The following is a 114,924-nucleotide window of genomic DNA, read 5'->3' as shown; positions in this document are numbered from 1 at the left end:
GATCGGCGCCTCGTTCGGCGCGCTGATCTTCGGCGTCGTGCAAATCGGCATCACCTACACGAACATCGATTCGGACTGGTTCCGCGTGTTCCTCGGCGTGATGCTGCTGTTCGCCGTGCTGTTCAATCACTATGTGCGCAGCCGCGTGGCCGCAGCGCGCTGAGATCGTCTCGAATCGACAGGAGTTCATGATGTCCGACACTCAACAATCCGGCGACGACTACATCCTCGCACTCGAAAACGTGAGCCGCTATTTCGGCAACGTGATCGCGCTGAAAGACGTCACGCTCAGGCTCAGGCGCGGCGAAGTGCATTGCCTGCTCGGCGACAACGGCGCCGGCAAGTCGACGCTGATCAAGACGCTCGCAGGCGTTCATGCGCCAAGCGAAGGCACCTACCTCGTCGACGGCAAGCCCGTGCATTTCGCGTCGCCGAAAGACGCGCTCGATCTCGGCATCGCGACCGTGTACCAGGATCTCGCGCTCGTGCCGCTGCTTTCGGTCGCGCGCAACTTCTTCATGGGACGCGAGCCGCAGAGGAAGCTCTTCGGCCTCGTCAACGTGATGGATATCGAAACAGCCGCCAAGGTCGCACGCGAAAAGCTCGCCGAAATGGGCATCAACGTGCGCGACGCGAATCAGGCGATCGGCACGATGTCGGGCGGCGAGCGGCAGTGTCTCGCGATTGCGCGCGCGATCCACTTCGGCGCCCGCGTGCTGATTCTCGACGAGCCGACCGCCGCGCTGGGCGTGAAGCAGAGCTTCAACGTGCTGAAGCTGATCCACAAGGCGCGCGCGAAAGGCATCTCGGTGATCTTCATCACGCACAACGTGCACCACGCCTACCCGATCGGCGACTCGTTCACGCTGCTCAATCGCGGCAAGTCGATGGGCACGTACACGAAGGAAACCATCACCAAGGACGAAGTGCTCGACATGATGGCCGGCGGCGCCGAAATGCAAAAGATGATCAGCGAGCTCGAAGGCGCAACGATCTAAAAGACCACTTCCAGGAAATACCATGGCACTCACCACCGACCTCACCACCGGGCGTTCTGCCGAGAACGCGTCGCAGCCGAGCCGCTTCGCGGCCGGCCGCGAGCGCGACATCATCTGCCTGGGACGGCTCGCGGTCGACCTCTACGCGCAGCAAGTCGGCGCGCGTCTCGAAGACGTGACGAGCTTCGCGAAGTATCTCGGCGGCTCGTCGGCGAACATCGCGTTCGGCTGCGCGCGGCTCGGCTTGAAATCGTCGATGCTCACGCGCGTCGGCAACGATCATATGGGGCGCTTTTTGACGGAGACGCTCGAGAAGGAAGGTTGCGACGTCAGCCACACGCGCATCGATCGCGACCGTCTCACGGCCCTGGTGCTGCTAGGGCTGGAAGATCGCGACACGTTCCCGCTCGTCTTCTACCGCGAGAACTGCGCCGACATGGCCGTCGACGAAGCCGATTTCGACGAGGCGTTCATTGCGTCGTCGAAGGCACTGTTGATCACGGGCACGCACTTCTCCACCGAACAAGTGAATCGCACGAGCCGCCGCGCGCTCGAATACGCGCGCCGCAACAACGTGCGCACCGTGCTCGACATCGATTACCGGCCGGTCCTGTGGGGCCTCACCGGCAAGGCCGACGGCGAGACCCGCTTCGTCGCGAACGAAAGCGTGACCGCGCACTTGCAGCGCATCCTGCCGCTGTTCGATCTCGTGATCGGCACGGAGGAAGAATTCCGCATCGCCGGCGGCAAGCACGAACTGATCGACGCGCTCGCGATGGTGCGTGCGGTGACGAGCGCGACGCTCGTCGTCAAGCGCGGTCCGCTCGGCTGCTCGATCATCGAAGGCGCGGTGCCCGCCTCGATCGACGATGCGCCGATTCACGGCGGCGTGCAGGTCGAAGTGCTGAACGTGCTCGGCGCGGGCGATGCGTTCGCGTCGGGCTTCCTGTCGGGGTGGCTGCGCGACCAGTCGCTCGAAGACTGCGCACGCGCCGCGAATGCGAGCGGTGCGCTCGTCGTCTCGCGCCACGGCTGCGCGCCCGCCATGCCGACACCCGCCGAACTCGATTACTTCCTGAGCGCCGCGGCCGCCGATCCGCAGCGCATGCGCCGTCCCGACAAGGACGCAACGCTCGCGCGCCTGCATCGCGTCACCCCTGCCCGCAAGCAATGGGACGAAGTGCTCGGCTTCGCGTTCGACCATCGCAACCAGTTCTTCGAGCTTGCACAGCAGACCGGCGCGAGCGAATCACGCATCGAGACGCTGAAGGGCTTGTTCGTCGAAGCCGTCGCGCAGACGGAAGCCGCGCTCGGCTTGCAAGGCCGCATCGGCGTGCTGATCGACGACCGCTACGGCCAGGACGCATTGAACGCCGCCACCGGACGCGGCTGGTGGATCGGCCGCCCCGTCGAGCTGCCCGGCTCGGCGCCGCTCGAATTCGACCATGGCCGCTCGATCGGCACATCGCTCATCAGCTGGCCGCAAGAGCACGTGGTCAAGTGTCTCGTCTACTACCACCCGGACGATCCCACCGAGCAGCGGCTCGAACAGGAAGCGCAGTTGCGCGCGCTCTACGATGCGACGCAGGCGAGCGGACACGAACTGCTGCTCGAAGTGATCCCGCCGAAACGCGCCGATCTGCCGAGCGAACCGGACACCGTGTTCCGCGCGCTCAAGCGTCTCTACAACATCGGCATCTACCCCGAGTGGTGGAAGCTCGCGCCGCTCGAAGCGGCGCAATGGCAGGCGGTCGATGCGCTGATCGCCGAGCGCGATCCGTATTGCCGCGGCGTCGTGCTGCTGGGTTTGTCGGCGCCGGCCGAGCAGTTGATGGAAGGCTTCGGGGCGGCGGCGGCGTCGCAAAGCTGCAAGGGCTTTACCGTCGGCCGCACGATTCATCATGAGCCGAGCCGCGCGTGGCTCGCGGGCGAGATCGGCGACGCCGAACTCATCGCCAACGTGCGCAAGACGTTCGAGACGCTGATCGCGGCGTGGCGCAAGGCCAAGGGCGGCCGCGCGGGCGCCTCGCATCACGGTGTTCGCCAGGAGGCAGCATGAACCAACGCGCGTTGCACCATGACGCGGCGGCCTCGGCTACGGCCTCATCGGCGCAGGCCGATCAAGGAACGACGATCCGCCTGACCGCCGCGCAAGCGCTGGTGCGCTATCTCGCGGCACAACGCGTCGCAGCGGAAGACGGCAGCGCGCGCACCGAGCCGCTCTTCGGCGGCGTCTTCGCGATCTTCGGCCACGGCAACGTGGCCGGGATCGGCGAAGCGTTGTATCAATACCGGCACGAGCTGCCGACCTACCGCGCGCACAACGAGCAGGCGATGGCGCACAGCGCGATCGCTTACGCCAAGGCGCATTTCCGGCGCCGGATGATGGCCGTGACGACGTCGATCGGCCCGGGCGCAACGAATCTCGTGACGGCCGCCGCGCTCGCGCACGTGAACCGCCTGCCGGTCCTGCTGCTGCCGGGCGACGTGTTCGTCTCGCGTGCGCCCGACCCGGTGCTCCAGCAAATCGAGGACTTCCACGACGGCGGCATCTCCGCGAACGACGCGTTCAAGCCCGTGTCGCGCTACTTCGACCGCATCGTCCATCCGGCGCAGCTCTTGACCGCCCTGCCCCGCGCGCTGCGCGTCCTGACCGACGCCGCGCTGTGCGGCCCGGTCACGCTCGCCATGCCGCAAGACGTGCAGGCGATGGCCTACGACTATCCGGCCGGCTTCTTCGAGCCGCGCACCGTCACGTTCCATGCGGGCGCGCCGGTCGAAGAAGAACTCGAAGCGGCGCTCGCGCGCCTGACGAACGCCAGGCAGCCGATGATCGTCGCGGGCGGCGGCGCGCTCTACAGCCGCGGCGCGACCGACGCACTGCGCGCGTTCGCCGAGAAGCACGGCATCCCGGTCGGCGAAACGCAAGCGGGCAAAGGCGCGCTGCCGTGGGATCACCCGCTCAACGCGGGGCCGATCGGCGTGACGGGCTCGTCCGCCGCGAATGCGCTTGCGCATGAAGCCGACTGCGTGCTCGCCGTCGGCACCCGGCTGCAGGATTTCACGACCGGCTCGAACACGCTCTTCACGCAGGCCGACGTGATCGGCATCAACGCCAACGCGTTCGACGGCCTCAAAGCGCGCGCGCACATCGTGCAAGCGGATGCGCGCCGCGCGCTCGACGCATTCGGTACGCGCCTGGCCGATTGGAAGGCGAACGCCGAGTGGACCTCGCGCGCCAAATCGCTCGCCAACGCATGGCGCGACACGGTCACGACCCGCACGAACACGCCGCAGCAGTCTGGCGTGCTGCCGTACGACGCCGACGTGATCGGCGCGGTGCAGCGCTCGGCCGAGGGCGGCCTCGCGCAATCGGCCGCCGACGACATCGTCGTGTGCGCCGCCGGCACCCTGCCCGCCGAGCTGCACAAGCTGTGGCGCGCAGGCCGCCCGGGCGCGTATCACGTCGAATACGGCTACTCGTGCATGGGCTACGAGATCGCGGGCGGCTTGGGCGCCAAGCTCGCGCGGCCCGAGCGCGAAGTGATCGTGACGGTCGGCGACGGCAGCTATCTGATGATGAACAGCGAGATCGCGACGTCGGTGATGCTCGGCGCCAAGCTCGTCATCGTCGTGCTCGACAACCGCGGCTACGGCTGCATCAACCGTCTGCAGCAAGCCTGCGGCGGTGCGCCGTTCAACAACATGTTCGACGACTGCACGCAGGGCCCGCTCGGCGCGCCGTCGATCGATTTCGCCGCGCATGCGAGCTCGCTCGGCGCGCTTTCCGAACACGTCGCGAACGTCGCCGAACTCGAAGCGGCGATGAAGCGCGCCCGCGCGGCGGACCGTACTTATGTCGTCGTGATCGACACGGACGGCGCCCGCACGACCGACGACGGCGGCTGGTGGTGGGAAGTCGCCGTGCCGGAAGTGTCGGCGCGCGAAGCCGTGCGCGCGGCGCGCGAAGCGTATGACAAGCAGGTCGCGCAGCGCGCCGAGGGCGATACGAAGGACAACGGCTGAAGCAGCACTGAAGAACGAACCATCGCGCCAGGCATCAGGGATGCTTCCGCTCCGCCTCGCGCACCGCTTCGAAAATATCTAAGGATCGCTCGCATGAACGCATTCGAAGTACGCATCGGCATCAACCCGCTGTCGTGGATGAACGACGACCTGCCGTCGCTCGGCGGCGAGACGCCGCTCGAAGTCGCACTGACCGAAGGCCGCCAGATCGGCTATGAAGGCTTCGAGCTCGGCAACAAATTTCCACGCGAGCCGGAGGCGCTCAAGGCGCTCTTCAAGCAATACGACCTGTCGCTCGTCTCCGGCTGGTACTCGGGGCGCTTGGCGCGCCGCAGCGCCGAGGAGGAGATCGAAGCGGTCGGGCCGCATCTGGAACTGCTCGCGAAGAACGGCGCGACCGTGATGGTCTACGGCGAGGTCGAAAATTCGATCCAGGGCGCGCCGCAGCCGCTCTATCAGCGCCCGCGCTTTTTTACGGACGCGCAATGGGACGCCTACGCCGAGCGCCTCGAAAAATTCGCGCGCTACACGCTTAGCCAGGGCGTGCGCGTCGCCTATCATCATCATATGGGCGCCTACGTCGAGACGGCCGACGACGTCGACAAACTGATGGCGCGCACGAGCGATGCGGTCGGCCTCCTGTTCGACGCCGGGCACATCACGTTCGCGGGTGGCGACCCGCTGGCCATGCTCGACAAGCACATCGCGCGCGTGTGCCATGTGCATTGCAAGGACGTCCGGCCCGCGGTGGTCAAGCTCGCGCGCAATCGCAACTGGAGCTTTCTCGACGCGGTCATCGCCGGCGCGTTCACGGTGCCGGGCGACGGCGCGGTGAATTTTCCGGCGATCATCAACAAGCTGAAACGGCATGGCTATCGCGGCTGGCTCGTTGTCGAAGCCGAGCAGGACCCGGTCATCGCGCGCAGTTATGAATACGCGCAAAAGGGCTATCGGACGCTGCGCGCGCTCGTCGATGCGCCGTTCGATGCCAGCATGGAGGCGGCATGATGAACCACCCCCACGTTCACTTTCGTTCACTGCCCCCCGAGGGGGCTGCTGCCTCCCTCGGGGCGGCCCAGCGGGAGGCAGCATGAGCTTACTAGTGAAGGCACAACGCGAAGGTCAGACGATCGCGCGCGTGACGCCGGAATCGGCGATGTGGCGGTACGTCGGGTTCGCCGCGTATCGGCTCGAAAAGGACGAGGTGCTGTATGTCTACGAGAGCGCGCGCGAAGCGTGCATCGTCGTGCTCACGGGCGCGGTGACGATCGAAACCGGCGATCAGAAATGGACGAGCCTCGGCTCGCGCGACAGCGTGTTCGAAGACTCGGCCCCCTACGCCGTCTATCTGCCGCCGAATGTGCGCACGACGGTTCGCGCGGAGCGTAACGCCGAAGTCGGCGTGGCGACCGCGCCGGCCGAAGGGCGCTACCCCGTGCGCCTGATCGAGCCAGGAAAGATGACACGCTCGGTGCGCGGCAAGAGCCTGAATACGCGCTACGTCTGCGACATCCTTCCGCAGACCGAGCCGGCCGAGTCGTTGCTCGTCGTCGAGGTGCGCACGCCGGGCGGGCACGCATCGAGCTATCCGCCGCACAAGCACGACACCGATAACGTGCCGCTCGAAAGCTCGCTCGAAGAGACGTACTACCACCGCCTCAATCCGCCGCAAGGGTTCGCGTTCCAACGCGTCTATACGGACCTGCGCGATATCGACGAATCGATGGCGGTCGAAGATCACGACGTCGTGATGGTGCCGCGCGGCTACCACCCGGTGGTGGTGCCCTACGGGTACGATTCGTATTACCTCAACGTGATGGCCGGACGCGAGCGCGTCTGGCACTTCAAGAACGATCCGGCGCACGAGTGGATCATCGAGAAGCCCCCAACCTGATTCCGATCGTCGAGTGCTTTCCGAGACTTCCGGCCCGGTGCGTTGCACCGGGCTTTTTTTCGTCAATCGCACCGACAGAAGAAATCCGCGGCAATAGCCGCATCCGCCGCCTCGCAGCATTCCGCCGGCTCCGTCTCCGCGCTCTTCTGCCGCAGCGCCTTAAGTCCTTTTGAGATACAGCCGCCCTCTGCTTTTCGTAGCCCATTGCAATCCGGGCCTCCCGCGCCGCGGCGCCCGCCAGCCCCGCGCGCCCGCTCAAACTACTTTGGAAAACGCTGCCGGTCGATATGAAACAGACTCTCGTCACCCATACGATGATCGTGCCCCGCTACGTGACGCGCTTCGCCTGCGTCGGGCCCGAATGCCCCGCCACCTGCTGCGCGGGTTGGCGCGTCACCGTCGATAAGCCGACCTTCTTGCGCTACAAGACGACAACGGACCCGGATCTCGCGCCGCGCTTCAAGCTGTTTCTCCAGCGCAACCGCCATGCGCGGGGCGCACACGACTACGGCACGCTCAAGCAACACGATGAAGACGGCCATTGCGGCATGCAGGATGCGAGCGGACTGTGCCAAATTCAGATGAAGCTCGGGGAAGAGGCGCTTTGCAACACTTGCCATGTCTATCCCCGCACCACGCAGCGCTTTGCGGGCCAAGTCGAACAGATTCTTACCCTGTCGTGCCCGGAGGCCGCGAAACTCGCGCTGCTCTCCGACGAAGCCTTCGATTTCGAGGCGATCGCACTCTCGGCGCGCGCCGCAACCGTCGACGAGAAAAAGTTCGGCGCCCTTTCCGACGAAGCGCTATTCGCGACACGCGCCTGGGCGATGCAGCTGCTACGCGTGCGCGAGCTCGATCTGGCCGACCGCCTCGCGGTATTGGGCTTGCTGTGCGACCAGATCGAAACGCTGATGCGTGAACACCGGCAAGAGCAGCTACCCGCCTTGCTCACGCAAATGACGGCGCTGGTGGAAAGCGGCGAGATACGTCCGAGTCTCGCCGGTCTGCCGCGCAACGAACGGCTGCAAGCCGAACTCTTTCTGCTCATGCTTTGCTCAGCGCCCCGGCAAAGGAAGGACGGGCGTCTCGCCGATGTGTTCGAGCGCGTCGCGACCGGACTCGGCGCCAACGCGGAAGGCCAGGCAGAGCTCGACACGATCATCGAGCGCTATCGTGCAGGCCGCGCGCTCCTCGATCGGACAGAGCACTACGACGCCATCCTCACGCGCTATCTGCTCAACGAAGCGATTCGCGACACGTTCCCGTGGGGCGGCGAATCGCCGCTCCTGCAGCATCGGCGCTGGGTGGTTGCGTTCGGCATCCTGCGCGGCATGCTCGCCGCCTGCGCGAACGCCGCAGACCGGCCACTGCGCGACGAAGAAGTGGCCGAGGTCGTCTGGGCCTACAGCCGGGCTTTCCTGCATCACTCGGGGTTCGCGCAACGCGTCGAGCAGACACTGCAGCGATGCGATTGGGATTCGTTGCCGCGCCTGTTGGCGGTGCTCAAGTAAGCGAGGGGGTGTCGCGCGACAAAGAGGTTGCCGCGCGGGTGCATCCGCTGGTGTCGTATCACCAAGCAAGCGCGCCGCCTCAGACTACAGGCGGCGCGCTTATTCATCGCTCAGACTCAAGCAAAAAAGTTCTGAATGCTAGCCAAAAGCGAGAGTAAAAGCTGGAGGTACCAAGGTCGATCCGTTCGTGTCGAATATGCCTGCATGACAGGCTTGCTCGCCGGGTCCTGATTCGACACCAAGTCATCGAGGAACGCGCCGACATTCTGGCCGTTACCGTTGATTTCCGATCCTACGAACGTAAGCGTCGAAACCGTATGGTTGGTCATCAGCCCTCCACGCTCCGCCGGCATGAAGTATCCGAAGTTCGGATATTTGCCCTTGAGGTCATTCACGAGCAACCCCAGGTCATTCGTAAACATCGCCATACGCAATGACTGTTTGGCCGCCTGGCTGGATGCGTTGGCAATCTCCGGATAGAACTGGTCGTAGGTGAACTCGGCGATGATGCCGTCGAGCTGATACGTCGCCAGACCCATGCGATCGCTGGGAAACGCTTGCGACAGCGCCCCATAGATCGTGGCAGGGTTATCGTTCAGCGCCGCCTTGCTGTTCGCGCTCAAATGGGTCAGGTTCGAAATCCGCTCGAACGCCCCCCCAGGCTGACGGAAATTCCATTCGTCGAAGGATTTGCTGTACATGCGCCAAGCTCGACTCGGCTGCGATGCATTACCGTTCAGGCTGGCGGGGAAGATCGTTCCCGCATCGTTAAAGAGAGCGCTCCTGCCTGGTTGCAGCGCCGTGCGGATCGAAGCGTAGTTCAGCGTGGAGCCGTATCCGCCCGCACTCGCCCCCCACACCAGCAGCTGGTCTGGCTTGCTCATCCCGTGCTGCTTCAGCCAATCGAGCGCGGCGTTTACGTTTGCCTGACCGGCAAACTGCTGGATACGCGTCGATCGACCATCCGATGACGTGTAGGAATGCACAGCGCTGCCGCCGTGAATATCTCCCGTGCAATACGGCAGGAAAACGTAGTTCCAGTCTGCGGTGGGTGCACTCTGGCCGGTGGCAAGATCCGGAAGCCGGCTGATGATCGGGGAAAGAAGCATGAGCTGGAGACCGCTCATGTTGACGCTCAAGCCGTTGCCATCCAGTTTGAGGACATTGGTGTAGCCATCGGGGATGCCATTCGGATTGGAGGCGCCCAACATGCCATTGCCAGTACAACTCGCATAGTCCCAGCACGCGCCGCCCCCCTCGGACGCAACGACCAGATTCTTCGAATAGACCGGCTGTGCCGGACCATTGCCCGAAGACTTGTACCGAAGCGAGCGGTTGACGTAAAAGCGGTACGGCGTGCCATTTCCGCAGCTGGCACCGGTCGACGCATCCAACGTCACCTGTTCCCACATGTTGTACAGCGTCGCTGCGATAGCCGACCCGGACCAAAATCCGAACAGCACTCCTAATAATGCCATGCAGCGCAACGAAACAAGTCTCTTCATAATTTCCACTCCTGTTAAGCTTCTTTAATATTCAGATCAAGATTTACTGTGCCGGCTTGCTGTAAATCTGTTCGCGCAGCTGTTGCAGGCGAGCGGCAATGGCAGCCTGCTGTTGTTCCGGGGGAAGCGTGCGAGTGACTTCATCCACGACGATCTTACTTTTTGCCTGGTAGATCTGAAATCTCGGGTCAGCAGTCGGTGAAGGGCCAACCATACGGGCGGAGTAATCTTCGACCTCTTTGTGCAGGTTCGAAGACAGTTCGGCGCGTTCGGGCGTATTGAGGTCGGCTTTGCTGAGCACCATCTCGCCGTAGGCCAGAGCCTGGACCGGCAATATCTGTCCGGCCCGCATGTGCTCCGTCAGCGCTTGAACAAGTGCTTTGGCCGCGGCTTGCCGCTCCTTTGGCGACATTGCATCGCGCCCTTGCAGAAAGCCCGCAACATCACTTTGAAAACTCTGAAATGCGGCGGCCTGAGCGACTGCCGTCGAATCTGCGGCCGTGCCGGACTGAACCGGCTTGCCGCTCGCGTCGACAAAGCCATTGGCGACCGCGACGGTCGAAGCTCCAAGGCCAGACGAAACGGCCTCACCGGCAGGCGGAGGCGATGATTTCTGCCCCGCCCAGCGTACGGCCACGATCACAATCAAGCCGACCACCACGGCCGCAATGAGCCACTTAACTATTCTCATTAGTACTCCCGTACGTTTTGAGTGAGATCGCCAGTGGACAGCTTAAAATGAATCTTCCACTCGACGCATGCGTAGCGCATATGGATGATTAAACTTAGCCGACGTGTGGAATCAGCGTATATAGGCGTTTGCCTAAAGTTCGTTTGAGCTCCGAACCGTTGGCGACGGCATTCACGGCAGCGATGCGTGGCTCCGCGCACAGCACTTGCGCGTATGCGTTCCAGCCAGCGTGAATCGCCGCATCAACCTGGCGCGAGCCAGGCTTCCACCGTAGAAGGATCGAGTTCATCGAAGCGCCCCTCGCAGACGATACCGCCGCCGCCGATCACAGCCGCGCGGGTCGCCAGATCGCGCGCGAACTGCATTCGCTGCTCGATGAGCAGGATCGCGACGCCTTGCGCGCTCAATTGCCTCAAGCACGCGCCGACGCGCTCGACCGCCTGCGGTGCGAGCCCTTCGGCCGGCTCGTCGACGATCAGAAAGCGCGGCTCGCCCATCAGGGCGCGTGCGAGCGCCAGCATCTGCTGCTCCCCGCCCGACAACGCTCCGGCCTTCGCGACACGGCGTTCCGCCAGAATCGGAAACAGTGAGTAGGCGTCAGCGGCGGCGAAACGGCGCGCCTGCCCGCCCGCGCCCGGCATCTTGCCGAGCAGCAGATTCTCCTCGACCGTCAGCGCCGGAAACACGTCGCGCTGCTCGGCCACGTAGCCCATGCCTTGCCGCGCGATTTCGAACGTCCGCAGCCCGATAAGCTCGCGGCCCGCGAAACGGATCGTCCCGCTCGCGCGCACCAGCCCGACGATCGCTTTCGCCAGCGTTGAGCGGCCCGACGCATTGCGTCCGACGAGCGCGACGATTTCGCCCGCGTCCACTTGCAGATCGACGCCGAACAGCACCTGGCTTGCGCCGTACCAGGCGTCGAGATTGCGGATGTCGAGGAGCGCGCTCATCGTGCGGCCCCCGGTCCGAGATACGCGTCGCGCACCGCGACGTCGGCGCGAATGACGTCCGGCGTGCCGGTCGCGATGATCCGGCCGCGCACGAGCACCGAGATGCGGTCGGCCAGGCCGAACACCGCCTCCATGTCGTGCTCCACCATCAGCAGCGTCTTGCCCGTCGTCGTCGCGCGGATCAGCGCCAGCGCGGCGCGCGCCTCATCGCGGCTCATGCCGGCGGTCGGCTCGTCGAGCAGCAGCGTGTGCGCGCCGCTCGCGAGCGCCATCCCTAGATCGAGCGCGCGCTGTTGCGCGTAGCTCAGCGCGCCTGCGAGCCTGTGCTCGCAGGCCGCCAAGCCGATGGCATCGAGCACGCCGCGTGCGTGCTCGTCGACCGCGCGCGAACCCGCGACGAGATTGCGCCAACGCACGCCGCGCGGCGCTCCGCTCAGCGCGGCGCAACGCAGATTGTCGAGGGCCGTGAGACGTGGAAATACGCTCGTCGTCTGGAAGCTGCGCGCAAGGCCGTGACGGCTAATCGCGTACGGCGCGCGGCCCGTAATGTTCGCGCCGTTCAGCTCGATGCGCCCGGCGGAAGGCCGTACGGCTCCGGCGATCAGATTGAAGAGCGTCGACTTGCCCGCGCCGTTGGGACCGATCAGCGCATGACGCTCGCCGGTTTCGATCGACAGATCGACGCCACACACCACTTGCGTCGCGCCGAAGCGCTTCTCGATGCCTTGCAGAACGAGCGCGTGCGTCATCGTTCTGTCTCCGTGTTACCTGATCGGCTGGTGTTGTTCACGGCGCGACGCGCGAGACCGAGCGAGACCCACCCAAGGCCGGCCAACACGACCACCGCCCCCCACACGCGCGGCGAATCCGCCTGCAGGGCCAGCGCGCCGATGCGAAACACGCCGCCTGTATCAGCAGCGAACTGCCGCGCGTAGACCGCTTCGACAGCCACCACAAGCGCAGAGAGCCACGCCAGGGCCGCCACGGCGCTCGGCAAAAAAGCTCGCAAACAGGCACGCCAGCCGAAGCGTCCAATGCGCGCGGCGCCGCGCGCCGCCAGGCCCGCAAGCCCATCCGGCGCCGCAATGACCACGACGACGAACAGGAGACCGAGATAGAACTGCCACGCGCGCGTGACGCTCGCGAGCGCGACGCTGAAAAACGTGAGCATCACCGCGCCGAGCACCGGCCCGAAGAACACGCCGCTGCCGCCGATCACCGTCGCGATCAGCACCGCCCCCGAACGCGCCATGCCGACGCCTTCGGCCGACGCCAGCTCGATATTGACGAGCCCCAGCGACCCCGCCACGCCCGCAAAAAACGCCGACAGCACGGTCATCGCGTAGCGAATGCGCCTCGGGTCGGTGCCGAGCGCCGCGACGCGCACAGGGTTGTCGCGCACCGCGTTCGCGAGCCGCACGAGCGGCGTGCGCGACAGCGCGAACATCGCGACGCACGCCAGCACGCACCACACGGCAATCACGACGTACGCCTCGCGCGCCGGCCCGAAGCTCCACGCACCCCAGTGCGGACCGGCGGCGCGGTCGATCGGTACCCCGGCCTCCCCGCCGAACCAGTCGGGCAGCGTCCAGGCGGCCGCCGCGGCGAGCTCGCCGATGCCGAGCGTGATCATCGCGAACGCCGTGCCCGCCCGCCGCGTCGCGACATAGCCGAACACGACGCCAAAGAGCGCACCCGCGAATCCACCGACGAGCGGCAGATACGGCAGCGCAAAACCGAAGCGATTGAAGAGCTGCGCGGCGACGAACGAGGCCAGCCCCGCATAGGCCGCGTGACCGAACGAGAGCAGGCCCGTCTCGCCGAGCAGCAGGTTGTACGAGAGCGCGAAGACGATCATCGTCGCGGTCTGCGCGAGAAACGCGAGCAGCCAGCTCTCGCGCGAGACGAGTGCAGGCACGGCGAGAAAAGCGACCAACGCGATCCATGGCAACGTGCTTCGCCAGTTGGCGGTCCACGAGAGCATGAAAGACGCTCTCGCCCGCCGTTGCGGCGGCGTTTCGTTCTGTGCGCTACGCATCGTCGCTGCGCTGCCCGAAAAGGCCGCGCGGCCGCACCGCGAGCATCGCGACGAGGAGCCCATACGGCACGAGCGGCGCAAGCTGCGCCACCGTCAGCCCGGCCCACGCCTGCGGCAGCGACGCTCCGGCTGACGCCGCGAGCGCCCCCAGCGACGCGCTGCTGCCGACCGCCAACGTCTGCAGGCAACCGACGATGAGCGATGCGGCCAGTGCCCCGCCAAGCGACCCCAGCCCGCCGATCACGACGACGACGAACACGACCGAGCCGATCGACTCGGCCATCGCTGGCTCGATGACGAATAGCGGCGCGCCGATGACGCCGGCCGCCGCGGCAAGCGCGGTGCCGACGGCGAACACCAGCGTGAACACGCCCGGCACGTCGTGGCCGAGCGCTTCGACCGCGTGCGGATGCGTGAGCGCCGCTCGCACGACGAGCCCAATCCTCGAGACGCGCAGCACCGCGTACAACGCGGCCAGCATCGCGGCCGACACGCCCATCATGAACGCGCGATACCGCGAGATCGCGGCGCCATACACGGTGAAGAAGGTGCCGTCGAGCGCGGCGGGCACGTTCGCCGACAACGCACTCAAGCCCCAGGCGAGCTTGACGGCCTCGGCAAGCAGGTACGCCACGCCGAATGTCAGCAGCAGCTCATGCAACGGGCCATGCGGACGCACGCGCCGCAAGAGCCATCGTTCAAGCGCCGCGCCCGCGAGCCCGACGATGAGCGGCGCCGCCACGAGCGCCGCCCAGAAGCCCGCATAAGCCGCGATCGAATAACCGACGTACGCGCCCAGCATGTAGAAACTGGCGTGGGCAAAGTTGAGCACGCCGAGCATGCTGAAGATCAGCGTGAGCCCGGCCGACAGCATGAACAACAGCATGCCGTAGCTGATGCCGTTCAGCGTCCCGATCACAAACGACTGCACGTGCTGCCGCTCCTAGGCGAGCGGTTCGAGCGCGGCGCGCAAGGCATCGGGCAGCGCGACGGGCCGCCGCGTCAGGCGGTCGACATAGACGTGCACGAAATGCCCCTGTGCGCACGCCTCGTCACTGCCCTCCTTGAAGAGCCCCACCTCGTAACGCACGCTCGTCGAGCCCAACCGGACTACGCGCAACCCGGCCTCGACGCGGTCCGGAAACGCGAGCGACGAAAAGTAGTTGCACCGCGTCTCGACGACGAGCCCGATCGTCGCTCCCGCTTCGAAATCGAGCACCCCGGCGCGAATCAGATACTCGTTCACGACCGTATCGAAGTAGCTGTAATAGACGACATTGTTCACGTGCCCGTATACATCGTTGTCCATCCAGCGGGTCGGGATCGTCAGGAAGTGGGGATAGGCGGCGCGCGGCGCGGCGATGGGTTTGGTCATGATCGTCAAAGCGACTCCGTCAGCATGCGCCGGTAATCTTCGGCGCTTGCGACGCGCGGATTGGTCTTATGGCAGTGGTCCACGAGCGCGCCTTGGATGACCTTGTCGAACACACTCTCGTCGACGCCCATTTGCGCGAGCCCCGTGGGCAGCTTGAGGCGCGCGGTCATGTCGAACAGCGCTTGCGGCAGGTCGGCGTTGGCGTCGAGCCCCATCACGCGGCGCATGCGCGCATAACGCCGCTCCACCACCACCGATTCCGCCGTCGCGTTGAAGCGCAGCACCGCGGGCAGCACGACCGCATTGAGCGTCCCGTGATGCAGCGACGTGCGTCCATTGACCTCCACGCCGCCGAGCGGATGCGACAGCGAATGCACGCAGCCGAGGCCCTTCTGGAACGCCATCGCGCCCTGCATCGACGCGCTCATCATGTTCAAGCGCGCGGCCCGGTCGCTGCCGTCGTTCGTCGCGCGCTCGATGTGCGCCCAGGCGCGTTCGAGGCCGTCGAGCGCAATGCCGTCGGCAGGCGGATTGAAGGCCGGCGAGAGAAACGTCTCGATGCAATGCGCGATCGCGTCCATGCCGGTCGCGGCCGTCAGCATCGGCGGCAAGCCGAGCGTGAGACCCGGATCGCAGATCGCGGCCTTCGGCAGCAAGTGCCACGAGTGAAAACCGAGCTTGCGCCCGTCGTTCAGGATAATGATCGCGCCGCGCGCGACTTCGCTGCCGGTGCCGGAAGTCGTCGGTATCGCGATCAGCGGCGCGGCGGCTTCGGTGATCTTGCCGCTGCCGCCTTCGATCGTCGCATATTGGGTCAGGCTGCCGTCGTGCGTCGCCGCGATCGCGACACCCTTTGCCAGATCGATCGACGACCCGCCGCCCACCGCGATCAACCCATCGCAACCTTCGTCGCGATAGCGCTTCGCGGCGGCCAGGACCATGGCCTCGGTGGGGTTCGACGGCGTGTCGTCGAAGACCGGCACATCGCCGAGCTTGAGCGCATCGAGCGCGCGCTGCACGAGCCCCGCAGCGACGACGCCTTTATCGGCGACGACCAGCGGCCGCTTAATGCCGACGCGCGCGCATTCCGCGTCGAGCATGCCGAGTGCGTCGTAGCCGAGATGGATGTGGGTGAGGTAATAGATGTAGGACATGGCGAGTCTTCGCTCCGCATGAAATCCAATCCCGCGCACAGCCTGTCTCCTGGCTGCCGCGACCGCCCCTGGCGTTACTGCCCGGGCCTCTCGACGAACTCGAACGGCAAGCCGCGGCGGCGCATCCACTCGCCTAGCGCCTGCCCCGTGCCCGCACGCCACGGACGCAGCTTCGCCGGTTCGACCAGCCGATATTCGAGCAACTCCGGCGACAGCGCAATCTCCCCGTGCGCGCGCACGTGATACGCGATGATCAGCTCGTTCTTGCGGATGAATTCGTAGACACCGATGAGCTCGGTCGTCTCTACGTGGAGCGAGGTCTCTTCGAGCACCTCGCGAACGATGCCCGCTTCGGGCGTTTCGCCGTTCTCGAGGAAGCCGGTGATCAGCGCGAACACCCCTTCGGCCCAAGCCGCATTGCGAGCGAGCAGGATCTTGCCTTCGTACTCGACGATCGCGGCAACGACCGGCACCGGATTGTTCCAGTGCACGAAGCCGCAGGTATCGTCGGGACACGCCCGGCGCGGCAGGCCGCCATCCGAATCGACATCGGCTCGTTCGATCAAAGGCTTGGCACAGCGCGGGCAGAATTGGTAGTCGGACATACGGAGAGTGTGGATGGCGCGGATGGATCGCGCGGGCGGGGCCTGCGGCGAGGCATCGATCCGTCACCGCCGGCGAACGGACATTTTAGCGACTTTGTGTCGCATGCGCCGGTGGCCCGCTCAGGCAGCTTTGCATGGGACCCAAGTCATGCTCCGCATCACTTGGCTCGACAAAAAAAGCCGCGGGCATCGCTGCCCGCGGCTTCCTTCTATTGCATCAACATGCAGACCACTCAATCGGCCTGCGTTACCGTTGAAGTTACAGTTGCGAGGCGACCCAGCCCTGCACGCCAGCCAGCGCCTTCGACAGATTCGCCGGCTCCGTGCCGCCTGCCTGCGCCATATCCGGCCGGCCGCCGCCCTTGCCGCCGACTTGCTGCGCGACGAAGTTGACGAGCTCGCCCGCCTTCACTTTCTTGCTCGCGTCCGGCGTCACGCCCGCGATCAGGCTGACCTTGCCGCCTTCAACCGACGCCAGCACGATCGCCGCGTGCTTGAGCTTGTCCTTGAGCTTGTCGACCGTTTCGCGCAGCGTCTTCACGTCCGCGCCTTCGAGCGTCGCGGCGAGCACCTGCACGCCCGACACGTCGATCGCCTGGCCGGCGAGTTCGTCGCCCTGACTCGACGCGAGCTTCGATTTCAGCGCGCCCAGTTCCTTTTCGAGCGCCTTCACCTGGTCCTGCACCTGCGCGATACGCTGGGTGAGTTCGGCCGGTTGCGCCTTCAGCGCTGCCGCCGCCGCGTTGATCCGTGCATCGAGTTCCTGGACGTAGCGCACCGCGTTGTCGCCCGTGATCGCTTCGACGCGGCGAATGCCGGCCGCGACGCCGCCTTCCATCACGATCTTGAAGAGCCCGATATCGCCGCTGCGATGCACGTGCGTGCCGCCGCACAACTCGCGCGAGAAACCGAGATCGAGCACGCGCACTTCGTCGCCGTACTTTTCGCCGAAGAGCGCCATCGCGCCGCCCTTCACCGCTTCGTCGAAAGGCATCACGCGCACGATGCCGGGCGCGTTCGCGAGCACTTCCTGGTTGACGATCTCTTCGACGCGGCGGATTTGCTCGTCCGTCATCGGCGCGTTGTGCGCGAAGTCGAAGCGGGTCTTGTCGGCGTCTACGAGCGAGCCCTTCTGCTGGACGTGCGAACCAAGCACCTCGCGCAGCGCCTTGTGCATCAAGTGGGTGGCCGAGTGATTGCGGGCCGTGCGGGCGCGGCGGATCGCGTCGATCTCCGCTTTGACGATGTCGCCGACCTTGAGCGTGCCTTGTTCGAGCGTGCCATGATGACCGATCACGTCGGCCTGCACCTTCAGCGTATCGACGACCGCAAAGCGCACACTCGCGTTGCCGAGCAGGCCCTGGTCGCCAACCTGGCCGCCCGATTCCGCATAGAACGGCGTGTGATCGAGCACGACGACCGCCTGCTGGCCCTTCGCGACTTCGTTGACGGCCGCGCCGTCGACATAGAGCGCGACCACCTTGGCATCGTCGAACACCTGCTCTTCGTAGCCGTGGAACGTGGTCTTCGCGCCCGAGTATTCGAGGCCCTGCGCCATCTTGAACTTGCCTGCGGCGCGCGCTTGCTCGCGCTGGCGCGACATCGCTTCGTCGAACGCCGGCTCGTCGACGCTCATGCCGCGCTCGCGGCAGACGTCCGCTGTCAGGTCGAGCGGGAAGCCGTAGGTGTCGTGCAGCTTGAACGCGATTTCGCCGTCGAGCACCTTGCCGCCCTTGGCGTCGAGATCGGCCAGCGCCGCATCGAGAATCGACATGCCGTGCTCGATCGTTTCGAAGAAACGCTCCTCTTCCTGGCGCAACACGTCGGTCACGCGCTGCTCGGCATCCTTGAGCTCCGGATACGCGCCGCCCATTTGCGCGACGAGATCCGCGACCAGCTTGTGGAAGAACGCGCCCTTGCGGCCGAGCTTGTAGCCGTGGCGAATCGCGCGGCGCACGATCCGGCGCAGCACGTAGCCGCGCCCTTCGTTGCCGGGAATCACGCCGTCGACGATCAGGAACGAGCAGGCGCGGATGTGGTCCGCGATCACCTTCAGCGAATTGTTCGTCAGATCCGCGACGCCCGTTTCGCGACCGGCTGCCTTGATGAGCGCCTGGAACAGATCGATTTCGTAGTTGCTGTGCACGTGCTGGAGGACCGCCGCGATCCGCTCGAGGCCCATGCCCGTGTCGACGCACTGCTTCGGCAGCGGCGTCATGTTGCCCTGCGCGTCGCGGTTGAACTGCATGAACACGAGGTTCCAGATCTCGATGTAGCGGTCGCCGTCTTCTTCCGGCGATCCCGGGGGGCCGCCCCACACGTCCGGGCCGTGGTCGTAGAAGATTTCCGAGCACGGACCGCACGGGCCGGTGTCGGCCATCTGCCAGAAGTTGTCCGACGCGTAGCGCGCGCCCTTGTTGTCGCCGATGCGGATGATGCGCTCGGTCGGCACGCCGACTTCCTTCGCCCAGATGTCGTACGCTTCGTCGTCTTCTTGATAGACGGTGACCCAGAGCTTGTCCTTCGGCAACTGGTAGACGCCCGTCAGCAGCTCCCACGCGTAGTGGATCGCGTCGCGCTTGAAATAGTCGCCGAACGAGAAGTTGCCGAGCATCTCGAAGAACGTGTGGTGCCGCGCCGTGTAGCCGACGTTTTCGAGGTCGTTGTGCTTGCCCCCCGCGCGCACGCTGCGCTGCGCGGTCGTGGCGCGCGAGTACGGACGCGATTCGGCGCCGAGGAAGACGTCTTTGAACTGCACCATCCCCGAATTGGTGAAGAGCAGCGTCGGATCGTTGCCGGGCACAAGGCTCGACGACCGGACGATCGTGTGGCCCTTCGATTCGAAGAACTTGAGGAATTTCTCGCGGATTTCGGAGGCTTTCATAGCGTGCTGGGGACAGTCTGGCTGGATCTGGCGGCACCGCGCAGGAGTTGCGCCGGTGGGCCTGTGGATTATTGCTTAAACGACTGATTATACGGGATTGCCGCGTGTGCGCAGCCCCTGGGCCCAAGCCACAGCGAGCGTTGGCCGTTTGGCCAAGGCGTTCGTTCCGGGCCGTCTGGTCCGGGCCGTCTGGTCGAAGCCGCGCGATTTCGTCCTATGCCGTCCGGCCGAATGGGCCGGACGGTCCGAATCGCTTACCATCCTTCTGAACTGCCACGATGAACCGCCACTCGCGCCCGCCGAGACGAGCGCCGCCAACCAGGAGACAGAATCCGAAGATGGGAGCCCTAAGCCATATCCGCGTACTCGACCTCACGCGCGTGCTCGCCGGTCCGTGGTGCGCGCAAACGCTCGCCGATTTCGGCGCCGACGTCATCAAGATCGAACGCCCCGGCGCGGGCGACGACACGCGCCACTGGGGCCCGCCGTACCTCAAGACGCCAGAGGGCGCCGATACCGCAGAAGCCGCGTATTACCTCGCCGCGAACCGCAACAAGCGCTCCGTCACCGTCGATATCGCCACGCCCGAAGGGCAAAAGATCGTCCGCGAGCTGGCCGCGCAAAGCGACGTGGTGCTCGAGAACTACAAGGCGGGCCAGTTGAAGAAGTACAGGCTCGACTACGCATCGCTCAAGGAAGTGAAGCCGGAGCTGATCTATTGCTCGATCACGGGCTTCGGGCAGACCGGCCCGCACGCGCAGCGCGCGGGCTACGACTTCATCATCCAGGGCATCGGCGGCTTCATGAGCATCACCGGCGAGCGCGACGACTTGCCGGGCGGCGGGCCGCAGAAAGCCGGCGTCGCGATCGCCGATCTGATGACCGGCATGTATTCGACTGTCGCCGTACTCGCCGCGCTCGCGCATCGCGACCGCACCGGCGTGGGGCAATACATCGACATGGCGTTGCTCGACGTGCAGGTCGCCATGCTCGCGAACATGAACTCGAATTTCCTGGCGAGCGGCGCGCCGCCGGTGCGCTGGGGCAACGCGCATCCGAACATCGTTCCGTATCAGGCGTTCCAGACGAGCGACAGCTGGATCATCGTCGCGGTCGGCAACGACGGGCAGTTCCGCAAGTTCGTCGAAGCGGGCAATCGCGCGGAGCTGGCCGACGATGTGCGCTTCGCGACCAACCCCGAGCGCGTGCGCCACCGCGCCACACTCGCGCCGATCATCGCGGAAATGGTGAAGACGCGCAGCAAGCACGAGTGGATCGAACTCTTGGAGGCAGCCGGCGTGCCGTGCGGCCCGATCAACAATCTCGCCGAGGTGTTCGAGCACGAGCAGGTGGTCGCGCGCGGCATGCAAGTCGACTTGCCGCATCCGAGCGGCGCGCCGGTTAAGCTCGTGCGCAACCCGATCCGAATGAGCGAAACGCCGCCACAGGCGCTCAGCCACCCGCCGACGCTCGGCGAGCACACGGACGACGTCTTGCGCCGCGTGCTCGGCTACGACGACGAAGCCATCGCCACGCTGCGGGGACGCTCGGTGATTTGATCGAAGAAGCTAGAGTGGGGCGAACGGGCGAACCATCGAACCGGTCAGTCGACCAGCGATGCCAGCAAACGCCGCCCTTCTTCCCAATCGCCGAGCCCGCTTTCGGCGTTGATATGGCCGCGCGGTCCGATATTCACGAAGCGGCTGCCCCAGGCGTCGGCGCAACGCGCGGTGAACTCGATGCCGCTATACGGATCGTCGCTGCTGGCGACGACGATGGTCGGAAACGGCAGTGGCGAGAACGGTACGTTCGCAAAACCGTGCGCTTCGCTCGGAAACGAGACGCTCGCCGGATCGGGCACGGCGACAAACAACGCGCCCGCCACTTTGGCGAGCTGATCAGGAGTCGCGATGTTCGTTGCCCAGAAGACGGTCGTCAGACAGCCGAGGCTATGCGCCGCGATCAGCAGGGGATCTTCCTCCGCCGCGGCGACAACCGTATCGAGCGTGTGGCACCAGGCTTCGCAAACGGCGTTGTCCCAGTCCGGCATCGATACGCGCACGAACATCGGGTCGGCAGCTTCCCAGCGGCTTTGCCAGTGGTCCGGTCCCGAATTGGCGTACCCCGGCAGCACGCATACTCTTCTTGCATCCATTGTGTTTCCCCGTTTCCGCGGCCCTCGCCGGTAGAGCCCGCCATCTTGCCGAACGCTTGCTATTCCCGCAAGGCGGTCCGTCCGCGCAGGCGGCCGCTCAGGTAGAATTGACGGATCAAGCGGGCGCATGGCGCGTCCATTTAGCAGACTCTCTCCATCTCGCATGAACACCGAACGCAACGACGCTCCGGCGGCATCCAATTTCATCCGCAACATCATCGACGAAGACAACCGCACCGGCAAGTGGGGCGGCCGCGTCGAAACGCGCTTCCCTCCCGAGCCGAACGGCTATCTCCACATCGGTCACGCCAAAAGCATTTGCTTGAACTTCAGCGTCGCGGGCGACTACGGCGGCGTGTGCCACCTGCGCTTCGACGATACGAACCCCGAGAAGGAAAGCGTCGAGTACGTCGACTCGATCGTCGATGCGGTCCAATGGCTCGGCTACGAGTGGAACAAAGATGGCGCCGAGCACCGCTACTACGCGAGCGACTACTACGACAAGCTGTATCAGTTCGCCGAATTGCTGATCGAGCGCGGCAAGGCTTACGTCGATAGCCAGTCGGCCGACGAAATGCGCGCCAATCGCGGCTCGCTGACCGAGCCCGGCAAACCGTCGCCGTACCGCGATCGCACGCCCGAAGAGAACCTCGATCTGTTCCGCCGCATGAAGGCCGGCGAGTTCAAGGAAGGCGAGCACGTGCTGCGCGCGAAGATCGACATGGCGTCGCCGAACTTCAACATGCGCGACCCGGTGATCTACCGGATTCGCTTCGCGCATCACTACCGCACCGGCGACCAATGGTGCGTGTACCCGATGTACGACTACACGCACTGCATTTCGGATGCGCTGGAAAACATCACGCATTCGCTGTGCACGCTCGAATTCGAAGACCATCGCCCGCTTTACGACTGGATTCTCGAAGAGCTCGCCGACGCCGGCGTTTTCACGCGGCCGCTGCCGCAGCAAATCGAATTCTCGCGCCTGAATCTCACCTACGCGATCACGAGCAAGCGCAAGCTGCTGCAGCTCGTCACCGAAGGCCATGTCGACGGCTGGGACGACCCGCGCATGCCGACCATCGTCGGCGTGCGCCGGCGCGGCTTCACGCCGGACGGCATCAAGCTCTTTTGCGAGCGCATCGGCGTCACCAAGGTCGATTCGTGGATCGACATGAGCGTGTTCGAAGGCGCGCTGCGCGACGATCTCGACGACAAGGCGCCGCGCACGGCCGCGGTGCTCGACCCGCTCAAGCTCATCATCGACAACTACCCGGCCGATCTCACCGAGCAATGCGAGGCGCCGGTGCACCCGCATCATCCGGAACGCGGCATGCGCAAGTTCCCGATCTCGCGCGAGTTGTGGATCGAGCGCGACGACTTCACCGAAACGCCGCCGAAGGGTTATTTCCGGCTCTTCCCGGGCAACAAGGTGCGTCTGCGCTACGGCTACGTGATCGAATGCACGGGCGCCGACAAGGACGAGAACGGCAACGTGACCGCCGTGCACTGCAACTACTATGCGGACAGCAAGTCGGGCACCGAAGGCGCGAACAACTACAAGGTGAAGGGCAACATTCACTGGGTGAGCGCGGCGCAAGCGGTTCCGGCGGAAGTGCGGATTTACGACCGGCTCTTCAAGGAACCGCAACCCGACGCGGGCGGCCGCGACTTCCTCGAAGCACTGAACCCGGATTCGAAGCGCGTCGCCCACGCCTACCTCGAACCGGGCGCCGGCGATGCGAAGCCCGAGGAGCGCTTCCAGTTCGAGCGGCACGGCTACTTTGTCGCCGACCGCTATGACACGAAACCCGGCAAGCCGGTGTTCAACCGCATCGTCGGCTTGCGCGACACCTGGGGCAAGCCGGCCTGAGTTTGCCTGAGTTTGCTTTAGGCACGCTCGCGCAGGTCCTCAAACAATAATTCGTCGTCGAGTGGTTCATCCGGGGGATCGATGAAGTTTTCCGCTCGATTCATGCCGCTCGCAGGCGCGGCGGCGATGCTTCTTGCATTCGCCGCCCACGCCGACGAGCTCAAGGGCACGCTGAGAAAAATTCACGACGACAATGCGATCGCGCTGGGCGTGCATGAATCGTCGGTGCCCTTCGCCTACTCGGACGGCCACGACCGCACCGTCGGCTATTCATACGCGATCGCGATGGAGATCGTCGACGAAATCAAGCGGGAGATGAACCTCCCGGAGCTGGTCGTGCACAAGGTGCCGATCACGCCGCAAAACCGCATTCCGCTGATGACGAACAGCCAGATCGATCTCGAATGCGGATCGACGACCCACACGCATGCGCGCGACGAGCAAGTCGCGTTCTCGAATAGCTTCTTTCAGTACTCGGTCCGCATGCTCGTCAAGAAGCAGTCGGGTATTGCGGACTTCCGCGATCTCGCCGGCAAGCCGGTCGTCACGACGGCCGGTTCCTCGGACGAGCGCCTGCTACGCAAGCTGAACAGCGACGAGCATCTGAACATGCGCATCATGAGCGTGCGGGACCATCCCGAAGCGTTCGAGGCGTTGCGTACGGATCGCGCGTCCGCCTATGTGATGGACGAGCCGCTGCTCTACGGGAACAAGGCGGAAGCGGCACGTCCGGACGACTATGCGATCGTCGGCACGCCGCTGCGCCAGGAAGTCTATGCGTGCATGCTCAGGCAAGGCGACGCGCCGTTCAAGAAGCTCGTCGATGGCGTGATTGCCCGTTTGGAGACGACTGGCGCTGCGCAGAAGCTCTATGAGACCTGGTTCACGCAGCCGATCCCGCCGCGCGGGCTCAACTTGAACTATCCGATGTCGGATGAAATGAAGGCGCTCTTCGCGCATCCGAACGACAAGGCGTTGGATTGATCTGGCGCAACAGAACTGCCGAACCGCCGAACCGCGACGGCGCGGCAAAACAGCCCGCGCCGCACCGATTTACAGCGACCGATGCAGATCGGCTAGCGAAAGCGTCGTCTGAAAGAGCCGAAAGAGGCTACGGCTCGCATAGCGCTCCACTTCACCGGGCTCGACCCAGCGAAACGCATCCATCTCGGGAATCATCACGCCGTCGGAGCGGCGCGGAAACATCGACGTACAGACGCAACGGCTCAGATCGAGTTCGTCGTCGGTCGCGCGCGCCGCGAACAGATGCAGGTCCTTGTCGCGGCGGTAGAGAAAACGCCCCAAGTCCTTGAGGCGCTCCGGCGCGAGCACGATGCTGGTCTCCTCCACCAGCTCGCGCAGCGCCGCGACGATCGGCGCCTCGCCCTCCTCGCCGTGACCTTTGGGGATGTCCCAATGGCTCGTTTCGGTTGCGTGCGCCAGCAGCACGCGCCCGTCATGGTCGAGCAATACGACACCACAGGAAGTCACGCGCTCGATCATCGGCATTCCCGCTGCTCGACTTGCCACGCTTGCCACTGCGGCGCGTACGAGCTCACCGCCGTCATCACTTCTGCTTCTGGAATTGCCATGCGCCGTCGCCGGTCTTGCAGTATTGCGGACGCAACGTTATCGACTGCCCCTTCGCGTTCAACGTGGCCGTCATGCGGCGGCAGGTGCGGTCGTCTTCCTTCGTCGTCTGGCTGATCGTCATCGTCGCGTCCAGCTTGACGCTGTTGCCCGTGCCCTCGTTGGTCCACGCGGCCGTCTCGCCGTCGCGCTTCGTATCGAGCGCGGTGCTGGCAGCCTTCAGCAGCGAGTCGATATCGCGCTGGTGCATGTAGCTCATCGGGGTATCGGACAGGAAGCCGAAATTCGAAGCATGCGCCGCTACGGCACCCGCAAGCAGCAGGCCGCCGGTGATCGCGCGCAACAGGGATGAAGTTCGCATCGACATTGATTGTTTCTCCTTGGATCGATTGTTGGAACGTCGTGGCTCTCGTGGCCTTCGTGACTTTCGGCCGTGAAAAACGGTCGACAGAATATCACGCAGGCTATGGCGCGCCGGCCGACGTCAGGTGCGGCGCGTGCTCGCCGGCGCGCGGCGCCAGGCCTTGCTGTGCGCTTGCCGCATCGGGTTCGTAGCCGTCGGTCAGCGTGCCAAGGAACGCGATGATGTCCTTGATCTCGGCCTCGTTCAGAGCCGGCTCGTCGCCGGGCTTGCGATCGAATGGCGGATCGGTGTTCAGGTTGGCCCAGTACCGCTTGGGCAAGTCGTCGAACTTGCGAACCTTGCCTTTGACCACCGGATAGAACTTCTCGGGATTCGTATCGCGCTCGGCGTAAAAGCGCATCACCTCGTCGAGCGAATGGTAGATGCCGTTGTGGAAGAACGTCTTCTTGAGCGCGATGTTGCGCAGCGTCGGCGTTCTGAAGAGACCGCAGTATTCGTCCTGGCCCTTGAGGTCGGCGCGCTCGGGCCCGCATGCGCCGAGGTCGAAGAAATGCGGGTCGCGGTTCACCTTGAGCGCGCGGTTGCGCGGCACGCCGATTGCGATCAGGCCGAAATCGCTGAACTGCGGCGGCGAGCCGTCTCTCGCAGGTTCGCTCAGGTGGCAGCTCGCACAGTTGCCTTTGCGCTCGTCGTTGAAGAGCTGCAGGCCGCGCAGCTCGGCCGGCGTGAGCGTCGCGCGGCCCGCGAGATAGGCGTCGTACTTGCTCGTGTAGGGGTAGAACGTAGCCGGGGTCTGCTCGAAGATGCCGAGTGCTTCGAGCACGGCGTCGAAGGTCGCGTTGTCGTCGTCGAACACGTGTGCGCCGAACGTCGCGCGAAACGCTTCGACATAGGGCGCCGCGCGCACGGCGGCCGCCACGCGCGCGGGCGAGCTGTTCATCTCGAACGGCGAGGTCAGCGGAATGCGCGCCTGTTGCGCGCCGGTATCGACGCGGCCGTCCCACGTGAGGCCGCCGGTCGGACCGTTGTCGATGCTTTCGTCGCCCTCGTCGTCCGAGTCGTGGAAGTGCTCGGTGAAGGCCGGCACCGATTGCAGATATTTGAGCGTCGGCACCGCGCGGAAACCCGGCTGGCGCATATCGCTGCCGCCGAGCTGCACGTCGAGCGCATTCGGCGGCCCGAACGCGTGCGCGGGGCTGTGGCAGGTCGCGCAGGCGAGCTTGCCGGAGCCGGAGAGCGCGGGATCGAAGAACAGCTGCTTGCCGAGCGCGGTCTTCTGGCGCACGGCTTCGTAGACTTGGGCTCGCGTCTGTGGGCCGCCGGTGTCCGTGCCGACGAGACGGATTGCCGCCTCGCCAACGGCCGCGCTTGCGCCGCCGCGCGCGAGGCCCTGCGTCGCGGTCATTGGCGCGGCACCCCCGTTTTCCGCGTGGATGCCCGGCCCGCGCACATCGCACGCCGCAAGCCCGACGGACAGCACGGCCGCCATCCACAGCCCCGCCAACCGCGCCGCCACACCCGAAGGCACCCGCCCCCGCCACCGTGACCACCGCTGCCAAACCTCGGGCACTTCGACACTCCTCCGAAAACGCTGCGACATATCGGCACGACCCGCTTTTCGAAACCGGCCAAGCATAGGACAAGTGCGCGGCCCGCACGCCGATATGACGGCCCGCCGCAACACGGGCGCCAGTATTGCATTCGCGTGCATGATTCTGTCAAATCACGTTGCGACACTTTCGCCATTTGCCGGCAGACGCTTCGCGCCGTCCGGCCCCACGTGAAGAGAGAGATCACGCATGAACAACAAACGGATCGGCATAGCGCTCCTGGCGCTCGCGGCCGCAGCCACCTTCGCCGGCTGCACGAGCACGAACGTCACGAAGCCGAGCTTGACGGACGTGAAGGCGGTGGTCGTCATCTACGCCGAAAACCGCAGCTTCGACAATCTCTATGGGCACTTTCCCGGCGCGAACGGCTTGCAGAACGTGACGCCCGCGAGCGCACGGCAACTCGATCGCAACGGCGAAGTGCTACCGACGCTGCCGCCGGTCTGGAACGGTCTCACGCAAACGGGCGTGACGCCGGTGGTGACGCAGGCGATGACGGTCAACCTGCCGAACGCCCCGTTTGCGATCAACGACCCGAACGGCTTCAACACGCCGCTCTCGACGACGACGCGCGACCTGTGGCACCGCTTCTACGAGAACCAGATGCAGATCGACGGCGGCAAGAACGACAAGTTCGCCGCGTGGGCCGATTCCGGCGGTCTCGTGATGGGCCACTACTCGATGAATGAGTCGACCCTGCCGCTGTGGAAGGTCGCTCAGCAGTACACGCTCGCGGACAACTTCTTCATGGGCGCGTTCGGCGGCTCGTTCCTGAACCATCAGTGGCTCGTCTGCGCCTGCACGCCGATCTATCCGAATGCGGACAAGAGTGTCGCGTCCGGCTCGATTTCGGCCGTCGAGGCGGACGGCGTCACGCTGAAAGTCGCGCATAACGCGCCACCCTCGGCGTTGAGCGGCCCGCCGAAGTTCATGAACTCGGGCAACCTGACGCCCGACTTCTACGCGGTCAACACGATGCAGCCGCCGTATCAGCCGAGCGGCAACAAGCCGGCGACGGGCGGCGACACCGCATTCGCGGACCCGAAAATTCCGACGACGCTGCCCCCGCAGACACAAGCGCACATCGGCGATCTGCTCAACGACGCGCATGTATCGTGGGCCTGGTACGGCGGCGCATGGGGCCAAGCGCTGTCGGCGGCCGAAGGCGGCCAGGCGGGCGTGATCTACGGCAAGAACCTGACGGCGCCGAACTTCCAGCCGCATCACCAGCCGTTCAACTACTTCGCCGATCTCGCGCCGGGCACGCCGAACCGCGCACAGCATTTGCGCGATGGCGGCCTCGACGGCACGGAGTTCATCAAGGCAATCGACGCGGGCACGCTGCCGCAAGTCACGTTCTACAAGCCGCAAGGCAACCTGAACGAGCACGCGGGCTATACCGACGTGGCCTCGGGCGACCAGCACATCGCCGATCTGATCGCGCACCTCCAAAAGAGCCCGCAGTGGAGCAACATGGTCGTGATCGTGACCTACGACGAGAACGGCGGCTTCTGGGACCACGTCGCGCCGCCAAAAGCCGACCGCTGGGGACCGGGCTCGCGCGTGCCGGCGCTCGTGATCTCGCCGTATGCGAAGAAGGGCTATGTGGATCACACACAGTACGACACGACGTCGATCCTGCGCTTCATCACGCGGCGCTTCGCGCTGCCGGAACTGCCGGGATTGGTGACGCGGGACAAGGCGCTGGCCGCAAACGGCGGAAAGCCGATGGGCGACTTGACGAACGCGCTCGATCTGAACGCCGCGCAGACGCAATAAGCGCGCCGTAAATATCGAGCGTTATGTTTCGGGGCAGCTTCGGCTGCCCTTTTTCATGGCTTGGCTAGCGGGGAAACGAAAGACAGTCGGCACAGGATCCGATGCGAGCCGACACGGGTCAACGGTCGAGCCAGGCGTCCAGCCCGATGCGGAATGCCACGGCGACGATGACCGGGAGCGTCATCATCATGACGATGCCGTAGTTCTCGATCATGTCGCCGTACACGATCGGGCCATAGAGAACCACCGTGCCGACGGCAATCAGCGTCACGATGCCCGCGGCGACAGTCAGCAAGTTTCGCGTCACGATGGAGACGCGCTTCGGATTTCGTTTGCTCATTGCGATCTTGGCGTTTTGAGCAACGACGGCAAGGTCAGGATAATTTTTTGGCCCCCCCACGAGGAATCGAACCTCGATTTCAGGTTTAGAAGACCCGTGTTCTATCCGTTGAACTATGGGGAGGCAAAACTGAAATTTTAAAGCGGACCGGATAATTGCGCCGGGGGCCGGGATTATAACCGATCCCCTCCCCGGCCCTCGCCAGACCCGCGCGACTCGCTGAAACGCGAGCCGCCAAGCACGCCGCTTAGACCGGCTGCGCGTGCAGCATGAACCAGCCAAAACACAGCGCGCCCGCGATGATGCAATAGACACCGAACGACGCGAGGCGCCCACGGCCCTCGAAATAGCGCATCAGGAAGCGCACGCTCAAATACGCGGCGACCGCGGTCAGCACGCCGCCGAGGAACGCATCGGCGAGTTGCTGCGGAGCGTGAAAGAGCTTCGGCACTTCGAGCAGGCCGGCCGCGAAAATGATCGGCGTGCCCAGCAGGAACGCGAATTCGGCAGCCTTCTCAGACGTGAGGCCTGCCGCATTGCCGGCGATCATCGTCAGGCCGCTGCGCGAGAAACCGGGAATCAGCGCGCCCACTTGTGCGAGACCGACCAGGAACGCCTGCTTGAACGTGAGCTTTTCCGGTGCGCGATGCGTGCGACCGCGTTGCAGGCGGTCGCCAAGCCACAGCAGCACGCCGTTGACGATCAGCGCGAGCGCGACGATGCGCAAATCGTGAAAGACCCGCTCGAGACGCTTTTCGAGGATGAGGCCCACGAGGCCCGCAGGTATCGTCCCGATGATGAGCGCCCACATCATGTGGCCGTCGTCGCTGCGGCGCCCGGCAAACGTGCCGAACCAGCCGCCGATCAGCGCGACCCAGCGCTTCCTGAAGTACCACAGCAGCGCGAGCGCGGTACCGAGGTGGAGCGCGACCAGAAAGGGCAGCAATTGCGGCGCGTGCGCGTCGATGTGCATGCCGAACAGCGCTGGGGCGAGCAACGTATGTCCGAGACTGCTCACGGGGAAGAGTTCGGTGACGCCCTGCAGCACGCTCAAGAAAATCAAAAACCAGAGACTCACGCGTCGGTCCTTTTCGATGGGGTGGGATGGCAAAATCGAGACGTGGCGCGCTTGCGCCGATGCCCGGTGGCGCAACGATTATGCCTATGGGCAGCGGGCGCGCCAAGTTTTCAGGATTTTTTCACGATTTTTTTGCGGCAGTGCGTCAGCGGCGCGGTGCGTGATCAGCGCGCGCTCATGCGCACTTCGGGCGATCGGGCGGATGCGAAACAACGCCGGATGCGAAGGAGGTAAAAACGAAAAGCGGGCGGAAAAAAAGCGCCGGTGCCGGCGCTCGAGGATCGGCGCTCGGCTGCGGCACTTGTCGCCGCATGGAGCGCATGCTCTGGTGTCACGCGCCGTTAGCGCGCGAACTTGTAGAAGAAAACCACAGTGCTGGCGGTGAACGTGCCGAACAGAGCGATGCCCATTGCCATGGCGATATCCATGCGCCCTCCTTCGAAAGTAGGTGGCGCGGCAAAAAATGCCGGCCCAGGTTCGGCATTATCCGGAAACGCAACCGTGGCAACACCCGCAGTTTCCCGATCAAGGGTTTCTCCGTAACATAGGGCGGCGCAACATTCCCTATTCCCCGGCTCATCCGACCATGCCCCAATTCCAGCAGCAGGAAATCCTCGAAATCACGCAAGGCGACGCGCTCTTGCGCATTGCGCCCCAGGCCGGCGGCCGGTTGCTGTCGTGGCAGATCGGCGGCGTGCCGGTCATTCACTGGCCGGATTCGGCCGACTGGAGCCAGCCAGCCAGGATTCGCGGCGGCAATCCGCTGCTGTTCCCGTTCCTCGGCCGCCATCGCGTGGACGGCCGGATCGGCGAATGGCGAGACCCGGCGGGCGTCGTGCGCGAACTGCCGATGCACGGCTTCGCGCGCGACCTGCCGTTTGCGGCCACGGTCGATGCCGACGGACACGGCGTGCGCATGACGCTCACCGACACCGAGGCGACCCGCGCCGCCTACCCGTTCGCATTCCGCTTCGAAGCGGCCTATAGGCTCGTCGACCCGCAAACGCTGGATGTCGAATTGACCGTCACGAACCTCGGCGACGCGCCGCTGCCCCACTACGCCGGCCACCATTTCTACTTCACGCTGCCGCACGCGCTGCGTGGCGAGACGACGGTGGAGCTGCCGCCCACCTCGCGCCAGCACCAGCAAGCCGACGGCTCGATCAGCGCGCCCGAGCCCGGCGAGCCGTCCTATCAGCTCGACGATCCGCGCATCCATGATCGCTTCCATTGCCTGAGCGGCGTGCCTGCGCAGCCGGTGCGCCTCGTATCGCCGAGTCTTCGCCGCGTCGTCGAAATCGATCTGCAGCGCCCCGGCTCGGTGCCGTGGTATGCCGCGACGACCTGGACTGAGGCGGACACGTCGGATTTCTATTGCGTCGAGCCTTGGCTCGGGCTGCCCGACGCGATTCACAACGGTCTCGGGCTGCGCTGGCTGGCGCCCGGCAAGACGGAAACCGCGGCGCTGCGCATCGCGGTCGCCTTCGAACCTGAAGGGCAATGAGCCAGGCTTCGGCATGAAGCCCGCACCACTTCGCACACGGGGGTTCAACGTGCGATCGAGTGTGTGAATGGACCGCTAATCGCGCTTCGGTGTCTGCGCCAAACGGGGTGCGCAAGCCGAAGCCGTTAAAATTAGACGTTTTGTACCTGCCGTGAGAAACCGAGAGGAAGCCTCTCGGGAAACCCCTCTCGGCAGCGCTTTGCGAGGTTCAATGTTGAGAAGAAAAATAACGCGGCTCGTCTGCGCGTCGCTTGTCGCAGCACTGGCCGCTTGTGGTTCGGCGCCTGTCGGACCGGGGTTCTATCGAGTCGAGCGCGGCGATACGGTTTCGAAGATCGCCCGCAGCAACCGTCAGTCTGTCCAGAGCATCATCCGCTGGAACAACCTGCCCAACCCGGATGCGATCGAGGTCGGCCAGGTGCTGCGCGTCGCGCCGCCGGCCAATTCCGCCACGGCGACCGGCTCGGGCCGCGCCTCGACGAGCCCGTCGACCGGCGGCTCCGGCAGCACGCGCCCGAGCGGCGCAAGTTCGTCGTCGAGCGCGGCGGCCGCTCCCGCGGTGAAGCCCCCGACCAGCATCTCGCTTGTATGGCCGACAACGGGCAAGGTCGCGCGCGGGTTCGATGGCGTCAACTCGAAAGGCATCGACATCGTCAATGCGGCCGGCACGCCGGTCGTTGCGGCCGCGGCGGGAACTGTCGTTTACGCAGGCAATGGATTGCGCGGCTACGGCAATCTGCTGATCGTGAAGCACAACGCCGACTTCCTGACGGCTTACGCGCACAACCGCACGCTCCTCGTCAAAGAAGGCCAGCAAGTTTCACAAGGGGAAAAGATCGCGGAGATGGGCGACACCGACAACGATCGCGTCGCATTGCACTTCGAACTGCGTTACGGCGGGCGTTCGATCGATCCGGCGCGCTACCTGCCCGCACGCTGAGAGAAACCGGCGCCGGCCTCGTCGGTCGCGTACGCCTCTTCCGACATATCGAGCGGCCAGCTCGGCGCTACAACCGGACGGGATGCCTTCTCAGAGAAGGCGTTTCCAAGCCGGGCGTCGCTGCGCCGGGCGTCGCTCCGCCGGGCGGCGCTGCGCTTGCGCAGCCGGCCCGACAGCGGGTCGACTCGCCGCGCGAACGCGATCAGCACAATCAATGCAAGCGGGCACATGCCCACGAAGATCAAGAGCAGTCGCATGGCGATCTCGAGCTTGGAATCCGTCGCATCATACGCGGGTATCGAGAACGCCATACTCTTGCTGCTAGTCGGCCTCCACTAGCGGGTGCACAAAAATCGGGGGCACAAAAAAAAGCCCGGCGTGGCCGGGCTAACGGGGGTTCGGCGCATATAGGCAAAGGACCGGTTCACCATGCGCCGAGAACCAATCTAACAACGCTCTAAAGCGTCGGCAATGGATTAACGCTCGATAATCGAGAATCGGCGCATGAAGCAGGAGGAATGTCCGAGAAATGCGAGTCGATTATCGATGTGAAAGATCGATAGACCTCGGAAAGAATGTTTGTCATATCAAATGTCAATCCAGGGCCGAGCCAGCGGCCCATACTGTGGACGATTTGGCGGCGCGGCCCCGCACGCGTAAAATCTGACGTATTGCACGAAAATTGCTGCCGCGCGATATTTTCGCCTTTCGCATGAATATTAATATTCAATTCAACGCGAAGGATTTCATCGGATTATTTGCAAAACGATTCGAGAATTCGATCGATATTGAGCGGTGGATTTTCTTCATTCATTTCCAATTAGCCGATAAAAGACGAGACGAGGTGACACCCATGCTTTGCCCGAGCGACAGCTACGAACGGCTCATCGAAGGCTTCTCCTGGCGGATCCCCGAGCGCTACAACATCGGCGTGGATACGTGCGACAAATGGGCCGACGGCAGCGCCCGGCTCGCGCTGATCTACGAGAAGCACGACGGCTCGCAAACCCGCTATACGTTCGACGAACTGAAAGCGCTGTCGAACCGGCTCGCGAACAGTTTCGCCAAGCACGGCGTCGCGCGCGGCGAGCGCGTCGGCATCTTCCTGCCGCAGACGCCCGAAACCGCCCTCGCCCATCTGGCCGCTTACAAGCTAGGCGCGATCGCTGTGCCGCTCTTCGCGCTGTTCGGGGTCGAAGCGCTGCAATACCGGCTGTCGAACAGCGGCGCGGTGGCGCTCGTGACCGACAAGCAGGGGCTCGAAAAAATCGCGTCGTTACGAGAGGCATTGCCAGAGCTGAAGTGCGTTTATTGCATCGACGCTGATCCTGCCGAGACCGGTACCGCAGGCGTTCAAGCCTTCTGGCCCGCTCTCCAAAGCGAGTCCGATGCTTTCGAACCGGCCGATACCGCCGCCGACGATCCGGCCGTGATCATCTACACCTCGGGCACCACCGGCAAGCCGAAAGGCGCGCTGCACGGCCACCGCGTGCTGCTCGGCCACCTGCCGGGCGTCGAGATGCCGCAAGCGTTTTTCCCCGAAGGCGCCAAGCTGTTCTGGACACCGGCGGACTGGGCCTGGATCGGCGGCTTGCTCGACGTGCTCCTGCCCGCGTGGCATCACGGCGTGCCCGTGCTCGCGCGGCGCTTCGAGAAGTTCGACGCCGATGCCGCCTTCGACCTGATGGCGCGCCACGGCGTCACGCATACGTTCCTGCCGCCCACCGCGTTGAAGATGATGCGCACCGTCGAGCGTCCGGCCGAGCGCTACCGCCTCGCCTTGCGCGCCGTCGCGAGCGGCGGCGAATCGCTCGGCGAGGAGCTGATCGAATGGGGCCGCGCGGCGCTCAACGTCACGATCAACGAGTTCTACGGGCAGACCGAGTGCAACGTCGTGCTCAGTTCCTGCAGCACGCTGTTCGAGCCGCGCATCGGCTCGATCGGCAAGGCGGTGCCGGGTCACGAGATTGCGATCGTCGACGACGCCGGCCGCCTGCTGCCGCACGGCACCGAGGGCAACATCGGCATCCGCGCGCCCGACCCCGTGATGTTCCTCGGCTACTGGCGCAACCCCGAGGCGACGCGCGAAAAGTTCGCGGGCGACTATCTCGTGACAGGCGACATCGGCGTGATGGACGACGACGGTTTCGTGCGCTTCGTCGGACGCAACGACGACGTGATCACGAGCGCTGGCTACCGCATCGGCCCGGGGCCGATCGAGGACTGCCTGCTCGGCCATCCGGCCGTGCGGATGGCGGCCGTGGTCGGCATGCCGGATGAAACGCGCACCGAGATCGTCAAGGCTTTCATCGTGCTCAACGCGGGCTTCGAGCCCGGCGACGCGCTCGTCCGCGAGATCCAGACACACGTGAAGACACGCCTCGCCGCGCACGAATATCCGCGCGAGATCGCCTTCGTCGACAGCCTGCCGATGACCGCGACCGGCAAGATCATCCGCCGCGAACTGCGTAGCGCCAAAGCGCCTTAATCGATGGTTCCGATGGTTTATAGTTACGCCCGCTCGTCATACACCACGCACATTCGATGACTTCCCCCGACACCTCCGGCGCGGGCGCCCAAAGCCCGCTCTACATGAAGCTGCTCGCCGAAACCGCCAAGATCGGCTGGTCCGAACTCGAACGGTTCTTTGCGCGCGGCGTGCTGCTGCGCGTGGCGCGCGACCTCGATCTCGTCAGCGTGGCCGAAGCCGTCGCCAACGACGACACGACGCAAGTCGCGCAGTGGCTGTCAGCGGGGCTCGTCGAGCGCGTGCAAGCCGAGACCGCCGCCGATTTCGCGGCGCGCGACCCGGACCTGTGGGCGGTCGTCGTGTCGCCGTGGGTATGCGTGCAGGAACGCGGCTAGGCACGCCCGCGTGAGCCCGTCCCCCCACTCGGCCGATTCCGCAGACGACTCTAGCCCCGAGCCCGCGAGAAGCGCGGCGGACAACGCCGCTTACGCGTTGCCGACACGCTGGCATCGCCGCGTGCTGACGCTGGCGTTCCCGATCGTTCTCGCGAATCTCACGCAGCCGCTGTTGTCGGCGGTCGATACCGCCGTCGCGGGGCATCTGGACGGCGCCGCCTATCTCGGCGGCGTGGCGCTCGGCGGTCTCTTTTTCAGCTTCGTGTTCTGGGGCTTCGGCTTTCTGCGGATGGGCACGACCGGGCTCGTCGCACAGGCGTTCGGCGCGCAAGACCACGCCGGGCTGCGCTCGAACGTCGTGCGCGCGCTCTTGCTCGCGTTCGCCATCGGCGCCGCCGTGCTAGCACTGCAGACGCCGCTGATCCGTTATGCGCTCGCCGCGCTCGGTGGCAGCGATGCCGTGCGCGAAAACGCCGCCGCTTATTGCCACGCGCGCATCTGGGCCGCGCCGCTCGCGCTCGCGAACTACGTCGTGCTCGGCTTCCTGCTCGGCGCGCAGCGCGTGCGGCTCGCGCTGATCACGCAAGTCTTCATCAACGCGGTCAACATCGTCGCCGTGCTGCTGTACGTGTACGTATTCGACTGGGGCGTCGCGGGCATGGGCGCGGCCACGGCGACCGCCGACGCCTGCGGCTTCGTGCTCGGCGCGTTCATCCTGTGGCAGTTGCGGCCGCGCGGCTTGCCCGCGCTCGACGCCGCGTCGCTGCTGGACACGGCCGCGCTCAAGCGTCTCATCGCGATCAACCGCGACATCTTCATTCGCACGCTGTGCCTGCTCGCGGCGTTCGGCTGGTTCGCGCACGTCGGCGCGCAGGAAGGCGACGCGACGCTCGCCGCGAACGCGCTGCTGCTCAACTTCCAGACCTTCATGGCGTTCGGACTCGACGGCTTCGCGCACGCCGCCGAAGCGCTCGTCGGCGCGGCGCTCGGCGCACGCAATCGCGACGCGTTCCAAAAGGCGGTCAAGGTCACGCTGTGGTGGTCGGTGCTCGGCGCGCTCGGCTTCTCGCTCGTCTATTGGGGCGCGGGCGTGTGGATCATCGAGCGGCTGACCGATCAGGCCCTCGTGCGCGCCGCCGCCGAGCGCTATCTGCCGTGGGCGGCGCTCTCGCCTGTGATCTCGGTGTGGGGCTTTCTGCTCGACGGCGTGTTCATCGGCGCGACGCAAACGCGTGAGCTGATGAAATCGATGGCGATGTCGTTCGCGGTGTTCATGAGCGCGTCATGGTTGCTCGCCGGGCCGCTCGGCAACCACGGCCTATGGCTCGCGCTCACGATCTTCATGGCCGCGCGCGGCGTGACGCTCGCCGCCTATCTGCCGCGACTTTCCACTCGCTTTGGCGAGATGCGCTCGCAGAATCTGCCGGCCGCGACCTGAGGACCTGCGCGTTGCGGATCGCGCGGACCCCGCGTGAATCCAACGCGCCCCGCCGCATTCGATCAGACCCCGACGCCAACCGCGCTTCTCTCGCCGTTATTGCGGCGCAGCGGGCGCGTCGATCATCGAGGGCGGCCGGTCGTCGGTCGGCACGCCGTGGTAGTCGGGCGGATCTTGCGGCGGCTTGCCGTGATGAGGGGCGTCGACGCAGCCCGCGACCATCGTCGCGAGCAGGACAGCAAAGACAATACGCTTCATGAAAGGGCTCGAATCGGATGAAGAACGGCAAAATGAACGCGTGAGTCTAAATGAAAACGCCGGCCGGGATCGACTCGAGACTTCCTGCCGTCGCCACGCCGTTCGCAACGTGCGCACGATTTCTTCCGACACCCCGAATCCCGCCCTTACTAACCGCCGACAAAAACCGTGCTTTCGCGCGAGGTTTTACCAAGTGACGATTTCCTCCCGCATGTCCTAAGATGTACGAATGGCTGCAATCGCTAAGAGGAGGCTGCCATGGATGCTGAATCGATCGCTGGCTTGGTCGGGCTCGGAGTGGGTCTGCTGGTGCTACTGGCGCTCACGATATTCGAATCGCGATCGTACAAGCGCGAGCACAACGGTGAAGGCATGGTGCATCACTGGCTCGCGGAGCATCACATGCTCGGCGGGCGGCGGACGAAGCACTGACGTTTCGCTTGCTTGCAAATTTCTGGGGTTGCATGCGCAGGCATGCAACCCCTTCGTCATGCCTGAAACGCGCTAAGCACCGGCACGCCAAGTCGCCGGGTGGGTCCTTTTGCGCATCTTCCGCGCTTCGCCGCCAATTGCTTTCGCGAGCCCCAGCTAACCGCCGAGCACGCGTTTAGCGGCAATTCGTAAAATCCTTATCGAAAATCGTTGGTTTTCAGCCGGGCCGGCGGCCCGTAGATTCGGTGGTTTCGATACCGCGTTGCGCGCAACGTTTCTTTCACTCGCCGCGGCGCCCAACCTCACGCGAGACCACCGCCCCATGAAACACGACAACCCCTCAAACCTTGAGCGGCGCGCTTGGCTCTTGGCATCCCTGGCGGCTGCCGCCGGCTCGCTGATCGCCGGCGCCGGCGCGCTCGCACCGCTCGCCGCGCGCGCCGACAACAGCGCCAAAGTGCTGCGCGTCGGCTATCAGAAGTACGGCACGCTGATCCTGCTGAAAGCGCGCGGCACGCTCGAAAAACGGCTCGCACCGCTGGGCGTCACGGTCGAGTGGCGCGAGTTTCCGGCCGGGCCGCAATTGCTCGAAGGGTTGAACGCGGGCGCAGTCGACGTTGGCACCGTCGGCGAGACGCCGCCGATCTTTGCGCAAGCGGGCGGCGTCAATTTCGTCTACATCGGCAACGAGCCGCCCGCGCCCGCCGCCGAGGCGATCGTCGTCCCGCACGACTCGCCGCTCAAGACTCTCGCGGATTTGCGCGGTAAGCGCGTGGCGCTCAACCGCGGCTCGAACGTCCACTTTCTGCTCGTGCGCGCGCTCGAAAAGGCGGGCCTCAAATACACGGATATCCAGCCGAGCTACCTCACGCCGTCCGATGCCCGCGCGGCGTTCACGCAGGGCGGAGTCGATGCGTGGGTGATCTGGGACCCCTACTTCGCCGCCATCCAGCATCAGGAAAACGCCCGCGTGCTGACCGACGGGACCGGGTTAGTAAAGAACCTGCAGTTCTACGTCGCCACGCGCAGCTACGCGGCCTCGCAACCGGCGATCGTCAATGCGCTGCTCGACGAAATCGCGACGCTCGACACGTGGAGCGCGCAGCATCTCGCCGAGGTATCGACGCTATTGGCGGGGCAAACGGGATTGGATGGCGCGACGGTCGACTTGGCGGTCAAGCGCACGACATTCGGCGTGACTCGCATCACCGACGCCACGCTCGCCTATCAGCAGCAGATCGCCGATGCGTTCAACGAACTCAAGCTGATTCCGAAGCCGTTGACCGTGACCGAAGCGCGTTGGAAGGTATAAGGGCGGCAGCGCGTGCCGCCAAAGTGAAAGCCGCGCTACGGCAGGCGACTTATTGCTGCTGCCAGCGCGGCACGCACTCGAAGCGAAGATCGGCCTCGCGCGGGCTGAAACCGCGCACGCCGAACGTGCCGAGATCGACCTGGTGCATCGCCTTGTCCTGCTCGGCGCAGAATTCCGTCGCATGGCCGACGCTCGCATTCATCAGATGACGCCAGGAGACCAACGGATTGCTCGTCTTCGAGGTCACCGTGTAGCGCTCGCGCGCCTCTCGCTGGATCGGCGAAACGCTGGTACACCCGCACAGCAGCAGGACGACGGACAGTGCGGTATAGGTCTTCATCGGCTAGGAGCGGTTGGATTTTGGCGATTCTGTCGTGCAGCTTGCGTTTGTGCAAGCGGTTAGACGATCCCTTCGGGCGCCGTGGCGCCCGAAGAAAAGCCAACTTTATATATCCGACCGATCCATCCAAGCCATAGGACAAATCCCAATGTCCCGCGCCGCGATCACGGCGTTCCCGCACCGCCTCCGTCGTTCGCGACAAGCCCTGTGCGCTGCTGTGCGCCCCAACTCCGGCGGCCGCTCAAAAAGTGCATCCAGCCGAGCGCGGCGCCGGTGTGCCGCAACAACTGGAAAGTGAACGGCTCGGCGAGCGCCGCCAGGATCGCCATCGACAGGTGCGAGCCTTGGCGATTGGCGGTCCAGCGCCGGTACAGATGCACGGACCAGAGGTGAAACGCGAGATCCACCACGATCTTCGCGAGGATCACGCCCGATATCGACAGCGCGATTCCGAGCCGCCCCGTGAACAGAAACATCAGCAGCAAAGCGAAGGCGGTGAGCCCGTAGATCGGCTGCAGCGTATCGAATGCCTTCACCGGCATCATCAAGAGACCGAGCGCGCCGTAGCGGCGATTGCCGGTGATGTCGCGGTTCCAGTACTGCGTCTGCAGGAATCCCGCGAACCAGCGGCGGCGCTGGCGCAGAAAGCTCGTGAGCGTGCCCGGCGCATCGGTGTGCGCGCGCGCATCTCCGATCACGCGCACGCGCCACGTCAAGCCGCTCTCGACCGCATGACGGCGCAGGCGATGAATCAGCTCGTAGTCTTCGACGAGACACTGCGGGTCGAATCCGCCGACCGTCAGAAGCACGTCGCGCCGGAAGCACGCGAACGCGCCCGACACCAGGAGCAAGCTATCCGCGCGCATCCATGCAAAACGCGAGATGAAGTTGCGGATGTACTCGTAGGTCTGGAACCACTGGAAGAAGCGGCCGGCCGCATCCTTCGCGCAAAGCGGCGTGAGGATGCCGGTCGCGGCGACGAGCTCCGGCTCCGCGGCAAACGCGCGGCGCATCGCGGCGCATGCGTCGGGCTCGACGCGCGTGTCGGCGTCGACGGTCAGCACGACGTCGGTGTCGAGCGCCGTGATCGCCGCGTTCAACGCGCGCGCCTTGCCCCCGTGCGGCACACGTAGCCAACGCAGTGACGGGAACCGCGAACTCGGCGCGCTGAGCTGCCCTTGCGGCGGCTCGATCAACCCGTATTCGCCGACTAGCAAGGCTGCGGTGCCGTCGGTCGAACCGTCATCGGCGATCACGATTTGCGCCGGTGCGGCCGTTTGTTCGAGCAGACCTTTGAGCGTCACGGGCAGCACCGCCGCCTCGTTGTAGGCGGCGACGACGACGCCGAGCGTCGGCAACGCCGACTGATCGATCGGGCTGTCGATTCGCGGCTTCAGCAACGGCAACGTCTTGAACGTGACGAAGGCCAGGAGCAGCGTGTCGTAGATCACGTACGCAATGCCGACCGACCACGCGACCACGCCATGCAGCATGAATGCGCGGACGAACAGCGCGATCCATAGTGCGAACACGCCGCCGTGAATCAGCACGCTGACGAGCGGCGTGCCGCGCGGAGACACGCGTGGCGACAGACGCGCGAAAGCGTCGTCGAGCGCGGCGCGGCTGGAGGACGCAGGCTGCCGGCGTTGCGCGCGGACGCGCCGCCGCCTCGGCGCGAAGGCCGGATGGGTGGGCGAACTCATGGCAACATCCGGCGCAAAACGGATTCGCGATCTATCAGCTCATGCTTGAGCGCGCCGCCGATATGCAGCGCGAGCACCGCGTACAGCACGTAGCCGAACCAGGTGTGCACGGCGCCGAGCACGTCGTGCATATGCTCCTTGTAAGCGGGCTCCAGATTCATCACGAAGCCGATGCGCGGCCACGGCACGAGATGAAACAGCGTCATCGGATGGGTTGCCGCGTCCTTCCACGCGGAATCGTGCAGCCAGCCCGACAACGGCAGACCGATCATCAGCACATAGAGCAGCAGATGCGCCACATGCGCGCTCGCGCGTTCCCATGCGGGAAACGCCTTCGGCAACGGCGGCGGCCGGTGCGCGACGCGCCAGAGGATCCGAAGCAGCACGAGCCCCAGCACCGTGATGCCAATCGACTTGTGCGTGTCGATCACGGGGCGGATCCAGTCGTCAGGCAGGAAATCGGCCGAGAGGCCGAGCGCGACGTTGCAGAGGATGCCCGCCGCGATCAGCCAGTGAAGAATCATCGCCGTGCGGCTGTAGCGAATCAGTGGCTCGCCATGATGCGGCGAACCGGTTTGGTGTTGAGTAAGCTCGGCTGGCGTGGTCATCTGTCGCGTGAATGAAGTGAAAGCAATCGTGGATTCAGTAAGTCGCCCGTAATTTTCCGGGCAACTGTCAGGGAGAACGCCCGAGTCGAGTAGTTTATTCCCTGAGAGAAAAAACAACTTTTGCCAAATATTGCAAGGCAAAAAGCGGCGCCTGACCTGCCCCGGCCGGCGCGGCACGTCCGATCGCCGCCTCGGGCCGCTGAGGTGGTCATGCGCTGGGATTTCATGCGCACCGCGAATATCGTTGAAAAAAGATAAAAACACCGACCATAAATTCCGAATAACTATCTCGCTAACAATTCGGAATACGTAAATAAAAATAGCTACATGCGTCCGTTTGCCATCGACGTCACCCGATTGATTAGCGATCCTGATCTTGATCAATTTTGGAAATCGAATTCGATTTCAATATCGCGATCACGAAACTCCATCCAGGATCTGTTCGCACGATTAACAGGCCCAGGGGATAACGCCCATGCCGAATCTTCCGGCATGGAAAACCAATGTGGTTGACGAATGGGATCGAGAGGATTGAATGCAAAACGACTTGCTCAAAGCGTTCGACTTGCAGGACCGGACCGTCACGGTAGCCAGCGAGGCGATGCCTCGCCTGCTCGGGCTGCCGGCGCTGCGATTCTTGTCCATGAACGGCACGGAAAAGCTGGGGGACTTGGACAAGCACTATTACAACCTGGAGCTGCGCACGCCGGACGACTATCAAGTCGCGCTCTCCGTCAGCGCCAACCTGGATTTGAAGGCGCTGCTCGGTAAGGAAATGACCGTCGCCATCGAACTCGACGGCATGGGCACGGGTTCGCTCGGCGGCGTGGGCGCGGGCACGCGCGAAATCAGCGGCATCGTCACGGAGGCGGCCTTCGCTCGCACGGAGAACCGCTACAACGTGTACGAAATTCAATTGCGGCCCTGGTTGTGGCTCGCGACGCTCACAACCGATTACAAGGTCTTTCAGGACAAAACCGTCATCGACATCATCGACGAGGTTCTGAAGGACTATCCCTATCCCGTCGAAAAGCGCCTCGATACCGCCAAATATCAATTGCAAAGCGAGAGCGAGCGCAACGAGCCACGTGCGTTCCAGGTGCAATACGGCGAAACCGACTTTCACTTCATCCAGCGGCTGATGGAGGAATGGGGCATCTACTGGTTCTTCGAGCATTCGGAAGGCAAGCACCGGCTCGTGCTTTGCGACCATATCGGCGCACACCGGAAATCGGCGAGCGAGGCTTACCACGCGCTCGCCTATCACCCGCAGGGAGATCGCGTCGACGCCGAATTCATCAGCCGCTTTTCGATCAAGGAGTCGCTCTTCTCCGGTCGCATCGTCATCGACGATTTCGATTTCACGCGCCCGCGAGCTAACTTGGCCTCCGTCGATCAGCAGCCGCGCGAGACGAGCTGGAACATGGGCGAACGCTACGAGTGGCCGGGCGACTACTCGGACGGCCGGCATGGCGAGTTGTCGAGCCGCGTGAAGATGGAGGCATTGCGCGCCCCAAGCGTTCGCAGCTCCGGGGCGGGCAGCGTCCGCGGCCTCGCGTGCGGTCAGACGTTCGAGCTGACCGGCTACCCTCAAGACGAAGCCAACCGCGAATATCTCGTCATCTCGTCGACGCTCAAGATCACCGAAATCGCGGAGGAATCCGGCAGCGAAAAACGCTACGCGTTCGACAACGCGTTCTGCGTTCAGCCCACGAGCGAGGTATTCCGGCTCCCGCGCGCGACGCCCAAGCCAACCGTCAGCGGACCGCAATCGGCGATCGTCGTCGGCCCTGCGGGGCAAGAGCTGTGGACCGACGAATTCGGGCGCGTCAAGGTGCGCTTCCTCTGGGACCGCTACGGCAACAACGACGAGCACGACTCCTGCTGGGTGCGCGTGAGCCAGGCGTGGGCCGGCGTGAATTTTGGCGGCATCTATATCCCACGGATCGGTCAGGAAGTGATCATCGGCTTCTGGAACGGCGACCCGGATCGCCCCGTCATCATCGGCAGCCTCTACAACAGCGTCACCCGCCCGCCGTGGGAGCTGCCTGGCAACGCCACGCAGAGCGGCTTCATGAGCCGGACCATCACCGGCGGCCAGCAGAACTACAACGGCATGCGCTTCGAGGACAAAACCGGCAATGAGGAATTCATGATGCAGGCGGAAAAGGATATGAACCGCCTGACGAAGCATTGCGAATCGCACACCGTCGGCGTCAACTACTCGATCGGCGTCGGCCTGAACCAGAGCTCGACGATCGGCGGGGCGCTGACCAGCATGGTGGCCGGCGTGGCGGCTTATACCGTCGGCGGCATGTGCACCAACACGATCGGCGGCGCGTCGATTACGACCATCGGCGGCGCGGCGTCGACGGCGGTCGGCCTCGGGTATCTGCTGGAGGCTGGCGAGGCGATCAGCATCAAGTGCGGAAAGGCGGCCATCGCACTGCTGAAGGACGGCACGATCGCGATCGCGGGCGGCGCGATCAAGATGATCGGCAGCGACGATGTCACCGTTCAAGGGAAGAATCTGCACCTGAATCCGGGCGACACGGCGCCGCCCGCGCCGGGCGCGATACCGTTGCCGTTCCCGGTTGCCCTGCCCCCGATTCCGAAACCGATGGTCGGGCTCGGGGTCAGCGTCGCAGGGGTCGCGCGACCGAAGGGAACTGCGGCGGCTCCGGAGCCGTCGCCGTCTGCGTCACCGGAGCCACCTGCCCCGCCGCCGACGTTCACGGAGGTGTGAAGCGACGCGCACACCGTATCCCGATCGAGCCGGCGGGCGGTCGCCCGGCGAGCCAGCCGCGGCCGCCCGTCTTGGGAAAGGCGCTCCGGAATGTCACACGGACTTCATAAGATCTTGTTTTACTGAGAAATTATCGGCATTGTGCACTGCACAAAAAATCCTTGACATGCCGGCGCGCTGTCCTAAAATGACGTTAATTGCTGCATCGCACAAAGATTTGCCGCATCAGCAATAGCCCAGTGCCAACGTCAACTCAACGAGGCCCACACCCGGTGGGTCCGTCCTCCAGGAGCGCAGACATGACCCTGCTCACGCCCGAGCAATTTGCCGCAGCACAGAAAGCCAGCCTCGAAACCCTCTTCGGCCTGACGAACAAGGCTTTCGACGGCCTCGAAAAGCTGACCGAACTGAACCTGCAAGTCGTGAAGTCGACGATCGCGGAAAGCCAGGAAAACGCGCAACGCGCGCTGTCGGCCAAGGACGCGCAGGAATTCCTCGCACTGCAAGCCAGCGTCGTGCAGCCGGCCGCAGAAAAGGTCCTGTCGTACAGCCGTCACCTGTATGAAATCGCGTCGGCCACGCAAGCCGAATTCGCGAAGGTCGCGGAAACGCAATACGAAGATCAGAACCGCAAGGTCCAAGCGCTCGTCGAGAACGTCGCGAAGAACGCGCCGGCCGGCTCGGAAACCGCTGTCGCCGTGATGAAGGCCGCAATCACCGCCGCCAACACGACGTACGAAACGGTTCAGAAGGCCACCAAGCAAGCCGTCGAAATCGCCGAAAGCAACTTCAACGCCGCCACCACGGCCGCGACGAAGGCTGCCGAGCAAGCTTCGCGCGCCAGCAAGAAGGCCGCTGCGGTTTAAGCGATTGCGCACCGCTGCTGCGCCGATGGATGGCGCGCAGCGGTGTGTTCAGCGGGAAGAATCGCGCAGTCGCGCTTCGAAGTCGGCGATTGCGCGGTACAACGCTCCGATACGTTCAGCAGCGTATCGTTTGCCCGGCGAATGCCGGGAATTTTTTTATTCTGCTCGCTGCGTTTCGTCACTCACTTCGCTCGCGAGCGCCGCGTCCCGCCCTGCCGTGATTTCTCACTGCATGACCGCGTCGTATCGAACCGCCTGACGTCGCGCGCCGTAGCGCCGCGATTCGGGTTCGTCACAGTCCGCCGTGGCCGCGACCGCGTCATCGGGCACGAACACATAGCCTCGCCCCCGCATCGTTTGAATGTATTGACGGCCAGCGGGAGAGGTTCCCAACGCCGTTCGAACACGAAACACCAGCACGTCCAGCCCGCGCTCGGCCTGGTCCGTCCCGTCTCTTCCCAGCATGCCGATGATCCGCGCGCGCGATAGCGTCTTCATCGGATGCGCCGAGAAGATCTTCAGCAATGCGAATTCACTGGGCCTGAGCGCCACCTCGACACCGCTTCTGAGCAGGCGCCGGCCCAGGAAGTCGAGTGCGCAATCGCCGAACACGTATTGCTCTCGATAGACGGGCACCGCGAACCCCTCGCGATGATGACGGCGCAGCGCATTACGCACTCGCGCCAACAGCTCGATCGGGTCGAACGGATCGACGACATAGTCGTCCGCGCCGAGCTCGAAGGCGAGGATCTTGTCGACGACCTCGGTCGAGCGGCTCACGATGATCACCGGCATGTCGTAGCCTGCCGCACGCAGCGTTCTGAGCGCCGCCATGCCATCGATGCCCGGCACGCCATGCCGCAGCACGATCGCGGACGGCACCTCGACCTCGAGGCGTCGGATGAGCGACGTCGTGTCGTACAGCACCGACATTTCGACCTGATTCTTCTGCAGATGGGTGCGGAGTTCGTCGCGAATCGCCTGGTCAGGCTCGACAACAAGAAGGTGGGTGATCATCGCCTATGCGCTCTCGTTCAACGGTTATCACATCGACACCGATCATAGAGAGCAACTGTGCAGCGAAGATGGGGGAAATGCGGAGAAAATGTGAATGTTGCAACCGTGGCGTGCACAGACATGGCGCGCGCGCGAAAATACGGGCCGTGCCGCAGCATCGTCGCGCTTCATGCGCGGCTGACGGGCTCAACCTTCGGGCCGCACTGCGCCGCTTCTCAATCTGCTTTTCGCCGCCCTTCCGACCCAACCTCTAACCCAACGACCCGATCCGCGCATGAGAGTCGGCATTACATCGAAACTCTTCTTCGCCATCTCGGCGGCCTGCATTCTGGTTGCGGTCGCGATGGGCGTGGCGGTGCGCTGGAGTTTCGAGCGCGGCTTTGTCGCCTACTTGAGTGGGCAAAACGCAGCGGGCGCCGCCAAGCTGACTAGCGAACTCGAACATGGCTACGCGCAGCACGGCAACTGGGATTTCCTGCGTGACGATCCGAGCGCGTGGTATGCGCTGATCAAGGACATTCCGATGAGTCCTCGCGCCGACGATCCCTCGCTGCCTGGGCCGAACCACGGAGGCCTGCCGCCCCCGGATCGCCAGTCCACCGGCGGCGCCCCGCCCGGCGACTTCGCGGGACCGCCACCGGGCGCCCCTCCCGGGCCGCCGCCCGACATGCCCCCGGCGGGGTCGAGCCAAGGCCCGGGCCCCGAACGCACGCCGCCGATGACGCTCTACGATGCCCAACTGCACCGTATCGCGAGCAACGGACCGCCTCCGCCGCCCGACGCGCGCCGCAGTCCTTTGACAGTGGACGGCAAGGTGGTCGGCTGGCTGTCGATCGCATCGCCGGAGAATCTGCTCTATGCCGCCGACCGTCAGTTCCAGGCGCAACAGGTCCGCGCAACGTGGATCATCGTGGGCTTCGCCGCGCTGCTCGCGGCCGGCGTCGCGAGCGTCCTCGCCCGCCTCTTCATCGCGCCGACGAGGCGTCTCGTGCTCGCCACGCACCGCCTCGCGAGCGGCGACTACGCAACGCGCGTGCCCGAAGCGGGCGGCGACGAACTCCATCAACTCGCGACCGATTTCAATCGGCTGGCCACTTCGCTCGAAGCGGCCGAGCGCAGCCGGCGCGACTTCATCGCCGACATTTCGCACGAATTGCGCACGCCGCTCGCGGTGCTGCGCGGCGAACTGGAAGCGATCGAGGACGGCGTGCGCAGTCTCGATGCGACGACCCTAGCCTCGCTGCAATCGGAAGTCGCGATGCTGAGCCAGTTGATCGACGATTTGTACGAACTCTCGCTCGCCGATATCGGCGCGCTCTCGTTCGAGAAGGTGCTGGTCAACGTCGCTCCGCTCGTCGAGGGCGCCGCCGAGACGTTCAGGGAACGGCTAGGCGCCAAAGACATCGCGTTGGAAACCGACTTCGGCGCCGCGCCCGCGTTGATGTCCGCCGATCCGCACCGGCTCACGCAACTGATGAAGAACCTGCTCGAAAACTCGTTGCGCTACACCGACCCGGGCGGCAAGGTCCGCGTCGCCGTCACGGCCGAAGCGGAGCAACTTCAGATCGACGTGCAGGACTCCTACCCCGCCGTGCCCGAACCGTTGCTGCCGCATCTGTTCGACCGGCTCTTTCGCGTCGACGCCTCGCGCAGCCGCCAAAGCGGCGGCGCGGGCTTAGGGCTGGCGCTGTGCCGGCATATCGTGCGCGAACACGGCGGCACCATCACGGCCTCGCGTTCGCCGTTAGGCGGCCTATGGATCATGGCCCGCTTTCCCATCGTCAAACCACCCCATGACTGACCGTCTCTTGCGCCCTTCCATCCTGATCGTCGAAGACGAGCCCAAGCTGTCCGCGCTGCTCAGCGACTACCTGCGCACGGAGGGCTACGACCCGACGGTCATCGCCGACGGCCTCGCGGTCATCCCCCACCTGCGCACGCGAATGCCCGCGCTGGTTCTGCTCGACCTGATGCTCCCGGGGCGCGGCGGACTCGAAATCTGCCGCGAATTGCGCACGTTTTCGAACGTGCCGGTGATCATCCTCACGGCGCGCGTCGATGAGATCGACCGGCTGCTCGGCCTCGAGCTCGGCGCCGACGACTACGTGTGCAAGCCGTTCAGCCCGCGCGAAGTCGTGGCGCGGGTGAAGGCCATTCTGCGACGCGTCGAAAACGTCGAGAACGCGACACGCTCGGGCCATCCGGCGCCTTCGCCGTTCGAGATCGACGTCGAGCGTCACGTCGCGCGTCTCGACGACCGCGATCTCAATCTGACGCCGATCGAATTGCGCTTGCTGTCTCTGCTGCATTCAACGCCGGGCCGTATCTATCCGCGCGATCTCCTGCTGCGCAGCTTGTACGACGATCACCGCGTCGTCGCCGACCGCACCGTCGACACGCACGTCAAGAATCTGCGGCGCAAGCTGCAGGCGGTGCGCCCGGAGCAGGACATGATCCGCTCGATCTACGGGGTGGGTTATCGGCTTGAACGCGATCCGGTGCAAAGCGACGCGGAAGGTTCGAACGATTGAGGGTTAAGACGCTGTAACGAAGCCGTGATGATCGCCCGAAGGTCTTCGCCTACATTGGGGGAAGGCGCGCCACTCAAAAAAGCGCCGTTCAACCCAGGGCTAACCATGACCTTCGACAGACACTTCTCGCGTCGCCGTTTTCTGACCACGTCGCTCGCGCTCGGCACAGCGCTTCAATTTCCACTCAGAAGCGAAGCCGCGCAAACGCAAGACACGGGACTATGCAGGCTCACCGCCGAGCAGGAAGTCGGGCCGTACTATCTCGAAGACAACTTGCTTCGCAGCGATATCACTGAAGGAAAAGCAGGCGTTCCTTTGACTCTCGATATCGCGATCATAGATAAGCGCCACTGTGCGCCGCTTGCCAACGCGATCGTCGACATCTGGCATTGCGACGCGCTCGGCGTTTATTCGGGCTTTACGAAACTCGGCGGCAATCAACCCGCCCCTGCCCCTGCTCCTACCGTGCCGCCCGGCCCGCCGCCGGCTGGATGGGGAGATGCTTCTCACGGCTTCGCTCACGACGGTCCGCCCCCTGGTCCGCCGCCGCAAAGCATGCCCACCGACAAGCTCACTTTTCTGCGCGGCATTCAACGCACGGATAACCGCGGCAACGTCACGTTTCGCACGATCGTTCCGGGGCTTTATGCGGGACGCACGAATCACATCCACTTCAAGGTGCGCGTGCAGGACACGTCGCTTGCTGGGGAGCACGTGTCGCACGTTGGGCAGGTGTTCTTTTCGGAGGAGTTGATGGTGCGATTAATGCGCGCTGACCCGTATCGTCGCAATACGGTTGCGCGCACGACGCAAAGCGAGGACCCGGTCTTCGCGCATCAGCACGGCGACGCGGCCATCGCGCGAACGAGCGCGCTGCATGGCGAGGCTTATGAGCAAGGCATGCGGGCGCAGGTCATTGCGGTCGTTGATCCGGACGCGACGCCGCAGCCGGTCGACGCTCTTCATCCAAGCTGGAAGTAGCGCTCCAGTGCCTCTACGTGGTCGGTCGCGACGATAGCGCCAATGTAGCCATCGGGACGCACGAGTACCCAATCGCCAGCGTCCACCGCGTAGGCGTCGCGGAAATGGCCGCCATCATCGATGACGTCGCCACGATCGCCGAACGTATGAATGTGCAGGCCCGCGCGTGGCGCGACCCGATCGCGGCTGGCGCCATAGCCGAAGAGGGTCCAGTGCGTACCCTTCAACAGGTCGAAGACACGCGTTGAATGCCCGCTTATCCGGCGAATTGGAGCATCGGGTGCACGCTCGCCGGCACGCAGACCTGCCAGTCGTCCAGGACATTCCAGCGCGAGCGAAGAGTCAGGGTAGCCAATGTCGAGCTGTTGCACTTCGCGGCCTCGCCGGTTATCGCCGTGCTTCATCGCATCGAGAAGCCTGGAGGCCAAACCGAGCATGCCGGCCGCCACCGGCCTACGCTCCTCCTCGTAGCTATCCAGAAGCCCGACAGGCGCGCCATCGATCACCGCCGCCAGTTTCCATCCGAGGTTGTACGCATCCTGAACGCTGGTGTTGAGCCCTTGGCCTCCGGTGGGAGGATGCGTGTGCGCGGCGTCACCAACGAGAAACACGTGGCCATCGCGGTAGCGATCGGCGAGGCGCGCATTCATCTTGTATGCGGATGCCCAGGACACCGATTCGACGTGTATGTCATCGCGGCCTGTACGCAAGTGAACCATCGCGGAGAGCCCGCCGGCTGAAAGGTCAACGTCTCCTTCCAGAGCGACAGGCGCCTGTATCTGGAACATTTCCGTTCCCGCGAGGGGACATATTGCGAGTTGCCGCTCCATGGAACCTTCGTTGAAGCGATGCCAGACATTGCGGTCCAGACCCGAGAGAAAGACGTCGGCAACGATGGCGCGCACCCCCAGTGTTTTGCCTGGAAACCCGATAGAGACCGCGTTGCGTACAAAGCTGCGACCGCCATCGGCGCCAACCAGAAAACGCGCCTGAATGATCCGTTCGCCAGTTTGAGTGGCGAACCGGGCCATTACGCCATCTTCGCTCTGCTTCATTCCTACCAGCTCGCAGCCGTATTCCACCTGATGGCCGAGTTCAGCGAGCCGCTCGCGCATCACTGACTCGGACAAAAACTGCGGAACGAGCAGCGGCGAACGATACGGTTCAGACGGCGTTGGCCCTTCGTTCGCGTCGGCGTCCGAATCGGCGTAGCTGCCGTCTTCGCGATATTCGCGCTGCGGCGGATACGGGCCGCCCGTCACAATCATGCGATCCACGATGCCGAGATCCTCGAAGATTTCCAGCGTCCGCGGCTGAATGCCTTTACCGCGCGAACCGCCGAACGGCGTGTCGAGCTTATCGAAGATACGGAACGACACACCGCGTCGCGCCAGCTCGATGGCCAGCGTCAAACCTGCGGCGCCCGCCCCTGAAATCACCACGTCGACAGTCGTATCTTGCGGCATCGCTTCCTCGATATGTGTAAAATGCACGGAATAGGAGGATGCTATGTCAGCACGAAAAAATGTGCAAGATGCACATATATCCAAATCGATTCGAGAATTGCATGGGGCGCTGATCAGGATCGTCAGCGTGATGAACCGCCCGAATGTGGACGAAAACATGATTCGAGAGGCGGGAATATCTCTCGATCGCGCGCTGTTTCCTCTCATCGTGGCAGTCGAGCGGTTCGGCCCGATTGGCATGGTCGATCTAGCGGGAAGGGTCGGCCGTGACCACACCACGATCAGCCGTCAGGTGGCGAAACTGGAAAGCCTGGGTTTAGTCGAGCGTCGAGCGGGCGCTAACGACGGCCGCGTTCGACAAGTCATCGTGACACCGAAGGGAAAGGCGATGACGGACGCGGTCGACGCAGCCCGTGATCGTCTTGGGCAAACGCTGTTTATCGATTGGGAGCGTCAGGAAGTCGATGAACTCGTGCGCCTCATGCGAAAGTTCGCCGAGGACATCGAGGCCCACACATCGGGAACCGGACCGTAAACATGACGCCGGTAGCGATGCCGTAAACGGAAAAAGGGGTTACAAGATGACATCTTGTAACCCCTTGATTTCTTTGGTCGGAGCGAAAGGATTCGAACCTTCGACCCTCTGATCCCAAATCAGATGCGCTACCAGGCTGCGCTACGCTCCGACGAATCGTGGATTCTAGCCTGACCGCATCTCCCCAGTCAATCGCGAATTCCATCTTCACGGCGCGGCGAGCGGCCGATATAGTCTGAGCCCATCATCTTGGTGCATGCACAACGGAGCCGACCATGAATCTCATCCTATGGCGCCACGCCGAAGCCGAAGACGCCGCGTCGAGCGACCTCGCCCGCCAGCTCACCCCTCGCGGGCGCAAACAGGCGCTGACGGTCTCCAAATGGCTGCGCAATCGTCTCGAGCCGGATGCCGTGATCCTGGTCAGCCCCGCCGCGCGCACCGTGCAAACCGTCGAGCCGCTGACGGACCAATACCGCGTCGTGAAGGAAGTCGCGCCCGGCGCGAGCATGCAGGACGTGCTGGAGGCCGCGGCCTGGCCCAGCGGCATCGCGTCGACGGTCGTCATCGTCGGCCATCAGCCCACGCTCGGACGCGTCGCTTCGTTCCTGGTGACGGGCCACGAGACCGACTGGACCATCAAGAAAGGCGGTCTCTGGTGGCTCTCCAAGCGCGAGCGCAATGGCGACGATCAAGTGATCGTACGTGCTGTCATATCTCCCGACCTTGCATGAAAGGGATGTGTCGGCATGACAACATGTCATCCGAAAGACATGGATTTGCCACGCAAAAGTCATCCCTGATTACTACATTGGCGGGAACGTTGCATCCGACCAATCTCGATCAGGAAGACTCATGCGAGAACTGCCGACGCCTGACCTGCCCCTCGCTTCGATCCCCGTCGATTCCCGCCGCCGTCTGCCGCGCGCAGAAGAGACGGTCACCGCGCAGCATCGCCTGCAAGTGGCCTGGGCGCGTACCGAAGAGGAGCTTCGCGAAGCACAGCGGCTGCGCTACCGCGTCTTCGCCGATGAAATGGGCGCGCAAGTCGCCGGCCCCGCCGGCCTTGACGTCGACTCCTTCGACGCCTACTGCGACCACCTGCTCGTGCGCGATCTCGACACGCTCAAAGTGGTCGGCACCTATCGCGTGCTGCCGCCGCACCAGGCCGCCCGCATCGGCCGCCTTTACGCGGAAAGCGAATTCGATCTGTCGCGCCTGACGCACCTGCGCTCGAAGATGGTCGAAGTGGGCCGCTCGTGCGTGCACCCGGACTATCGCAGCGGCTCGGTGATCATGTCGCTGTGGGGCGGTCTCGGCGCGTACATGACGCAAAACGGCTACGAAACGATGCTCGGCTGCGCGAGCGTGCCGATGGCCGACGGCGGCCACTTCGCGGCGAACCTCTACTGCTCGCTGCGCGACCAGTCTCTGACGGCGCCGGAATACCGCGCGTTCCCGCACACGCCGCTGCCGGTCGACGAGCTGCAAACGGGCGCGCAAGTCGCCCCGCCGCTGCTGATCAAAGGCTACCTGCGTCTTGGCGCGAAGATTTGCGGCGCGCCGGCCTGGGACCCCGACTTCAACTGCGCTGATTTCCTGACGCTGTTCCGCTTGTCGGACATCAACGCGCGCTACGCCCGCCACTTCCTCGGCGACGCACTGCCGCGCTAGTAACGTCCTGCGCAGCGTTGCATGGGGCAGAAGTCGGTGCTGAAGCACTAGCTCCTGCCTACAGAAAAAGCCCGGTTGCTTCAACGCAACCGGGCTTCGTTATTCGCTATCGAGCAACGTCGGAGCAATGTCGCTTACTGGTCGTCCGTATAGACCACGCGATACGGAATGCCAACCTTTTCCCACTCGGCCGCTTCCTGGATCAAGCTGTAATCGGTCAGCGGATTGTTCGCGACCCACTCGTTCGGCACCCTCACTTCATAGCCGCCGTTCGCCTGCGCGACCAGAATGCCGGGCAGCCCGACATCGGTCCGCCGCCGGCACAGCAGCGCAGCAAGACGCAGGCAGAACAGCAACGGCCACTCGACGTCGCGCGATTGCGACAGCTTGCCGAGCTTGCCCGCGTGACCCAGCACGAGCGCGGCAAGACGCGCCTGATCGGTGCGCGAGAAGCCGGGCATATCGGCGTTGCTCGCGATGTATGCCGAGTGCTTGTGATACGAGCTGTGCGAAATCGATAGCCCGATCTCGTGCAACGCCGCAGCCCAAGCGACGAACATGCGGTTTTCCTCGGCGATTTCGGCGTCCGGTTCCTTCAGTTGATCGTAGAAACCGAGCGCGAGGTCGCGGATGCGATCGGCCTGCGGGCGATCGATGCCGTAGCGCCGCATGAAGCCTTCGACCGTGACCGCGCGCATGTCCTCGTGTTGCGACCGCCCGAGCAGGTCGTACAGGACGCCGAGGCGCAACGCGCCGTCGGTGGTATCGACATAGTCGACACCCAGCTCTTCGAACACCGCCAGCATGATCGACAGACCGCCAGCCAGCACGGGCACGCGGTCCGGCTTCAGCGCGATGAGCTTGAGCCGATTGACGTTCTCGGCCTTGATGAGCGCACGCTTGAGCCGCTCGAGGCCGCCGCGCGAAATCCCGTGCGTGATGCCGGAGTCATTGAAGCCGTTGGCCTCGACCAGTTCGGCCAGCGCCCGCGCGGTGCCCGACGAGCCGATCGCCTGATCCCAGCCGGTCTGCTTGTACTCGCTCGAGATGATCTGAATCTCGCGCTTGGCCGCGAGTTCGGCCTGCCGCATCGTGTATTCGTCGACGTTGCCCGCCGGAAAGAACGCGCGGCTGTGGCTCACGCAGCCGATATAGAGGCTCTCCATGTGGAGCGGCGTGTAGTGCGAGCCGATGATGAATTCGGTCGAGCCGCCGCCGATGTCGACGACGAGCCGCTTGCCCGAGATCGCCGGCACCGAATGCGCGGCGCCCGCATAAATCAGGCGCGCCTCTTCGCGGCCTGCGATCACTTCGATCGGAAAGCCGAGCGCCGCTTCGGCCTCGACGAGAAATTCGCGCGCGTTTTTCGCCACGCGCAGCGTGTTGGTCGCGACCGCCCGCACGTGATCGGGATGGAAATCGCGCAGACGCTCGCCGAAGCGCTTGAGCGCGTCCCATGCGCGCACTTGCGACGCGCGGTCGAGCAGCTTGTCCGCCGACAGCCCTGCCGCGAGCCGCACCGGTTCGCGCAACGCGTCGACTTGATAGATTTGACTGCCGGCTGGTGTCTCCTCGACGCGTCCGACGATAAGCCGGAAGCTGTTCGAGCCGAGATCGACGGAGGCCAGAAGATGTGGTGTTGTAACCATCGGGTAAAGGGGCTCCGTTCGCGAACGCGACTTTGCCCGTGACGTTGGGGCGCTAGCGCGATTCAAAGACGCCATTTTAAGCATAGTGCCCCCGTAGTGCCATGCGTGACGAATCATGTGCGAGCGATCGCCAAATACCGATCTCCCTGTCTCAAATTAGATGAATTACCGCGTAAAATTGATGACAACGAGTACGTCACGAGCCTGTCACCAAATTGTGAGAATTTCCGAGCGACCTTTCGAAGCCCCCATCGAACCCTCCTTCAACCTGCAAATGTCCCAACGCTACCCGCTTCTGAATCGCGAGCTGGGCATTTTGGGTTTCAACGAGCGCGTACTTTCACAAGCGGCCGACCCGTCGGTCCCCTTGCTCGAACGGCTGCGCTTCATCTGTATCACGAGCAGCAACCTCGACGAATTCTTCGAAGTCCGCATGGCCGGACTGCAGGAGCAGATGCGCGACAACCCCGGCACGCTGTCGCCGGACGGCATGTCGCTCCAACACGTGTATGACCTTGTCGTAGAGCGTGCGCAAAAGCTGGTGCACCGTCAGTACGCGATGCTGCACGACACGGTTCTTCCGGCGCTCGAACAGGAAGGCATCTACTTCCACGGCACCGACATGTGGAACGAGGCGCAGACCGAATGGGCGCGCCACTATTTCTTCAACGAGCTGCTGCCGGTGCTGACGCCGATCGGCCTCGATCCTGCGCACCCTTTTCCGCGGGTGCTGAACAAGAGCCTGAACTTCGCGATCGAGCTTGAGGGCAAGGACGCGTTCGGCCGGCAAGCGGTAATGGGCATCGTGCAAGCGCCGCGCGCGCTGCCGCGCCTCGTGCGCATGCCGCAGGAGCTGTCGGGTTTCGCGCACGGCTTCGTGCTGCTGAGCTCGCTGATGCAGCGCTTCGTCAACGAGCTGTTCCCGAACCTCGTCGTGCGCAGCTGCAACCAATTCCGCATCACACGCAACAGCGAACTGTTCGTCGACGAGGACGAAATCACGAACCTGCGTGTCGCGCTGCAGGGCGAATTGCCTGCGCGCCATCTGGGCAACGCGGTGCGGCTCGAAGTGTCTGCTGAAACGCCGCCGTATTTGGTGAAGCGGCTGCTCGACGAGAGCGGCCTCAGCGAAAAGGATTGTTATCGTGTCGACGGTCCCGTCAATCTCGTGCGCCTGATGCAGTTGCCCGAGATGGTCGACCGGCCGGACCTGAAATTCGTCCCGCATATTCCGGCGATTGCGTCCTCGATCGCGAATTCGGCGAACCTGTTCGATGCGATCGACCAGGGCGACATCCTGCTGCATCACCCGTACGAGAGCTTCCAGCCGGTTCTCGAATTGCTGCTGCAAGCGGCGAAAGACCCGAACGTCGTCGCGATCAAGCAGACGATCTACCGCACCGGCACTGATTCGCCGCTGATGGACGCGCTCATGCAGGCGGCGCGCAACGGCAAGGAAGTGACGGTCGTCGTCGAACTGCTCGCGCGCTTCGACGAGGAAACCAACATCAACTGGGCCGCGCAGCTCGAAGCAGTGGGCGCGCATGTGGTGTACGGCGTCGTCGGTCACAAGTGCCACGCGAAGATGGTCCTGATCGTGCGGCGCGTGACGGCCGGCGGCAAGTCGGTACTCAAGCGCTACGTGCACCTCGGCACCGGCAACTACCATCCGCGCACTGCACGGCTCTACACTGACTTCGGCGTGTTAACCGCCGACCAGAAAATCTGCGAGGACGTGCATCACGTGTTCCAGCAGCTGACCGGCATCGGTGGTGAATTGTCGTTGAACGAGTTGTGGCAGTCGCCGTTCACGCTGCATCCGCGGCTCGTCGAAGCGATTCGCGCCGAAGCCGAAAACGCTCGCGCGGGCAAGAAAGCGCGCATAGTCGCGAAGATGAATGCGCTGCTCGAACCGACGATCATCGCCGAGCTATACGAAGCGTCGCAGGCGGGCGTGAAGATCGATTTGATCGTGCGCGGCGTATGCTCGTTGCAGCCGGGCGTGGCCGGTCTGTCGGAGAACATCACGGTGCGCTCCATCGTCGGGCGCTTCCTCGAGCATCATCGGATTTTCTATTTCTACGCGGACGGCGCGGAAAACGTCTATCTGTCGAGCGCCGACTGGATGGATCGCAACTTCTTCCGTCGCGTCGAAGTCGCGTTCCCGATCAAGAACCGGCGCCTGAAGCGCCGCGTGATCGCGGAAGGCTTGTCGGCGTTCATCGGCGACAACCAATGCGCGTGGATCATGCAAAGCGACGGGCACTATCGGCGCCGGCGGCCGGGCAAGTCGATACGCAACGCGCAACTCAACTTGCTCGCCAAGTTCTGTTCGTAACGGGGAGCGCGCGGCTTACGCGTGCGTCGTCTGATGGCGCATCGAGCGCTGCGCGGGGAAACGCACCGTGAACGTGCTGCCGCGCCCTTCCTCGCTCTTCACATCGAGCACCGCGTCGTGCCGCTGCAGCACGTGCTTGACGATCGCGAGCCCTAGCCCGGTGCCGCCCGTATCGCGCGAACGGCTTCGGTCGACGCGATAGAACCGCTCGGTCAGGCGCGGAATGTCCGCGGCAGGAATGCCGAAACCACTGTCCGTCACCGAAAACACCGCGCTGTTGCCGACCATCCGCCAGTCGACGTGGATCGTGCCGCCGTCCGGCGTATAGCGGATCGCGTTCGTCACCAGATTGCCGAGCGCGCTCAGGATTTCCGTCTCGACGCCCTTGAGGGTCAGCGTCTCGTCGACATTGAACGTGATCCGATGCCGGTCGCCGGAGAGCGTCGCCGCGTCTTCGCGCAAATGCCGCACCACCGAACCCATGTCGATGACGTGATCGCTCGGCGGCTTGTTGTCGCCTTCGAGCTTCGCGAGCACGAGCAAGTCGTCGACGATGTGCCGCATGCGCGACGCCTGCTGTTCCATCAGTTCGAGATAGCGTGCGCGCTCTTCCTCGCCGAGAGGCAACTCGCGCATCGTCTCGAGAAAGCCCGACAGCACGGTGAGGGGCGTCTTCAATTCATGCGACACGTTCGCGACGAAATCGCGCCGCATCGAATCGGTGCGCTCGAGCTCCGTAATGTCCTGAGACAGGATGAGCTTGCGATTCTCGCCATACGGAAACACCTGCACAGACAGCACGTTCTGGCGCTTGTCGCCCATGCCGCGCATGATCAGCATTTCCTCGTAGTGCTGCGAATTCAGATAGCGGACGAACTCAGGGCGGCGTACGAGGTGAGTCACGTGCTGACGCAAATCGCGTTTTGCGTCGAGACCGAAGTGCTCCTCGGAGATCGCGTTGCACCACTCGATCTGATCGTGGTCGTCGAGCATCGCGACACCGTTCGGCGACGCCTGGATCGCTTGAATGAAACGCGAGTGCTGTTGCTCGACTTGCCGCACCTGCGCGTGCCAGCGTTTCGCGAGCTTGTGCAGCCGATAGTAGATTTCGCCCCAGACGCCCGGTGCACTCGGCACCTCGCCGTAAACGGGCGCATCGAGCAGACGCCAGAGGCGCTGCGTGTGATAGAGCGCAAAGACACCCTGAGCGACCAGCGCGATCACCGCGAGTATCAACGCCGCCTTGACGCCGGCGAATGCGCCGAGCGCCACGCACAGAACAGCAAGCAGCACGAGCGACACAATCGAGCGCGCCCAAATGATGTTCATGTGTGTAGAAGTCCCGCGATCGAGAGGAAGACGCACGCCGTGACAGAACATCACGGCGGATGAAATCGACGCCGCCGGCTAACCCCGGCCGACGGCTGAATCCAACGCTGATTCCAACACGCTAGGCAGCGGTCGTTTAAGCGCTCTTCGCGAGCCGGTAGCCGCTGCCACGCACCGTTTCAATCATAGCATCGCAGCCAGCGGGCTTGAGCGCGGCGCGCAGCCGCTTGATGTGCACGTCGACGGTGCGTTCCTCGACGAACACGTGATCGCCCCACACCTGGTCGAGCAATTGCGTACGGCTGTGCACGCGCTCCGGATGGGTCATGAAGAAGTGCAGCAGACGGAATTCCGTCGGGCCGAGATCGAGCTTGATCTCGCTGCCTTCCGCGTGCGCGGCGACGCGATGCGTGGCCGGATCGAGCTTCAGGCCATTGATCGCGACCACGTCCTCGGTCAACTGCGGCGCGCGGCGGCGCAGCACCGCCTTGATGCGCGCCATCAGCTCCTTCGGCGAGAACGGCTTCGTCACGTAGTCGTCGGCGCCGATTTCGAGGCCGAGCACCTTGTCCTGCTCATCGCCGCGCGCGGTCAGCATGATGATCGGAATGTGCTTGGTGCGCTCGTTGTTGCGCAGATCGCGTGCGAACGCGATACCTGACTTACCCGGCAACATCCAGTCGAGCAGGACGAGATCGGGCAGCACATCGCTGATCAGGGTCTGCGCCTGCTCGGCGTTGTACGCGCGAATCGCGCAATGTCCCGCGTGCTGAAGATTCACCGAAATCAGTTCGGAAATCGCGGGCTCATCTTCAATGACGAGAATGCTGCTGGGCATCGGCACCTCTGTACCTTTTTAGCTGAGAGCTTCACGCTCGAGCGCGTCGCGCGACTTATGCCGCACGTCCGTGCCCTTCACGATGTAGATGATGAATTCGGCGATGTTCTTCGAGTGATCGCCGATCCGCTCGATCGCCTTCGCGATGAACAGGAACTCGAGCCCCGCCGAAATCGTGCGCGGGTCTTCCATCATGTAGGTGACGAGCTTGCGCACGAAGGCGCGGAATTCCTCGTCGATCGCCTTGTCGTCGCGCACGATCTGCGCGGCGGCCACGGTATCGAGGCGCGCGAACGCATCGAGCGCGCGGCGCAGGATCGATACGGCCATGTCGCCCGACACCTTGATCTCGGAGATGTTGACCGTGCGCGACGCGCCGTCTTCCATCAGGCGCTTCACGCGCTTGGCGATCTTTTCGGCTTCGTCGCCGGCGCGCTCGAGATTGGTGATCGTCTTGGAGATTGCGAGCAGCAAACGCAGGTCGCGCGCAGCCGGCTGACGGCGCGCGATGATGTTGCTGCATTCCTCGTCGATCTCGACTTCCATCGCGTTCAGGCGCTCTTCCGCGGCGATCACCTGATCGGCCACTTCGGCGTCGAATTCGTTGAGGGCCTGCATCGCGTGGGTGATCTGCGATTCGACGAGGCCGCCCATTTCGAGCACCTTCGAAGAGACCAGGTTCAGATCGGCGTCGAATTGGCTCGACAGGTGTTTATCGGACATGATGAGCTCCCGCGGTCTTAGTTTTTGCCTCAGCCGAAGCGGCCGGTAATGTAATCCTCGGTTTCCTTGCGGACCGGCTTGATAAAGATCTTTTCCGTATCGCCGAACTCGATCAATTCACCGAGATACATATAGGCAGTGTAGTCCGAACAACGCGCCGCCTGCTGCATGTTGTGCGTCACGATCACGACCGTGTAGTCGCTCTTCAACTCTGCAATCAGCTCTTCGATGCGGCCCGTCGAGATCGGGTCGAGCGCCGAGCACGGCTCGTCGAGCAGCAGCACTTCCGGACGGATCGCAATGCCGCGCGCGATGCACAGACGCTGTTGCTGGCCGCCCGAGAGGCCGTAGCCGCTCTGGTTCAGCTTGTCCTTCACTTCGTTCCAGAGCGCCGCTTTGGTGAGCGCCCACTCGACGCGGTCGTCCATCTCCGAGCGCGGCAGCGTCTCGAACATCTTCACGCCGAACGCGATGTTGTCGTAGATCGACATCGGGAACGGCGTCGGCTTCTGGAACACCATGCCGATACGCGCACGCAACAGCGAGATGTCGCGCTTGGTCGTCAGCAGGTTTTCGCCGTCCATCATGATCTCGCCCTCGGCCCGCTGTTCCGGGTAGAGCGCATACATCTTGTTGAACGTGCGCAACAGCGTGGACTTGCCGCAGCCCGACGGGCCGATGAACGCCGTCACCTTCCCTTCCGGAATGTGCAGGTTGATGTTCTTCAGCGCGTGGTACTTGCCGTAGAAGAAGTTCAAGTTGTTGACTTCGATCTTCGGCGTGATCGGCGCAAGCGGACGGCCGTGGGTCGCGGTGTCGAAACCGGCCGGCGCCGTGGCGCGTTCGATGGGGTTCAGGTGGCTCTCTGCCATATTCATCGGATTGCTCCGCCGTTACTTGTTCGAAAACATCACGCGCGCCAGGATATTCAGACCCAGCACACCCAATGTAATGAGGAACACACCCGCCCACGCAAGCGACTGCCACTGCGCGAACGGACTCATTGCGAATTTGTAGATCGTGACCGGCAAGTTCGCGATCGGCTGATTCATGTTCAGCGAGAAGAACTGATTCGACAGCGCCGTGAAGAGCAGCGGCGCGGTTTCGCCCGCGATACGCGCGATCGCCAGCAGCACGCCCGTCACGATGCCGCCCACCGACGCCTTCAGCGTGATCGACAGAATCATCTTCCACTTCGGCGTGCCGAGCGCGAAAGCCGCTTCGCGCAGCGCGTTCGGCACGAGCTTCAGCATGTTCTCGGTGGTGCGGATCACGATCGGAATCTGCAGCAGCGCGAGCGCGATCACACCGGCCCAGCCGCTGAAGTTGCCCATCTTCGCGACGACGATCGCATACACGAACAGACCGACGACGATCGACGGCGCCGACAGCAGGATGTCGTTGATGAAGCGCGTGATCTGCGCGAGCCAGCCCTTCTGCCCGTACTCGGCCAGATAGACGCCGGCGAGAATGCCGATCGGCGTGCCGACGACCGTCGCGAGCACGACGAGCATCAAGCTGCCGACGATCGCATTCGCGAGACCGCCACCATCGGTGTTCGGCGGCGGCGTCGACTGCGTGAACAGTTCGATCGACAAACCGCCGACGCCGAGGCGCAGCGTCGTGTAAAGAATCCACACGAGCCAGATCAGGCCGAAGGCCATCGCCGCGAGCGACATCGTCAGCGCGAGCGCGTTGGTCGCACGGCGGCGCTTTTGCAAGCGGTTGCGCACCGCTTCGAGTTGTTCCGGGCTCGCCGAGCCCGGCATTTTCATGGACGGCGTGTTCATTTCGCGCCCTCGCTCTTTTCGAGGCGCAGAAGCATCAGCTTCGAGATCGCCAGCACGATGAACGTAATCACGAACAGGATCAGGCCGAGCTCCATCAGCGCCGACGTATGCAGGCCGGGGCTCGCTTCCGCGAATTCGTTCGCGAGCGCCGACGTGATGCTGTTGCCGGGCGAGAACAGCGACACGTTGTCGAGCAGGTTCGTGTTACCGATCACGAACGTGACCGCCATCGTCTCGCCGAGCGCGCGGCCGAGGCCGAGCATCACGCCGCCGATCACACCGGTCTTGGTGAACGGCAGCACGATCTTCCACATCACTTCCCAGGTCGTGCAACCGATTCCATACGCCGACTCCTTGAGAAGCACCGGCGTCACTTCGAACACGTCGCGCATCACCGAAGCGATGTACGGGATGATCATGATCGCGAGGATCACGCCCGCGCACAGAATACCGATGCCGATCGGGGGGCCCTGAAAGAGCGCGCCCACAACCGGAATCGGGCCGAGCACGTGGCCGATCGGCTTTTCGAAGTACTCAGCGAAGATCGGCGCGAACACGAGCAGACCCCACATGCCGTACACGATCGACGGAATCGCGGCGAGCAGCTCGATCGCGATGCCGAGCGGGCGACGCAGCCAGGCGGGAGAGAGTTCGGTCAGAAAAAGCGCGATGCCGAAGCTGACGGGCACCGCGATGATGAGTGCAATGAGCGACGTGGCAACCGTGCCGTAGATGGGCACGAGCGCGCCGAAGGTGTCGCTGGGTGGATCCCAATCGGACGTCCACAGGAAGGCGAGGCCGAATTTGTGGATGGTCGGCAGCGAAGCAACGATCAGCGAGACGATGATGCCGCCGAGCAGCAGCAAGGTCACGATCGCCGAAAGTCGGGTAAGTCCGCCAAAGATGACGTCGCCGGCGGGGCTTGGCGCGCGCTGCGTCCCCTGACTGGCGGGCGGCGTCGACGCGAGGTTAATGTCGGACATTTGACCTTTTTCCTGATGCCGCGCGTCACGTACCGCACGGCCGATGCCGCAAGCCGCCCAGCCTCTTTCGAGGACTGGGCGGCGGATCACGATGTGCCGCAGTGCCGGTTCAACTGGCGCCGCGGCTGGCCGAAAGCCTTGTATTACTCAGCAACTGCCTTGCCGGAAGCGTCCTTGACCTTTGCCTTCCACTGCGTCTTGATTTCCGTCACAACCGATTCCGGCAGCGAGATGTAGTCGAGATCGTTCGCGGCTTGCGTACCGTTCTTGAACGCCCAGTCGAAGAACTTCAGCGTTTCCGTGCCTTGCTCCGGCTTGTCTTGCGTCGTGTGCAGCAGCACGAACGTCGCGCCGACGACCGGCCATGCGTCCTTGCCCGGCTCGTTCGTCAGGATCTGGTAGAACGACTTCTTCCAGTCCGCGCCAGCAGCAGCGGCCTTGAACGTTTCGGTGTCCGGCTGAACGACCGCGCCGGTCTCGTTCTTCATAGCCGTGTAGACCATGTGGTTCTGCTTCGCGTAGGCCCACTCCACGTAGCCGATTGCGCCCGGCAGACGCTGCACGAAGGCTGCGACGCCGTCGTTGCCCTTGCCGCCCGTGCCCGTCGGCCAGTTGACGGTCGTGCCTTCGCCGACCTTCGTCTTCCACTCGGGGTTCACCTTCGACAGGTAGTTCGTCCAAATGAACGACGTGCCCGAACCGTCAGCGCGACGGACCACAGCGATGTCCGTGTCAGGCAGCTTGGCGCCCGGGTTCAGCGCAGCGATCGCCGGGTCGTTCCACTTCTTGATCTTGCCCAGATAGATGTCGCCGAGCACCGGGCCCGACAGCACGATCTGGCCCGGCTTGAAGCCCGGCAGGTTGATAGCCGGCACCACGCCGCCGACGACCGTCGGGAACTGGAACAGGCCGGCCTTGGCCAGTTCGTCGTCCTTCAGCGGGGCGTCCGAGCCGGCGAAGTCAACAGTCTTCGCGTTGATCTGCTTGATACCGCCCGACGAACCGATGCCTTGGTAGTTGACCTTGCCGCCACCCGACTTCGCGTAGGCGTCGGCCCACTTCGTGTAAATCGGTGCTGCGAAGGTGCTGCCCGCGCCGGTGATGTCGGCGGCTTGCGCTGCGATCGCGAAGAGCGCGCTAGCCAAGCCAGCAAACGCGGTTTGCATCAATTTCATGAGACAACCTCCAGGTGGTGTGAGCGGTAATTTGCGACACCGCGAAGGTTAGGGCCTCTCCGTGACAGTAATATGACTATCGGTGAAGAAACTGTGACAGAAACTTTACCGACATGAAAGGAAATTAGCCGATGTTAGGCTTATGTAAGGCGAAGTTGGGTGCTGTCTGTAGAGACTAGACGATAAATCGCCTGGCGGGAAATGTGACAATCCCAAAGACGGGATTCTATATAGACAAGGTTTTGTCCGTTCTCGCATAGCTCGCTTGAAACAGACGGACGCGGCTTTCAAAAAAAGCCAATGAGCAGATGAAAGCTCATGGGGCCAGGGGTGCGACAGTTTGGCGCACTCCTGGCCCCCGCTAGCAGGCTACTTGCCGGCGCGTGTGCGCCGCTCAGGCTGTGGCTTCCTTCACCACGCGCGCGATGCTTTCCGCGTGCTGCAGCGCATCCGGGGCACGCTCGGCTTCCACCATCACGCGCAGCACCGGCTCTGTACCCGAGGCTCGAATCAACACGCGGCCCGCGCTGCCGAGCGCACGCTGCGCATCGCCAATCGCTTCCTTGATCGCATTGCTGCCCTTCCAGTCGGCGCCCGGCCGCATGCGGACATTGATAAGCGTCTGCGGAAACAGCGTGACGCCTTCGAGCAGGTCGGCGAGCGAGCGGCCGCTGCGCTTCATCGCTGCGAGCACGAGCAGCGCCGAGACGATGCCGTCACCGGTCGAATGCCGGTCGAGCGACAGGATATGCCCCGAGCCTTCCGCGCCGAGCTGCCAGCCGTGCTCGCGCAGTTTTTCGAGCACGTAGCGATCGCCGACCGCCGCGCGCACGAACTTCACGCCTTCGCGCTCGAGGGCCACTTCGACCGCCATATTCGTCATCAGCGTGCCGACCGCGCCGGGTACGTTGCCATGCGTCGCGATGCGGTCCTTGACCAGCACATACAACAGCTCGTCGCCGTTGTAGAGGCGGCCCGCCGCATCGACGACCTGCAGACGATCCGCGTCGCCGTCGAGCGCAATGCCGAGATCGGCGCGATTCGCCCGCACCGCCCGCACCAGCGCATCGGGCGCGGTGGCGCCGACGCCGTCGTTGATATTGAAACCGTTCGGCGCGACGCCGATCGGAATGACATCCGCACCGAGCTCATGGAAGACGTGCGGCGCGACGTCGTACGCGGCGCCGTGCGCGCAATCGACGACGAGCTTGATCCCACGAAGATCGAACGCCGCCGGGAAAGTGCTCTTGCAGAATTCGATGTAGCGGCCGGCGGCGTCGTCGAGCCGGCGCGCTTTGCCGAGACGTTCGGAAGGCGCGCATTCGAGCGGACCGTCGAGCTGCTTCTCGATTTCCAGTTCGACGTCGTCCGGCAGCTTATTGCCGTCGGCCGAGAAGAACTTGATGCCGTTGTCGAAATACGGGTTGTGCGAAGCGCTGATCACGACGCCGGCCGCAAGCCGCAGCGCACGTGTCAAATATGCGACGCCGGGGGTCGGCATCGGGCCGGCCAGCATCACGTCGACACCTGCCGCCGAGAAACCCGACTCGAGCGCGGCTTCGAGCATATAGCCCGAGACGCGCGTGTCCTTGCCGATCAGCACCGTGGGGCGCGTGCCCGTCTTCGCCCAGTTGTCCGCGCCGGCGAGCACCTTGCCTGCCGCATACCCAAGCCGCAACACGAAATCCGGCGTGATGGGCGCCTCGCCGACTTTGCCCCGAATGCCGTCTGTACCGAAATAGCGACGTGCCATGTTGAAAAATTCTCCTAATCGACTGACTCAGCCGCGTCGTGTCGCATCGCGCACGGCGGCCCAAATTTTCATCGCGTCCACGGTTTGCGCGACATCATGCACGCGCACGATCGCGGCGCCCCGTTCGGCCGCGCACACTGCCGCCGCGATGCTCGCCGCGACGCGCTCCGGCGCGGGACGCCCGATCACCGCCCCCAGCATCGACTTGCGCGACATGCCAGCGAGGATGGGAAACGGCCTCGCGCCGACAGTCGGACGCGGCGCCGTCTCCGGCAAATGCGCAAGCAGCGCGTAGTTATGCTCGATCGCCGACTTGCCGAATCCGAAGCCTGGATCGACGCTAATGCGCTCACGCGCGACGCCCGCCCCCATCAACGCCTTGACGCGAGCTTCGAGAAACGCGCGCACGTCGGCGACCACATCGCTATAAGACGGCTCGCCGCGCTGCATTGTCTGCGGTTCACCTAACATGTGCATTACACACAGCCCACAGCCGCTATCGCGCACCGCGTCGATAGCGCCTTCCTGCCGAAAACCCCAGATATCGTTGATCAAATCGGCCCCCGCAGCGAGCGCCTCGCGCATCACCTGCGGCTTATAGGTATCGACTGACAATGGCACGTTCGCATCGCGCAACGCCTCGATGAGCGGCACGACGCGCTCGAGTTCCTCGTCGAGCGGCACCGGAGGCGCGCCTGGGCGGGTCGATTCGCCGCCGATATCGATGATGTCCGCGCCATCCACGAGCATCTGTTCCGCTTGCCGCAGCGCTTCGCCGCGTTCGACGTAACGGCCGCCATCGGAAAACGAATCGGGCGTGACATTGAGGATGCCCATGACGAGCGGGCGTTCGAAGGTCAATGTGAACCGGCCGCATTGCAGCGGTTCGGGAACAACAGAGCTGGAGAAATCGGCGAGCGACACGACGGAGAACAAGCAGGTGGGAACTCGGATAAACGAAAAAACGGGCCGGTGTGAAATCACACCAGCCCGTCATTCGATTGCGCGGAAAATCACGCCGGTGCGGTGGCGCTGCCCGGCTTGACTTCGGTGCCGGCGCTGCCGCTGCTGCCCGACGACGTGTTGTCGCTAGGCGAGCTCTTCGGCGAACGCGGCGGACGGCCTTCCATGATGTCGTTGATCTGATCGGCGTCGATCGTTTCCCACTCCATCAGCGCAGCAGTCATCGCCTCGACCTTATCGCGGTTTTCGTCGAGCAGGCGACGCGCCAAGCTGTATTGCTCGTCGAGCACGCGGCGGATTTCCGAGTCGACCTTCTGCTGCGTCGCTTCCGAGATGGTCCGCGTAAAGCCGCGGCCGAACGGCGAAGCATCGTTTTCGTCGTCGACGTAGACCATCGGTCCCAGCGCATCGGTCATGCCGAAGCGGGCAACCATCGCGCGGGCCGTCTGGGTGGCCTTGTTGAAGTCGTCCGACGCACCGGTGCTGATCAGGTTCAGGAACAGCTCTTCGGCAACGCGGCCGCCGAACAGGATCGCCAGGCGGTCCAGCAGATAGTCCTTCGAGTACGTTTCGTTGTCGTGCTCAGGCAGTTGCCACGTCACGCCGAGTGCACGGCCGCGCGGAATGATCGTGACCTTGTGAACCGGATCGGCCTTCGGCAACAGCTTCGCGATAACCGCGTGGCCCGACTCGTGGTACGCCGTCGCGCGTTTCGCCTCTTCGCGGATCACCGCCGACTTGCGCTCCGGGCCCATGAAGATCTTGTCCTTCGCGTCTTCGAAGTCCTGCATCTCGACAATTCGCTTGCCGCGGCGCGCCGCAAAGAGCGCGGCTTCATTCACAAGGTTCGCGAGGTCCGCGCCCGAGAAGCCCGGCGTGCCGCGCGCGATCACTGCCGCATCGACGTCGTTCGAGATCGGCACTTTACGCAGGTGCACCTTCATGATCTGCTCGCGGCCGCGAATATCCGGCAAGCCGACATACACCTGGCGGTCGAAGCGGCCCGGACGCAAGAGCGCCTTATCGAGCACGTCCGAACGGTTGGTCGCCGCGATCACGATGACGCCCGAGTTCGCCTCGAAGCCGTCCATTTCGACGAGCATCTGATTTAGCGTCTGCTCGCGCTCGTCGTTGCCGCCGCCCATGCCGGCGCCGCGATGACGGCCGACCGCGTCGATTTCGTCGATGAACACGATGCAAGGTGCGTGCTTCTTAGCCTGCTCGAACATGTCGCGCACGCGGGCCGCGCCCACGCCGACGAACATTTCGACGAAGTCCGAACCCGAAATCGAGAAGAACGGCACTTTCGCTTCGCCAGCGATCGCCCGGGCGAGCAGCGTCTTACCGGTACCCGGAGGGCCTACCAGCAACACGCCGCGCGGGATGCGGCCACCGAGCTTTTGGAATTTCTGTGGATCACGCAGGAAGTCGACGAGCTCCGACACTTCCTCTTTAGCTTCGTCGCAGCCGGCGACGTCCGTGAAATTGATGGCGTTGTTGTTCTCGTCGATCAGGCGCGCACGGGATTTGCCGAACGAAAAGGCCCCGCCTTTGCCGCCCCCCTGCATCTGCCTCATCATGTAGAACCAGAACCCGATGATCAGGATCGTCGGCCCGAGGTAGTACAGCGCGGACACGAGCGCGTTCGGCTCTTCGTCAGCCTTGCCGCTCACCTGCACGCCATATTTCATCAGGTCGCCGACCATCCAGATGTCGCCGGGCGAAACGATCTGATATTTCTGACCGTCTGCTGGAGTGACCGTGAGATTCCGCCCCTGGACGATGACGGTCTTGACCTTACCGTTCTTGGCGTCGTCCATGAACTGCGAATACGAGACGCCTTCCTGGACGCGGGGCTTGTCGAACTGCTTGAACACTGTAAACAGCACCAGTGCGATGACCAGCCACACTGCTGCCTTCGAAAACATATTGTTGTTCAAAGCACCACTCCTTCACTGAAGACCACGCGCCTACATTTTCCTTGCGGCGCTATCAAGCCATTCTAATCCAGACCGGGGGGCCCTGCCATAGCGTTTCTCTACCGCTCACATAGCTTGCCGGCCTGTTCCGACGGCATTTTCGCGGTATTTTCACGTTTTCTGCAGAACCTCGACCCACCGCACTTCGTGCCCTTTACGCCGGGCGTTTCAGGTGCCTACCCAAAATAAACGTTTCCGACGATTTGTCCCGCGACGCTTTCGGCTTGCGTGCGGCAACCGTCTTAAATTGATGCTTGAATTTTTCGACAATCTGACTGTAACCGCTGCCGTGAAAGCACTTGACTAAAAGGGCGCCATCCGGCCTCAAGTGGTTTTGGGAGAATTCGAGCGCGAGATCGCATACATGCTCGATTCGCGCCGCATCGGCCACCGCCACTCCCGACAGATTGGGCGCCATGTCCGAAATTACAAGATCCACTTTGCGTCCGCCGACGACTTCTTCCAATTGGCTCAGGACGCTGTCTTCGCGAAAGTCGCCTTGAATGAAATGGACGTCGGCGATCGGCTCCATCGGCAGCATGTCGAGCGCAATGATCGTGCCGTCGATCCCGCCGTCGCGGACCGCATCGCGCCGCGCACTCTGCGCGAGCTTATTGCGCGCGTACTGGCTCCAGCTGCCCGGCGCCGAGCCCAGGTCGACGATGATCTGCCCCGGACGAATCAACTTGTCCTGCTCGTCGATTTCCTTCAGCTTGTAGGCAGCTCGCGCGCGATAGCCTTCCCGCTGCGCCATCTTCACGTACGGGTCGTTGATGTGGTCGTGCAGCCACGATTGATTGAAGCGGTTTTTTGCCATTAACAGTTGAACTCTTGCTGCGTGATGCCGCGCTTTTAGCGGATAATACGCGTCTTATCGGCGCGGCTGCCGGCTTCCGAGCGGCAATCCGCGATTCTACGTTGTTCTGATGCGCCGCCGCGCCGCATGTATCGCTCGCGGCCTTCCGCCGCCGTGCCGTGCGGGCCCATCATTTTAGTCGAGTCGTCCAGTTTCCCTATGCCAGCCCTCAAAGTCTCCCCCGCCGAACGCGCGGACTTGCGTTCCCAAGCACACGCGCTCAAACCGGTCGTGCTGATCGGCGCCGAAGGACTGACTGACGCCGTGCTGGCCGAAATCAAGGTCCACCTCGCTGCTCACCAGCTCATCAAGATTCGCGTGTTCGGCGACGAGCGCGAAGAACGCGTCGCGATCTATGAAGAGATCTGCGATCGATTAAGCGCGGCGCCGGTCCAGCACATCGGCAAGCTGCTCGTCATCTGGAAGCCGGAAGCGGTCGAGCCGGCCGTGAAGACGAAACGCGGAGCCGGTTTGCCGAGCGCGCGCGAAGCCGCCGGCGAAAAACCCACACGCGGCGCCGCGCCGCGCGTCGTCAAAGTCGTGAAACATACGCCCGACAATCCGGTGCGCCACCCGCGCCCGCAAAAACTGGTCGTTCGCGGCAATGAGCGCGTGACGGCAGGCGGCACTGTTAAACGCGCTAAAAAGCGGCAGACGAGCGCGAAGCGCTCGCATCAAAGCGTGAAGTAAATCGAATGATGCGCGGCGTGCTGAATGTGCGCCGCGCCGACGCCCGCAGCTGGACCGGGCCCACCGCGCTGCGTCAATGAACCGCGCTCTTGGATGCGCCGATGCCCACCCTCTCCGTCACACCGTCACCAGCCGGCAACTTCCACACGAGGACGAGGCCAAGCAGGCTCTCGATCAGGTAAAACAAGCTCGACACGCCGTGCAGCATGCCGAAACGCGCTGCGTAGGCCGAGTGGCCGACATCGGTGCCTTCTGCAAGCGCCGCAACGCGCAGTGCGTTCATGAACGGCTGCAACGCAAAGTACCCCAGCAGTACGCAGATCAGCATACCGGCCAACGCCCAGCGCAGCCGTCGATAGGCCGTCACGCCGCGGCGCACCAGCAAATTGCCGAGCGCGAGCAGCAACACGCCGCATACCACGCCGACGATCGCCTCGATACGGAAAAGCTGAGCGGCCACAGCCCCCGCCGAGATCCGGTCGAGCATCGCAAACAACGTAGGCGCCGCCGCATACCCGATGGTCAGCTGACTGCCGACCCAGATCATCGTCAACAGCCGGAACAGGCGATGAGGAACCGGAGACACGTGCGCTCGCCCTTAGACGTAGCGGACTGCGATGATTTCGTACTCGCGCACGCCGCTCGGCGCCTGCACCGAAGCGACATCGCCCTCGAACTTGCCGATCAGCGCACGCGCAATCGGCGAGCTGATCGAGATCAGGCCATGTTCGAGATCGGCCTCATCGTCGCCGACGATTTGATAAGTCACGGAATTGCCCGAATCGAGGTCCTCGAGTTCGACGGTCGCCGCAAACACGACGCGGCCTTCCGCATCGAGCGCGGACGGATCGATCACTTGCGCCGCAGCCAGCTTCGATTCGATCTCCGCGATGCGGCCTTCGATGAAACCCTGCTTTTCTTTCGCAGCGTCGTACTCGGCGTTTTCCGACAAGTCGCCTTGCGCGCGCGCCTCGGCGATGGAATTGATGACCGACGGACGCTCGACCGATTTCAGTCGTTGCAGTTCGTCGCGCAATTGGTCGGCGCCACGCTTCGTCAATGGAATCGTGCTCATAGCATTCAGTAACAAAAAAACGGCAATAAAAAAGCACCGCGGTTAAGTGCATCCCGCCGGGCGCCGCATGCGAACACGCGCTGCAGCCCGGCGGGACGCCGCTTAACCGCGGCATCGATGGGTTGGACAGATTGTCGAGGTCTTAGTTTAGGCGAGCGTGGAGTCCTTGTAAATCATAGACTTCCAAGTTCTTCAGGTACCGCAAACCCTCCACCGCGGCACGCGCGCCCGACATTGTCGTGTAGTACGTGACCTTGTTCGCCTGCGCGCTCATGCGAATCGAACGCGAGTCGGCAATGGCCGCGCGCGTTTCGTCGACGGTCGTGAAGACGAGCGCGATCTCGCCGTTCTTGATCATATCGACGATGTGCGGACGGCCATCCTTCACCTTGTTCACGACCTTCACCGGCACGCCAGCAGCTTCGATCGCCGCCGCAGTGCCCTTTGTCGCGACGAGCGGGTAGCCGAGCTCGTGCAGCATGCGGGCGACTTCGACAGCCTTCGCCTTGTCGGCATCCATCACGGTCAAAAGTACCGTGCCCGACTCGGGAAGACGCGAACCCGCAGCGAGCTGCGACTTGAAAAGCGCCTCGCCGAAGGTCTGGCCGACACCCATCACTTCGCCGGTCGAGCGCATTTCCGGTCCGAGCACCGGGTCGACGGTCGGGAACTTCACGAACGGGAACACGGCCTCCTTCACGCTGAAGTACGGCGGCTCGACTTCCTTCGTGACGCCCTGCTCCGCGAGCTTCTGGCCGACCATTGCGCGCGCCGCGATCTTCGCGAGCGGCAGGCTCGTCGCCTTCGAGACGTACGGCACCGTACGCGAGGCGCGCGGGTTCACTTCGAGCACATAGATCACGTCCTTCACGGAACCGTCTTCCTGCGGCACTTGCTGGATCGCGAACTGCACGTTCATCAGGCCGACCACGTTCAGCGCCTTCGCCATCGCGCCCGTCTGGCGCTTGAGCTCGGCGACGGTTTCCTTCGACAGCGAGTACGGCGGCAGCGAGCATGCCGAATCGCCCGAGTGCACGCCCGCCTGCTCGATGTGCTCCATCACGCCACCGATGAACACGGCGTCGCCATCGGAAATGCAGTCGACGTCGCACTCGATCGCGTCGTTCAGGAAGCGGTCGAGCAGCACCGGCGAATCGTTCGACACCTTCACGGCCTCGCGCATGTAGCGTTCCAGGTCGCGCGGCTCGTGGACGATTTCCATCGCGCGGCCGCCCAGCACGTACGACGGACGCACGACGAGCGGATAGCCGATTTCGTCGGCGAGCTTCAGCGCTTCGTCTTCGGCGCGCGCGGTGCGGTTCGGCGGCTGGCGCAGGTTCAGGTCTTGCAGCAGCTTCTGGAAGCGCTCGCGGTCTTCGGCGGCGTCGATCATGTCCGGCGAGGTGCCGATGATCGGCACGCCGTTCGCTTCGAGATCGAGCGCGAGCTTGAGCGGCGTCTGGCCGCCGTACTGGACGATCACGCCGAGCGGTTTTTCCTTGTCGACGATTTCGAGCACGTCCTCGAGCGTCAGCGGCTCGAAGTACAGGCGATCGGACGTGTCGTAGTCGGTCGAAACGGTCTCGGGGTTGCAGTTGACCATGATCGTTTCATAGCCGTCTTCGCGCATCGCGAGCGCCGCGTGCACGCAGCAGTAGTCGAACTCGATGCCTTGCCCGATCCGGTTCGGGCCGCCGCCCAGCACCATGATCTTTTTGTTGTTGGTCGGCTGCGCCTCGCACTCTTCCTCGTACGTCGAGTACATGTAGGCGGTTTTCGTCGCGAATTCCGCGGCGCAGGTATCGACGCGCTTGTAGACCGGACGCACGTTCAGCTCGATACGGCGCGTACGGACATCGGCGGGCTTGGCGCCGAGCAGCTTCGCGAGACGCCGGTCCGAGAAACCGCTTTGCTTCAAGTAGTGCAGCTCGTCTTTCGACAGGCTCGCGAGCGTGCGGCCGGCGAGCGCCTTTTCCTTCAGCACGATCTGTTCGATCTGCGCGAGGAACCAAGGGTCGATCGCGGTTTCCTCGAAGATCTCCTTGATGCTCATGCCGATGCGGAACGCGTCGCCGACGTACCAGATGCGGTCGGGACCGGCTTCGCCGATCTCGCGAACGATCTCGTCGCGGCTCGCGGTCTTTTCGTCGAGGCCATCGACGCCGACTTCGAGGCCGCGCAGCGCCTTCTGGAACGACTCCTGGAACGTACGGCCGATCGCCATCACTTCGCCGACCGACTTCATCTGCGTCGTCAAGCGCGGATCGGCTTCGCGGAATTTCTCGAACGCGAAGCGCGGGATCTTCGTGACGACGTAGTCGATCGTCGGTTCGAACGACGCCGGCGTCTGGCCGCCGGTGATTTCGTTCTTGAGCTCATCGAGCGTGTAGCCGACGGCGAGCTTCGCCGCAACCTTCGCAATCGGGAACCCGGTCGCCTTCGAAGCCAGCGCCGACGAACGCGACACGCGCGGATTCATCTCGATCACGATGACGCGGCCGTCTTGCGGGTTGATCGAGAACTGCACGTTCGAGCCGCCCGTGTCGACGCCGATCTCGCGCAGCACCGCGAGCGACGCGTTGCGCAGCAGCTGGTATTCCTTGTCGGTGAGCGTTTGCGCGGGCGCGACGGTGATCGAATCGCCCGTGTGAATGCCCATCGGGTCGAGGTTTTCGATCGAGCAAACGATGATGCAGTTGTCCTTCTTGTCGCGGACGACTTCCATCTCATACTCTTTCCAGCCCAACAGCGACTCTTCGATCAGCAGTTCGCGAGTCGGCGACAGGTCGAGGCCGCGCTTGCAGATCTCTTCGAATTCCTCGCGGTTGTACGCGATGCCGCCGCCCGAGCCGCCGAGCGTGAACGACGGACGAATCACGACCGGGTAACCCATGCCGCCCGTCGCCGCCGCGATTTCGTTCTGCACCTTCAGCGCTTCTTCCATCGAATGCGCCGTGCCCGACTTCGCCGAGCCCAGGCCGATCTTCGTCATCGCGTCCTTGAACTTTTGACGGTCTTCGGCCTTGTCGATCGCTTCCGGCGACGCGCCGATCAGCTCGACGTTGTACTTCTTGAGCACGCCGTGATGATGCAGATCGAGCGCGCAGTTCAGCGCGGTCTGGCCGCCCATCGTCGGCAGGATCGCGTCGGGACGCTCCTTCGCGATGATGCGCTCGACCACTTCCCACGTGATCGGCTCGATATAAGTGACGTCGGCCGTGTTCGGGTCGGTCATGATCGTCGCCGGATTGCTGTTGACGAGAATGACCTTGTAGCCTTCCTCACGCAGCGCCTTGCATGCCTGCGCGCCCGAGTAGTCGAACTCGCACGCCTGGCCGATGATGATCGGACCCGCGCCGATGATGAGGATGCTCTTGATGTCTGTCCGCTTGGGCATAACGCTCTCGCTAATGGATTCCTGAGTTCTTGCTGTTGGCGCGCTGCCGTGCGGCGCGCGCTCGTATTTCGTGCGATTCGGCTTGCGCGGCGCTTCGAGCGAGTGCGCGATCTATCGCGCACCGCCGCTGCCGCCGCGGAATTCGCCGTTACCGCGTGCTAGTTTCGTTAGGCCGCTTCGCTGCTGCCGGCCCGCTTCGCGTCCATCAACGCGGTGAAGCGGTCGAACAGATAGCCGATGTCGTGCGGACCCGGCGATGCCTCCGGGTGCCCCTGAAAGCAGAACGCCGGCTTGTCGGTCAATTCGAAGCCTTGCAGCGTGCCGTCGAAGAGCGAGATGTGCGTCGCGCGCGCGTTGGCGGGCAGCGTTTCCGCGTCGACCGCGAAGCCGTGGTTCTGCGACGTGATCACGACACGCCCATCGGTCAAGTCCTTCACCGGGTGATTGGCGCCGTGGTGACCGGTCTTCATCTTCATCGTCTTCGCGCCGACCGCGAGACCCATGATCTGGTGACCCAGGCAGATGCCGAACGTCGGCACACCGCGTTCAATGAACGTCTTGGTCGCAGCAATCGCGTAATCGCAAGGCTCAGGGTCGCCAGGGCCGTTCGACAGGAACACGCCGTCCGGATTGAGCGCCAGCGCTTCGGCCGCGCTCGCCTGCGCCGGCAGAACCGTCACATGGCAGCCGCGCTCGGCCAGCATGCGCAGGATGTTGTGCTTGACGCCGTAGTCGAACGCCACGACGCGATACTTCGGCGTGCGCTGCGCGCCGTAGCCTTCGCCCAAGCGCCATTCGGTCTGGGTCCATTCAAACGGCTTCGTGGTCGACACGACCTTCGCGAGATCCATCCCGGCGAGCCCCGGGAACGAGCGCGCGAGCTCGATGGCTTTGGCCTCGTCGTCGCTGCCCGCGAGAATGCAGCCGCTTTGTGCGCCCTTGTCGCGCAGCACGCGCGTCAGCTTGCGCGTATCGATGCCGGCAATCGCGACGACACCCTCATCTTGCAGATACTGCGAGAGCGTGCGCTCCATCCGAAAGTTGGACGCGAGAACCGGCAGATCGCGCACGATCAAGCCGGCGGCATGGACTTTCGTCGCCTCGACATCTTCAGCATTGACGCCGACGTTGCCGATATGCGGATACGTGAGGGTGACGATCTGGCGCGCGTAGCTCGGGTCCGTCAGGATCTCCTGATAGCCGGTGATCGCGGTGTTGAACACAACTTCGCCGATCGTGTGACCGGGCGCGCCAATCGAATAGCCACGAAAGACCGTGCCGTCGGCAAGCGCGAGTATGGCGGGGGAAAAAGACGGCAACACGAGAGGCTCCTTGGGGGAACACCCTGTTGCCGACCTGTCTCTCCGACGCACGGGCTCTCGCTGGAATCGCGGCACTCGCGCAATCATCCCAAAAATGGGCGCGCGATGAGCCCGCTCGCTGCCGCGGCTGACGTGGGAGGGCTCGATGAAGTCCGTGGTACAGACGCCTCGGCGGCACGCTCCGGCACGCCAAATCACGCGATTTGCGGCGGATAAACGGTGTGGAGAAGGTAGGCGCTAGGGTGCGGGTTGATTAGTGCAAACTTTCAAATTATAGCGGGAAATGGGTCTTCCCTCAATCGCGAAATGGTGACGGAAGCCATATGACGGACATTAGCAAGCCGGCTCAACGCGCGGCCGCGCTCCGCGAAGCGCAATTCGTGATGCGCCGATCGTACACCCGACGAAGATCGCCGCAAAAACGAAAACGCCGCCACACACGTGACGGCGCTTGAAAAGAACGAGAGGTGATCGGAGCGCAATTCACGCGCTGCCCCCGCAGCGCATGGCGTCACCTTCGTGGGAGCCGCTTATTGTTGCTTCTGCTTCTGCGTCCCGGCCGCAGTCTTCGGGCGGCTAGCTGCAGCCTTCGACGCCTTGTTGGTCGAGTTCGACGAACCGCTGGCTTTCGACGATTTCGACTTGCCGGCCGGCTCAGACACCTTGACGGCCTTGACCGTCGCCTTACCCCGACCCTTCTTGCTATCGTAGCGCGAATTACTCTTCGAATCCGGAACCTGCGCATCGACCTTTTCGATGCGGCCGCCGGCCATCGACGTAGCGATCTTCTGCGGACCGGGCTCGGCGGGCATGGCCTTGCCGACCGGCACGTGCAGGACGATCACCTGACCGGGCATCACGACATCGCGCTTCGTCTTGTTCCAGCCCTTCAATTGCCCGATCGATACGCCATAGCGGCTCGCCAGAGCCGACATCTCCTGCTTGCGACGAACGCGAATCAACATCTTGCGCGTATCGGGGACGTCCGGCTCCATAGCGAGAACGGCGCTTTCGGCGACGTCGGCGCTGATGTCTTCGTCGTCATCGTCATTGCGCGGCACGACGAGTGTCGAGCCCGATTTCAGACGCATGCCCGCCGGGATCTTGTTCACCGACATCAGCGTGTCCGCGTCGACGCCAATCTTCTCGGCAAGCGCGGCAGGCGTCGTGCGCGAGTCCACCGTGTACGTGGTCCACGACGACAACTGGCCACTGTACGACTTCAGATTGCGCTCGAAAGCGCTCGCGTTATCAAAGGGCAGCAGGATCTGCGGCTGAGTCGCGCCGAGAATGACCGGCTTCGAGAACGACGGATTGAGCGAGCGGAACTCGTCGGTCGTCATGTTCGCGAGCTTCGCGGCCGTCGTCACGTCGATGTCGTGCGAGGTGGTGACCGTGACGAAATACGGGTGATTCGGGATGTCCGGCAGCAACAGGCCATACTGCTGCGGATTCATCACGATGTTCTTGACTGCCTGCAGCTTCGGCACGTAGTTGCGCGTCTCGTTCGGCAAGCGCAGGCTTTGGTAGTCGGTCGGCAAGCCAGCCGCCTGGTTACGGGCGATCGCTCGCTGCACGTTGCCCTCGCCCCAGTTGTACGCGGCGAGCGCCAGATACCAGTCGCCGAACATATCGTGCAGACGGGACAGGTAATCGAGCGCGGCGCTCGTCGACGCGAGCACGTCGCGGCGCTCGTCCTGCCACATGTTCTGCTTGAGGTTATAGGTCTTGCCGGTGCCCGGCACGAACTGCCACATCCCCGCCGCCTTCGCAACCGATAGCGCCTGCGGGTTATACGCGGATTCGATGAACGGCAAGAGCGCGAGCTCGGTCGGCATGTTCCGCGCCTCGAGCTCTTCGACGATGTGATACAGATATTTTTGCGAGCGCTCCGTCATGCGCTGGACGTAATCCGGGCGCTGCGCATACCAGTTCGCCTGCATGTCGACGAGATCGCTTTGCAGATCGGGAATCTGAAAACCACGGCGGATGCGGCCCCAAAGATCGGTATCTTGACTCTTCAGTTGGTCAACCGAGCTGTTGTCGACATCGATGGTTTCGTTGGCGGCGGCGGTCTTGCGGAGGGTGTCGGATACGGCTTGCGGATCGGAGGCGGCTGTTGCATTGGACGCTGTTGGGCCCTGACTCGCGCACGCGGCGAGTAGCAAAACCAATAGCGCGCTGAAAATAAATCGCATGGAACGTCTCTGCTTCCAAAGGCTGGAAATTGCAGGCGATAGTACGTAAGTTGTGCCCTTTGCGTCAATAAGAAAAAGACGAAAAAAAACCTGCTAAATCCGAGAGTTGCCTCGCATTCCCTAGGTTCGGGATGAACTTGTCCCCGAATTTGTCATTTCGTCAGCGGAATCGATTTTTCCACTCGCGCATCAACGTGAACGAGGTCAGCCGATCCGGCACCGTTTCATTCAGTTGCTCCGCAAGCGTGTTTTGAACCGCTGCGACGTCCGCCCGCAAGAACGGATTGACGGCGCGTTCATGAGCAATCGTGGTCGGTAAAGTCGGCTCATTGCGCGCGCGTCGCGCCAGCGCTTCTTCGCGCCAAGCATGCAGATCAGTATTGTCCGGTTCGCACGCGAGTGCGAACTTAATGTTCGACAGTGTGTATTCGTGCGCACAATGCACTTCGGTCGCGCCGGGCAAAGCCGCGAGCGCGTCGAGCGACGCGAGCATCTGATTCGGCGTGCCCTCGAACAGCCGTCCGCAGCCGCAGGCGAACAACGTATCGCCGCAAAACACGTGCGGCGTGCCGCGCGGATCGGCAGCCTGGAAGTACGCGATATGGCCGCTCGTATGACCCGGGACGTCGAGCACCGTGAATTCGGCGGCCGGCGACTCGATCCGCACGTGGTCGCCGCCGCGCAGGCGTTGGGTCAAGTGGTCGATCGCCTCGCCGGCCGGGCCGTACACGGCCAACGGCAGCGACGCGGGCTGAGTCCTCAGCAACTCGGCCACTCCGCCGACGTGGTCCTGATGATGGTGGGTGAGTAAAATAGCGGTCAGTCGCCAGCCTCGCTTCGCGAGATACGCGCGGACTGGGGCAGCCTCTCCCGGGTCGACGGCAAACGCGTCGTGCCCGTCGGAAACGAGCCAGATATAGTTGTCTTCAAATGCCGGCACCGGCACGTATTCCAGCGATTTCATAGGCGACGCCAATATTTATATGCCTGATCGATCGATTATAGACTGGCCCGCCTGGACCGATTCCCCCCCTGGACGCTATGTGCTCGCATGGGAGCAAGCGCAGCTGGACCGGGTCGTGTCCAACGTTTTCGGTTACCACGCGCTGCAGCTCGGGCTGCCCCAGCTCGACGCGCTGCGCGAGAACCGGATGCCGTGCCGCGGCCTGGTCCTCGATGCCGCCAGCGGCGCGAGCGCGCCGTACGAGTACCCGCGCGCGAGTTCGCTCGCGGGCAACGGCGAATCGGCCACGCCCAGCGACCGTCACGCGCCCGACGGCCGCGCGACCGTCTGGTGCGACCTGCTCGATCTGCCGTTCGAAGCGCAGAGCGTCGATCTGATCGTGATGCCGCACACGCTCGAATTCACGAGCGATCCGCACCGTCTGCTGCGCGAAGCCGAGCGCGTGCTGATGCCCGAAGGCCAGCTGATCATCCTCGGTTTCAATTCGCTGAGCCTGTGGGGCGCGCGGCAATCGTTCGGCAAGATGGCGGGGCGCCCTTTCGTGCCGGCCGCTCACGACCTGATCGCGTTCACGCGGCTCAAGGACTGGATCAAGCTGCTCGGCTTCGAACTTGAACGCGGACGCTTCGGCTGCTATCGTCCGCCCCTCGCCACCGACAAGTGGCTCACGCGCTATGCGTTCATGGAAGCCGCCGGCGACCGCTGGTGGCCGATCTTCGGCGCGTCCTACATGGTCACCGCGATCAAGCGCGTGCGCGGCATGCGCCTCGTAGGCGCGGTGAAGGTGAAGAAGCCGGTCTTGGCGCCGGGGCTCACGCCCGCGGCCACCCAGAAAACCCATACCACCCGGAAATATGACACCTGAGTTCATCGAAATCTTCACGGACGGCGCCTGCAAGGGCAACCCCGGCCCTGGCGGCTGGGGCGCGCTATTGCGCTTTGGCGCGCAGGAAAAAGAACTCTTCGGCGGCGAACCATCGACGACGAACAACCGGATGGAGCTGATGGCGGTGATCGCCGCTCTCGAAGCGCTGAAACGCCCGTGCAAGGCGATCGTCCACACCGATTCGCAATACGTGCAAAAAGGCATCAGCGAGTGGATCCACGGCTGGAAAAAAAAGAACTGGATGACCGCGGCAAAAACCCCGGTGAAGAACGCCGACTTGTGGAAGCGGCTCGACGCGCTCGTCGCTCAACATGAGATCGAGTGGCGCTGGGTCAAGGGCCACGCGGGTCACCCCGAGAACGAGCGCGCCGACGCGCTCGCGAACCGCGGCGTGGCCACGCTCGCCGAAAGCTGAGCGCCCCGCGCCGCCCATCCCTCACTGACCTCAACTGAAGAACCAAGCTATCCGACACCATGCGCCAAATCGTTCTCGACACTGAAACCACCGGCCTCAATGCGCGCACGGGCGACCGCATCATCGAAATTGGCGGCGTCGAACTGATGAACCGCCGGCTGACCGGCAACAACCTGCATTTCTACATCAACCCGGAGCGCGACAGCGACCCGGGCGCACTGGCCGTCCACGGGCTGACGACTGAATTCCTGAGCGACAAGCCCAAGTTCGCCGAGATCGCCGATCAGCTGCGCGACTTCCTCGGTGACGCTGAACTCATCATTCACAACGCGCCATTCGACCTTGGCTTTCTCGACGCCGAATTCGCGCTGCTCGGCCTGCCGGCTTTCACCGAGACCTGCGGCGAGGTGATCGATACGCTCGTGCGCGCGAAGTCGATGTTCCCGGGCAAGCGCAATTCGCTCGACGCGCTGTGCGACCGCTTCGGCATCAGCAACGCGCACCGCACGCTGCACGGCGCACTGCTCGACTCCGAGCTGCTCGCGGAGGTGTATCTGGCGATGACGCGCGGCCAGGAAAGCCTCGTCATCGATATGCTCGGCGAGGCGGCAACGGAAGGCGGCGAAGCCGGGCCGCGCGTGGCGTTCGAGTCGCTTGCGCTGCCCGTGGTGGCGGCGAGCGAAGATGAGCTATCGGCGCATCAAGCGGTGCTCGACGATCTCGACAAAGCGCTCAAGGGAACAAGCGTCTGGCGGCGCGAACCTGCTCCGGCGGAGTCAGCCGACGCGACTTAAGCCGCGGATACGCTAGTCGCTTAAAAAGTGCTTTACGAGACCGCGAAGCTCTGACATAATTCGCCTCTCTTCGGGTGGTTAGCTCAGCGGTAGAGCACTGCCTTCACACGGCAGGGGTCACTGGTTCGATCCCAGTACTACCCACCAGAATTCCTGGTGTTGGTAAAGACAAGCACCGAAGATTAAAAAGCCCACGCAGAAATGCGTGGGCTTTTTTCATTGTGCCGCCAATTAAAGTTGGCCCACCTTCGTTTGAAACGGCTCGCTCCTTTGCAGGCATCCTGAACTATTAGCGGCGAACTTTGCCGCTAATGTGACTAGGAATTTCAACTCCGCCTATCGATTTCGTCATCGAGGCCCGCCCCGCCCCTTCAATCTGCGCGATCCTCCCATCTTTCGCATAGATGTGGGCGCCGAGGTCGGTGGTGTACCACACATGCGAGTGCGTCTGTAGCTTTTTAATACCGACGCCGCCGTGCAGGATTCCATCTACAACCTCACGACCGCCGAGTGTGGTCGGGCCAATTCTTCTGCACATGTCCTTGAGATAGTCCAGCTCCGACTCGCTAATCGAAGTGCTGCTCGAAGCCGTCGCGGTTGGTGGAAACGTAGGCCCGGGCATGCGTTTTGCCGGTGCTTTAGGAGCCGGCGCCGCCAGGGGGGCGACGACCGCCGTGCTCGCGCTGGGTTGCGGACCGATCAGGTCCGGCGGCCCGGGCGGCCCAATGAAAGCGGATGCAAGAGGCGAAGCAGAGGATGCCAAGGCACGCTCAACTTCATCCTCCGACGACGAGTCGCTTTCCGTGTCGCTCTCGACGGGTCTGTCCTTCCTTCTCCTCTTTTTCTTCTTGTCTTTCTTGGATTTTTTCTTCGACTTTTTCTTCGACTTTTTCTTCGACCTGCTCGATTTTCGCTTGAGGCCATCGCCGGGCTCTGACTTCCGAGCCGTCTTTTTCTCCTCTCTAACGGATTCCTCAATCGGGTCCAGCTGATCAAACGATCGATACTCCTCGTCTTCGCGCCGATCCACATCGCTGTCGAACGTCACGATATAGGTCTCGCGGTGCGAATCAGACAGCCTGACGATATAGCAGGCGCGATCCGTCTTCCGGTCCCGAACCCTGGTGCCGCGCGCCAGCGAGCCACCCACGCGTCGCTGCACGACGGGCGCCGCCGCTGCAGCGGTGGCACCCACTGGCCGCGCGTACGGAAGTTCGGGGCTTGCAGCCGTCTTCATCGCGAGCGCGCCCATACGATCGGCCTCGCTTTCCAGCCCGCGATCGTCATTGATGGCGACACCACGCGACGCCATAGTCGGCATGACACGGCCCTGACGTTGCTGCACGACGTGCCATGCCTCATGCGGCAAATGAGCCTCCTGCCCTGGCCCGAGATGAATCATCGCCCCTCGCGCATAGGCCAGCGCATCGAGGTCAGCCGGTTTGGGGGAGTTGTAGCGGACTTTGACATCGCCCATCGCGATCCCCGACAACTGCTCGATGCCCGATTTCAACCTAGTCGGCAAACCGTTGCCGTTCTCGCGCGGCAATGTCGTCGCGGGTCTCGCGGTCAAGCCGTGAAACCCGGTCTGCGCGTCAGAAGACGAACTCGCGCGAAGCTGGAGCGGGTGATCGACGTAGTGGTAGCTGCCCATCGACGTCATAGGCGCAACCGTGTCGGAAATCGGCGCGCGGGGCCTCCCGGCGGGATCATGCGCCTCGAGGCCGTGCGTTTTTCGCTGCATGCTAAGGCGGGAAATTGCCATGCGAGCACCTCGAACTTTCGGGCCTGTCCACGCCGATCTGACGCCGGCGACAGGCCCGTTAGCGCGCCGTCGCGGCGCGGGCTGCTCCAGGGCAAAGCAAGTGCGGCTGAGGCAGCATGCAAACTGCCCAGAAATTAGCACACTATTCGTCTGACTAGAAAACGAACGCCCTACGCGCGCCGGGGCTGCTCCCCTACCCCCGCAACGGCGCAATGTGCCGCTTGACCGCCATCAGCGCGACGCAAACCAGACACATCGCCACGCCCAGCATCCCCAGATACAACGGCGCACCGCCTGCCGTAATCACGATCGCCCCAGCAAACGCGCTAAGAATCGCGCCGAGCCGCCCGAACGCAAGCGCGGCCGCCGTCCCCGTCGCGCGAACCACCGTCGGGTAGACGAACGCGCAGAGCGCGTACATCGTCGACTGCACCGCGTTCACGAACAGACCGTGCAGACCCAGGCCCAGCACGAGCCAGCCCGTATGCTCCGCCACCTTGACTTCGCGCAGCATGAACGCGGTCGCCGCACCGCCAGCCGCGAACAGCAGGAGCGGCCAGCGCGAACCAAAGCGCGTGATCGCCACTGCGCAGCACAGCGCGCCAAGCACGCCGCCGAGGTTGTACGCCGTCAGCCCCCTGCCCGCCACCGCAACATCGAGCCCTTCGGAGGCCAGCATCGTCGGCAACCAGCTGAACGCGCTGTAAACCGCCAGCAAGCACATGAAGAACGCGCACCAGATCGCGAGCGTGTCGCGGCGGCGCTCCGGCTCGAACAACGCGCCGAATCCGGCGCGAGTCCCGCCTTTTTGGTCGGCCTTTTGCTCTGTCGCATCCGCGAAGGACGTGTTCGCCTGTGTCGGCCGGAACATGCGCGCGAGCAGCGCACGCAATTCGTCCCAGCGTCCTGGCACGCGCGCAAGAAAGCGCGGCGATTCCGGCAGCGCGGCGAACAGCAGCACGGCCAGCCCGAGCGGCAGCGCCCCGCCGATGAAGAACAGCGCGCGCCAACCGTGATGCGGCAACACGTGACTCGAGAAGAAGCCAGCCAGCATGCCGCCGAGCGGCACGCACACGATGGTCGCGGTGACGGCCAGCGTGCGACGCCGCGCCGGCGTGAATTCGGCGGTCATCGTGGTCGCCGTCGGGAGCGCGCCGCCGATGCCGAGCCCGGCGATAAAACGTAGGGCCGCGATCATCGCCACGCTATTGACCAGGCCGATCGCGCAAGTGGCCGCGCCGAACGTCACGACGCTCGCGAGGATCGCCGAGCGCCTTCCGTAACGGTCCGCGAAGACGCCGCCAAGCGCGCTGCCGATGCCCATGCCGATCAACCCGGCTGCCACCGCCGGCGCGAACGCATTGCGGGTGATGCCCCACTCCTTGATCAGGACCGGAATCGCAAAACCGATCAGCTGGCCGTCGAATCCATCCAGCACGATCGACAGCGCCGCGAGCAGCACCGCGATCTTTTGGATCGGCGTGAAGGGCCCGTCGTCGAGCACACGTCCGATGTCGAGTGCCGCGGCGGGCGTTGAACGTGCTGTCGATCCGTTGCCCGGGCGTTGCGACAGCCCTTGTCCTTCATTTGAAATTTCCGCAGCTGAGTCTTGCCGCGCACGATGCGTCATTGATTGTCTCCTTCCCTGTTCCCTGTTTGGCGCCTCGATCCGGCTGGCGCTCTTCTGACGTTGCAATGAGCGGCCATCGGCCGCCTGTGGAAACGATGCGTCATGGCCTATCGCGGCGGCGTGCCGTGATTCGATCTGCATAACTAATCGTTTTGAGTAACAAAACCGGCGCCGTCGACGAGCGGCCCGCCGAACAGCGAGCCAATCGCGACGGCGCCGGGCGTATCGATTTTCATCGGCGCGTCGACTCAGAACGGATACCGGCGCGGCGCGGTCTGCACCGTCATCCAGCGCAGATCGGTGAATTCGGCCACCCCGGCCTTGCCGCCGAAATGCCCGAAGCCGCTCGACTTGACGCCGCCGAACGGCATCTGCGCCTCGTCGTGGACCGTCGGCCCGTTGATGTGGCAAATGCCCGATTCGATTCGCTTCGCCAGCTGCATCGCGCGCGCGATGTCGCGGCTGAAAATCGCCGACGACAGACCGTATTCGTTGTCGTTCGCACAGGCGATGGCTTCGTCGTCGCCGCGCACGCGCACGATCGGCTTCACCGGGCCGAACGACTCCTCCGCGTAGATGCGCATCGCGGGCGTCACGTGGTCGAGCAGCGTGGCGGGCATCAGCGTGCTGTCGGCCTTGCCGCCGCAGACGAGCCGCGCGCCCTTCGCAAGCGCGTCGTCGATCAGCGCGTTGCAGCGCGCAACCGTCGTCATGTCGACCACCGAGCCGAGCACGACCGGCCCCTTGCGCGGATCGCCGAGCGGCAAGCCACGCGCCTTCGCCGCGAGCCGCTCGACGAACGCATCGGCGATCGGGTCCGCGACGATGATCCGTTCCGTCGACATGCAAATCTGCCCGGAATTCGCGAACGCGCCGAATGCGCAAGCATCGACCGCCGCGTCGAGGTCGGCGTCGTCGAGCACGATGAACGGCGCCTTGCCGCCCAGCTCCAGCACGGCTGGCTTCAGATGCTTCGCACAGGCCGCCGCGATGATCTTGCCGACGCGCGTCGACCCGGTGAAGTTCACGCGCCGCACCGCCGGCTCGGCGATCAGCGCATCGACGATGGCGCCGGCGTCGTCCGGCGCGTTCGTGATGAAGTTCACGACGCCCTTGGGCAGACTCGCTTCGCTCAATGCATCGGCGATCAACCCGTGCGTCGCCGGACACAACTCCGAACCCTTGAGCACGACCGTGTTGCCGCACGCGAGCGGCAGCGCGAGCGCGCGCACGGCGAGGATCACCGGCGCGTTCCATGGCGCGATGCCGAGCACGACGCCCGCGGGCTGGAGCACAGCCATCGCGAGGCTGCCGGGCACGTCCGATGGAATCACTTCGCCCGCGATCTGCGTCGTCAACGCCGCGGCCTCGCGCAAGCCCTCGGCCGCCAGATGCACGTTGAAGTCGGCCCAGATGCGCGATGCGCCGGTCTCGGCGGCCATCGCCGCGGCGAACGCGTCGGCCTTGGCCTCTAGCGCATCGGCGGCGCGCATCAGCAGATGACGGCGCTCGGTCGGCCCGATCGCCGCCCAGCCGGAAAACGCAATCGACGCCGCCTGCACGGCGCGTCGCGCATCTTCAAGCGTGGCGGCGGGCGCGCGCGAGGCGATCTCGCCGTCGAGCGGATTGCGGCGCTCGAAGGTCGCGCCGTTGCTCGCCCGGACGTGCTCGCCGTCGATCAGCATCGAAATCTGGTGCATGTGTGTCTCCTGAGAGTTGTTCTTGGTCGGACGGCGGCGGACCGCCCCGCCGCACTTCAAGCGACGATCACTTCGACCACCGTCGGCTCGCGCGACGCCAGCGCCGCCGCCAGCACATTCTTCAACAACGCGGGATCGGCAACGCGCACGCCCTTGCAGCCCATGCCCGCGCCGAGCGCGACAAAATCGAGGCCGGGCAGATCGGTGCCCTGGACCGGATCGGTTTTCGCGAAACCGAACACCGGCGCGAAATCCTGCAGCGCGGCGTAGCGCGAATTATTGAGGATCACGAATGTGATCGGCAAGTTCCATTGCGCCGCGCTATAGAGCGCCTGGATCGAGTACATGCTCGATCCGTCGCCGATCAGGCCGATCACGCGCTCGCCCGGCCGCGCGAGCGCGACGCCCACCGCAGCCGGCATCCCGTAGCCGAGCCCGCCGCTCGCCATCGTGTAGAACCCGCCGCTCTTCGTGATCGGCAGGTAGTCCTGCATGACCGGCCGTGAACTCGGGGCTTCTTCGACGACGATATCCGCCGCGTCGCGCACTTCCGCAAGCGTCTGCAGCGCGAACGCCACCGACATCAGCGGCGACGGTTCCGCGCGCGGACGCGCGGCGCGCGCCGCAGGCAACTCGCGCGACTTCGGAGCCGGACGCGCAAGCAAATCGGCGATACCCAAGCGCACATTGCCGACCACCGACGCCCCCGCCGGTATCCACGCGGCCACCGAAGGGTCGTCGGTCAACTGAAACAGCACGGCGCCTTGCGGTACGTGCGGCCCATGCCCTTCGACGTGATAGGTGAACGCGGGCGCGCCCAGCACGGCGATCAAGTCGTGCCCAGCGAGCGCGGCGACGATCTTCTCGCGCATCGCCGGCAGGAAGCCGGCGAACAGGCGATGGTTCTCGGGAAACGAACAGCGCGCGGACATCGGCGCCACGAACACGCGCGCGTTGTGCCGTTCGGCGAGCGCGACGACGCCGTCCCAAGCGCCCGCGCGGTCCACCGACGCGCCCACGACGAACGCCGGCCGCTTGCACGCATCGAGCGCCGCGCCGAGCTGTTGCAGCGCGTGCGGATCGGGACGCACTGCCGTGCTGACCTGTGTCGGCTCGACATACTGCGCGGGCTGATCCCAATCGTCGACGGGAATCGACACGAAGACCGGGCCGCGCGGCTCCTGCATCGCGATGTGATACGCGCGGGCGAGCGCCAGCGGCACGTCGGCGGCGCGCGCGGGCTCGATGCTCCATTTGACGTAGGGCTTGGGCAGCTCGGTCGCGTCTCTGGACGCCAGATACGGATCGAACGGCAGCAGCGAGCGCGCCTGCTGGCCCGCGGTGACGATGAGCGGCGTCTGGTTCTTGTACGCCGTGAAGAGGTTGCCCATCGCATTGCCGACGCCCGCCGCCGAATGCAGATTGACGAGCGCGGCGTTGCCGCTCGCCTGTGCGTAGCCGTCGGCCATGCCAACCACGATCGCTTCCTGCAGACCGAGCACGTAGCGGAAGTCCGCGGGGAAATCGCGAAACATCGGCAATTCGGTCGACCCAGGGTTCGCGAATATCGAGGTGAGACGCAGACGCCGCAGCAGGTCGACCACGGCGTCGCGGACCGTCACGGCGCCAGGCGCGGCCGCATCATGCGTTGACGAGGAATTCATGGAGATACCTCTGCGTGGCGCCGCTCGGCTGGCCGGCGCGGTTGAGTGTCGCAGCAGTATCCGAGAGCAGGTCATGTTTGGAAATTGCTTTTTGATGCCAAAGGCATTACCGTTTTGCATGCCCCTTCCGACCCCGCCGGCGTTTGGGCATCACCTCCGCCGGCCCTCTCCTCGCGCGCTCCCGCCGCAAACAAGATGACGTTGAATCTCCAGCAATTGAGCGCGTTCACGACGATCGTCGCTTGCGGAAGCCTCGGCCGCGCGGCGGCCGAGTTGCATCTGACCCAGCCCGCGCTCAGCCGGACGATCAAACGCCTCGAAGACCATCTCGGCGCGCCGCTGTTCGAGCGGCACGCCAAAGGCATGCAGCTCACCGCGATCGGCAGCGCGCTCTTGCCGCACGCGATGCTGTTGCTGCGCGAGGCCGAGCACGCGCGCGACGAGATCGACGCAATGCGCGGGCTCGCGAAGGGGGCGATCAAGGTCGGCACGGTCGGCAGCATGGCGAGCCTCGTGCTTCCGCTCGCCATCGGCCGCGTGCTCGACAAGTGGCCGAACCTGCGCGTGCAGATCATCGAAGGGGTGTGGGACCGTCTCGCGGAAGGTCTGCTCACCCACGAGATCGACCTCGCGCTCAGCATCGCCGCGCCCGATACCGAGGAGATCTGCGCGATCGCCGAGTGCCGCTGGCAGGACGACAGTTTCGTCGTCGCGGCGTGCGATCACCCGCTGCGCCGCAAGAAGACGCTGAAGCTCGCCGACACGCGCGATGAACGCTGGGCGATCCCGCCGCGCGGCACCGCGCCGTTCGAGCATGTGCAAGAGGCGTTCGCTTCGCGGGGGCTCGGGATGCCGAACGTGGTCGTCGAAACCCGCTCGGTCACCGTGCTGAAAAGCCTCGTCGCGCACTGCGGATTCCTTTCGTGGATGGCCGAACCGATGTATCGGATCGAAAGCCAGGCCGGCGTCATGCGCGCGCTCGACATCGACGGTCTTCCGGCCCCCCGCACGCTGACCGCGTTTCGCCGCCGCCAAGGCATCCTCCCCGGCCCGGCCGTCAAGTTGCTCGACGAGCTGCGGCGTATCGCTTCTGATGGCGCCGATACGGCGATTTAGCCGCTGACCTATTCTTAGCAAGTCGTCCTTCCCCAACCCATGGAGACTTGCGAATGCGTTACAACCGACTCGGCCGCACGGGCCTTTTCGTTTCGGAACTTTGCCTCGGCACGATGACCTTCGGCGGAGGCACCGGCATTTGGGATCAGATCGGCAACGTGCAGCAGAACGACGCCGACCGCCTGATCGGCCGCGCGCTCGATGCGGGCATCAACTTCATCGATACGGCCGATGTCTATTCGGCCGGGCTGTCCGAAGAAATCACGGGACAAGCACTGAAAAACCTGCGCGTGCCGCGCGAGAACGTCGTGGTCGCCACCAAGGTGTTGGGCGCGACCGGGAGCACGCCCAACACGCTCGGCGCCTCGCGCTATCACATCATGGACGGGTTCAAGCCGAGCCTGCGCCGCCTGCAGCTCGATCACGTCGACCTTTACCAGATCCACGGTTTCGATCCCGCGACACCGATCGAAGAGACGGTCCGTGCGCTCGACACGCTCGTGCAGCAGGGACACGTGCGCTATGTCGGCGTGTCGAACTGGGCCGCGTGGCAGATCGTCAAGGCGCTCGGTATCGCCGAGCGCGGCGGCCTCGCGCGCTTCGAATCGCTGCAGGCGTATTACACGCTCGCGGGCCGCGATCTCGAGCGCGAGCTCGTGCCGATGATGAAAAGCGAGGGACTCGGGCTCATGGTCTGGAGCCCGCTCGCGGGCGGGCTGCTGTCGGGCAAGTACGGCCGGCAAACGCAAGCCGAGGCCGGCAGCCGGCGCACGACGTTCGATTTTCCGCCGGTCGATCGCGAGCGCGCGTATGACTGCATCGATGCGATGCGCGGGATTGCCGAGGCTCGCGGGGTATCGGTCGCGCAGATCGCGCTCGCGTGGCTGCTGCATCAGGAGGCGGTGACGACGATCATCATCGGCGCGAAGCGCATCGATCAGCTCGACGACAACCTCGCCGCCACGCAGATCGAACTCACCGCCGACGAACTCGCCCGGCTCGACGAAGTCAGCCGGCTGCCGGCCGAATATCCCGGCTGGATGCTCGCGCGCCAAGGCGAAGCGCGTCGCAACCAGTTGCAAGCGGCGCGTCGGAGGACGAGCGAATAAACGCTTCGCTTTGGACGGCGCGGCGTGGCGAAGAAAACGTCACGCGCGCCGGTCGCTTGCCCATCGTGCGGCCAAGACGCCCTCCTCCCTCGCCGCGCCGCCACTTTCTTTCAAATTTCCTTCAACAAGCCGCCACCAACCCGACGCAAAAAATCCCCAAATTTCAGGTTGACTTTGTATCTTTCGATATATATCTTTAGATACGTTTTACGATACAACCAGATTTGGAGCACCCAACATGCGTCACTCTCACCACTCCCGTTACTCCTGGGACCGCGAACCGATGTTCGCGGACGCCTTCTCATTCCGCGCGTTCTGGCACGCGATCGGCCGCCACTCCCACGGGCGAGGCGGCGGTGGCGGCTACTGGGGAGGCGGCCGCGGCGGCTTCGACGGCGATAACGAAGGGTTGCCGCGCGGCCGCAAATTCACCGGCGACGACCTCCAACTGCTGCTCCTCGCGCTGATCGCCGAAGAGCCGCGCCATGGCTACGAGCTGATCAAGGCGCTCGAAGCGCGCTCGAACGGCTTCTACGCACCGAGCCCCGGCATGGTCTATCCGGCGCTGACGTATCTCGAAGAGCTCGGCTACGTGACGGTGCAGGTCGAAGGCAACCGCAAGCGCTATGCACTCGCCGAGCCGGGCCGCGAGCATCTGGCCGAGAACCGCGAACGCGTCGAGATGATGCTCGCCAAGCTCGCGCACATCGCCCACCGGATGGATTCCGTGCGGCGCGCCTATGCGGGCGAAGAGGCGGGCGACGGCGAGCCGGGCGGCTGGCTGCCTGAACTCTACGAAGCCAAGAAGGCGCTCAAGCGCGCGCTGTTCCGCCACGCGAGCGCATCGACGGCGGAACAGCAGCGCATCGCCGCGATCCTCTTGCGCGCCGCGGCCGAGATCGAAGGCGGTGCGAGCCAGCCCGCCGGCAACCCGGGCACCGGCGAAACCGTTTGAATTTCCTGGAAGAATCTATGCAGACCCACCCCGAATTGACCGTGACGCGCGTGCGTCACCCGCTGAAGTTCCGGCTCTTGCAGGTCAAGCGCATCCATACGCTGACCCCGCATCTCAAGCGCATCACGCTGACGGGCGACGATCTCGCCGACTTCGAGTCGGCGTCCTTCGACGATCACCTCAAAGTGTTCTTCCCCGAGCCCGGCGCAGATAAGCCGGTCATGCCGGTCGCTGGTCCGGACGGTCCGGCGTTTCCGTCCGACCAACCGCGCCCGACCGCGCGCGACTACACGCCGCGCCGCTTCGATCGCGCCGCACGCGAGCTCGACATCGACTTCGTGTTGCACGATGCAGGTCCGGCCACGACCTGGGCGGCGCAAGCGCAGCCCGGCCAATACCTCGGTGTCGGCGGCCCGCGCGGGTCGTTTATCGTGCCGGCCGGCTTCGACTGGCACCTGCTGATCGGCGACGACACCGCTTTGCCCGCGATCGCTCGCCGCCTCGAAGAACTGCCGGCCGGTGCACGCGTTGCGGCGATCCTCGAAGTCGCCGATTTCTCGGCGCAGATCGAATTCAACACGGCTGTGGACCTTCACGTCGTCTGGCGGCATCGCAACGAAGCGGGCGCACAAAACGATGCCCTGCTGCAAGCCGTGCGCGGCACCTATCTCCCTGACGGCGACGGCTATGTGTGGGCAGCGGGCGAATCCTCGGCAATCCGCGCAGTGCGTCAGCATTTGTGCACCGAGCGCGGCATCGACAAGACGCGCATTCGCGCTTCAAGCTATTGGCGGCGCGGCGCGGCAGCGGTTCACGAGTCACTCGACGACTGACCCTCAGCCCCCGCCCGACGGACGTCACAAACAAGAGGACATCAACAAATATGTACGCCCTCTCCTCCAGCCGCGAGCGCAGCCTGCTATGGCTCCTCGCGCTGACCCAGTTCACGCTGATCATGGACTTCATGGTCATGATGCCGCTGGGTCCGCAGATCATGCACGCGTTTCAGATCACCCCCGCCGCGTTCGCGACGGCGGTGTCGACCTATTCGTGGTGCTCCGGTCTGTCAGGACTCCTCGCCGCCACCTATATCGACCGCTTCGACCGCCGCCGTCTGCTGCTCGCGGTGTACGCGCTCTTCGCGCTCTCGAACCTCGCCTGCGCGCTCGCCACGAGCTACCCGATGCTGCTCGCGGCACGCGCGTTCGCCGGCATTACGGGCGGCGTGCTCGGCTCGGTGGTCATGGCGATCGTGACCGACGTGATCCCCGTCGCGCGCCGCGGCGCCGCGACCGGCGTCATCATGACGGCGTTCTCGCTCGCGGCGATCGCGGGTGTGCCGGCCGGCGTCGTGCTCGGCGCGCACTTCGGCTGGGGCTCACCGTTCTCACTGCTCGTCGTGCTGTCCGTGCTGATCTGGTTCGGCTGCTCGCGCATCGTGCCGCAGTTGAACGAGCATCTCGCCCACCGTGCGCCGCCGCTCGCGGAAGTGCTGCCCGCGCTGTGGCGGCTCATGATCTATCCGCGGCATCTGAAGGCGTTCGCACTCACGTTCACGATGATGCTGTCGCACATGCTCGTGATCCCGTTCATCTCGCCTGTGCTGGTCGCGAATCACGGCGTAGCGCCCGCGCAGCTGTCATGGATCTATATGGCAGGCGGCGCCGCCACGTTCTTCACGTCGCGCGCGGTCGGCCGGCTCGCCGACCGCTACGGACGCCGCCAGATCTTTCGCGTGTTCGGCATCGTGTCGATGCTGCCCTTGCTGTTCGTGACGCATTTGCCTGATTTGCCGTTTGCGGTCGTCACCGTGTTCTTCGCGTTCTTCATGGTCGTGATGTCGGGCCGCATGGTGCCGATGCAGGCACTGCTCACCACCGTGCCGGCGCCTGCTCAGCGCGGCGCGTTCCTGAGCGCGAACAGCGCGGTGCAGGCGCTCGGCACCGGCTGCGGCGCGTGGCTCGGCGGCTTGCTGCTGTCGCAAGGACCGGCCGGACACATTCTTGGCTATGGGTCGAACGGCTGGCTCGCGGTCGCGCTGCTGGTCGTTGCGCTGCTGTGGGTGAGCCAGGTGAAAGGCGCGGCCGAAGGCCAAGCCGCGCCGGCGCCGGACAAGCGGGAGCTGGTCGGCGAGGCGTGAGCGGCGATTGACGTTGGCGGCTTGACTCGCAGGCCGCCGTCGATCGCCATCACTCGCCGAAAGTCTCGACCACGAAGTCGATGAAGCTGCGCAGCTTCGGCGTCGGCCGGCGGTCTGGGGCGTAGAGCAGGTGCATCGGCAACGAAGGCGCCTCGAAACCGGGCAGCAACTCAACGAGCCGCCCCGCCGCCAGGTCTTCCTGCAGCATGTCGCGCGGCTGCAGAACGATGCCCGCGCCTTCGACCGCCGCCGCGCGCAGCGCCTGCCCGTTGTTGATCGAAAAGCGGCTCTTCAGCCGCACCCGATGGGTACCTTGGGCACTCTTGAACTCCCAGTCGACAGCCGGCGGCCGCGCCCAATAGGCAAAGCCGACACATTCGTGCTCGGCCAGATCCTCCGGCCGCTCCGGCGTGCCGTACTCCGCGAGGTAGGCGGGCGAGGCGCAGACGACGAGCCGGAAAGGCGCCAGCGGACGCGCGATGAGGCCCGAATCGGCGATCGGCGCAACCCGGATCACCGCCTCGTAGCCTTCGTCGATCAAGTCGACGACGCGATCGGTCAGCGTCAGGTCGACGCTCACTTCCGGGTACTTGCGCACATAGCGCGCGAGCATCGGCGTCAGACTGTAGGCGCCCCAACTGACCGGCGCATTGACTCTGAGCTTGCCGCGCGGGACGGCTTGCAGGCTGTCGGCGAGCGCCTCGGCGGCCTCGACTTCCGCGAGCACGGCCTTGCTGCGCTCGTAGAACGCGCGCCCCGCTTCGGTCAGACTCTGACGCCGCGTCGTGCGGCTGATGAGCCTCATGCCAAAGCGCTCTTCCAAAAAGCGCACGTGCTTGCCGACGAGTTGCGACGACATGCTGAGCGCTTCGCCGGCACTCGCGAACGAACCGGTTTCGGCGGCTTTCACGAAGACCGCCATGCTCGTGAGTCGATCCATGATTAGAAACGATCTGTTTCGATAGATTGATCTTACGCGGTATTTATCGCGCTTTTGGCTCGAATTATAGTGGGCTCCTCATTCACTCGCAGGAGATCGAACCATGTCGCGCATCGTGCGTATCCATCAGAACGGCGGTCCGGAAGTCCTCAAGATCGACCAGGTCGATGTGCCGCCGCCCGGCGCCGGAGAAATCGCGGTTCAAATCAAGGCGCTCGGGCTGAACCGCGCTGAATCGATGTTTCGCTCCGGGCAGTACGTCGAAGCCCCGGTTTTCCCCGCCCGGTTGGGTTACGAAGGCGCAGGCGTCGTGACCGCGCTGGGTGCGGGCGTGACGAACGTCGCCGTCGGCGATGCGGTCAGCATCATCCCGCCGCTGTCGATCACGCGCTGGGGCGCTTATGGCGAAGTCGCGAACTTCCCGGCCGAACTGGCCGTGAAGCATCCGGCGTCGCTCAGCTGGGAGCAAGCCGCCGCGATCTGGATGCAGTACGTGACGGCCTACGGCGCGCTGATCGAGATCGCCGGACTCAAGCAAGGCGACGCGGTCATCATCACCGCCGCGTCGAGCAGCGTGGGCCTCGCCGCGATCCAGGTCGCGAGAATGGTTGGCGCGACCTCGATCGCGACGACGCGCACCCGCGCCAAGGCGGACGCGCTGCGCGAGTTCGGCGCCGATCACGTGATCGTCACCGACGAGGAGAATCTCGCCGAGCGCGTCGCGCAGATCACGGACGGCAAGCTCGCGCGGGTGGCCTTCGACCCGGTCGCCGGTCCGGCACTGGAAGCGCTCGCGCAAGCCGTGTCGACGGGCGGCATCATCCTCGAGTACGGCGCGCTCGCCCCCGCCCCGACGCCGTTCCCGCTGTTCCCGGTGCTGGCGAAAATGCTCACCGTGCACGGCTATCAGTACAAGCAAATCGTCGGGAATCCCGAGCGGCTCGCTCGAGCGAAACGCTTCATCTTGGAAGGGCTCGCGTCGGGCGCGTTGAAGCCGGTGATCGACAAGGTCTTCACGCTCGATCAGATCGTCGAAGCCCATCGCTATCTCGAATCGAACCAGCAATTCGGCAAGATCGTCGTCACGGTCTGAAACGAAAAAAGCGGAAAGCGGTATGACGCCGCTCCCCGCCTTTCGGCTGACTACCGACTACTCGGTGCTGCTTACTTCTGCACGGCGCCCGACACTGCGCTCGCCGCCGTGTCGGCTTGAGCTGCCGTCGCTGCAGCAGCCGCCGATGCGGGCTGCGCTGCCGGAGCCGCCGCTTGCGGCGCGGATGCGCCCTGAGCAGCGGCCGGCTTGCCCACCGGAGCGGCCGGCTGCGAATCAGGCTTGGCCGTCGCATCGAGTTCCGCGTAGCGCACCGAGTCCTGCACCTGCTTCATCGCCAGATTGGCCTCGTAGTACTGCTTCGCGGTCAGGAGCCCGTCTGCGGTGTCGACCGCGGCGATGGTCTTCGCCAGCGGCACGGCGGCGAGCGTGAACCGGATCTTCACGTCAGCCAGCCGCAGCGTTTCGAGCGCACCGTCACGGTCGCCGTTCTTCATCTGCTCGTTGGCCTTGTTCGCTGCATCGATCTTCGACGGCACTTTCGTGATGTCCTCCACGATCGAGATGTCGCCGGCCACCGGCAGCCACTGCACCGGCTCTTTCGCATCGGCCTTGGCCATCTCGGCTGCCGGGCCCTTCATTTCCGATTCCGCTTTGAGGAACGCGGTGTCGTCCTTCTTGGCCAGCTTCAGCGATTGCTGTGCTTCCTTGACCAGCTTCGCGGCCACTTCCGGCTTGCCGTCGAACAGCGCGACACGCGCTTTGCCGATTTGATCGAACGCCTTGCTGCCTTCCTGCGACAGCTTGCGAAGATCCTTCGCCACCTTGGCGTTGGGAACCGAAGCCGCTGCCTGGGCGGGTTCAGCCGCTACGACGTTCGACACACCGACCAACCCTGCCGACAAAGCCATGGCGCATACGAGAGCGCTTGCGATGCGTGTTTTTTTCATTTTTCTTTCCTTGAAAAGCCCGGCTAGCGATTCGAACTCGTGCGCTCGCTCGAGCGATCTGAAAATCGGCCAGGGCCTATTCCCCAACCGTTCTGCGGAGTTCGAACCAACTCAACTCCAACAGATGGCTTTCAAGGTAAAGAGCAATAATTAAACGAAAATTAACAAGATAGAAAGCATTTCGAATGCTTATCTCGTAACCGCATCGCTGCTTACGCCGTCCGCAGCCCCTCCTTCGTTCGTGACTTCGCGCCGCCGCTTGCCGTGCGCGCCAGCACCGGCGCAAGCGCCGCGCCGGTGTGGCTTGCGCGCACTTGCACGAGGGTTTCCGGATCGGCCGCCGCGACGATCGCGCCGCCGCCGACGCCGCCTTCCGGGCCGAGATCGATGATCCAGTCGGCTTCCGCGATCACGTCGAGGTCATGCTCGATCACGACGACGCTATGCCCGGCGTCGACGAGCCGATGCAGCACACGAATCAGCTTCGCGACGTCCGCCATGTGCAGGCCGACCGTCGGCTCGTCGAGCACGTAAAGCGTGTGCGGCGCTTTTTGGCCGCGGCGCGTGATGTCGTCGCGCACCTTGGAAAGCTCGGTGACGAGCTTGATGCGCTGCGCCTCGCCGCCGGAGAGCGTCGGCGAAGGCTGGCCGAGCGTCAGATAGCCGAGGCCCACGTCTTTCATCAACTGCAGCGGATGCGCGATGTTCGACATCGCCGCGAAGAACTCGACCGCCTCGTCGACTTCCATCGTCAGCACGTCGCCGATGTTCTTGCCACGCCAGGTGACCGCGAGCGTCTCCGGATTGAAGCGCTGGCCGTGACAGACATCGCATGGCACCTTCACGTCGGGCAGAAAGCTCATGCCGATCGTGCGCACGCCCTGGCCTTCGCAGGCGGGGCAGCGTCCGTCGCCGGTGTTGAACGAGAAGCGCGATGCCGTGTAGCCGCGTGCGCGCGCTTCGAGCGTGTCGGCGAAGAGCCTGCGGATCGTGTCCCAAACGCCGATATAGGTCGCCGGACACGAGCGCGGCGTCTTGCCGATCGGCGTCTGGTCGACTTCGAGCACGCGGTCGATCGCTTCCCAGCCGCTGATCGAATCGCACCCTTGCCAGCTATGCGTCACGTTGAGCGACGCGCGCGGCGCGGTGCGCGCGAGCACGCTCGTGCGGCGCTTCTCGGCGGACGGCCCGCCTGCGCCGCTTGCCTGAGCGCTCTTGCGGGCGCGCTTGGTCGCCGGCGACGACAGCACCGAGCGGCCCACGGCGTCGAGCAGGTTCGTCATCAGCACGTCGCGCGCGAGCGTCGACTTGCCGGAGCCGCTCACGCCGGTGATCGCGACAAGCCGCGCGAGCGGAATGTTCGCGGTCACGTTGCGCAGGTTGTGCAGCTTGCCGCCGTGCACGGTCAGCCAGCGCTCAGGTACCGCGCCCGAGCGCTTGGTTTCCTGCGCGACCTCGCGGCGCGTCTGCAGCGGATGCACGATCGGCTCCGCGAGGAACTGGCCGGTCAGCGAATCCTTGCGCGCGGACAGGTCGCCGACTCCGCCTTGCGCCACCAGCTGCCCGCCGCGCTTGCCCGCGCCCGGACCGATGTCGATGATGTGATCGGCACGCCGGATCGTGTCCTCGTCATGCTCGACGACGACGAGCGTGTTGCCCTTGTCGCCGAGCTTTTTCAGCGCGTTCAGCAGGATCTGGTTGTCGCGCGGATGGAGGCCGATCGTCGGTTCATCGAGCACGTAGCAGACGCCCTGCAGATTGCTGCCGAGTTGCGCGGCCAGACGAATCCGCTGCGCTTCGCCGCCCGAGAGGCTCGGCGCCGCGCGATCGAGGCTCAGATAGCCGAGGCCCACTTCTTCGAGGAACTGCAAACGGCTCTGGATTTCGCTGACGACATCGCGCGCGATCTGCGCGTCGCGTCCGTTCATCTTGAGCGAGTCGATCCAGCGGCGCGTGTCGGACACGGTCCACTGCGCGATATCGGTGATCGCTTGCGCGTCGAACTTAACGGCGCGCGCTTCCTCGTTCAAGCGCGTGCCGTGGCAGTCCGGACAGGGCTCGTCGCCGACGCCTTCCGGCTCCTGCTCCTCCGACGGCAGGCTCTGTTCGCGGCCGCGGCCGTCTTCGGCGAAGGTCGTGTCGTCGAACACGGCGCGCTGCTCGCGCGTGAGCGCGAGGCCCGTGCCGACACAGGTCGTGCACCAGCCATGCTTGCTGTTGTACGAGAACATGCGCGGATCGAGTTCGGGGTAGCTCGTGCCGCACACCGGGCAGGCGCGCTTCACTGAAAGCACTTTCACCGCGCCCACGCGCGACGTGCCGTGACCGTTGCTCAATGCGTCGCCGAGACCGTCCAACGGTGCGAGCAAATGCATCACGCCCTTGCCGAGCTCGAGCGTCTGGTCGAGCGCTGCCCGCAGCTCGCCCTCGCGGTCCGCCGATACGACGAGATCGGCGACCGGCAACTCGATCGTATGTTCGCGGAAGCGGTCGAGCTTCGGCCACGGGTCGACCGACAGGAACTCGCCGTCGACGCGCAAGTGCGTATTGCCGCGCGCCTTCGCCCACTTCGCGAGATCCGTATAGACGCCCTTGCGATTGACGACGAGCGGCGCGAGCAAGCCGACGTGCTCGCCCTTGTGATCGCGCAGCAACTGCGCGGCGATCGATTCGACGCTTTGCGACGTGACGGGTGTGCCGTCGTGCACGCAATGCTGGATGCCGAGCTTCACGTAGAGCAGGCGCAGGAAGTGCCAGACCTCGGACGTCGTCGCGACCGTGCTCTTGCGGCCGCCGCGCGAGAGGCGCTGCTCGATCGCCACGGTCGGCGGGATGCCGTAGACGGCGTCGACTTCGGGGCGTCCCGCAGGCTGCACGATCGAACGCGCGTAGGCGTTGAGCGACTCGAGGTAGCGGCGCTGACCTTCATGGAACAGGATGTCGAACGCGAGCGTCGATTTGCCCGAGCCCGACACGCCGGTGATCACGTTGAAGCGGCCATGCGGGATGTCGACATCGAGCGCCTTCAAGTTGTGCTCGCGCGCGTTGACGATGCGTACGACGTTGTCGCCTTCTACGGCTCGACGTGCGCGCGCAGCAGCGAGGGCGCTTTGCAACGGCACGCCGGTATCGATTTGCGCGGCCGCTTTCGCGCCCGCACCCATCGCCGCGTCGTATTGAATCAGCGCCTGGCCCGTGTGCGATTCGGCGCAGGCCTTCACGTCTTCCGGCGTGCCCGCGACGAGCACGCGCCCGCCGCCGTCGCCGCCTTCCGGACCGAGGTCGATCAGCCAGTCCGCCGCGCGGATCACGTCGAGGTTGTGCTCGATCACGATCAGCGAATGCCCGCCCGCGAGCAGCTTGCCGAACGAGCGCATCAGCTTCGCGATGTCGTCGAAATGCAGACCCGTGGTCGGTTCGTCGAACATGAAGAGCCGGCCGGCGGAGGCGCCTTGTTTGCCGCGCCCCTGGGCGGTCTCGGCGAGAAAGCCCGCGAGCTTCAGGCGCTGCGCTTCGCCGCCCGAGAGCGTCGGCACGGGTTGACCGAGCTTCACGTATTCAAGGCCCACGTCGACGATCGGCTGCAATACGCGCAATACGTCCGCGTCTTTCGCGAAGAACGCCGCCGCCTCGCTGACGGTCAGCTCCAGCACGTCCGCGATCGACAACGCACGCGGCGGCATCCCGCGCTCGATCTTCACGTCGAGCACTTCGGCGCGATAGCGGCGGCCATCGCAATCGGGGCAGCGCAGGTAGACATCGCTCAAGAACTGCATCTCGATGTGCTCGAAGCCCGAGCCGCCGCAAGTCGGACAGCGTCCGTCGCCCGAGTTGAAGCTGAACGTGCCCGCGCCATAGCCGCGCTGCGCGGCGAGCGGGGCCTTCGCGAACAGCTTGCGGATCTCGTCGAACGCGCCGACGTAGCTCGCCGGATTCGAGCGCGCGGTCTTGCCGATCGGCGATTGATCGACGAACACGACGTCGCTGATGCGATGCGCGCCCGTGAGCTGGCGATACGCGCCCGGTGATTCGGTGGCCTTGCCCAGTTGCCGCGCGAGCGCCGGATACATCACGTCTTGCAGCAGCGTCGATTTGCCGGAGCCGGACACGCCCGTCACGCAGACGAGGCGCTTCAACGGAATCTCGACCGTCACGTCCTTGAGGTTGTGCTGCGTCGCGCCTTCGAGCACGATGCGCGGCGTGTCCGCGTCGATTCGCCGGCGCTCCCAGTGCGATGCGTCGGCGACGTGCTTCCTGCCGCTCAGATAGTCGCCGGTCAGCGTGCCGGCCTTGCGGATATCGCCAGGCGTGCCGTCGAAGATGATCGTGCCGCCGCGTTCACCCGGGCCCGGCCCCATGTCGATCAAACGATCGGCCGCGAGCATCACTGACGGATCGTGCTCGACCACCACGAGCGTGTTGCCCGCATCGCGCAGCCGCTGCATCGCCTCGACGATCCGGTTGAGATCGCGCGGATGCAGGCCGATGCTCGGCTCGTCGAGCACGAAGAGCGTCTTCGTCAGCGAGGTGCCGAGCGCGGTCGTCAAATTGATCCGCTGGACTTCGCCGCCCGAGAGCGTGCGGCTCTGGCGATCGAGCGTCAGGTAGCCGAGGCCCACGTCGCACAGATATTTCAGGCGTGTGCGCACTTCCGCGATCAGGAGCTTCAACGCGTCGTCGAGCAGCGCGCTCGGCAGCGTGATCTCATCGAAGAAGCGGCGGATGCGCTCGATCGGCAGCAGCATCAGATCGTGCACCGTGAGGCCAGGCAACGTTTCCAGTTGAACGCGCGACCAGGCGACACCGCGCGGCATGAAGCGCGCTTCGAAGGCGAGCACGGCGTCGGCGTTCGCCTTCGTGCCGAGACGCCACAGCAGCGACTCGGTCTTCAGGCGCGCGCCGCCGCAGGTCTCGCACGGCGTGTAGCTGCGGTACTTCGACAAGAGCACGCGGATGTGCATCTTGTACGCCTTCGATTCGAGGTAGCTGAAAAAGCGCTTCACGCCATACCAGTGACGCTGCCACTGGCCGTCCCAATCAGGCGAGCCGTTGATGACCCAGTCGCGCTGGTCGGCGTTGAGTTCGGCCCACGGCTTATCGAGCGGGATGCCCGCCCGCGCGCCGTAGCGCATCAGGTCGTCCTGACATTCTTTCCATGCGGGCGTCTGCAGCGTCTTGATCGCGCCACCGCGCAAAGTCTTGCGCTCGTCGGGAATCACGAGCCCGAGGTCGACGCCGATCACGCGGCCGAAACCGCGGCAGACATCGCAAGCGCCGTAGGCCGAGTTGAACGAGAACAGTCCCGGCTGCGGATCGGCATAGCGCAGATCGCTCTCGGGGCAATGGAGACCGGTCGAGAAACGCCACACTTGCGGCGTGTTCGGCTTGTCGACGGCTTGCTTATCGTCGTCGCTCGATTCCGGCAGCACATAGACGTTCACGCGCCCCGCCCCGCGCTTGAGCGACGCTTCGATCGCCTCGACCGCGCGCACTTTGTCGGTCTTCTGCAGACGGAAACGGTCGGCGACGACGTCGAGCAGCTTGCGCGTGCCGGTCGGCGAGGAAACCTCGCGCTGTGCCTGCACGCGCGTGTAGCCGCTCGCGGAAAGCCATTGCTCGACCTCGGCCTCGCTTGCCGATTCGGGCAGCTCGACCGGAAACGTGACGACCAGGCGCGGATCGCCGGCCGCGGCGCTGCGCTCGAGCAGCTCGGCGTAGATCGTCTCCGGCGTGTCGTGCCGCACGTCTTGCGCGGTCTCCTTGTCGAACAGCTCGGCGGCGCGCGCGTACAGCAGCTTCAGATGGTCGTTCAGCTCGGTCATCGTGCCGACCGTCGAGCGCGAGCTGCGCACGGGGTTGGTCTGATCGATCGCGATCGCGGGCGGCACGCCGTCCACGCGATCGACTTGCGGCCGGTCCATCCGGTCGAGAAATTGACGGGCGTACGCGCTGAAGGTCTCGACGTAGCGCCGCTGCCCTTCCGCGTACAACGTATCGAACACCAGGCTCGACTTGCCCGAGCCCGACGGACCCGTGACCACCGTCATTTCGCCGGTGTGCAGATCGAGGTCCACGTTTTTCAGGTTGTGCTGACGGGCTCCGCGAATGCGGATGACGCCGGATGTCATGGGAGCGATCCTTTTCTGATGCCTGGGAGAGTCGGAATGCGTCCTCGCTTCCGCCTCGCTCATGCAGCGAATCGGGAAGCAAGAAAGGACGCCAGGGGTGCAATGATAGCCCCGTCAAACGCGTGTTGCTAACGCTCGATTTCAGGCGGGGTTTGTGCGGCGGATCGGCGCGTGGCGCGGGTTTCCGGGCTGATTGATTGGTTCGCGCGACTAATGGAACAGCAGGAAAAACTCGGCACGCGCGCTAGCCAAAACGGTCGCAATCGCACGCCCCTCGGTCGCGCCGATGCGCCGCATTCACGCCGCGGTTCGCTTCAATCGGCGGTTAGTTGCCTTTGCCGTCCAGCACGGCAGCGACGCGCGCACGCAGCACCGGCACGACATCGCGTTCGAACCAAGGATGATGTTTGAACCAGCCGACATTGCGGGGCGACGGATGCGGCAACGGCAGCCGATGCTCGCCGTAATCGCGCCACGCTTCCACGGTCTGCGTGAGCGACGCCTTGCGCTCGCCGGCGAGGAACCGCTGCTGCGCGTAACTGCCGACCAGCAGCGTCAGCTCGACTTCCGGCAACTCAGCGAGCACACGGTCGAGCCACAATGGCGCGCACTCGCGGCGCGGCGGCAGATCGCCCGACGGTCCCTTGCCCGGATAGCAAAAACCCATCGGCACAAGCGCGATGCGCGAAGCGTCGTAGAAGATGTCTTCGCCGATGCCCATCCACGACCGCAACCGCTCGCCGCTCTTGTCGCTCCACGGCACGCCGGTCTCGTGCACGCGCGCGCCCGGCGCCTGGCCGACGATCAGCACGCGCGCCGCGCTCCCCGCCTGCAGCACCGGGCGCGGGCCGAGCGGCAACGCGCTCTCGCACACCCGGCACGCGCGAATCTCGGCGAGGAGCGCCGGCAAACCGGGCTTCTGTTTTTGCATCGGATGTCGGTAGATGTCAGTGGTGCGCGAGTTTCGCCAGAACATAGTCGCGCAGCACCACTGCCTGGTTGTGCTCCGGATCTCGCGCGCCGAACAGCAACGTGACCGGACCCTTGGCGACCGCTTCGAGAATCGGCTCCACACAGTCCGGATGCGCGTCGAGTTCCGTGCGATAACGGCTCACGAATTCGCTCCAGCGTTTGGGATCGTGACCGAACCAGCGGCGCAGCTCGTCGCTTGGCGCGGCGTCGCGCAGCCAGGCGTCGAGATGCAATTCTTCTTTCGTCACGCCGCGCGGCCACACTCGATCGACGAGAAAACGCGCGCCGCGCTCGCTGAGCGGACGATCATAGGCTCGGCTGATGCCGATCTGGGACGATTTCATGATGTTGGCATGCGCGCGGACACCGCGCCGGGGCGCTTCGCCGCCGCGCAAAACTGACGATTGGGCGGAAAATCAATATATCACTTCGTGATACAGGACGTCGGGGACGCCTAGTCGGGGGCGCCAGCGCCTGAGGGCCAGCGCCGGCTGGTCAGACGTGAGGAATGACAGGACCGATATCGGGCGACACCTGCCGCAACGTCGCATCGAGCGCCCGGGCCGCGGCGCGATCGCCCTCGGTGGCGAGCGGCACGCGAAACACGGTCTGCCGGTTATGTCCGGCTGCAGCGGGCGAATCCCACAGCAACTCGATTCGTTGGCGCAGATGCCGGCCGCCCACGCGCGCGTGGCTGGAGGCCATCGCGGGCGCGGCGCCCGGCAACCCCGTTTCGACGGCGCGCACGTCGCCGAGCGGCGTCACGACGGGCTGCACTTCCGACACCGGCCACTTGACCGACAGCTCGCGCGCGTCGTACTGCCCGACTTTGCGGCTCTCGACCCACACGACGACGGTACGCGTGTTCGCATCGAGCGAAATCGCATAGCGGCCGATGGCGAAACGCCTGGCCGCGATGTTCGTGCGCCACAGCGCGCGCGGACGGCAAATCCACATGACTGCCGCGTAGAGCGCCGGCGCGACGACCAGCCAGCCGTTGGTCTCCGCGATCGTATTGATGGTGCGGCGCCAGCCGGCGGCCCAGACGAACGCCCCGATCGACCAGATCGCAAACGCGAGCCCAAGCAGCGCAAAAAACCGGAGCGCCTGCCGCAGCCATTGCGGCAGCGGATGGAATGGGCGCTCGGCCCGAGCCTGAGCGCCTGGCAGGACGATGACGAGGAACAGGAAGACAACGTTGATGCAGGCCCACGGCGACGACGTCATCGCCGACAGCGACGCGCCGTACCCCATCTGCGCCATCGAATAGAGCCAGCGCGTGAGAATCACGAGACCGATGGCGCGCAGCGCGAACAGCGTTCCGGCGCCCGGCGCCGGATTCGCTCGCGTTTGATTCGTTCTCGCCAAAACGTCCTCCTGACATCGACTGGGCGCCGTCGGGCTGGACGCCGTCCGGCTTCGCGCCGTCCGAAAAACGGCACGGCGGCCATTATAGGGACATTGCAAGACCCGCTCACGCGCATTGCCAGCTTCGAACACAAAATCGACGGAAGGACGCAGCTACGGGCCTCCGAAGCGAGGCGCAAAAACAACAACGCCCCGCATGCGGCACTTCGCATGCGGGGCGTTGCCGGCGCCGGGGGGCTTTAGGACACCCGCGCCCTTGGTTTCGGCGAACTTTAGCCGGCCGCGACTTCGCGCAGCACGGTGCGGCGCTTCTGGCGCAGCAGCTCCTCGTACGAATTGATGTAGTTCTGCGCCATCACCTTCGACGAGAAGCGATCTTCGAACGCCTTGCGCACGGTTGCGCGCGGCAGCGAGGACAGGCGCTTGACGGCGGCCACGGCGCTGATTTCGTCTTCGACGACGAAACCCGACACACCGTTTTCGATCACTTCCGGCACCGAGCCGCGCTTGAACGCGATCACCGGCGTGCCGCACGCCATCGCTTCGATCATCACCAGACCGAAGGGCTCCGGCCAATCGATCGGGAACAGGAGCGCGTGCGCGTTGCCGAGGAATTCGGTCTTCTCGGCTTCGCTGATTTCACCGATGTACTCGACGTGCGGCAGCGACATCAGCGGCTTGATCACTTCTTCGTAGTAGGCGCGGTCAGCCTTGTCGAGCTTCGCGGCGACCTTGAGCGGCATGCCCGCCTTCTCGGCGATGCGGATCGCGGTGTCGAGACGCTTTTCCGGCGAGATGCGGCCGAGGAACGCGAGATAGCTCGGCTTCACGTCCGGAATCGGCTTGAGCAGGTTTTCCGGCAGACCGTGGTAGACGGTCGACAGCCAGCTCGCTTGCGGCAGCGGGTTGCGTTGGTTGTCGGAGATCGACACCACCGGTACGTCGTTGAACGTGTTGAAGATCGGCTGCAGCTCGGGCAGGTCGAGACGGCCATGCAGCGTCGTCAGCTGCGGCACCGGCTGGCGCGAGAACAGCGAGAACGGGTAGTAGTCGATGTGGAAATGCAGCACGTCGAAATCGTCCGCGCGGCGGCGCACTTCTTCGAGCAACAGCATGTGGGGAGCCATCGTGTCGCGGATCGTCGGGTCGAGGCGCAGCGCCTGCGGCCAAACCGCTTCGAGCTTCGCAGACGTTTGCGAATCGCCGCTCGCGAAGAGCGTCACGTCGTGTCCCATTTCGACCAGTGCTTCGGTCAGGTACGACACCACGCGCTCGGTGCCGCCGTACAGTTTCGGGGGAACCGCTTCGTGAAGGGGAGCGATTTGAGCGATCCGCATAGATGAACTCCTAGTAAAAATTCAGGCAAAAATGACTGCTTGTTTGTTAAAAGCGAATCGCCTGCTCCGGTGTGGGCGGCCGGTATCTCGATATTGAGCCGGCCTGTCCTACATTCGGTTCCATGAGCCTGCGGTGGATCGCTTGGGCAAGTTAATGCCCGAACGATGTGTGAAGCACCTACGGCGGGCATGAGCCGTTAACGTACTTTTTTCACAATCGTTGACCGGATCAGCACAAATTTCCTAGGGCTAACCCGGACGCCATTATCGGGCAGCACGAAGGTTGTGCCGCACATCATTTCAAAGTCTTTACGTTGTTACAAAGGCGAAACACTTTGCAAACCTTTGTTTTTTAAGAAAGTTCTAGATTAAGCAACTACTGACTCCGATTCCCGAGTACCGCCTCCCCGCTCGCGAACGGGCTTCATCCGATAGACCGGCCAGTCGGTCCTGAATGGAATTCGTAATTCTATCTCAGAAAGAATTCGGAAAATCTAGGCGCTTGACTCGGGCTCGCCCGAGCGGTAGCCAACACGAAACGCGCCGCGTCGACGGCCGCTCCCGCACACCGGCGCCCTGGAGAGTGCGCTTACAACTCCGTACTCCGGCACGGGCTGTGCGTGTTTACAATGTCGCCCTGTAGCGGCTGTTATCTTGATATTGGCTCGCGACGCGCCACCCGCAGACTATTCTTTTCATGACTCAACCCGTTTTGCGTCGATCGCACGAAGAATTGGAACATCTCACCGTCGCCCAGCGTAACGCCCGCAATGCGAAGCTTTCGAGCTATGCGCATCGGCCGCTTGCGTTTCTGCTGACCTATATCCGGCGCCACCCCGTCGCCCATGCGATCGTGCTCGCCAGCGTGTTCGCCGCGGTCGGCTGCGCGCTCGGGTCCCAGTACGCGATCAAGCATCTGATCGACGTGCTCGGCGCCGGGCGTCACCACCCCGGTCCGCTGTGGAGCGCGTTCGCCATCCTGGTCGGCCTGATCGCCGCCGACAACCTGCTGTGGCGGATCGGCGGCTGGGTCGCCGCGCACGCGTTCGTCAACGTGACGGGCGACCTGCGGCGCGACCTGTTCTCCTATCTCAGCGGACACTCCCCCACCTACTACGCCGAGAAGCAGCCGGGCATGCTCGCGAGCCGGATCACGGCGACGTCGAACGCCGTCTACACGTCCGAGAACACGATGGCGTGGAACGTGCTGCCGCCGTGCATCGCGGTGATGGGCGCGATCGTGATGATCGTCACCGTGAATCCGGTCATGGCGGCGGGCCTCCTCTCCTGCTCGGCCGTGCTCTCGATCGTGCTGTTCAAGCTCGCGAAGCGCGGGTCGTCGCGGCACCATCAGTTCGCGACCAAGGCGGCGTCCGTGGACGGCGAGCTCGTCGACGTGATCAGCAACATGAGCCTCGTGCGCGCGTTCGGCATGACGTTTCGCGAGCAGAAGCGCTTCGGCGCGACGGTCAAGGCCGAGATGGACGCGCGCCAGCGCAGCCTGCTGTATCTCGAGAAGCTGCGCCTGCTGCACGCCGTGATCACGGCGATGCTGTCGGCCGGCCTGCTCGGCTGGGCGTTGTGGCTGTGGGACCAAGGCAAGGCGACGTCCGGCGACATCGTCCTCGTCAGCTCGCTCGGCTTTACGATCCTGCACGGCACGCGCGACCTGGCCGTTGCGCTCGTCGACGTGACGCAGCACATCGCGCGTCTCGCCGAAGCCGTCCAGACGCTGCTCGAGCCGCACAGCATGCCGGACCGCAACGACGCCGGCGAGCTGACTGCGCAAGGCGGCCGCGTCGATTTCGACGGCGTCACGTTCGCCTATCCGCGCCGCCGCGCGATTCTCGATCATTTCGATTTGCACATCGAGCCGGGCCAGCGCGTCGGCCTCGTCGGCAAGTCAGGCGCCGGCAAGTCGACCGTGCTTGCGCTCCTGCAGCGCTTCTACGACACGCAAGGCGGCTCGATCAAGGTCGACGGCCAGGACATCGCGGCGATCACGCAGGACAGCCTGCGCCAGTCGATCGCGCTCGTCCCGCAGGACATTTCGCTCTTCCACCGGACCGTCTACGAGAACATCGCCTACGGCCGGCCCGAGGCGACTCGCGACGAAGTGCTCGCCGCCGCGCGCGAGGCGCGCTGCACCGACTTCATCGAAGCGATGCCGGAAGGCTTCGACACGATTGTCGGCGACCGCGGCGTGAAGCTCTCGGGCGGCCAGCGCCAGCGCATCGCGATTGCGCGCGCGATCCTCAAGAATGCGCCGATCCTGCTGCTCGACGAAGCGACGTCGGCACTCGACAGCGCATCCGAGGAAGCGATTCAGAAGGCGCTCGACCGCCTGATGGTGGGCCGCACCGTGATCGCGATCGCGCACCGCCTGTCGACGCTGCAGAATTTCGACCGCATCATCGTGATGAGCGCGGGCAAAGTCATCGACGACGGCTCGCCCGAGGAATTGCGCGCCCGGCCCGGCATGTATCGCGATCTCCTCGCGAAGCAATACGGTAAAGGCACGCAGCTGCATCTCGGCGGCAAGAAGTTCGACGAGCAGCACATCGCCTGACTACGTTATTCGACAGTCGCCTTCTTGCGCGCGGTCTTGGCCCGCGCCGCAGGGCGCGGTTCCCCGCTGCGCTTGAGATCGCTAAGGAAGTTATCGCGCCACACCGAGACATTGTTCTCGCGCAGTTGCGCAATCATGTCGCGATAGCGCGCGCGGCGTTCCGCAACCGGCATCTCGAGCGCCGTCGCCAGCGCCTCCGCCATCCCGTCGATATCGATCGGATTCACGATCAACGCGCCGTCCAGCTCCTGAGCCGCACCCGCGAAACGCGACAGTACCAGCACGCCAGGATTGTCCGGATCTTGGGCCGACACATATTCCTTCGCGACCAGATTCATCCCATCGCGCAGCGGCGTCACGTAGCCGACGTGCGACTCGCGAAAGAGCGCCGCGAGCACCTGACGCTCGTACTGGCGGTGGATATAGTGAATCGGCGTCCAATCGAGTTCGGCGAAGCGTCCGTTGATGCGGCCAGACTCGCCTTCGAGCTGAAGGCGGATGTCCTGATAGGCATGCATGTCTGCGCGCGTCGGCGGCGCGATTTGCACGAACGACACGTTGTTGCGCATCGCGTGCACCTGATCCAGCAAGCGCTCGAATGCACGGAAACGCTCGACGAGTCCCTTCGAATAGTCGAGACGATCGACGCTCATGATGAGCTTGCGGCCATGCAGCGTCGCCTTCATCGTGCGCACGGGTTTGCCTCGCGCGCCAGCCTTCGCGAGCTGCGCGATTTCATCCGGATAGACGCCGATCGGATAAGCCGCCGCATGCAGCGTGCGGCCGAAGGCGCGGATCGTCGAGGGTCCGTTAGCCGGGTGCTCGCATTCGCCGGCCGCTTCGTGCACGACGTAATCGCAAAACGCGCGCAAGTCGGGCTCGGTCTGAAAGCCGAGCAAGTCGAACGAACACAGCGCTTCGACGAGCTGTCGATGCGGCGGCACCGCGAGCAGCACTTGCGACGCCGGAAACGGAATGTGCAGGAAGAAGCCGATGCGATTCTTCACGCCTGCCGCGCGCAACGCTTGCGCGAACGGGATCAGATGGTAGTCGTGGACCCAGATCACGTCGTCGTCGCGCAGGAGCGGCACGAGTTGCTGCGCGAGCCACGCGTTGACGCGCCAGTAACCCTCGAAATCATGACGATCGTATTGGATCAGATCGGCACGATAGTGAAACGCCGGCCACAGCGTCGCGTTCGAAAACCCGCGGTAATACTGGTCGTAATCGCGGCGCACGAGCCCGATGGTCGCAAACGTCACCGGCCCGCGCTCTTCAAGCTGGATCTGCGGCTGTCCGGACGCGAGCACGTCGCCGCTCCAGCCGAACCACATCCCGCCGGTTTCCTTCAGCGCATCGTAGACGCCGACCGCGAGGCCGCCCGCCGCCGGGCCGCCCTCGGAAATCGGCGCGACGCGATTCGAAACGATGATGAGGCGGCTCATGGCGCGCGTTTTGCGGCAGCGACGATCGACGACAGCCATTCGTACAACGCATCGACCGATTCCACACGCGAGCGCGCCGACGTATCGCCCGCGCCGACCTTGACCGACAGCCCGCCCCGCTCGTTGGCGACCGCGAAGCCCTTCTCGTCGGTCAGATCGTCGCCGGCGAAGAGGGGCGTGCGGCCGGCAAACGGCGGCTCGTCGAGGAATGCGCGCAGCGCGCGGCCCTTGTCGACATCCTTCGGCTTGATCTCGTAGACCATCTTTCCCGGCTGCAGCACGTACGCGCCCGAGTAGTCGGCGACGAGCTTCTGGGTCGCTTCGCGCGCGGCCGCCTCGCGCTCGGGCGCGTTCCGAAAGTGCAGCGCGAGCGCCGCGCCCTTGATTTCGAGCAGCATGCCGGGGTTCGCCTGCACGACCTCCTCGAGCACGCGCTCCATGCGAAGTAATCGCTCGTCGTTGAAGCCGACACGCTGGGTATCGCCGTTCGCGTCGCGCCGCTCGGCGCCGTGCAAGCCGGCGATCGGCAGATCGGGCATGCCGAGAAAGGAGTCGATGCTGTCGATGCCGCGGCCCGACACGATCGCGACCGCGCCATTCGTCAGACGCCGCAGCTCGCCGATCAGAACGATGAGAGCAGCCGGCACATGAATACCGTCGGGCGTCGGCGCCAGTTCGACGAGCGTGCCGTCGAAATCGAAGAAAAACGCGGTCTCGTGGAGAGACAAGAAGGCCGGTAGTGATTGCATCAGTGTGATTGCCTCGCGGCGCTGCGCGGTCTGGTACGACCGTTCGCGCCGGAAAAGTTTGCGCATCTTACCGCGCGAGCGCCATTTTTTCGAGAAAGCCTTTCTCGATAGTAAGCGGGCCGCAAAAACAGCGGCTTGCGTTCAAACCGGAAACGGTTACGTTACGCCTTACTTTCACTGGCTGCGACATATTGACTCTGCTATGGACGCATCTAGGCCGCACGGCAGCGGCTCATCGCAAATTGCGCTACATTCGCAGCCGCTGCACACGAAACGGGCGCTTCCGCAGCCGGCCGTGCGCACCCAGTCATTTAATTGAGTTCCGGATGCTGCCTTTGTTCCAAGCCGTCCGTGCGCCGCGCGGCGCACTGGACCAGCCCGCGCAACGACACAGCACGATGCGCCGGCGCCTTCGCTTGGCGGCGCTTGCCGCCATCGCCTCCTGCTCCGTGCTGCTCGCCGCGTGCTCCCACAACGAGCCGCCATGGCAGCTGACCAACGTCTCGGGCCATTTGCCCGACCTCGAGTTCTCGCTGATGGGCGATGACGGCAAGCCCGTCGACGCGTCGGCCTTCAAGGGCGACACCACCCTCGTCTATTTCGGCTACACGCATTGCCCGGACGTGTGCCCGGAAACGATGGCGCGGCTCATGCAAGTGCTCGCAAAGCTCGGGCCCGACGCGAAACAGGTGCGCATCCTGTTCATCACGGTCGATCCTTCTCGCGATACGCCGAAGGCGCTGCACGACTACGTCGGCGCATTCGATGCCGAGCACGCGCGCGGCCTCACCGGCACCGACGGCCAGATCGAATCGCTCGCGAAGCGCTACCGCGTCGCGTACCAGATGGAGAAGCGCGACCCGAGCGGCAACTACGAAGTAACGCACAGCTCGGCCGTCTACATTTTCGACACCGAAGGCCACGCGCGCCTGCTCGCCACCGACAGCGACTCGCCCGACACGATCGCCACCGATCTGCGCAGGCTGATCGAGACCGCCTCTTAATACCTCTAACTACAACCTGGAATTCAGCATGTCCAAGACATTTAAGGCCGTAGCCGCCGCTCTCGCTTCCGCCGTCGTCGTTGCGTTCAGCACCGGCACACAGGCCGCCGACGCGCAAGTGATCAGCGTCCAGAACGCGTGGGTCCGCTGGCTGCCGAACAACCTGCCCGCGGCCGGCTACGTGACGCTCACGAATTCGAGCGACAAGCCGATCGATCTCGTCGGCGTGACGAGCCCCGACTACGGCGACGCGATGCTGCACGAGACCGTGTCGAACGGCTCGACGCAGCAGATGGTGCACGTCGACAAGGCAACCGTGCCCGCGCATGGTCAGCTGACGATCTCGCCGGGCGGCTACCACTTCATGCTGATGGACGCGAAGCGCAAGATCGCCCCGGGCGACACCGTGCATCTGAAGCTCCAGTTCTCCGATGGCGAAAGCGTCGACGCGCCGTTTGCCGTCAAACCGCCTTCGCAAACCAAGTAAGCAACCGCGATGAATCTGCTGTATTGGCTCGAACCTTGGGAACCGTCGCCGACGGTCGTCGTCTGCGTGCTGGTCGCGGCGGTACTCTTCGCACGCGGCGCGCCCAAGGCGCGGATGACGTTGCGGCGGCAACTGTCGTTCTGGTTCGGGCTGGTGGCGCTCTACATCGCGCTGCATACGCGGCTCGACTACTACTTCGAGCATGAGTTCTTCATGCACCGCGCGCAGCATCTCGTGCTGCATCACCTCGGGCCGTTCTTCATCGCGTGGTCGTATCCGGGCGCGGCGCTGCGTGCAGGGATTCCGTTCAGCTGGCGGCAACGCTTCATGCGTCCCGCGCTGCAGACCAAGCCGGTGCGCGTCGTGTTCGACGTGCTGTTCCATCCGGTGGTCGCCGTGGTGCTGTTCGTCGGGCTGATCTATTTCTGGCTGCTGTCGCCGATTCACTTCAAGGCGATGCTCGACTGGCGGCTCTATCGCGTGATGAACTGGAGCATGGTGATCGACGGGCTGATGTTCTGGTGGCTCGTGCTCGATCCGCGGCCCGCGCCGCCTGCGCGGCTTGCGCCGGGGCGACGCATCATGATGGTCGTCGCGGCGATTCCGCCGCAAATCGTGCTCGGCGCGCTGATCTTCTTTACGCCGCGCGAGCTGTATCCGATTTACTCGATCTGCGGCCGCGCGTTCACCTGGATCAGTCCGATTCGCGATCAGCAGATCGGCGGCTTGCTGCTATGGATTCCCGGTTCGATGATGAGCGTGTTCGGCGCGTTGATCGCGCTGCGTCACTGGATGCGGCTCTCGGCACGCGATCGCTTACGCGAGGAGCGTATGCGAGACGACGGGCGCAAAGGCGCGAGTGTGGCGCCGCAGCGTGCGCGACACGCGGGCTGAGCGGCTGAAAAGAAAGTGTCGAAAGGGCGGCTTGCAGGCCGCCCTTTGTGTTTTATACCGAGCGCATCCAGACGTGCGGGATGCCGTCCTCGTCGTGGACATCGGAGCTCGGCTCGAAACCGAACGCACCATAGAACGCCTGCAGATGCGCTTGCGCATGCAGACTGATCGCCGCGTCGGGCCATTGCTTGACGATGTGCTTGAGCGCCTGCTCGAGCATCGAACTGCCCAGGCCGATGCCGCGATACGCGGCCGTGGTCAGCACTCGGCCGATGCGCACGTCGGTTTCCTTCTCGTCGGGCAGCAACACGCGCAGATAACCGGCGAGCGGCTTGTCGTTACCGTTGCTGTCGTAGGCGAACAGGTGCCATGCATTCGCGTCCTGGCCGTCGATATCGCCGTAGACACAGTTTTGCTCGACGACGAAGACCGCGCTACGCGCCGCGAGCATGTCGTAGACCTCGTTGGGGTTCAGCTCGGAGAACGACTTCCAGTGCCATTCGATCTCGACGGACGGAGTGGGTTTCGATTCGATCATGATGGAGTGGGATTACGCAGAAGGCGCGTGCAGAGTGGCACAGTGCGACGATTATGCCGCGATGCCGAGGCAAAGGCCATGCACGGCCATCCAGCGGGATATGCCTCAGTCAATTGATACTTCAGGATCGGTCGACGAGTACTACGGAAGCAACGGCGTGCGAAGCGAGCGCTATATCAACGAGTTGGAGTCGTTCAAGCACAGCACGGAATAGCGGCGAAATAGCGCCGGAAAAACAAAAAGCCCCGACAATTCGGGGCTTTTTCATCTGGAGGCGCGAGCCGGAGTCGAACCGGCCTACACGGCTTTGCAGGCCGCTGCATAACCGCTTTGCTATCGCGCCATAAGCGGACTGCCTAACCGTCGCCATCCATCACGCGTTGCAACGATTCGCAGATTGATACGTTTGGCCATCTGGCCGACCAAACAAAAAGGGAAGCGCTGCTTCCCCGTATGTCTGGAGCGGGAGACGAGTCTCGAACTCGCGACCTCAACCTTGGCAAGGTTGCGCTCTACCAACTGAGCTACTCCCGCATGATCCTGCATGCGCAGCGCATTGTCTTGTTCATGCCGACAACAACACTTCAACAAAACGCCGCTTCAAATCTGGAGCGGGAGACGAGTCTCGAACTCGCGACCTCAACCTTGGCAAGGTTGCGC

General features: G+C 64.2%; 96 protein-coding genes and 5 tRNA genes (1 of these 101 only partly in view). 42 read left to right on the top strand and 59 right to left on the bottom strand.

Translation table 11 applies throughout. The annotated features are described in order from the left end of the window. From AAHK20_RS10770 to fliB, 7 genes are all read left to right on the top strand, one after another. Positions 1-163 carry the 3' end of an ABC transporter permease gene (locus tag AAHK20_RS10770; protein ID WP_449181438.1) on the top strand. It extends 1,001 nt beyond the left edge of the window, so the window shows 163 of its 1,164 coding nt (coding positions 1,002-1,164); its start codon lies beyond the left edge, outside the window; its stop codon occupies positions 161-163. A 28-nt stretch (positions 164-191) separates the two neighbouring features. Continuing rightward, positions 192-998: an ATP-binding cassette domain-containing protein gene (locus AAHK20_RS10765; RefSeq protein ID WP_449181437.1), complete on the top strand. Its 807-nt coding sequence runs from the start codon at positions 192-194 to the stop codon at positions 996-998. Positions 999-1,020: 22 nt separating this feature from the next. Further along, the gene (locus tag AAHK20_RS10760) at positions 1,021-3,057 is read left to right on the top strand and encodes a bifunctional 5-dehydro-2-deoxygluconokinase/5-dehydro-2-deoxyphosphogluconate aldolase (protein WP_449181436.1); all 2,037 of its coding nucleotides are present in this window, start codon (positions 1,021-1,023) and stop codon (positions 3,055-3,057) included. Then, positions 3,054-5,024 (top strand): 3D-(3,5/4)-trihydroxycyclohexane-1,2-dione acylhydrolase (decyclizing), encoded by a 1,971-nt coding sequence (iolD, locus tag AAHK20_RS10755; RefSeq protein ID WP_449181435.1) that lies wholly within the window; start codon positions 3,054-3,056, stop codon positions 5,022-5,024. Before AAHK20_RS10760 ends, iolD begins: the two co-directional genes overlap by 4 nt. A gap of 93 nt (positions 5,025-5,117) precedes the next feature. Continuing rightward, positions 5,118-6,032, top strand: a complete 915-nt coding sequence (gene iolE, locus AAHK20_RS10750; protein ID WP_449181434.1) for a myo-inosose-2 dehydratase — start codon at positions 5,118-5,120, stop codon at positions 6,030-6,032. Between the two features lie 82 nt (positions 6,033-6,114). Continuing rightward, positions 6,115-6,918 (top strand): 5-deoxy-glucuronate isomerase, encoded by an 804-nt coding sequence (gene iolB, locus AAHK20_RS10745; protein WP_449181433.1) that lies wholly within the window; start codon positions 6,115-6,117, stop codon positions 6,916-6,918. Positions 6,919-7,205: 287 nt separating this feature from the next. After that, positions 7,206-8,429 (top strand): flagellin lysine-N-methylase, encoded by a 1,224-nt coding sequence (gene fliB / locus AAHK20_RS10740; protein ID WP_449181432.1) that lies wholly within the window; start codon positions 7,206-7,208, stop codon positions 8,427-8,429. 116 nt (positions 8,430-8,545) lie between these two features. On the opposite strand, the gene AAHK20_RS10735 is transcribed toward fliB, so the two are convergent. The 10 genes from AAHK20_RS10735 to alaS all read right to left on the bottom strand — a co-directional run bounded on the left by AAHK20_RS10735 (position 8,546) and on the right by alaS (position 19,631). Beyond that, positions 8,546-9,934: a pectin acetylesterase-family hydrolase gene (locus AAHK20_RS10735; protein ID WP_449181431.1), complete on the bottom strand. Its 1,389-nt coding sequence runs from the start codon at positions 9,932-9,934 to the stop codon at positions 8,546-8,548. 43 nt (positions 9,935-9,977) lie between these two features. Then, entirely contained in the window at positions 9,978-10,625 is a 648-nt protein-coding gene (plcR, locus tag AAHK20_RS10730) for a phospholipase C accessory protein PlcR (RefSeq protein ID WP_449181430.1), read from the bottom strand. A gap of 242 nt (positions 10,626-10,867) precedes the next feature. Continuing rightward, positions 10,868-11,575 (bottom strand): ABC transporter ATP-binding protein, encoded by a 708-nt coding sequence (locus AAHK20_RS10725; RefSeq protein ID WP_449181429.1) that lies wholly within the window; start codon positions 11,573-11,575, stop codon positions 10,868-10,870. Then, positions 11,572-12,324 (bottom strand): ABC transporter ATP-binding protein, encoded by a 753-nt coding sequence (locus AAHK20_RS10720; protein WP_449181428.1) that lies wholly within the window; start codon positions 12,322-12,324, stop codon positions 11,572-11,574. Before AAHK20_RS10720 ends, AAHK20_RS10725 begins: the two co-directional genes overlap by 4 nt. Beyond that, positions 12,321-13,559 carry a branched-chain amino acid ABC transporter permease gene (locus AAHK20_RS10715; protein WP_449181427.1) on the bottom strand — a complete coding sequence of 413 codons (1,239 nt, stop codon included), beginning with the start codon at positions 13,557-13,559 and terminating at the stop codon, positions 12,321-12,323. Before AAHK20_RS10715 ends, AAHK20_RS10720 begins: the two co-directional genes overlap by 4 nt. Positions 13,560-13,605: 46 nt before the next feature. Continuing rightward, entirely contained in the window at positions 13,606-14,544 is a 939-nt protein-coding gene (locus AAHK20_RS10710) for a branched-chain amino acid ABC transporter permease (protein WP_449181426.1), read from the bottom strand. A 12-nt stretch (positions 14,545-14,556) separates the two neighbouring features. After that, complete coding sequence (locus AAHK20_RS10705; RefSeq protein ID WP_449181425.1) at positions 14,557-14,988, bottom strand: acyl-CoA thioesterase; 432 nt, start codon at positions 14,986-14,988, stop codon at positions 14,557-14,559. Between the two features lie 5 nt (positions 14,989-14,993). Then, entirely contained in the window at positions 14,994-16,142 is a 1,149-nt protein-coding gene (gbd, locus tag AAHK20_RS10700) for a 4-hydroxybutyrate dehydrogenase (protein ID WP_449181424.1), read from the bottom strand. A gap of 74 nt (positions 16,143-16,216) precedes the next feature. Further along, positions 16,217-16,747, bottom strand: coding sequence for an NUDIX domain-containing protein (locus tag AAHK20_RS10695; protein WP_449181423.1), 531 nt, complete (start codon positions 16,745-16,747; stop codon positions 16,217-16,219). 259 nt (positions 16,748-17,006) lie between these two features. Next, positions 17,007-19,631, bottom strand: a complete 2,625-nt coding sequence (gene alaS / locus AAHK20_RS10690; protein ID WP_449181422.1) for an alanine--tRNA ligase — start codon at positions 19,629-19,631, stop codon at positions 17,007-17,009. A 338-nt stretch (positions 19,632-19,969) separates the two neighbouring features. Between alaS and AAHK20_RS10685 the strand changes: the two genes are divergently transcribed. Further along, a complete protein-coding gene (locus AAHK20_RS10685) occupies positions 19,970-21,190 on the top strand; it encodes a CaiB/BaiF CoA transferase family protein (protein WP_449181421.1) in 1,221 nt (406 codons plus the stop codon). A 44-nt stretch (positions 21,191-21,234) separates the two neighbouring features. Here the strand turns inward: AAHK20_RS10685 and AAHK20_RS10680 are convergent, their stop codons facing one another. Then, positions 21,235-21,786 carry an RBBP9/YdeN family alpha/beta hydrolase gene (locus tag AAHK20_RS10680; RefSeq protein ID WP_449181420.1) on the bottom strand — a complete coding sequence of 184 codons (552 nt, stop codon included), beginning with the start codon at positions 21,784-21,786 and terminating at the stop codon, positions 21,235-21,237. A gap of 163 nt (positions 21,787-21,949) precedes the next feature. Between AAHK20_RS10680 and AAHK20_RS10675 the strand changes: the two genes are divergently transcribed. Both AAHK20_RS10675 and AAHK20_RS10670 read left to right on the top strand, forming a co-directional pair. Next, complete coding sequence (locus tag AAHK20_RS10675) at positions 21,950-23,659, top strand: glutamine--tRNA ligase/YqeY domain fusion protein (RefSeq protein WP_449181419.1); 1,710 nt, start codon at positions 21,950-21,952, stop codon at positions 23,657-23,659. Positions 23,660-23,740: 81 nt separating this feature from the next. Next, a complete protein-coding gene (locus tag AAHK20_RS10670) occupies positions 23,741-24,643 on the top strand; it encodes a transporter substrate-binding domain-containing protein (RefSeq protein WP_449181418.1) in 903 nt (300 codons plus the stop codon). Positions 24,644-24,712: 69 nt separating this feature from the next. On the opposite strand, the gene AAHK20_RS10665 is transcribed toward AAHK20_RS10670, so the two are convergent. The 3 genes from AAHK20_RS10665 to AAHK20_RS10655 all read right to left on the bottom strand — a co-directional run bounded on the left by AAHK20_RS10665 (position 24,713) and on the right by AAHK20_RS10655 (position 27,141). Continuing rightward, positions 24,713-25,162, bottom strand: coding sequence for an NUDIX hydrolase (locus AAHK20_RS10665; RefSeq protein ID WP_449181645.1), 450 nt, complete (start codon positions 25,160-25,162; stop codon positions 24,713-24,715). 64 nt (positions 25,163-25,226) lie between these two features. Continuing rightward, complete coding sequence (locus AAHK20_RS10660; protein WP_449181417.1) at positions 25,227-25,616, bottom strand: RT0821/Lpp0805 family surface protein; 390 nt, start codon at positions 25,614-25,616, stop codon at positions 25,227-25,229. Between the two features lie 97 nt (positions 25,617-25,713). Then, positions 25,714-27,141, bottom strand: a complete 1,428-nt coding sequence (locus tag AAHK20_RS10655) for a cytochrome-c peroxidase (protein WP_449181416.1) — start codon at positions 27,139-27,141, stop codon at positions 25,714-25,716. Between the two features lie 271 nt (positions 27,142-27,412). Between AAHK20_RS10655 and AAHK20_RS10650 the strand changes: the two genes are divergently transcribed. Continuing rightward, the gene (locus AAHK20_RS10650) at positions 27,413-29,002 is read left to right on the top strand and encodes an acid phosphatase (RefSeq protein WP_449181415.1); all 1,590 of its coding nucleotides are present in this window, start codon (positions 27,413-27,415) and stop codon (positions 29,000-29,002) included. Positions 29,003-29,120: 118 nt separating this feature from the next. Here the strand turns inward: AAHK20_RS10650 and AAHK20_RS10645 are convergent, their stop codons facing one another. The 3 genes from AAHK20_RS10645 to AAHK20_RS10635 all read right to left on the bottom strand — a co-directional run bounded on the left by AAHK20_RS10645 (position 29,121) and on the right by AAHK20_RS10635 (position 30,420). Then, entirely contained in the window at positions 29,121-29,342 is a 222-nt protein-coding gene (locus AAHK20_RS10645; protein ID WP_449181414.1) for a hypothetical protein, read from the bottom strand. A 48-nt stretch (positions 29,343-29,390) separates the two neighbouring features. Continuing rightward, a tRNA-Arg gene (locus AAHK20_RS10640) sits at positions 29,391-29,465 on the bottom strand. A gap of 124 nt (positions 29,466-29,589) precedes the next feature. Beyond that, positions 29,590-30,420 carry an undecaprenyl-diphosphate phosphatase gene (locus AAHK20_RS10635; protein WP_449181413.1) on the bottom strand — a complete coding sequence of 277 codons (831 nt, stop codon included), beginning with the start codon at positions 30,418-30,420 and terminating at the stop codon, positions 29,590-29,592. Positions 30,421-31,006: 586 nt separating this feature from the next. Between AAHK20_RS10635 and AAHK20_RS10630 the strand changes: the two genes are divergently transcribed. Further along, positions 31,007-31,924 carry an aldose epimerase family protein gene (locus AAHK20_RS10630; RefSeq protein WP_449181412.1) on the top strand — a complete coding sequence of 306 codons (918 nt, stop codon included), beginning with the start codon at positions 31,007-31,009 and terminating at the stop codon, positions 31,922-31,924. A gap of 211 nt (positions 31,925-32,135) precedes the next feature. After that, positions 32,136-32,864 carry a peptidoglycan DD-metalloendopeptidase family protein gene (locus AAHK20_RS10625; protein ID WP_449181411.1) on the top strand — a complete coding sequence of 243 codons (729 nt, stop codon included), beginning with the start codon at positions 32,136-32,138 and terminating at the stop codon, positions 32,862-32,864. On the opposite strand, the gene AAHK20_RS10620 is transcribed toward AAHK20_RS10625, so the two are convergent. After that, entirely contained in the window at positions 32,846-33,175 is a 330-nt protein-coding gene (locus tag AAHK20_RS10620) for a hypothetical protein (protein ID WP_449181410.1), read from the bottom strand. The genes AAHK20_RS10625 and AAHK20_RS10620 overlap by 19 nt on opposite strands. A gap of 542 nt (positions 33,176-33,717) precedes the next feature. Here AAHK20_RS10620 and AAHK20_RS10615 point away from each other — a divergent pair. The 3 genes from AAHK20_RS10615 to AAHK20_RS10605 are packed head-to-tail and all read left to right on the top strand — an operon-like array spanning position 33,718 to position 37,167. Continuing rightward, positions 33,718-35,352 carry an acyl-CoA synthetase gene (locus AAHK20_RS10615; protein WP_449181644.1) on the top strand — a complete coding sequence of 545 codons (1,635 nt, stop codon included), beginning with the start codon at positions 33,718-33,720 and terminating at the stop codon, positions 35,350-35,352. A 56-nt stretch (positions 35,353-35,408) separates the two neighbouring features. After that, positions 35,409-35,729: a DUF2288 domain-containing protein gene (locus AAHK20_RS10610; RefSeq protein WP_449181409.1), complete on the top strand. Its 321-nt coding sequence runs from the start codon at positions 35,409-35,411 to the stop codon at positions 35,727-35,729. Between the two features lie 10 nt (positions 35,730-35,739). Further along, a complete protein-coding gene (locus tag AAHK20_RS10605; RefSeq protein WP_449181408.1) occupies positions 35,740-37,167 on the top strand; it encodes an MATE family efflux transporter in 1,428 nt (475 codons plus the stop codon). Between the two features lie 96 nt (positions 37,168-37,263). Here AAHK20_RS10605 and AAHK20_RS10600 read toward each other — a convergent pair whose 3' ends face one another. Next, positions 37,264-37,425, bottom strand: coding sequence for a membrane lipoprotein lipid attachment site-containing protein (locus AAHK20_RS10600; RefSeq protein ID WP_449181407.1), 162 nt, complete (start codon positions 37,423-37,425; stop codon positions 37,264-37,266). A gap of 258 nt (positions 37,426-37,683) precedes the next feature. On the opposite strand from AAHK20_RS10600, the gene AAHK20_RS10595 reads away from it, so the two are divergent. Then, positions 37,684-37,857 (top strand): hypothetical protein, encoded by a 174-nt coding sequence (locus AAHK20_RS10595; protein WP_449181406.1) that lies wholly within the window; start codon positions 37,684-37,686, stop codon positions 37,855-37,857. Positions 37,858-38,179: 322 nt separating this feature from the next. Then, entirely contained in the window at positions 38,180-39,169 is a 990-nt protein-coding gene (locus AAHK20_RS10590; protein ID WP_449181405.1) for a sulfonate ABC transporter substrate-binding protein, read from the top strand. Between the two features lie 49 nt (positions 39,170-39,218). Here AAHK20_RS10590 and AAHK20_RS10585 read toward each other — a convergent pair whose 3' ends face one another. The 3 genes from AAHK20_RS10585 to AAHK20_RS10575 form a co-directional block, all read right to left on the bottom strand. Beyond that, positions 39,219-39,509, bottom strand: coding sequence for a hypothetical protein (locus AAHK20_RS10585; protein ID WP_449181404.1), 291 nt, complete (start codon positions 39,507-39,509; stop codon positions 39,219-39,221). Between the two features lie 164 nt (positions 39,510-39,673). Further along, positions 39,674-41,212, bottom strand: a complete 1,539-nt coding sequence (locus AAHK20_RS10580) for a glycosyltransferase family 2 protein (RefSeq protein WP_449181403.1) — start codon at positions 41,210-41,212, stop codon at positions 39,674-39,676. Then, the gene (locus AAHK20_RS10575) at positions 41,209-41,736 is read right to left on the bottom strand and encodes a cytochrome b (protein ID WP_449181643.1); all 528 of its coding nucleotides are present in this window, start codon (positions 41,734-41,736) and stop codon (positions 41,209-41,211) included. The genes AAHK20_RS10580 and AAHK20_RS10575 overlap by 4 nt, the downstream gene beginning before the upstream one ends. A 619-nt stretch (positions 41,737-42,355) precedes the next feature. Between AAHK20_RS10575 and AAHK20_RS10570 the strand changes: the two genes are divergently transcribed. Beyond that, positions 42,356-44,566 carry a type VI secretion system Vgr family protein gene (locus AAHK20_RS10570; RefSeq protein WP_449181402.1) on the top strand — a complete coding sequence of 737 codons (2,211 nt, stop codon included), beginning with the start codon at positions 42,356-42,358 and terminating at the stop codon, positions 44,564-44,566. A 299-nt stretch (positions 44,567-44,865) separates the two neighbouring features. After that, positions 44,866-45,432 carry a phasin family protein gene (locus AAHK20_RS10565; protein WP_449181401.1) on the top strand — a complete coding sequence of 189 codons (567 nt, stop codon included), beginning with the start codon at positions 44,866-44,868 and terminating at the stop codon, positions 45,430-45,432. Positions 45,433-45,657: 225 nt separating this feature from the next. Here AAHK20_RS10565 and AAHK20_RS10560 read toward each other — a convergent pair whose 3' ends face one another. Further along, positions 45,658-46,449, bottom strand: a complete 792-nt coding sequence (locus tag AAHK20_RS10560) for a response regulator (protein ID WP_449181400.1) — start codon at positions 46,447-46,449, stop codon at positions 45,658-45,660. A gap of 274 nt (positions 46,450-46,723) precedes the next feature. On the opposite strand from AAHK20_RS10560, the gene AAHK20_RS10555 reads away from it, so the two are divergent. The 3 genes from AAHK20_RS10555 (at position 46,724) to AAHK20_RS10545 (ending at position 49,961) form a co-directional block, all read left to right on the top strand. Continuing rightward, the gene (locus AAHK20_RS10555; protein ID WP_449181399.1) at positions 46,724-48,250 is read left to right on the top strand and encodes an ATP-binding protein; all 1,527 of its coding nucleotides are present in this window, start codon (positions 46,724-46,726) and stop codon (positions 48,248-48,250) included. After that, positions 48,243-48,980, top strand: a complete 738-nt coding sequence (locus AAHK20_RS10550) for a response regulator (RefSeq protein WP_449181398.1) — start codon at positions 48,243-48,245, stop codon at positions 48,978-48,980. The genes AAHK20_RS10555 and AAHK20_RS10550 overlap by 8 nt, the downstream gene beginning before the upstream one ends. Positions 48,981-49,085: 105 nt before the next feature. Further along, entirely contained in the window at positions 49,086-49,961 is an 876-nt protein-coding gene (locus tag AAHK20_RS10545) for an intradiol ring-cleavage dioxygenase (RefSeq protein WP_449181397.1), read from the top strand. Here AAHK20_RS10545 and AAHK20_RS10540 read toward each other — a convergent pair. Next, entirely contained in the window at positions 49,943-51,427 is a 1,485-nt protein-coding gene (locus AAHK20_RS10540; RefSeq protein WP_449181396.1) for an FAD-dependent oxidoreductase, read from the bottom strand. The two genes, AAHK20_RS10545 and AAHK20_RS10540, sit on opposite strands and share 19 nt — an antisense overlap. Positions 51,428-51,470: 43 nt before the next feature. Here AAHK20_RS10540 and AAHK20_RS10535 point away from each other — a divergent pair, with 43 nt between their 5' ends. Further along, entirely contained in the window at positions 51,471-51,962 is a 492-nt protein-coding gene (locus tag AAHK20_RS10535) for a MarR family winged helix-turn-helix transcriptional regulator (RefSeq protein WP_449181395.1), read from the top strand. A 74-nt stretch (positions 51,963-52,036) separates the two neighbouring features. Here the strand turns inward: AAHK20_RS10535 and AAHK20_RS10530 are convergent. Next, positions 52,037-52,113, bottom strand: a tRNA-Pro gene (locus AAHK20_RS10530). Between the two features lie 124 nt (positions 52,114-52,237). On the opposite strand from AAHK20_RS10530, the gene AAHK20_RS10525 reads away from it, so the two are divergent. Then, positions 52,238-52,696 (top strand): SixA phosphatase family protein, encoded by a 459-nt coding sequence (locus tag AAHK20_RS10525; protein ID WP_449181394.1) that lies wholly within the window; start codon positions 52,238-52,240, stop codon positions 52,694-52,696. 121 nt (positions 52,697-52,817) lie between these two features. Further along, positions 52,818-53,636 carry a GNAT family N-acetyltransferase gene (locus tag AAHK20_RS10520; RefSeq protein WP_449181393.1) on the top strand — a complete coding sequence of 273 codons (819 nt, stop codon included), beginning with the start codon at positions 52,818-52,820 and terminating at the stop codon, positions 53,634-53,636. 134 nt (positions 53,637-53,770) lie between these two features. Here the strand turns inward: AAHK20_RS10520 and ppx are convergent, their stop codons facing one another. Next, positions 53,771-55,360 carry an exopolyphosphatase gene (ppx, locus tag AAHK20_RS10515; protein WP_449181392.1) on the bottom strand — a complete coding sequence of 530 codons (1,590 nt, stop codon included), beginning with the start codon at positions 55,358-55,360 and terminating at the stop codon, positions 53,771-53,773. Positions 55,361-55,559: 199 nt separating this feature from the next. Between ppx and ppk1 the strand changes: the two genes are divergently transcribed. Further along, positions 55,560-57,623, top strand: coding sequence for a polyphosphate kinase 1 (gene ppk1 / locus AAHK20_RS10510; protein ID WP_449181391.1), 2,064 nt, complete (start codon positions 55,560-55,562; stop codon positions 57,621-57,623). Between the two features lie 15 nt (positions 57,624-57,638). Here ppk1 and phoR read toward each other — a convergent pair whose 3' ends face one another. From phoR to AAHK20_RS10455, 11 genes are all read right to left on the bottom strand, one after another. After that, complete coding sequence (phoR, locus tag AAHK20_RS10505; protein WP_449181390.1) at positions 57,639-58,952, bottom strand: phosphate regulon sensor histidine kinase PhoR; 1,314 nt, start codon at positions 58,950-58,952, stop codon at positions 57,639-57,641. Positions 58,953-59,088: 136 nt separating this feature from the next. Next, positions 59,089-59,790: a phosphate regulon transcriptional regulator PhoB gene (gene phoB / locus AAHK20_RS10500; protein ID WP_137333025.1), complete on the bottom strand. Its 702-nt coding sequence runs from the start codon at positions 59,788-59,790 to the stop codon at positions 59,089-59,091. 18 nt (positions 59,791-59,808) lie between these two features. Then, positions 59,809-60,513, bottom strand: coding sequence for a phosphate signaling complex protein PhoU (gene phoU / locus AAHK20_RS10495; RefSeq protein ID WP_449181389.1), 705 nt, complete (start codon positions 60,511-60,513; stop codon positions 59,809-59,811). A gap of 29 nt (positions 60,514-60,542) precedes the next feature. Further along, a complete protein-coding gene (gene pstB / locus AAHK20_RS10490) occupies positions 60,543-61,391 on the bottom strand; it encodes a phosphate ABC transporter ATP-binding protein PstB (RefSeq protein ID WP_137333027.1) in 849 nt (282 codons plus the stop codon). A 15-nt stretch (positions 61,392-61,406) separates the two neighbouring features. Beyond that, positions 61,407-62,303, bottom strand: a complete 897-nt coding sequence (gene pstA, locus AAHK20_RS10485; RefSeq protein ID WP_449181388.1) for a phosphate ABC transporter permease PstA — start codon at positions 62,301-62,303, stop codon at positions 61,407-61,409. Then, entirely contained in the window at positions 62,300-63,286 is a 987-nt protein-coding gene (pstC, locus tag AAHK20_RS10480; protein WP_449181387.1) for a phosphate ABC transporter permease PstC, read from the bottom strand. The genes pstA and pstC overlap by 4 nt, the downstream gene beginning before the upstream one ends. A gap of 143 nt (positions 63,287-63,429) precedes the next feature. Next, positions 63,430-64,461 (bottom strand): phosphate ABC transporter substrate-binding protein PstS, encoded by a 1,032-nt coding sequence (gene pstS, locus AAHK20_RS10475; RefSeq protein WP_449181386.1) that lies wholly within the window; start codon positions 64,459-64,461, stop codon positions 63,430-63,432. 394 nt (positions 64,462-64,855) lie between these two features. Continuing rightward, the gene (gene glmM / locus AAHK20_RS10470; protein ID WP_449181385.1) at positions 64,856-66,214 is read right to left on the bottom strand and encodes a phosphoglucosamine mutase; all 1,359 of its coding nucleotides are present in this window, start codon (positions 66,212-66,214) and stop codon (positions 64,856-64,858) included. Positions 66,215-66,241: 27 nt separating this feature from the next. Continuing rightward, entirely contained in the window at positions 66,242-67,138 is an 897-nt protein-coding gene (folP, locus tag AAHK20_RS10465; RefSeq protein WP_449181642.1) for a dihydropteroate synthase, read from the bottom strand. An 89-nt stretch (positions 67,139-67,227) separates the two neighbouring features. Further along, a complete protein-coding gene (ftsH, locus tag AAHK20_RS10460; protein WP_449181384.1) occupies positions 67,228-69,117 on the bottom strand; it encodes an ATP-dependent zinc metalloprotease FtsH in 1,890 nt (629 codons plus the stop codon). A 193-nt stretch (positions 69,118-69,310) separates the two neighbouring features. Continuing rightward, positions 69,311-69,973: an RlmE family RNA methyltransferase gene (locus AAHK20_RS10455; protein ID WP_449181383.1), complete on the bottom strand. Its 663-nt coding sequence runs from the start codon at positions 69,971-69,973 to the stop codon at positions 69,311-69,313. A gap of 198 nt (positions 69,974-70,171) precedes the next feature. Here AAHK20_RS10455 and AAHK20_RS10450 point away from each other — a divergent pair, with 198 nt between their 5' ends. Then, on the top strand, positions 70,172-70,702 hold the full coding sequence (locus tag AAHK20_RS10450; protein WP_449181382.1) for a YhbY family RNA-binding protein: 531 nt from the start codon (positions 70,172-70,174) through the stop codon (positions 70,700-70,702). Between the two features lie 73 nt (positions 70,703-70,775). Here AAHK20_RS10450 and AAHK20_RS10445 read toward each other — a convergent pair whose 3' ends face one another. The 6 genes from AAHK20_RS10445 to gloB all read right to left on the bottom strand — a co-directional run bounded on the left by AAHK20_RS10445 (position 70,776) and on the right by gloB (position 79,658). Next, entirely contained in the window at positions 70,776-71,249 is a 474-nt protein-coding gene (locus AAHK20_RS10445; RefSeq protein WP_449181641.1) for a DUF4149 domain-containing protein, read from the bottom strand. Positions 71,250-71,300: 51 nt separating this feature from the next. Next, positions 71,301-71,777 (bottom strand): transcription elongation factor GreA, encoded by a 477-nt coding sequence (gene greA, locus AAHK20_RS10440; protein WP_137333036.1) that lies wholly within the window; start codon positions 71,775-71,777, stop codon positions 71,301-71,303. A 142-nt stretch (positions 71,778-71,919) separates the two neighbouring features. After that, the gene (gene carB / locus AAHK20_RS10435; RefSeq protein ID WP_449181381.1) at positions 71,920-75,174 is read right to left on the bottom strand and encodes a carbamoyl-phosphate synthase large subunit; all 3,255 of its coding nucleotides are present in this window, start codon (positions 75,172-75,174) and stop codon (positions 71,920-71,922) included. Between the two features lie 167 nt (positions 75,175-75,341). Further along, on the bottom strand, positions 75,342-76,496 hold the full coding sequence (gene carA / locus AAHK20_RS10430; RefSeq protein WP_449181380.1) for a glutamine-hydrolyzing carbamoyl-phosphate synthase small subunit: 1,155 nt from the start codon (positions 76,494-76,496) through the stop codon (positions 75,342-75,344). A gap of 530 nt (positions 76,497-77,026) precedes the next feature. Next, complete coding sequence (locus AAHK20_RS10425; protein WP_449181379.1) at positions 77,027-78,694, bottom strand: transglycosylase SLT domain-containing protein; 1,668 nt, start codon at positions 78,692-78,694, stop codon at positions 77,027-77,029. Between the two features lie 160 nt (positions 78,695-78,854). Then, positions 78,855-79,658, bottom strand: a complete 804-nt coding sequence (gene gloB, locus AAHK20_RS10420) for a hydroxyacylglutathione hydrolase (protein ID WP_449181378.1) — start codon at positions 79,656-79,658, stop codon at positions 78,855-78,857. Positions 79,659-79,677: 19 nt separating this feature from the next. Between gloB and AAHK20_RS10415 the strand changes: the two genes are divergently transcribed. The 4 genes from AAHK20_RS10415 (at position 79,678) to AAHK20_RS10400 (ending at position 81,900) form a co-directional block, all read left to right on the top strand. Beyond that, positions 79,678-80,523, top strand: a complete 846-nt coding sequence (locus tag AAHK20_RS10415) for a class I SAM-dependent methyltransferase (RefSeq protein WP_449181640.1) — start codon at positions 79,678-79,680, stop codon at positions 80,521-80,523. After that, positions 80,513-80,959 carry a ribonuclease HI gene (gene rnhA, locus AAHK20_RS10410; protein ID WP_449181377.1) on the top strand — a complete coding sequence of 149 codons (447 nt, stop codon included), beginning with the start codon at positions 80,513-80,515 and terminating at the stop codon, positions 80,957-80,959. Before AAHK20_RS10415 ends, rnhA begins: the two co-directional genes overlap by 11 nt. A 59-nt stretch (positions 80,960-81,018) precedes the next feature. Further along, entirely contained in the window at positions 81,019-81,753 is a 735-nt protein-coding gene (dnaQ, locus tag AAHK20_RS10405; protein ID WP_449181376.1) for a DNA polymerase III subunit epsilon, read from the top strand. A gap of 72 nt (positions 81,754-81,825) precedes the next feature. Continuing rightward, positions 81,826-81,900: transfer RNA gene (locus tag AAHK20_RS10400), tRNA-Val, on the top strand. A 142-nt stretch (positions 81,901-82,042) separates the two neighbouring features. On the opposite strand, the gene AAHK20_RS10395 is transcribed toward AAHK20_RS10400, so the two are convergent. The 4 genes from AAHK20_RS10395 to mdlC all read right to left on the bottom strand — a co-directional run bounded on the left by AAHK20_RS10395 (position 82,043) and on the right by mdlC (position 88,512). Further along, positions 82,043-83,518 carry an eCIS core domain-containing protein gene (locus tag AAHK20_RS10395; protein ID WP_449181375.1) on the bottom strand — a complete coding sequence of 492 codons (1,476 nt, stop codon included), beginning with the start codon at positions 83,516-83,518 and terminating at the stop codon, positions 82,043-82,045. Positions 83,519-83,711: 193 nt separating this feature from the next. Then, positions 83,712-85,148, bottom strand: coding sequence for an MFS transporter (locus tag AAHK20_RS10390; RefSeq protein WP_449181374.1), 1,437 nt, complete (start codon positions 85,146-85,148; stop codon positions 83,712-83,714). Between the two features lie 248 nt (positions 85,149-85,396). Next, complete coding sequence (locus AAHK20_RS10385) at positions 85,397-86,848, bottom strand: aldehyde dehydrogenase (protein ID WP_449181373.1); 1,452 nt, start codon at positions 86,846-86,848, stop codon at positions 85,397-85,399. Positions 86,849-86,904: 56 nt separating this feature from the next. Next, positions 86,905-88,512 carry a benzoylformate decarboxylase gene (mdlC, locus tag AAHK20_RS10380; protein ID WP_449181372.1) on the bottom strand — a complete coding sequence of 536 codons (1,608 nt, stop codon included), beginning with the start codon at positions 88,510-88,512 and terminating at the stop codon, positions 86,905-86,907. 195 nt (positions 88,513-88,707) lie between these two features. Here mdlC and AAHK20_RS10375 point away from each other — a divergent pair, with 195 nt between their 5' ends. From AAHK20_RS10375 to AAHK20_RS10355, 5 genes are all read left to right on the top strand, one after another. Next, positions 88,708-89,628, top strand: coding sequence for a LysR family transcriptional regulator (locus AAHK20_RS10375; RefSeq protein ID WP_449181371.1), 921 nt, complete (start codon positions 88,708-88,710; stop codon positions 89,626-89,628). A gap of 53 nt (positions 89,629-89,681) precedes the next feature. Beyond that, complete coding sequence (locus AAHK20_RS10370; protein WP_449181370.1) at positions 89,682-90,737, top strand: aldo/keto reductase; 1,056 nt, start codon at positions 89,682-89,684, stop codon at positions 90,735-90,737. A 238-nt stretch (positions 90,738-90,975) separates the two neighbouring features. Beyond that, positions 90,976-91,692 carry a PadR family transcriptional regulator gene (locus AAHK20_RS10365; protein WP_449181369.1) on the top strand — a complete coding sequence of 239 codons (717 nt, stop codon included), beginning with the start codon at positions 90,976-90,978 and terminating at the stop codon, positions 91,690-91,692. A 17-nt stretch (positions 91,693-91,709) separates the two neighbouring features. Further along, complete coding sequence (locus AAHK20_RS10360; RefSeq protein ID WP_449181368.1) at positions 91,710-92,525, top strand: siderophore-interacting protein; 816 nt, start codon at positions 91,710-91,712, stop codon at positions 92,523-92,525. 50 nt (positions 92,526-92,575) lie between these two features. Beyond that, entirely contained in the window at positions 92,576-93,832 is a 1,257-nt protein-coding gene (locus AAHK20_RS10355) for an MFS transporter (RefSeq protein WP_449181367.1), read from the top strand. Positions 93,833-93,881: 49 nt separating this feature from the next. Here AAHK20_RS10355 and AAHK20_RS10350 read toward each other — a convergent pair whose 3' ends face one another. Then, positions 93,882-94,772 (bottom strand): LysR family transcriptional regulator, encoded by an 891-nt coding sequence (locus tag AAHK20_RS10350; RefSeq protein WP_449181366.1) that lies wholly within the window; start codon positions 94,770-94,772, stop codon positions 93,882-93,884. A 103-nt stretch (positions 94,773-94,875) separates the two neighbouring features. Here AAHK20_RS10350 and AAHK20_RS10345 point away from each other — a divergent pair, with 103 nt between their 5' ends. Further along, complete coding sequence (locus tag AAHK20_RS10345; RefSeq protein WP_449181365.1) at positions 94,876-95,865, top strand: zinc-dependent alcohol dehydrogenase family protein; 990 nt, start codon at positions 94,876-94,878, stop codon at positions 95,863-95,865. Positions 95,866-95,936: 71 nt separating this feature from the next. Here the strand turns inward: AAHK20_RS10345 and AAHK20_RS10340 are convergent, their stop codons facing one another. The 6 genes from AAHK20_RS10340 to AAHK20_RS10315 form a co-directional block, all read right to left on the bottom strand. Beyond that, positions 95,937-96,773, bottom strand: coding sequence for a YfdX family protein (locus tag AAHK20_RS10340; protein WP_449181364.1), 837 nt, complete (start codon positions 96,771-96,773; stop codon positions 95,937-95,939). A 212-nt stretch (positions 96,774-96,985) separates the two neighbouring features. Next, entirely contained in the window at positions 96,986-102,901 is a 5,916-nt protein-coding gene (uvrA, locus tag AAHK20_RS10335) for an excinuclease ABC subunit UvrA (RefSeq protein ID WP_449181363.1), read from the bottom strand. A gap of 325 nt (positions 102,902-103,226) precedes the next feature. Further along, complete coding sequence (locus tag AAHK20_RS10330; protein ID WP_449181362.1) at positions 103,227-103,832, bottom strand: uracil-DNA glycosylase family protein; 606 nt, start codon at positions 103,830-103,832, stop codon at positions 103,227-103,229. 16 nt (positions 103,833-103,848) lie between these two features. Further along, positions 103,849-104,217 carry a DUF488 domain-containing protein gene (locus AAHK20_RS10325; RefSeq protein WP_449181361.1) on the bottom strand — a complete coding sequence of 123 codons (369 nt, stop codon included), beginning with the start codon at positions 104,215-104,217 and terminating at the stop codon, positions 103,849-103,851. Positions 104,218-104,368: 151 nt separating this feature from the next. Next, positions 104,369-105,241 (bottom strand): hypothetical protein, encoded by an 873-nt coding sequence (locus AAHK20_RS10320; RefSeq protein ID WP_449181360.1) that lies wholly within the window; start codon positions 105,239-105,241, stop codon positions 104,369-104,371. A gap of 272 nt (positions 105,242-105,513) precedes the next feature. Further along, entirely contained in the window at positions 105,514-106,578 is a 1,065-nt protein-coding gene (locus tag AAHK20_RS10315) for a glycosyltransferase family 4 protein (RefSeq protein WP_449181359.1), read from the bottom strand. A 697-nt stretch (positions 106,579-107,275) separates the two neighbouring features. Here AAHK20_RS10315 and AAHK20_RS10310 point away from each other — a divergent pair. Further along, the gene (locus AAHK20_RS10310) at positions 107,276-109,147 is read left to right on the top strand and encodes an ABC transporter ATP-binding protein (RefSeq protein ID WP_449181358.1); all 1,872 of its coding nucleotides are present in this window, start codon (positions 107,276-107,278) and stop codon (positions 109,145-109,147) included. Between the two features lie 5 nt (positions 109,148-109,152). Here the strand turns inward: AAHK20_RS10310 and otsA are convergent, their stop codons facing one another. Then, on the bottom strand, positions 109,153-110,592 hold the full coding sequence (otsA, locus tag AAHK20_RS10305) for an alpha,alpha-trehalose-phosphate synthase (UDP-forming) (RefSeq protein ID WP_449181357.1): 1,440 nt from the start codon (positions 110,590-110,592) through the stop codon (positions 109,153-109,155). After that, the gene (otsB, locus tag AAHK20_RS10300) at positions 110,589-111,341 is read right to left on the bottom strand and encodes a trehalose-phosphatase (RefSeq protein ID WP_449181356.1); all 753 of its coding nucleotides are present in this window, start codon (positions 111,339-111,341) and stop codon (positions 110,589-110,591) included. Before otsB ends, otsA begins: the two co-directional genes overlap by 4 nt. 326 nt (positions 111,342-111,667) lie before the next feature. On the opposite strand from otsB, the gene AAHK20_RS10295 reads away from it, so the two are divergent. From AAHK20_RS10295 to AAHK20_RS10285, 3 genes are read left to right on the top strand one after another with little or no spacing between them, the layout of a single operon-like run. Continuing rightward, complete coding sequence (locus AAHK20_RS10295) at positions 111,668-112,345, top strand: SCO family protein (protein ID WP_449181355.1); 678 nt, start codon at positions 111,668-111,670, stop codon at positions 112,343-112,345. A 28-nt stretch (positions 112,346-112,373) separates the two neighbouring features. Further along, positions 112,374-112,832, top strand: coding sequence for a copper chaperone PCu(A)C (locus AAHK20_RS10290; protein WP_449181354.1), 459 nt, complete (start codon positions 112,374-112,376; stop codon positions 112,830-112,832). Between the two features lie 9 nt (positions 112,833-112,841). Continuing rightward, the gene (locus tag AAHK20_RS10285; protein WP_449181353.1) at positions 112,842-113,726 is read left to right on the top strand and encodes a cytochrome c oxidase assembly protein; all 885 of its coding nucleotides are present in this window, start codon (positions 112,842-112,844) and stop codon (positions 113,724-113,726) included. Positions 113,727-113,778: 52 nt separating this feature from the next. Here the strand turns inward: AAHK20_RS10285 and AAHK20_RS10280 are convergent, their stop codons facing one another. The 3 genes from AAHK20_RS10280 to AAHK20_RS10270 form a co-directional block, all read right to left on the bottom strand. After that, entirely contained in the window at positions 113,779-114,264 is a 486-nt protein-coding gene (locus AAHK20_RS10280) for a GNAT family N-acetyltransferase (RefSeq protein WP_449181352.1), read from the bottom strand. A 269-nt stretch (positions 114,265-114,533) separates the two neighbouring features. Beyond that, positions 114,534-114,607 (bottom strand) — tRNA-Cys (locus tag AAHK20_RS10275). 115 nt (positions 114,608-114,722) lie between these two features. Then, a tRNA-Gly gene (locus tag AAHK20_RS10270) sits at positions 114,723-114,798 on the bottom strand. Between the last annotated feature and the right edge of the window lie 126 nt (positions 114,799-114,924).

Source organism: Trinickia camelliae (genome assembly GCF_053525655.1).
Note: the sequence above shows the minus strand (reverse complement) of the source record. Positions and strands in the feature narration are given on the sequence as shown.

What these genes read in the sequence shown, in the direction of transcription:
- AAHK20_RS10610 (WP_449181409.1), top strand. Translation starts at nt 35,409, where the DNA reads ATGACTTCCCCCGACACCTCCGGCGCGGGCGCCCAAAGCCCGCTCTAC.
- rnhA (WP_449181377.1), top strand. Translation starts at nt 80,513, where the DNA reads ATGACACCTGAGTTCATCGAAATCTTCACGGACGGCGCCTGCAAGGGC.
- AAHK20_RS10685 (WP_449181421.1), top strand. Translation starts at nt 19,970, where the DNA reads ATGGGAGCCCTAAGCCATATCCGCGTACTCGACCTCACGCGCGTGCTC.
- plcR (WP_449181430.1), bottom strand. Translation starts at nt 10,625, where the DNA reads ATGAGAATAGTTAAGTGGCTCATTGCGGCCGTGGTGGTCGGCTTGATT.
- AAHK20_RS10650 (WP_449181415.1), top strand. Translation starts at nt 27,413, where the DNA reads ATGAACAACAAACGGATCGGCATAGCGCTCCTGGCGCTCGCGGCCGCA.
- AAHK20_RS10565 (WP_449181401.1), top strand. Translation starts at nt 44,866, where the DNA reads ATGACCCTGCTCACGCCCGAGCAATTTGCCGCAGCACAGAAAGCCAGC.
- gloB (WP_449181378.1), bottom strand. Translation starts at nt 79,658, where the DNA reads ATGAAATCGCTGGAATACGTGCCGGTGCCGGCATTTGAAGACAACTAT.
- pstS (WP_449181386.1), bottom strand. Translation starts at nt 64,461, where the DNA reads ATGAAATTGATGCAAACCGCGTTTGCTGGCTTGGCTAGCGCGCTCTTC.
- AAHK20_RS10645 (WP_449181414.1), bottom strand. Translation starts at nt 29,342, where the DNA reads ATGAGCAAACGAAATCCGAAGCGCGTCTCCATCGTGACGCGAAACTTG.
- AAHK20_RS10570 (WP_449181402.1), top strand. Translation starts at nt 42,356, where the DNA reads ATGCAAAACGACTTGCTCAAAGCGTTCGACTTGCAGGACCGGACCGTC.
- AAHK20_RS10295 (WP_449181355.1), top strand. Translation starts at nt 111,668, where the DNA reads ATGCTGCCTTTGTTCCAAGCCGTCCGTGCGCCGCGCGGCGCACTGGAC.
- AAHK20_RS10675 (WP_449181419.1), top strand. Translation starts at nt 21,950, where the DNA reads ATGAACACCGAACGCAACGACGCTCCGGCGGCATCCAATTTCATCCGC.
- phoR (WP_449181390.1), bottom strand. Translation starts at nt 58,952, where the DNA reads ATGAACATCATTTGGGCGCGCTCGATTGTGTCGCTCGTGCTGCTTGCT.
- gbd (WP_449181424.1), bottom strand. Translation starts at nt 16,142, where the DNA reads ATGTCCTACATCTATTACCTCACCCACATCCATCTCGGCTACGACGCA.
- uvrA (WP_449181363.1), bottom strand. Translation starts at nt 102,901, where the DNA reads ATGACATCCGGCGTCATCCGCATTCGCGGAGCCCGTCAGCACAACCTG.
- AAHK20_RS10525 (WP_449181394.1), top strand. Translation starts at nt 52,238, where the DNA reads ATGAATCTCATCCTATGGCGCCACGCCGAAGCCGAAGACGCCGCGTCG.
- AAHK20_RS10670 (WP_449181418.1), top strand. Translation starts at nt 23,741, where the DNA reads ATGAAGTTTTCCGCTCGATTCATGCCGCTCGCAGGCGCGGCGGCGATG.
- AAHK20_RS10450 (WP_449181382.1), top strand. Translation starts at nt 70,172, where the DNA reads ATGCCAGCCCTCAAAGTCTCCCCCGCCGAACGCGCGGACTTGCGTTCC.
- AAHK20_RS10680 (WP_449181420.1), bottom strand. Translation starts at nt 21,786, where the DNA reads ATGGATGCAAGAAGAGTATGCGTGCTGCCGGGGTACGCCAATTCGGGA.
- iolB (WP_449181433.1), top strand. Translation starts at nt 6,115, where the DNA reads ATGAGCTTACTAGTGAAGGCACAACGCGAAGGTCAGACGATCGCGCGC.
- AAHK20_RS10560 (WP_449181400.1), bottom strand. Translation starts at nt 46,449, where the DNA reads ATGATCACCCACCTTCTTGTTGTCGAGCCTGACCAGGCGATTCGCGAC.
- AAHK20_RS10540 (WP_449181396.1), bottom strand. Translation starts at nt 51,427, where the DNA reads ATGCCGCAAGATACGACTGTCGACGTGGTGATTTCAGGGGCGGGCGCC.
- AAHK20_RS10285 (WP_449181353.1), top strand. Translation starts at nt 112,842, where the DNA reads ATGAATCTGCTGTATTGGCTCGAACCTTGGGAACCGTCGCCGACGGTC.
- AAHK20_RS10760 (WP_449181436.1), top strand. Translation starts at nt 1,021, where the DNA reads ATGGCACTCACCACCGACCTCACCACCGGGCGTTCTGCCGAGAACGCG.
- AAHK20_RS10580 (WP_449181403.1), bottom strand. Translation starts at nt 41,212, where the DNA reads ATGAGTTCGCCCACCCATCCGGCCTTCGCGCCGAGGCGGCGGCGCGTC.
- fliB (WP_449181432.1), top strand. Translation starts at nt 7,206, where the DNA reads ATGAAACAGACTCTCGTCACCCATACGATGATCGTGCCCCGCTACGTG.
- phoB (WP_137333025.1), bottom strand. Translation starts at nt 59,790, where the DNA reads ATGCCCAGCAGCATTCTCGTCATTGAAGATGAGCCCGCGATTTCCGAA.
- AAHK20_RS10390 (WP_449181374.1), bottom strand. Translation starts at nt 85,148, where the DNA reads ATGACGCATCGTGCGCGGCAAGACTCAGCTGCGGAAATTTCAAATGAA.
- AAHK20_RS10445 (WP_449181641.1), bottom strand. Translation starts at nt 71,249, where the DNA reads ATGATCTGGGTCGGCAGTCAGCTGACCATCGGGTATGCGGCGGCGCCT.
- AAHK20_RS10665 (WP_449181645.1), bottom strand. Translation starts at nt 25,162, where the DNA reads ATGATCGAGCGCGTGACTTCCTGTGGTGTCGTATTGCTCGACCATGAC.
- mdlC (WP_449181372.1), bottom strand. Translation starts at nt 88,512, where the DNA reads ATGAATTCCTCGTCAACGCATGATGCGGCCGCGCCTGGCGCCGTGACG.
- AAHK20_RS10520 (WP_449181393.1), top strand. Translation starts at nt 52,818, where the DNA reads ATGCGAGAACTGCCGACGCCTGACCTGCCCCTCGCTTCGATCCCCGTC.
- AAHK20_RS10310 (WP_449181358.1), top strand. Translation starts at nt 107,276, where the DNA reads ATGACTCAACCCGTTTTGCGTCGATCGCACGAAGAATTGGAACATCTC.
- phoU (WP_449181389.1), bottom strand. Translation starts at nt 60,513, where the DNA reads ATGTCCGATAAACACCTGTCGAGCCAATTCGACGCCGATCTGAACCTG.
- ppx (WP_449181392.1), bottom strand. Translation starts at nt 55,360, where the DNA reads ATGGCGTCTTTGAATCGCGCTAGCGCCCCAACGTCACGGGCAAAGTCG.
- AAHK20_RS10595 (WP_449181406.1), top strand. Translation starts at nt 37,684, where the DNA reads ATGGATGCTGAATCGATCGCTGGCTTGGTCGGGCTCGGAGTGGGTCTG.
- AAHK20_RS10370 (WP_449181370.1), top strand. Translation starts at nt 89,682, where the DNA reads ATGCGTTACAACCGACTCGGCCGCACGGGCCTTTTCGTTTCGGAACTT.
- AAHK20_RS10375 (WP_449181371.1), top strand. Translation starts at nt 88,708, where the DNA reads ATGACGTTGAATCTCCAGCAATTGAGCGCGTTCACGACGATCGTCGCT.
- AAHK20_RS10555 (WP_449181399.1), top strand. Translation starts at nt 46,724, where the DNA reads ATGAGAGTCGGCATTACATCGAAACTCTTCTTCGCCATCTCGGCGGCC.
- AAHK20_RS10585 (WP_449181404.1), bottom strand. Translation starts at nt 39,509, where the DNA reads ATGAAGACCTATACCGCACTGTCCGTCGTCCTGCTGCTGTGCGGGTGT.
- AAHK20_RS10315 (WP_449181359.1), bottom strand. Translation starts at nt 106,578, where the DNA reads ATGCGGATCGCTCAAATCGCTCCCCTTCACGAAGCGGTTCCCCCGAAA.
- greA (WP_137333036.1), bottom strand. Translation starts at nt 71,777, where the DNA reads ATGAGCACGATTCCATTGACGAAGCGTGGCGCCGACCAATTGCGCGAC.
- AAHK20_RS10705 (WP_449181425.1), bottom strand. Translation starts at nt 14,988, where the DNA reads ATGACCAAACCCATCGCCGCGCCGCGCGCCGCCTATCCCCACTTCCTG.
- AAHK20_RS10395 (WP_449181375.1), bottom strand. Translation starts at nt 83,518, where the DNA reads ATGGCAATTTCCCGCCTTAGCATGCAGCGAAAAACGCACGGCCTCGAG.
- carB (WP_449181381.1), bottom strand. Translation starts at nt 75,174, where the DNA reads ATGCCCAAGCGGACAGACATCAAGAGCATCCTCATCATCGGCGCGGGT.
- AAHK20_RS10590 (WP_449181405.1), top strand. Translation starts at nt 38,180, where the DNA reads ATGAAACACGACAACCCCTCAAACCTTGAGCGGCGCGCTTGGCTCTTG.
- AAHK20_RS10720 (WP_449181428.1), bottom strand. Translation starts at nt 12,324, where the DNA reads ATGACGCACGCGCTCGTTCTGCAAGGCATCGAGAAGCGCTTCGGCGCG.
- AAHK20_RS10330 (WP_449181362.1), bottom strand. Translation starts at nt 103,832, where the DNA reads ATGCAAAAACAGAAGCCCGGTTTGCCGGCGCTCCTCGCCGAGATTCGC.
- AAHK20_RS10280 (WP_449181352.1), bottom strand. Translation starts at nt 114,264, where the DNA reads ATGATCGAATCGAAACCCACTCCGTCCGTCGAGATCGAATGGCACTGG.
- AAHK20_RS10625 (WP_449181411.1), top strand. Translation starts at nt 32,136, where the DNA reads ATGTTGAGAAGAAAAATAACGCGGCTCGTCTGCGCGTCGCTTGTCGCA.
- AAHK20_RS10575 (WP_449181643.1), bottom strand. Translation starts at nt 41,736, where the DNA reads ATGATTCTTCACTGGCTGATCGCGGCGGGCATCCTCTGCAACGTCGCG.
- otsA (WP_449181357.1), bottom strand. Translation starts at nt 110,592, where the DNA reads ATGAGCCGCCTCATCATCGTTTCGAATCGCGTCGCGCCGATTTCCGAG.
- AAHK20_RS10765 (WP_449181437.1), top strand. Translation starts at nt 192, where the DNA reads ATGTCCGACACTCAACAATCCGGCGACGACTACATCCTCGCACTCGAA.
- dnaQ (WP_449181376.1), top strand. Translation starts at nt 81,019, where the DNA reads ATGCGCCAAATCGTTCTCGACACTGAAACCACCGGCCTCAATGCGCGC.
- AAHK20_RS10615 (WP_449181644.1), top strand. Translation starts at nt 33,718, where the DNA reads ATGCTTTGCCCGAGCGACAGCTACGAACGGCTCATCGAAGGCTTCTCC.
- AAHK20_RS10630 (WP_449181412.1), top strand. Translation starts at nt 31,007, where the DNA reads ATGCCCCAATTCCAGCAGCAGGAAATCCTCGAAATCACGCAAGGCGAC.
- AAHK20_RS10365 (WP_449181369.1), top strand. Translation starts at nt 90,976, where the DNA reads ATGCGTCACTCTCACCACTCCCGTTACTCCTGGGACCGCGAACCGATG.
- pstA (WP_449181388.1), bottom strand. Translation starts at nt 62,303, where the DNA reads ATGAACACGCCGTCCATGAAAATGCCGGGCTCGGCGAGCCCGGAACAA.
- iolE (WP_449181434.1), top strand. Translation starts at nt 5,118, where the DNA reads ATGAACGCATTCGAAGTACGCATCGGCATCAACCCGCTGTCGTGGATG.
- AAHK20_RS10535 (WP_449181395.1), top strand. Translation starts at nt 51,471, where the DNA reads ATGTCAGCACGAAAAAATGTGCAAGATGCACATATATCCAAATCGATT.
- alaS (WP_449181422.1), bottom strand. Translation starts at nt 19,631, where the DNA reads ATGAAAGCCTCCGAAATCCGCGAGAAATTCCTCAAGTTCTTCGAATCG.
- AAHK20_RS10360 (WP_449181368.1), top strand. Translation starts at nt 91,710, where the DNA reads ATGCAGACCCACCCCGAATTGACCGTGACGCGCGTGCGTCACCCGCTG.
- AAHK20_RS10550 (WP_449181398.1), top strand. Translation starts at nt 48,243, where the DNA reads ATGACTGACCGTCTCTTGCGCCCTTCCATCCTGATCGTCGAAGACGAG.
- AAHK20_RS10290 (WP_449181354.1), top strand. Translation starts at nt 112,374, where the DNA reads ATGTCCAAGACATTTAAGGCCGTAGCCGCCGCTCTCGCTTCCGCCGTC.
- AAHK20_RS10355 (WP_449181367.1), top strand. Translation starts at nt 92,576, where the DNA reads ATGTACGCCCTCTCCTCCAGCCGCGAGCGCAGCCTGCTATGGCTCCTC.
- ppk1 (WP_449181391.1), top strand. Translation starts at nt 55,560, where the DNA reads ATGTCCCAACGCTACCCGCTTCTGAATCGCGAGCTGGGCATTTTGGGT.
- AAHK20_RS10620 (WP_449181410.1), bottom strand. Translation starts at nt 33,175, where the DNA reads ATGGCGTTCTCGATACCCGCGTATGATGCGACGGATTCCAAGCTCGAG.
- AAHK20_RS10660 (WP_449181417.1), bottom strand. Translation starts at nt 25,616, where the DNA reads ATGTCGATGCGAACTTCATCCCTGTTGCGCGCGATCACCGGCGGCCTG.
- AAHK20_RS10545 (WP_449181397.1), top strand. Translation starts at nt 49,086, where the DNA reads ATGACCTTCGACAGACACTTCTCGCGTCGCCGTTTTCTGACCACGTCG.
- pstB (WP_137333027.1), bottom strand. Translation starts at nt 61,391, where the DNA reads ATGAATATGGCAGAGAGCCACCTGAACCCCATCGAACGCGCCACGGCG.
- otsB (WP_449181356.1), bottom strand. Translation starts at nt 111,341, where the DNA reads ATGCAATCACTACCGGCCTTCTTGTCTCTCCACGAGACCGCGTTTTTC.
- AAHK20_RS10715 (WP_449181427.1), bottom strand. Translation starts at nt 13,559, where the DNA reads ATGCTCTCGTGGACCGCCAACTGGCGAAGCACGTTGCCATGGATCGCG.
- AAHK20_RS10385 (WP_449181373.1), bottom strand. Translation starts at nt 86,848, where the DNA reads ATGCACCAGATTTCGATGCTGATCGACGGCGAGCACGTCCGGGCGAGC.
- AAHK20_RS10735 (WP_449181431.1), bottom strand. Translation starts at nt 9,934, where the DNA reads ATGAAGAGACTTGTTTCGTTGCGCTGCATGGCATTATTAGGAGTGCTG.
- AAHK20_RS10415 (WP_449181640.1), top strand. Translation starts at nt 79,678, where the DNA reads ATGCCTGATCGATCGATTATAGACTGGCCCGCCTGGACCGATTCCCCC.
- AAHK20_RS10345 (WP_449181365.1), top strand. Translation starts at nt 94,876, where the DNA reads ATGTCGCGCATCGTGCGTATCCATCAGAACGGCGGTCCGGAAGTCCTC.
- AAHK20_RS10600 (WP_449181407.1), bottom strand. Translation starts at nt 37,425, where the DNA reads ATGAAGCGTATTGTCTTTGCTGTCCTGCTCGCGACGATGGTCGCGGGC.
- AAHK20_RS10455 (WP_449181383.1), bottom strand. Translation starts at nt 69,973, where the DNA reads ATGGCAAAAAACCGCTTCAATCAATCGTGGCTGCACGACCACATCAAC.
- AAHK20_RS10325 (WP_449181361.1), bottom strand. Translation starts at nt 104,217, where the DNA reads ATGAAATCGTCCCAGATCGGCATCAGCCGAGCCTATGATCGTCCGCTC.
- AAHK20_RS10725 (WP_449181429.1), bottom strand. Translation starts at nt 11,575, where the DNA reads ATGAGCGCGCTCCTCGACATCCGCAATCTCGACGCCTGGTACGGCGCA.
- glmM (WP_449181385.1), bottom strand. Translation starts at nt 66,214, where the DNA reads ATGGCACGTCGCTATTTCGGTACAGACGGCATTCGGGGCAAAGTCGGC.
- pstC (WP_449181387.1), bottom strand. Translation starts at nt 63,286, where the DNA reads ATGTCCGACATTAACCTCGCGTCGACGCCGCCCGCCAGTCAGGGGACG.
- iolD (WP_449181435.1), top strand. Translation starts at nt 3,054, where the DNA reads ATGAACCAACGCGCGTTGCACCATGACGCGGCGGCCTCGGCTACGGCC.
- AAHK20_RS10425 (WP_449181379.1), bottom strand. Translation starts at nt 78,694, where the DNA reads ATGCGATTTATTTTCAGCGCGCTATTGGTTTTGCTACTCGCCGCGTGC.
- AAHK20_RS10695 (WP_449181423.1), bottom strand. Translation starts at nt 16,747, where the DNA reads ATGTCCGACTACCAATTCTGCCCGCGCTGTGCCAAGCCTTTGATCGAA.
- AAHK20_RS10340 (WP_449181364.1), bottom strand. Translation starts at nt 96,773, where the DNA reads ATGAAAAAAACACGCATCGCAAGCGCTCTCGTATGCGCCATGGCTTTG.
- AAHK20_RS10350 (WP_449181366.1), bottom strand. Translation starts at nt 94,772, where the DNA reads ATGGATCGACTCACGAGCATGGCGGTCTTCGTGAAAGCCGCCGAAACC.